Below are 115,343 nucleotides of genomic sequence, written 5' to 3'. Positions count from 1 at the left end.
CCTATGTGAAAGAAGTATGTCGCGCCAGAACCTTTGGCTTTCTGTCCGATTACGAGAAGCTGCGTGAACGTGACCTGGCCAAAGGGGGCAGTCTTGATAATACCATTGTGGTCGATGACTATCGCGTTCTCAATGAAGACGGTTTGCGCTTTGATGGAGAGTTTGTGGCTCACAAGGTGCTGGATGCTGTTGGCGACCTTTATCTTCTGGGTTCAAGCTTAATAGGTGCTTTTGAAGGTTATAAATCCGGGCATGCTCTTAATAATAAATTGTTAAGAACCTTAATGGCCAGAGAGGATGCTTGGGAATACACCTATTTTGATGCTGAAAATTATATACCAGAGCTGCAATCGTCCCTGCAGCCGGTTGAAGCATAGGCATTGGTTGAACTTTTTTAATTAAAGATTCAGCTCCCTGAGTTACAGAATCAGGGTATTTTTCAGTATGCAAGCTCTATAAGATGTAAGAGAACAAGCTTCTGCCTTGAACGACCCTATTTGCTCCATCTTAAACGAAAATAAGCCTTCAAAATGTTCACATGACTATCTCTGGACTTTGGCCATTTTTCCTGTTTATCCACGCCCCAGCTTTTTTAATGCCTCTTTAAGCGGCTGGTAAGTCATTTGCTCACATGCGTTGAGGATATTTTTACGTGCATTTTCTGATATAGGATTTAAAGAGGGCTTTTTTTTCGGCCGTTCTCTTTCTCCTTGCTCAGTGATCGCAATGTCTATAGAGGAAAGTTGATAAAGGCCTTGTTTTCGCAAATTATCGCGTAATTCTGGAAGAATAAAACGAAGCTGGGAGGCCCAGGCTGCATCAGATGTGATAATTACTAAACAGCCTTTATTGAAACTGCCGACTTGGCAGAAGGGTTGCAGGTTTTCAGGCAGCAAAGGAATGAGTTTATTTTGCAATCCCTCCAATTGGAAAGCCTTTTGACAAATACGGACAAGCTGTGAATTCAGACATTGATTAATCGGCCTCATAATGCTTTCGTGCTCCTATCAGAAACGTCCGTACTTAACTTCGTTCATAATGACGGCAATTTGGTCTTTTTTGGACGAAGTATGATTTTATCCTGTATTTCAGTATGTAAAATGCAAATTATAAAATTTTTTTGATACAGTATACGACTATCCTTGCTAATTGAGAACCGGACGTGATTCCCATTGATCCAAAAAATGAAACGAAGGCTTCTCTCCCCTATACTGCACATAGGAGAGGAGGAACTTTAGTCATTTGCATATATCAGAGTCGCCCTTTGAGAACTTTTATCTTTGAATTTAGGAAGGCGTATTCACCTGCCTGGCTATAAATGCGGCTAATTAGCTAATTATATCGCTAAAAATGGCTTTGATTTCGTAAGCAGGACGCGCTATTCGCCTCATTCAAAATCATTTTGATACTTAATTATTCATCTTGCTTCAATGAATGAAAATGAGAATGGTCCTGGGCTCTTTGCACTTGTCTTTTACCGGCTCTAACTCAGGTAAGTATTTCTTTGATGATCCATATCCTTTGTACCTTAGAGTCCTTTTTAGCTGATTGTATCCATAGCAACATTGGTTTTCCAGGAGTTAATGCAGGTAAATCACTTGATTTTAAAGCTACAGTAAATGGATATTTCTTCCGTAAACGCTGTAAAACCGTCCAGACTTTACTGGCATTTTTTTGATAGTCTTCAAGTACTAATTCCTTATTTCTAAAGCGTATGGCGACAACTTCCCCTTTTAAAGCTTTTTTAACCATCGTTTCAAGTCTTCGCCATTGGGCCTGTTTTTTTCTCGACAATGCCGCTTGTGTTGTATTGTTTTGAAAACGCATTCTTCCATGCGGTAAAACGACTTTGGCCCAGCGATGTGTAGCTGGCTTTTGCTGTAACAGGTAATTGCATAAGGCATCGACCAAATAACGATAGCGTCCGGATATGGAAAGACTGGTGCCAGGAAGGTTATTAATGTAAATAGCAAAGGCAAGTGTATGACCGTTGGCTGTGTACAGATAGCCTGACAGGCTGATGACACCTCTCATGGTTCCAGTTTTTGCTCTCAGTAAATCCTGTTGTGAAGACTTATTAAATCGGCGTTGGAGCGTTCCATCTCGACCTGAAACCGGTAAGGCGGCGATAAACTCATAAGAAAAATGAAATCGCTCATGTAAAAATCGTAATAGTCTCACGGTTTGACGAGGTGTTAACAAATCGTAACGCGATAAACCCGAACCATCCGTTAATACGGCTGTTTTTAAATCGATACCTGTTTGTTTCTGTAGAAATTCTTTGATGAGTAATTTAGCTTCTCCCCAATTGGCTACAGAGCCTTTCAGTTTGAATGCTGTGTGGAGAAAAAGACTTTCGGCATACAGGTTATCAGAAGGCTTAAGCGTATCGTTCAAAAGTTGAGACAGGGATGATGAAGAACTGCTGGCCAGTAACAGGGTGTCTTTAGGGGCTTTACCCATTAGGATTTTGCCTTTTAAATGAATACGCTGGTCAGCCAGTTCTTTTTGAATAAAACCCTGCATATAGCTAAGGGGGTTGCGGATGGCCATTCGTTGTTGAATGGCCCACTGTCCAACTCCAATACAACCTCGAACGCTGAGATGGTTGTTTTTGTCCGTGGAAAAATCTACACCACAACCTTTCAGATTGGCTTTAGTACGAACTTTGTTTTCGATGATGATGGTCCCGCTGGGATCGGTGACTTCAATAAGTGCAGGTTTCCCAGCTTTTTCAGCTGGATTTACGGTCACGGTCAGACGATTGTTGTTCATTATGACAGGCGACAGCGGAGCTCCGTAACTGTATACCAAATCCTCAATCATCCATCCTGGAGCATAAGGATTAACGTGATTGTAGGCACTGTCGATAACAAAATCACCTTGAATGCTTTTGATGTTCCATTTTTTTAAGCTACTTAATAATGATTTCAGATGTTCATGAGTAAAGGAAGGATCGCCTGGCAAATACAAATAAACATTACCTTTCAGTGTGCCGTTTCGCAGACCGGTTCCATTGGTACTTAATTGATTATTAAAACGATAGTCAGGTCCTAAAAGCATTAATGCTGCGGCATCGGAAAATATTTTCATGTTGCTGGCTGGCGTAAATGCACGATCCGGATTACGAGCGTACAAGGATTCGCCAGTGGTTAAATCAATGACCTCGATACCTATATTAATGCCCGGATCCACTTCATTGATTAATTTATCCATGCCCGTTTGAATGTTGGCTACAGACACAGTTGACCACAGAAAACATGCAATAACCGATAAGCTCCTTTTCATCGATCGGGTTCCTTTATAGAGTGGAGTGGATAATGGAGTTAATGATCACTCATGAGTGATGATTAATCATAGCTTAAGCCAAATCGATCCAAAAGTCCTGCAAGCGTATCATTATCAAAAAATTTTACCTTCAACCATCCGCCCTTCTCACCATCCTCCGCTATTTGTACGGGTGTGCCAAGCTGTTCGGATAGTATGGATTGCAAACGCTCAACATCACGGTCATTTTTTGGATTTTTCACAGAAGTGGATAAATCCGTTTTACAGGACTTGACTTTTTGCTCCAGATAACGGACGGACCACTCTTCACGAATGGTCTGTTCTGCCAGCGTTTTCTGAAGTGGTTCAGGTAAACCCACCAAGGCTCTTGCATGACCGAGTGTCAAATTTCCTTCCGACAACCATTTTTTTACCAAAGTGCTCAAACTTAACAGACGAAGAATGTTAGCGATATGACTTCGTGATTTACCTACCCATAGGGCAATTTCATTTTGATGAAAATGAAATTCAGTGATTAAGCGTTGATAACCTTGAGCTTCTTCAATCAGGTTTAAATCCTGTCGTTGTATATTTTCAATTAAGGTGACCGCGCAGGCTTGTTGATCTGTATATTCGCCAACCAGGCAAGGAATCAGCTTAAGCCCTGCTTTTTGAGCAGCACGCCAACGCCTTTCACCAGCAATGATTTCATAACATCCAAGAGCGATTTCTCTGACAATTAAAGGCTCAATAAGCCCCTGGCTGATAATGGATTCAGCCAGTTCCTGCAAGCTGAGCTCATTAAAATCCTGTCGAGGTTGATATTGTCCCGGTTGCAGGGATTCAATCGGCAGATGTTTCAGTTCTCTAGGCATAAGACGGTAATAAAAAGTCTTGAGTGACATGGCTTCGCCGGTTTTAGCAGAATGCCGACCGATTCTATTTTTTCATAAGAGGGAAAAAAAGCAATAGGCTGGAGAAATTTTTTCCCCACATGAATTTTATTCATTTTGCAGTCTAAGCGTTCTCATCTGTTTTTAACTTGTTACGCAGTGTCGTTTTTTGCATTTTCTCAGTGATATTTGCTGTTCAAATGCTCATTTATGCCAGTAGCTTCGAATATCAAAACTTTCACCAAAATCAGCTAAAAAATACTGTGTAACATGAGTTTTAATAACGGTAAATTGCAGCTGCTCCGCTGTCGGTTGGCATTTTATCTCCTGGTACGACAATCACTTCTCCTTTATGCTTCAATACCTGTTGTCCCAAATCATCTAATACATCATCGATCTCAGGATTAAGTAATTCATCTTTTTCCACCCTACCTGTTTTCTCATCGATTTTTCCTGGAATTTGTTGATCGGCATCGATCAATAAAGTAACTACTTTTCCGGCTATGGCGGCTTTGCCAATATCAGCCAATTGGTCAGAACCCAGTTTTTTTGATTGTGCTTCGGAAAATTCTTCAATCAGCTTTTTCAGCCGTTTAAGATAATGAGGTTCCACAAGTTTCCATGTTTCTAATCTGAGTTCTTCCAGAGACAGGCTTGAAGGGTCAATTTTCAATCCTTCACTCATTAAATAGGGATTATGACTGACCTGGTGAAAAAGATGATGATGCTCAGGAAGAGCGGCAAGAATCAAGGGTAATTTTGTCTGTTGGGAGTGATGTTTGAAAATGGCCTGATCTACTATTCTGAAAAAACGTTCAGCATCCAAATCCACTTCATCTTTTCTGCCACCATGACCATGATGCATGGCTGGTCCTTTTGTGCCCATGCCATAAGTAGCCACCGTCAAGCGTGGCGAAGTCACTTCGTTGCCTAAGGCTTTGGCTAAGGTATTGGGCACCTCGCTGGATAATTCAACTTCATGCAGGTTGTCACGATTGCCTTCAAAGAGCTTCACCTCATCCCGATTTATGGCGAGCACTTGATAGCGGTCAGCTGATTGCATGATTCGTATCAGCGGTTTGACATGAAAACTATCAGCTACTATGGCCAATTCCGGCACAGATCGCGGCAGTTTATATATTTTAAAAAAGTCTGAATTGGCCATAATCGCCAAGCCATCGTGGTTGTGACTCCAGAAGTGATAATCCTCGAAAAGATCATGGAATTTATCAAGAAGTGATTGCATTTTTCTTTCAGGATATTTTTCTTGCAGGGATTTTTCTATGTTTTTCGTCAGGTTTTTAAAGCGGATAGCATCTTGTTCATTATCCGGGTGCGAGCGATGTGTCGGCTGATAAAGTGAGATGCATGGGCTTCCCTGAATTTGTATCAATTTTTGGTAATCGCTAACGAATGAATCCATTATCAACTCCTTTTAAAATGAAAATACGCTTTTATTGTTATTAGTATAGAACAGTTGCCCATTTTTAATGGGCAGAATATCCTTAAGCGTCCAAGCCGCGCTTTTTTAATAATCACGCTCCATTTAAACGTGAAATGTTCTCAAGGTAGCCAGCTCTTAACCAACGTGGTGGTTTTAAGAAATGATCTCTCCACCGTTGGGATGGAAAATTTGTCCTGTTATAAAATGACTGTCTTTGCTTGCCAGAAAAATATAAGTTGGCGCAATATCTGCCGGTTGTGCTGGTCGTTTCATCGGAGAATTTGAGCCAAATTCCGCTACTTCTTCTGCTGTAAAACTGGCAGGTATCAATGGTGTCCATACCGGACCTGGGGCAACTCCATTGACGCGAATTTCTCGTTCAATGAGTAACTTTGCCAGTGAGCGTGTTAATGACACCACAGCCCCCTTGGTAGCTGAATAATCTACCAGATGTGGGCTACCGCGAAAGGCGGTAATTGAGGTGGTGTTAATAATACTATCCCCGATATTCAGATGTGGCAGAATCTCCTGAATCATATAAAAATAAGAAAAAACATTGGTAGAAAAAACTTTATTCAGCGTTTCCTGAGAGATATCTTCTATCTTTTGAGTTGGAAATTGCACAGCAATATTATTGATTAAAACGTTTACCCTACCGAATTTTTCCAGACATTGGTTGATGGTTTTTGTACATTGTTTACGTTCGGACAGATCGGATTGAATGGCAATGGCTTTCCCTTTCATTTCCTTAATTTCATGAAGCGTTGTTTCTGCGTCTTCCGTTTCATTTAAGTAGGTAAAGGCAACTTTGGCACCTTCGGCTATGCAGTGATAGGCTATTGCTCTTCCGATACCACTGTCTCCACCGGTAATAACAACTACTTTATTTTTTAATTTATTAGCAGCTCGATAATCCTCATGCATGGAAATCGGCTTTGGCTGCATTTCCTTTTGTAAACCAGGCTGTTGTTTTTGTGTTTGTTCTGGAAGAATATTATTTTTATTTTCTTCTACAACATCACAGATGTTTTTGATGTCTTTGCTTTCGGGATGTTCTCTCGGTTTTTGGGTTTTAGACATGATTAACTCCATTTAATTCCTGTGTTTAAGGTATAGCAAATGTTATTTGTTTCTGCCTTCTTTTGAAAAAAGAAACTCGTTACAGTCTCGACTTTGTGAATTTTTTTCGCTTACAAATCACCGCGATGTTATATTTATCAAAATCCAGTATTTTCCAAGATTTAATATAAAGGATTGGCCTTTCTGTCTATGGTCCCGTGGTCAAACCACGGGGATTCGTAAATTTTTCACAAAGTCGGGTACAAGGTGATATCAATAAAATTGAGCCATAATAGGGCTTGCTATGTACCTTATTCAAAACCATTTTGCCATTCATTTTTTCGCTTTAATAAATGAAGTGGGGAGAAGCCCTGGTTTGTTATATACTTTTGAATGACTGTGATAACAATAGAATGGATTGTTTTTTCAGGAAAGAATCTTCGCTTGAGAATTTTCAGTTTTTAAAACTCCGAACTGGTTTTATAAATATCCAGATAAAAAGGTTTCCAGGTCATAAGGATGATTCAACTAAAATGCATATGAACATAAAAGATGTGTCGCAAAAAGAACTAAATCAGCTGATTTCAGAAGCTAAAATACCTACCATTGTCAGTGCCCTGGATCATGCCTCGGCAGAGCATCAATGTAAAATATTTAATTTATTGTCTGCGAGCAAAGCAGAAAAAGTATTCATTTATCTTGAACCCGTTAGCCAGGCACATATTATTCAGAAACTTGAGAAGCGAAAGGCTCTCGCCATCCTGGAAAAAATGGAGCCCGATGACAGGGCACGGCTTTTTAAGGAATTGCCTGATAAAATCGCAGATCGTTTTCTCAAGCGTTTAAGTTTTAAAGAACGTCATGCCACGGCATTGTTGCTTGAATACCCGGAAGAGACAGCCGGGCGCATTATGAGTCCTTTTTTTATTTCTTTACGCTCATCAATGTCCGTTGAACAGGCATTGGAAAAAATTCGCCAGGAGGGCGAAGATGCTGAGACCATTTATGTGCTGCCGGTGGTGGATGACAATAGTTTGTTAAAAGGCATTGTAGAGCTTGACAGGCTGGTGATGTCAAATCCCGATGAGCATATTGCGGATCTTATGTCTAAGGAGGTAAAAAGTTTTTCGGCCTATGAAGATCAGGAGAAGGTGGCTCGTTTTATTCAGTCTACAGACAAGCTCGCCGTTCCAATTGTTGATGAAGAAATGCATTTGATGGGCATTGTTACCATCGATGATGCCATGGATATCATGCAACAGGAAGAAACAGAAGACATTATTCTTGGTGGTGCTTCGGAACCTTTGCGTAAACCCTATCTTTCAGTGTCTATTTTTCGCTTAATGCGGGTAAGAGTGATTTGGCTTTTATTTTTGGCATTGGCGGGTACCTTAACCGTTAATGTTTTAAATGCTTTTGAGGCCACTTTAAATGAGGGGATTGTGCTTGCCTTATTTATTCCGCTTTTAATAGGTATTGGCGGTAATACCGGCTCTCAGTCTGCCACCATTATTGTACGCGCTCTGGCTATGGATCACGTGCGTATTGGTGATTTTATAAAAGTTGTTGCACGAGAAACGGCGGTTGGTATTTTATTAGGTATGATTCTCGGTGCGGTGGGGTATGTTTTTATTTGGGCTGTTTTTCAACAAAATATTGCCTTAGTGGTTTCCTTGAGTGTGATCGCCATATGTACGGTTGCGGCACTGACGGGCTCTATCATGCCGATATTGGCGCGTATTATGCACCTTGATCCGGCTGTGGTCAGTACGCCTTTTGTCTCCACAGTGATAGATGCAACTGGCTTGCTCATTTATTTCATGATAGCCAGAATGATTTTGCATCTTTAAAGGCACTAGACAATGATTTTCTCCCAGGAACCATAGGAAGAAACAATTTTTCCGCGAGGAAGGGTTAACAGGAACAAAAGTACACCGCAAATAAGGCTGGCGATGGTAGCCAGAGCATCGGCTCCATAAGCAAAGGGCGTAATTAAAAGAGCTATGGCAAAAATTAAATTGATAAAGCGCACTATCCTTACTGACTCGGCAAGCGCTGTGACCGTCACCGTGATGATTAATGAGCCTATTAGATGATCAGCATTAGCCATACTGCCTGTAGCATCAAGCGTTATTCGGGTGAACATTAACCAAACGCCAATCAGCAGGCATAACATAAGGTTCCAGGGAAAGGTGACACCTCCACTTAACATATCTTTAATGATAGCACCTGCAGAACGTTCGAGATCATGGGCATGAGGCTCTTCTTTTTGCGGTTTTTCTTCATCACTGTCACCAACGAAGAATATTTTCCAGAACGGTCGGCCTGCTTTCCATCGTCTCCAAAGGAAAATGCTTGTGGCAATGATTTCATCGAATGAATAAGGAATCTGTAAGACCATGGCAACGGCTCCAATTAGGCAAAGTGTACACCAGGTGTTTAGTAAAATGGGTTGAATAATGATAAAAGTGATAGAGACTGCTCCTAAAGGAACAATCATGAACCCAAAGAGCAAAACGAGCCAAGGCATGGTTCGCCAACGATTGCTTCCTCCAATGATGCCCGTTAAGATTTCCAGTAAATAAACGACAGCTCCCAATCCGGCATCGGGTACTGGCCAGGCTTCAGATACATAAGAGGTGATGATTTCTTCTGTTCCATTTTTAGGGTCAGTTGTGCTGCCTTGAAAGAAAGGATCCCAGGCATTGTCAATATGCCCTAATTGATAGGCAGCTAAATATCGGGAAATAAACAGCCCAATAAATGCAAGAATAATGATGGGCAGACGTTGTGGCCAGGTGGATGGTGAAAAATCCCAACCGGGTGGAATGACAGGACCAGTCATTGCTGCATTGGGAGCAACGCCAATATCAGGACGGACTAATATTGAAAAACCAATGATCATTGAACCGACCAGGGTATCATTAAGATAGGCTGCGGCAGTTGGAACCCAGAATACCAGTGGGGCAAAAATAACCCATAAACCAATGGTAGTGCATACCAATCTGGCTATTGCCATACGCCATGACAGGCACAGAAAAGAAAAAATGACTAAAAGACATCCACTGACAATGTCACTGATACTGTTGTAATAAGATTCATACCCTAAAGTCATGGGTGAGGTAATAAGCCAGAAGCCAAGTGAGAGATTTAGAAAATGCGCCCAAAGGTTTTGTTGATGTTGCTTTTTCAGTTGTTTTTCATAACTTGCGCGTATTTTTTCAGCGTTTTTGTCTTTTATTCCCTGCATCCAGTGTGGCAGGGTCAAACCGTTTTTTTCATACCATTGCTCTGGATCCTTTTTCAAGAATTGAATTATTTTAGACAAGGTATCCTCGATACGGTTTTTCGGTTCCCAATCAAGCTGTTTTTTAGCTTTACTGATATCCAGTGAGTAGTGGTCCGAAGCCATGTCAATCATAAAGGGTCGGATAAAAGGTTTTTCTCCCTGGTCAAAATCATCAGGAACAATCGGTTCTGATTTTTCTTCAATCCAGGCACCTGCTTTGGCGATGGAGGACGGAACAGTTATGATTTCTGCTTTTTCCTGATGAATGAGTTGAGTGATTTGTTCCTGAAGATTCTGATAGCTTACCGCTTGACTTTCACCGGCAAGAATGATGTCTTCTTCAGGCAGTTCCTGGCGTTTATCTACAGCTTTTTTAAATAAGTCAACCAGGTCGTCCTGATGAATGAAAGATTGTCCGGCTCTGAGATCGCCTGCGTATAAATGACTTTTTACACGACGCTCATAAATTCGGGCGATTTGATGAGAAAGTGTAGGGACACAGCTGGATTCATCGTAAAGGCCGGCAAGCCTTAAAATAAGATAAGGGATGTCTCCATGATGTTTTTTGATGATCTTTTCTGTTTTTAATTTGGATTGCGGATAAATCCATTTTGGATTTAAAGACGAGTCTTCATTGATCATCTCGCCTGGTTGACAGGGTTGATGAACCAGCATTGTACTGGTATAAATAAATTGCTCTACTTCAAAATTCTGTAGTTTCTGTAAAAGATTTTTCGTGCCTTCAACGTTGACGGCTTCATAAAGAGGAGATTCCTCACCGCTAAAATCAAAATAAGCAGCAAGGTGAATCACGGTGGCAATTTTATTGCCGTATCTTTCTTTAAATCGCTTTAATGCCAATTCGATAGAGGCGGTAGAGGTGATATCAAAGGTAAAATCACATTTAGTACCTTCCATATCAAATCCAACAACATCATAATCGTTTTTTAATGCTTGAGTGATTGCCGAGCCGATATTTCCTGAGCTACCGGTAATAAGGACTACAGGTTTTTTCACATTAGACATGTTAATAAATCCTTTTATATGATTCGATTTAAGCCTGGGCACGTAAGAAAATGATCATTAACTTGTGAGTCACCAGGTCGTGTCCTCATACAGCAGTATATCCTCTCATCAATAGATTAAATCATTTTATTAAATATTTCGAAAGTTGATTTATTTAATTCATGATCCTGTATGACGTCTAGAGCACCGAATGTAAATATTAACTCCATCTCTACGTTCTGCGGCTTGGCCGCAGAGTCCGGTGAGGCTAACAGATTTCTGGAGCCTAAAGACGAGCCGATGGACGTAGGAATTGTATATAAATCAATATAATTACTCTATTATAGGTCAAATATTGGCTGTACAGTTATTGTTGATGTAATTTAAAAAAATCAATGGTAGATTGATTATAGTTGTCCGAATAGATAGATGCCTTTTGGTTTTTTGCATTACAAATATAAATAATATTGGCCACCTTGCTGCCCCAGTTTAAGGGGATAATACTGCAGTAAGGAAATACGCTGGTTAGTGTCTGATGCAAACGCTGGGAATAATCATCTTTAAAAAATGGATTGGCAATGATATTGGCAATAAATAGCCCGGAAGGTGTTAAGTGCTCAGCTATTTTTTGAAAATATTCAATGGTCAAAAGGCTCGGTGGGATACTGATTTGATGACTATAGACATCGGAAATGATGAGGTCATAACGCTGATGACTTTGTTGCAGAAACTGTCTGGCATCCTGGCCGATAAACTTCCCCTTTATCGGTTTTTCCAGAAAATGTTCTTCCGCCAATTTTTTCAATGCTGGATCAATGTCCACATAAGTAATGTCATTCTGATGTGTCCCTGCGGCAGAGAAAGTAAATCCTCCAGCACCTATGACTAAGATTTTTTTATTTTTAAGATCCATGTGTTTAAAAAGGATATTCCGTAAAAACTCAATGTAGGATAAGGCTTTATTGTTCGGTGTTATTTTTGAGCTTAAGGAATTGTTGATCTGTAAAGTTTTACTGAAGTCAGAATGGGTTTCAATTTTATAATTGGCATAATTATTGGTAAGTTTAAAAAAAACTTTTTCCACATTAACGTTAAGTTGAAAAATCAGGATCAGTGCAAAACTCAGCCCAAGCACGGTAAAAATGGAGAACCGGCTGTATGGCATCAGATAAAGAACAAGGAGAAAAAGGAGTAGACAGTTGATAAACACTGTCCAGGCAACGCCGAGGTAATGAAAAAGAATTAAAGAAGTCAGGATGGCCCCTAAAAATGAGCCTATCGTACTTACAAACAAGGCTCTGCCACTGATATGACTGACACGCAACTCTTCACTGAACAAGTTCGTTGTTAGGGGGATGGTTTGTCCCAGCCAGTATACTGTTGGTGCTATGATAATAAGCAAATAAAGGGTCAGATTGATTAAGTAAGGAGTAGAAAATTTGACATTGGCAAGCAGATAGTACCAGGCTACGAAACTGTAGCTGAGCCCAAATCCCACCCATACAAGGCTGAAGCTGAAATTGCGGCTGATTTTTTTGAAAAAATGATCATGATGGGTTCCTCCTCTCCAATAACCTATAGCCAGAAATAACAGAAAAATACCAATGACCATACTGGTGATAATGATATTGCTGCCATAGAAAGGCATCAGTTGCCGGATGGCAAGAATCTCAACAGAAATGGTTACAAAACCTTCAATAAGTAAAATAAAAAAAAGAGCTCTTAGCATAATTTAATTCAGCCTAATTCTTGCAACCAGCATTATTTTTTTGCTGCTTTCCAGGGGGGCTCCTGCTTGTCAAATTTAACATGTACATCCCGTTGAGGAAAGGCAATAGTGATGTTATGTTCTCTGAAGGCTTTTTCTATCGCGAAATGCAAATCACTGGCTACAATATATTTCTGATTAACATCCTTGATTAAGCACCAGGCTTCAAATATTAGGGCACTTTCACCAAAGGAGCAAAACAATACCATGGGTTTCTTACCCGGGCTTTTTATGACATCAGGGTGTGCTAAGGCCGCACTCATCATCAAATCCCGCACTTGCTCTGTATCACTGCCATAGGCAACACCTACGCTGACCTTAACTCTCCAGGAGGTATCGCTGAACATGTAATTGGTGACTTGATGGGTGATGAGGTCAGAATTGGGGATAATAATGTCCTCCTGAGTAGGAGTGAGAATTTGTGTTGATCTTACCCGTACTTTTTTAACGAATCCTTCGACGTTATCAATGCGGATACGATCACCAGCCTTAATGGGTTTTTCAATGAGCAAGATTAATCCCGAAAAGAAATTGTTGACGATCGATTGCAGACCAAGCCCGATTCCCACTGAAAGCGCACCGGCAATGATGGCTAAATTAGTGAAACTGAAACCGGCAACTAATAAAGCGATAATGAGTGAAATAATGAACCCGGCATATAACATAATCGATGCCAATGCAACCTGGGTTTCTTCTTCATGGTCAAACTGCCGACTCCGGCTGATTTTCGTGGCTATGTGCCGTGAGAACAAAATGAACAGACAAAAAATAAACAGACCTGTTGCCCATTGCAGGGGAAGCACGATAAAACCTGCAATGTGAAAGCCATTGATCAAATAATTAAGGAAATAATCGATATAATAACGAACTTCGTCAATCATGCGAGCAAATAAATACAACAGGCCAATAATGACAATCGCCTGTCCTAGTATTTTTAATATCAGTAATTCAAAAAAAGGCAATTCGCTGGCATAGCCAAAGTTCTTTTTCAACTTCCAGCGAAAAGAAGGGTTATAATTGATCATTCTGTAAAATTTATTAATGCCAAGAAAGAAAAGTCCCGCAAGAGCTGCTGTCATGAGTAAGACAAAAATAAAATGAGCTGCGTTAATGGCCAGGATAGAATAACCGACAAAGGCCAACATCAAGAGTGCAAAAGCAATGAAAATGATCAGCTGATATACCAGATTTTGATGTTTTAAACGGGTAAACAATGGGGCATGAGTCCGGTAGAAGCTGAAAGTGAAATACAACATGGCAGATAAAGATATCACCAGCATTAAGTTTTCATATAACTGCAAAATATTATTGGTAGCCTGATAAAGCTGGAGCAGATTGAGTCCGATTTTGCGAAAAAAATAAAGACTGAGAATGGTATTTCCAATTCGTCTCAGAAAGCGCAAATCTACGCCATACCATTGCAGCAAAGCCGGTATACGGCGTAATAAAAACAAAAAATTGAAAAAAGACAAGGCAAGAATGTAGAGGGTAAACTCTAAAACAATGGATTGGAACAGAGCATTATCCGTAGAATCGATAAATGGATTTGGAAGCAACAAAAAAATTAATAGAAAGAGCAGCGTTGTAAAAATGAATACAGTGTACCAAGCCAGAATAGACTTTTTTTTCCGCCATTTTTTATGCATGAGCCGCCGTATACGCCAACTGATGATTCCAGCAAGCAGCAATAAGGGTAAAAAATAAATGATTAATTTTCCCGCGTCTTGAATATTATTTTTTTCCAGCTCCGGAAGCGTCACTGTCTGCCAGTCGGAAGAAAATTGCTGCAGACGCTGTATAATATTTTTACCTCGGGTAAAAGTGATTTCTTGTTTTAAAGACAGTCTTTTTTTATGATAATCTTCCAAAACTTCTTCGGCACGGATTTTAAATAACCGGCATTCAGCTAATTGTTTTGTCAGGTCTTTTTTCTGGTTTTCGAGGTAGTTTGCATCCACACTCTTGGATGCTTTTTCCTGCTCGCCAAAATACTGTTTAATTTGTGAGTCGATATCGTTAATTTTGTGATGAGCGTTTTGGATACATTGATCAGCCTCGCTAATGAGGGCATCAAGTTGAGAAATGGATTTGTTCAATATTTTCAGGTTTATATCATTTGAGGCCAATTTAAATTCGATCTGATGAAATTGCCGGTTGGCTTTTTGGATATCAAAAGTCACTGCACCGGCCGTTTTTTCAGGAACTGCCGAGCTGTAGCAAGGGTATAAAAAACAAAAGCATAAAATCAGCAATAACAGATACCGTTGTCTCATCATGAAACAAAGTCCTTTTTTGTTTTTAAGACACTATAACAGGTTAATAACTACCTTGTGAAACAAGAATTCTGACAGGTTATTTTAAAACTGCTAAATTAGAGCTAAACTTGGGAGAGGCAGGATTGAGAAATCGTGCTGACTTGGTTTAAGATTCGAAACTTATCAGCAAACTTGTTGAACGTATGAAGGAGCGATCATGAGACGAGCACTGCAAATGGCAATACTGGCAACAGGTATTGTATGTTCATCTGCCGTTATTGCCCAAGATGCCATGGAAAAAAACTTTGAACAATTGCAAAGTCAGATACAGCAGGTAAAAAAAGATACACAAACTCAGCTTGACCAGCTTAAAAGCTCACTTGAAGGTCAGATACAACAGCTTGAAAAGCAATTGGAACAATTTGGCACGGTCAATAAACAACTAATAGAAACATTGAAAACTGATCTGGAAACGCAAATCAAGCAGGTTCAACAGGCCAGTGAAAAAGAAATTTCTGAATTAAAGGCACAGTTTGATAAGGCTATGTCACAGAAAAAGACAGCGAACTAAGGGCAGTTGGTTTTTATACCATTTTGGCCGGATCCATCCGTATTCAGTGTATTCACTGTATGCCATGCTGTGCTCAAAAATCAAAAGACTTCGACGTAAGCCAGAAATACTAACAGAGCTTTGTGTTTAGTTCGCATGCTCTCACAAATTATTGTTCAAAATAAAGCCAAGAAAGTTTCCTCGCATTTAAGTTTTTCTTAAGTTTTTTTGTATAAAATTAGCCTGATATTTTAATAAAGAAAACAGAATGTTAAAAAAACCGCTTGTCTGCATCTGTTATTTTCTTATGAGGTTCAGTTTAAAATCAGAAAGAATATGCCGATTGACCAACCTCGAAAACCGTATTTATGGATAGCCAGTCTCTATTTTTTTCAATCCATGCCTTTTGTGGTGGTGACCCTCATCGCTGCCTTGATGTATCAGCAGTATGGGATGGATAACGCGCATTCTGTTCTTTTAATCAGTTTACTGGCTTTGCCCTGGACCATTAAACCCCTTGTTGCTCCTTTTCTGGAGACAATATTCACCAAAAAAAAATTAACGGTATTAGCCCAGGTTTTGCTTTCCTTCTTATTCCTTATGCTTGCTTTAACAGTGCAGCATCGTTATTTTTTAAGCTTGAGTATCATTGGATTGGCCTGTATGGCCCTGGTTTCATCCATGCATGATATTGTTTCTGATGGCGTTTATTTACTCAATTTGGATGAGCAACATCAAAAGCGCTATGTGCCGTTGCGCACAGTATTTTATCAAGCTGGTCGCCTGGCATTAAAAGGGGGAGTACTTGTATTGGTAGGGCGCCTGGCTTTTTCTTATGCTCTAAACCCCTGGCAGTTGTTCTTTTTTATTTTATTTTTAATGAGCGCGTTTTTGACATGTTATCATCTGGCGATGATTCCAGAGCGGGAAAATAGCCGCCTTTTTCGAGAAAACCGTTATTTTTCCATTATCAATACCCTCATATCTAATCGTAAACTCTATCCTGCTTTGCTTTTTATTTTTTTGTTCAACGCCTCCGAAGCTCAAATGCAGAAAATGGTTCCGTTGTTTTTGCTTGATAAAAGCGGTCTTAATCTGGGGTTGGTGGGAGTAGGAAGTATTTACGGATTGGCTGGAAATTTTTCCTTGCTGGTTGGTATTTATATTTCCGGTTTTTTAATGAGGTATTTTTCCATTGCACGCTGTTTGAAAATATTGGTGGTAGTGTTGTTGCTGGGTCATGCCTTGTTTTTTATATTAGCAACGGCCAGAGCCGATTTAACTCTCATCATTTTGAGTGTCGTTATAAGCCAGCTGGCGGCGGGTCTTGCCAATGGCGCTTTTATGGGGTATCTACTGTCTGTTGCTAATAAAAGCAATTATCCTATGTCGGCTTATACGCTCTGTACGGCCATTATGGCCCTAGGATATGTGGTTTTTGGTGCCTTGAGCGGTTTTGTACAGGAGTGTTTAGGCTATAAGCATTTCTTTTTCTATATCTTTATGGTCAATTTCTTTCTCGTGGCTTTAACTTTTCGTGTAGTGAGAAAACATGTTTGATTTATTGGAACAGTTTGAGCATCAGTTAGCCTGCGCCAAAAGTACAAAAGATTGTGACGAGGCATTAAGCCATTATCTAGAACTAAAAGGCGTCAAAACCTTTTCCTTTACTTATTATGCTTATCACCCCAACTCTGCCAATCGATTGAAATATGATATGTGTTCTGGCAATTTCAAGATTTGGCATCAGCATTATTTGGAAGAACAATACCATAACATTGATAGTACGTTGACCTTTGTTTATGATAATCATTTGCCGATATATTGGAATTTAAGGCAGCAACTTGCACAGGCAAGCAATGCAGCGGAACGTCAGATGCGGGAAGATTCAATTGCCTTTGGCGCCGATTCCGGTCTCTCCATCCCCATTCATGGACCTCATAATAATTTCGCTATTCTCTTACTGGTGCAAATGAAAAACGAACAGTGTCATTTTCAGTTGCCCTCTGTCCAGTATGAATTTTTTGTCGCGGCACACCATTACTATCACTACCTGCAATCTCATCTTCTTGAGGAGACAGAATCGCAAAAATTCTTTAATTTAACACAGAGAGAAATTCAGTGCCTGACTTTGATTGCTCGCGATTATTCTGTAAAGCAGATGGCACAACATCTGGAATTAAGTGAAAGAACCGTTAATTTCCATATTCAGAAATTGAATAGAAAACTGGGTACAAAGAACAAGTATCAATCTCTCGCCAAAGCCATTGAGCTTCAATTACTGACGCTCTGACCCCTGTCAAAAACAACAGTGGCTGATGCATTTCCACTAAACATAAAATGACGTTTTTTCTATGTTTAGTGAGGAAAAGAGTATGATGAAGCCACTGAAAAAAATCGGTCTGGCAGCAATGGCGTCGCTGTTACCCTTAAGCGCAACTCAGGCAGCTTTGACACTTTATACCACAAGCTGGTCCATGTATGGCAAACATCCTTATGAATATGATGGTGCTTATAAAAATGGCCGGCCATACGGTCAGTTAAAATACGTCAATAACCCGGACATGGTTGCTCAATTCAACCAGGCTGATGTTGTTGCCTGGAGTTTCCTGCAAGTCTGGAACAGCAAAGATCCAAGTCAGGCTGAGTATCAAATTCCTTCCTCCTGGGATGGCTTGATGCACTTTGATGATCTATGGGGAGAACTTCCTCTTGAAGGTTCCTGGATATCTCCGTTACCGCCGGAAACGAAGGATTTCTTAACCTTTTGCGGAGCAAATGAAGGGGCCTGTAGTTCCATCCAGATAAACGGTAATACAGGGGTAAAAGAATTATTCCATTATACGGATCAAAAAGGAGTGGGACAATTAAACAGTTTTGGTGCATTTATTCATTCTAATAAATATAAAGCCAAACGTATCATTGCTGTAGGGGGGGCCAATACGGTTGAAAATAAAGGCATCAGCACATCAACTTTTGATGCTATTTTTGCTAATCAGGATAAATTTTTGAATCAGTTTAAGCAGTGGATGAATCATTTTAAAAACCTGAAAGGCATTGATTATGATTTCGAGCCGCCCATTGATTTACAGACCGGTGGACAATTGCCGCCTGATGAAAGAACCGTCAGCGATTACAGGCATTTGTATGCGTTGGTAAAGGCCAGCCGCAACACCTTAGGGAAAGAGGCTTATATTTCAGTGACGATAACGGTTAATAAGGACTATCTGGAAAAAATCAATCAATCCGTTGAAGGGGGCTGGTTTAAGCAGATTGCTCCTTTCGTTGATAGTGTGAATTTAATGACTTATGATCTGCATGGACCATGGAGCAAAAGCAGTGATCCCTACACCTCAATTCACGCCTATTTGAAACAGCCTGAGTCCAGTCGCAAGGATGAATTTGCCATCAATTATGCCACTGACAGCATCACTGAGCAGGTGTTATCCTATGGTGTTCCTAAAGAAAAGCTTCAGGTTGGTATAGCTGCTTATGGTCGAGGTTATTCAGGGGTAGATGCTGGGAATGATGCTAATTATCCGGGTTTTGAGCAGCCCTGGGCTGGTCCCAGTCATTTTTCCGATGATTATTCAAATCAAAACGGCATGTTGCCTTATAAATCCGTCGACAGTCTTATTAACGCACTTCATTATAAAAGCTATTCAGTTACTGTTCCCGACGAGAGTGGATATTCCCTGATAAGCGGCGCTTATTTGTATCATCCCACAGAAAAGCAATTTATCGGCTATCAATCTCCTGAAGTAGTTAAAGCGGTCTGCGAATTCATCAAGCAGAAACAACTGAAGGGTGCTATTATGTGGAGTGCCGATACGGATTTACCGGTATCAAATCCCCACAGTTTAGTCGCAGCTTACCGAAGCGGGTGTCAATGAATTGCCGACGAAAGTCGGCCTTTTATATCTTAAAACTCATGTTACGCGGCACAGTATTTTTTAAAAGATTTGGACGCATTTTGGAATTTTAAAGCGCAGTTAAATAAGCATTTGAAATTCCAAAATGCGTCCAAAGAGGCAAAAAAACGAAGCTGCGTAACATGAGTTAAAAACTAAGTGAATAGCGCTTTTTTGCTAATTCAATGTTTATATTTACCGTTTATAGGTGATTCAATGAGTTTTAAAAATATCATTATAAGCAAATACATGGCGGGTTTTGCAATTTTTTGTCTATCAAACATTGGTTTGGCAGACCGACTGCCCTTTTGTTCTACTCATCAAATTCCACAGCAAAAAATCATTGCCTATTTGGGGGCGGATTCAACATGGTCTTTACAAGCAAGTGATCTTGGCAAGCTCTCTGAGCAACTAAGGCAAGTCACGCTGGTGAATTATTCTTTTGCTCCTTTGGTGAAGAAGAAAGGGGGAAATACGGTTTTAAGTCTCAGTGAACAAGATATTAAAAACATTGCGCTTTTACGTCAGATAAAACCGGATTTACCCATCATGCTTGCCGTTGGCGGTTGGGGAGAGCGGGAAGGTTTTCGTTTTTTTCTAACAGACAGCAGAAAAAGAGCGATTTTTATTCAATCGGTAAAGCAATTACTGCAACAATATCAATTGGATGGAATAGACATTGACTGGGAAAATGAGCTACTGGCAAGCAAGGATGAAATAGCGGCTGTGGCTACACTGTTGAACGAGCTGCACGAGCGTCTAGGAAAAGAAGGATATTGTGTGAGTAATGCTGTGCCCGCAACAAGTGCCTATTGGACAAATTATCCTGATGCAGTGCTTTGGCAGAAGGCCGTAAACTGGACCACGGTTATGGCTTATGACCATTATGGAACGTTTGGACCAAGAACGGAACTTGGTGCTTCCCTTTATGAGAAAGATGAGAAAAAAATCTCCGATTATCCTTATCCCAGCACCTCAGGTCATCAAGCCGTGAGCCATTACACTGAGCAAGGACTGCCGGCTGGGAAAGTCGTATTGGGTGTTCCGTTTTATTGTCACTCTTACTACATCAAGAACAACCGTATTGATCAAAACGCCGAAGCGCCTGGCCTCCACGTGAGAGTACTTGACCCTAATATCAGCAGTCAGGTCAGTTATGATAAAGCCTATCACCAATACGGTGAACAGTTGTTTGCTTATTCTTTTACTCCAAGAGAAGGTCATTTATCATCCTATGGCGTCATTCCTTTGGAAACAACAGATATTAGTCGCTTTATGAGTTGCGACAGTCCACTATCCCTTAGAGATAAGATTGAATATGTTAAAGGAGATAACCCTCTTTCTGGTGAAAAAGGAGTAAATATCCCATTAGGCGGAGTATCATTCTGGAGTCTGCAACAGGATCTGCCTCTGTCTCATTCCAGATCATTATTGCGTGCCATTGTGGAAGGTTTGAAACGATAGCAATGTATTTTGATGTCGGCTTGATATTCAAGCCGACTTTACCGGACTTATTTTGAATAAACTTCTCTCCACCAGTTGCTTTCTGTGTCGGCAACCCAGTCGGCTTGACGTAATTTGGCAACAAATTTTTCTGTTTGTTCAGGAGAAGAATGATCCTTATCCAGTTTGATGCACCAATCCCACTCACCGGAAGTAGACCAGATTTCCTTAACGCCAGGCCATTTGGATACGTTATCCGTATCTGTCCAGTCTTTTTGTGTTTTTAGAAAAATAACGCTGTTCCATGTAGCCATATCAGTATCTCCTTATTATTATAGATAATCGAGCCATTAATTTTCTGGCTGGATATTTAGCATAGAACATTAATGACCGTACCGCTATACATTAAAAAAATTTTTTGTATTCCTTCGTTCGCACCAAATAACCTTCTTTGAAGCGATAAGCGGTTAAAGTAAAACGGCTGTATTCTAATAAAAAGTCCAACCTAACGAGGCTGAGCCAATATAATTTATCCATATCATTACCCATAAGTATGTCCAAAAGCGCGTGTAAATACTTCACGCGCTTTAATATATTCATAAAGGGTTCGTAAACCTTTCCACATCACAATAGGACCGGGCTCACCGTCATGCTTTCGTCCGAGAAAACCTCCTAATTGGGCAATCATTCTCAGAGTATCTTTCAGGGTTGGGGGTTCATTTGGAGGGGGTTTTTCATAGATCATAACATAGGCGGTTTGCCATTCTATGGGCTCAAATAGACATTCACTGCTTAATGATGGGGAAGCACGACCAACCATGGTCATGAACAAAATACGCCAAGCAACAATAAGATACAGAGCGAGGCAAGGGTCAAATCGTTGCTTGTTGCTTAACTGCAATTTTTCAATAGCGCATCCGCTTTTCAATACCTTGAAAAAAATTTCGATCTGCCAGCGACATAAGTACCATTGAATTACTTGTAACGCTGCTTCCAAGTTGGATATAGGTACACTGGTTAAAAGTGTCCACTCGATTGCTTTCTCTCCAGGCGGTGGGTTTGTCTCTGTGGCAATGATTGTTGTTATTTTAACGGGGGTAAAACCTTCTTTTGCTTTATCCCGAGGAGGGAGCAAAGTCACTTCTTTTGCATAAATATCTTGTGCTACTTCTCGTTTTTTTCTATTTCCAAATGAGGACGTAGTAAATGTTATTTTTCCAATACTGGAAGAGGCTTTTACGCTTGTTTTTAATTTATTGCGTTTTTTAGGTTGATTCTCATCCAAAATAGAACGATCGAATGTTGCTCTAATCACCCAATCGGCAGTTCCTTTAGCGAAAGCTGTATTCGCTTCATGATAGATATCATAAATATCACCTTCTCTATCAGCAATATAAACAAATTGAGTATCGGGCATTGCCTTAGCAAGTTTTGTGGCTTTTTTATAACCTCTGACCCACCGGTAACTTTCCTTGTCTTTTATTGCTTTTGAATCACGTTCAGCTCTTCGTTCTTCTGAGCTTCGATGCGTAAATTTTTCCCGTGACCACTGTTCATAGTCAACTACTCCTAAACATTCGCGGTTGGGCGTTACCGCAAGAGTGGGATGAAGAAAAAGACCCCGCACGTTATCTTGTTGAATAGGGCCAATATCTTCACGTTCTTTTTGACCGCTATAGTTAAGCGTTGTTGTGTCTTGAAGCAATAAGATAATCGGATGTTCTTTAATTCGCTTAAGGGTGGCTATGCGATGAGGTTTTATAATTTTTTTTGCGGTAACCGTATTATTCTCAAAAAATCGATAGGCTGCTTTGGTTTCCGACCAACCTTTACAACTTTCAGGTATACTTGATGTTGGTTTATCACTAAACCTTTTTAATAACTCTTTTGCTCGTTTATTTAAACGTTGATCGCCGATATTCACGGAACCATACTCATGGTCGATCCAATCCATGGATAATACTGCCTTTAAAAAGGCAGCATTATCTCAAAAGTAAGGAAAAATTAATATAGCATTACTTATGGGTAACGATATGAATTTATCCTGTTCTGTTCACCGTTTAAACGCTGAAACAAGGGTAAGGAAATACCGGTCTGAAACATTAATCTTTCTGTTGAAAACATCAATGAAGGAGTGATAAAAATGATATTTCCTCCGGAATCTGGATCATAGCTTCCGGCAATCTTATCTTTACCGACATATTCTCCATTTACTTCCAGTAACCCAAACAGGATATACTCCTTTGTTTTGCTCTTGATGTTTCGACCTATACCAAATTGATAATAATACCTTGAACCCAGGTGTCTGTTCTGTTTAGGGGCTATCCATGTCATGCCAGGAGATGCGAACGAATACCAGTTAATATCGGTGCGACTATAAGTGGCACCTATAAAATAGCTGGATGAACCATAACCTGTCTCAGGATTCTTATCATAAGAGCCTGTAGGCAGATTTACTCCCCCCACAACAGTGGCTTCTTCCATATATTTTGATGTTGAATGATTATAAAAAGCATATTCAGCCTGAAAATTTATATCAGAGAGACCTGAAGAATGTGCTGAGCCACTTCTGTAGTTCACCGCCACTGGAAGCGTCAATACAGTCACCAATGAATCATTAAGGGGGTAGAGAAAAATCAGATCAGTTTTAAAAAAATGCTCATTAACCGCTTTTTGATAATCTGGCTCAAAAAAAAATTGCCTTTGATTTTTATCAATATTGTTTTGGCCAAAGGAAACAAATGGGCCGGGTTGCTGAGACACTGGTAATGCAAAATTGCCTATGGGGGGAGGTTCTGATGGGGTTGTTTGAGAACTGGAGGTTTTTCCTGAGATTGACTTTGCCATCAATAAAAAGAAAAATAAACCCAGTGCTAAATACCGCATCAAAAAAGATCTCATGTAGTTATTAACCAATCTTATCATAATAGATGATAGATAATAGATATTTTCAAGTATGTATACGCAAATCTCTGTCAGCATCCTATAAACAAGGGAATAAAAAATTTGCCATAACCTTCAAGCAAAGACTATAGTTATTATCAGGACTTTCGAAAGAGACCAAGGCCGTTGAGGTTGGGGTTTTTTCGTAAGTGTGAACCATAAAAAATACTGTTTACCAGCCAGGGATAAAGGCCATGAATACTCCTGAAAAAAATTTTCTTAAGGCAAGAATGCCGAAAAGAGAGATTTCCCCCTCTGAGGAGTGCGAAGAGTGCATACCTTTGGTGGACATAGAGAAAATACAGAATTTTTTCGACTTCACGGATAAATTTTTTCAGGCCAATCTGGCTAAATTAACGGCTGGAATCAGTCCTGCGGCAGTTCAAATGGATTTTTTTTCCTGGCTTGCTCAGTTAGCTCAATCACCAGGCCATTTATTGGAGCTTGCCAGCTTTCCTGTCATACATTTCAGTGATTGTGTAAATAAACTTGTATGTGAGGAGGAGCTTGGAGAAATCAAGGATGATGTCCGCTTCCATTCCGAGAGCTGGCAATACATGCCCTGGCGCCTGTGGGCAGAAGGATTTTTGCAGGTTGAAAATTGGTGGCATCTTGCCACGACGCATGTTCAGGGAGTGCCAAGTCATGCTGAGCGCAGCGTTTCCTTTTTTGCCCGTCAATTTCTTGATGCTTTATCCCCTTCTAATTTTGTATTGACCAATCCGGATTTGTTTTATGAAACACTTCGCTCTGGGGGCTATAATCTTGTTCGAGGTACGGAGCTTGCCATCGAACATACGCTCAGACGTTTTACGGGCGCACCTCCTCCAGGCGCAGACAAGTTCATTCCCGGCAAACATGTAGCCATTACTCCAGGACGGATTGTATTTAAAAATCATCTTATTGAACTTATTCAATATGAGCCACAGACTAAAACCGTTTATAAGGAGCCGATACTGATTATTCCTGCCTGGATTATGAAATATTATATTCTTGACTTGTCACCGGACAATTCTTTAGTGAAGTGGCTGGTCAAAAAAGGACATACAGTATTTATGATTTCCTGGCGCAATCCCACCAGCGAGGATCGTGATATGGGAATGGACGAATATTATCGTCTAGGAGCGATGGCTGCGATAGACAAGATATCAGAGATTTTCCCTAAAGAAAAAATAAATTTAATGGGATATTGTCTTGGGGGTACCCTGGCCATGATAACAGCGTCTGCCATGGCAAGTAATAATGACGATCGCCTGAACTCACTGACTCTTTTGGCTGCTCAAGCGGATTTCACCGAAGCCGGGGAATTGATGATATTTATCAGTGAAAGTGAAGTTTCATTTCTTAAAAACATGATGTGGGCTCAAGGTTATCTGGACACTAAACAAATGGCCGGTGCTTTCCAGGTTCTTCGTCCCTATGATCTCATATGGTCTAAAATGGTTCAGGATTACATGCATGGCAGACGTCGTGGTATGATTGATTTATTGGCCTGGAACGCTGATACGACGCGCATGCCTTATAAAATGCATAGCGAATATCTGGAAAAACTTTTTCTCAATAATGATTTTGCTAAAGGACGATTTACCATCGAAGACCAGCATGTGGTTGCTGAAAACATTCAAATGCCGACTTTTGCCGTCAGTACGGAGAAAGACCACGTGGCGCCCTGGCAGTCCGTTTACAAAATACATCTAATGATTAATGGCGATATCACTTTTTTATTAACCAACGGCGGCCATAATGCCGGTATTGTCAGTGAGCCTGGCCATAAAGGCAGATATTACCGTATTTATGAGCGTAAAAAAGGTCAAAGCTACATCAATCCACAGATGTGGCTGGATGTGGCCGAAAAACATGATGGCTCCTGGTGGTATAGCTTACACAACTGGTTGGTCGACCATTCACCTTCCAAACGAGTGTCGGCCCCCTCGCTTGACTCATCTCTGCCTGCTGCTCCAGGTGAGTATGTTATGCAGAAGTAAGTTCAACTTTTTACTGAAAATTGAGTAAATTTGAGCTGTAAACGCCGCATTTACTCATGTGTAAACTTGTCGGTTGAAAGATGTTTTAAAAACCATTCTCTGGCTAATCTCGCTACTTCATCCAAGGTTCCAGGTTCTTCAAAAAGATGCGTGGCGCCAGGAACAATTTCCAGAGAAACAGGACACGTCATTTCAGACTTAGCCGCTTTATTCATTTCAATGACTGTCTCATCCTGGCCACCTACAATCAATAATGTCGGTGCTTTTACTTTTGGCAAAGATTCTCCTGCCAAATCAGGGCGTCCACCACGAGAAACCACTGCTTTTATGGTATCTGTTTCTTTTGCTGCAGCTACCAAGGCTGCGCCGCCACCGGTGCTTGAGCCAAAATATCCTATGCTTAAAGGCTGCTGTGAAAATTCCTTAAGGCACCATTGTGTCGTATCCACTAAACGAGAAGCAAGGAAAGGAATATCAAAACGAAATTCACGGGTATAGATGTCAATGTCTTCTTCCTGTGGTGTTAATAAATCAAATAACAAGGTTGCCAGATTACCCTCATTCAGCACCTTCGCTACGTGTTGATTTCGTTTACTGAGTCGACTACTGCCACTGCCGTGAACAAAAAGAACCATGCCTTTGGCCTCTTTAGGTATATATAAACTTCCCGCCAATTCAGCATCGCCAGTTGGAATATGAATGGAATGTCCCGTATCAGGTTTATAGTTTGGCATAGTGCATCCTTATTGTAGGTTGATTTCCATAATTTGCCGATAACTCATGAGTTGATAAGCTCAATCCTATGAAAAATTTTATACTGTCTTCAATTTTAGTCTATTTATTCACTCATGCTGCCAGGCTTCATTTTTTTGTATCTTATTTCAATTTCAAGTGCTTGAGAGAGCCAATAAAAAAAGGATTTATATTTTATTTACTTGCTAACTGAAATAATGGCATCCATAATTTTCTATGGATGAAGTTTCAGTGGTTATTGTCTTTTCTGATATTAAGGATAAGGAGAAGAAAAATGGGTAGTTTGATAAAATCCGGACGTTCAACCTCTGGCATAATGAATCCTTTTGCCACCTTACAACATGAAATGAATAAAGTTATGGATGATTTTTATGATTTGTTTGAAACCGGTAAGCCTAAACTGGAATCTTTTGATAATCTCAGACTTTCACCTCCTGTTGACGTGGTGGAAGATGACAAGAGCTATAAGCTTGAAGTCGAAATGCCTGGTATGGGCGAAGAAGATATCCAGGTTTCCGTTGACGGTCATGTTCTGACCATCGAGGGTGAGAAATCAACATCGAAAAAAGACGAAAAGAAAAATTATATCAGCCGTGAAATCAGTTATGGTCGATATGTCCGCAGTATAACTTTACCGGAATCTGCTGACTTGGATAAGGCTTCAGCCTCATTTAAAAAAGGCATGTTATGGGTTGAAATTCCCAAGAAAGCAGGCAGTCAAAGCAAAAAACGAAAAATTGATATTAAAAAGGCCAAATAAAACTTGTTACTTTTGGCTCGACTTTGAAAAATACGAATCCCCGTGGCTTGACCACGGGTCCATAAAAAGGCCAATCCTGTTACAGCCAGCAAAAAATGGGTGCACGGAACTTGAATATCCAATGATAATTTCAAATAAATAATTTAACCGAACCAGGAACATATCCCTGATAAGATTTGTTTTTTTGGCTTGGCTTAAATCAAGGATGATTGGAATGAAGCGCAAAAAAAATATTTTTGTTATGGGGCTTGATGACTTCAATCTGAAGTTGATGAAGGATGTTTCTCGAGAAGAAAAATATGAATTTCACGGGCTGCTTGATATAAAGGAAATTTTAGACGGTCCTTATTTTGATGTGCCGGCGCTGTTACATAAAGCAAAAGCGCAATTACAGCATTTTTCCGGCTCCATTGATGCAATTGTAGGGTACTGGGACTTCCCGGCGATTTTACTCATGCCTATTTTAAGGCGTGAATTTGCTTTAAAAGGCCCCACCTTGGAGTCGGTATTAAAATGTGAGCATAAATACTGGAGTCGACTGGAACAGCAAAAAGTCGTGCCACAATGTATTCCTCAATTTATTCTGGCGGATCCTAACGATGAAAACGCCATGTCTCGATTTGATTTTCCTCTGCCTTTCTGGATTAAACCTGTAAAAGCACATTCTTCGATGTTTGGGTTTCGTGTGAACAGTGAAGATGAATTTTATTACAGTCGAAAACAAATCTGCGCAGGAATCGGGCAATTTTCTGACCCCCTTAATACCATCATGAATTATGCTTGTCTGCCGGAATATATTAAGGGTGTTCATGGCAGACATTGTCTTGTAGAAGAAATTATTTCAGCAAAACATCAATGTACTCTGGAGGGTTACGTTTTTGACCGTCAAGTGGAAATCTATGGTGTGGTGGATTCTATACGCGGTGAAAATCAGTCGAGCTTTGAACGTTATGAATACCCATCCCGGCTTCCGAAGACAATCCAGGAACGAATGAAAAGAATTGCACGTTTAGCCATCATACAAACTGGCCTGCAATATTCGCCATTTAATATCGAGTTTTTCTATGACCCAGACAGCGGACGTATTTCGCTTTTGGAAATTAATGCCAGAATTTCCAAGTCCCACAGCCCTCTCTTTCAAAAAGTAGATGGAGTAGCGCACAATGAAATTATGATTGACGTTGCACTGGGAAAACACCCTTCTTTTCCCTTCAGGCAGGGGCGATTTAAATTTGCTGCAAAATTTATGCCGCGACTTTATGGAAATGTTGGTGATACCAACATCGTAAAAGTTCCTGATGCACAGAAAATACGTGAGATCGAACGCCACTATCCTGGTACGGAAATTCATGTACATGTAAAAGAAGGCATGAGGCTTTCAGAGTTATATCAACAAGACAGTTACAGTTATCAGCTGGCGACCATTTTTATGGGAGCAGACGATCATAATACACTCTTGCAGCAATATCAGGAATGCTTACAGGCTCTTGATATTCAATGGAGAAGCCCTTATGAAACATCATCTTAAAACGGTAAGGACATTTCCTCATGAGGTCAAATGTATTGAAAACATCTGGATTCCTCTGCGTGACGGAGCGCGTCTTGCTGCGCGCTTATGGATACCGGAAAATGTCGAAAAGAAACCGGTCCCTGCCATTGTAGAATATATACCTTATCGCAAACGTGATTTCACCCGATTTCGAGATACCTTAATGCATCCTTATTTTGCCGGACATGGTTATGCCTGTCTTCGTGTTGATTTGCGTGGTGCGGGTGATTCCGAAGGTGTTCTTAAGGATGAGTATCTTGAGCAGGAACTTACCGATGGCCTTGATATCCTGGATTGGCTTGGCAGACAGAATTGGTGTACCGGTGAAGCAGGTATTATCGGGATTTCCTGGGGTGGATTTAATGGCCTGCAGATTGCTGCTTTAAAGCCGCCACAATTAAAGGCCATTATCAGCCTATGTTCCACGGATGATCGTTATGCTGATGATATTCACCATATGGGTGGTTGTTTACTGGGAGACAACTTGTCCTGGGCATCCGTAATGTTTTCCTATAACTCCTTACCTCCGGACCCGAAGATCGTTGGAGACCGCTGGCGAGATATGTGGCTTCGTCGACTTAATCATAATCATCCATGGATAGAGCAGTGGTTACGTCACCAGCGAAGAGATGACTATTGGAAGCATGGCTCTGTATGCGAAAATTATTCGGCTATCAAAATACCCGTGTATGCCATCAGTGGCTGGGCTGACGGTTATTCCAATGCGGTTTTTCGTATGCTTGAGCATCTTGATGTTCCGCGTAAAGGGTTGATAGGGCCATGGAGCCATAAATATCCTCATCTGGGTGTGCCCGGACCTGCTATTGGTTTTTTGCAAGAAGCTCTGCGCTGGTGGGATAAATGGCTTAAAGGCATTGAGACAGGCATCATGAATGAGCCGATGTTGCGGGTATGGATGCAAAGCAGTGTACATCCCATGCCTCACTACGAGCGGCGTCCTGGCCGTTGGGTTGCTGAACCTTCCTGGCCATCGCCTAATATAAAGCGACTTCGACTGCCTTTAGGCGCACGGAGAATTGCCAAAGAAGGAGAGACGGTTGAGGAAAAAAAATACTTTATTCAATCCCCTCTGACCTTAGGATTATTCGCCGGTAAATGGTGTTCTTATGCCGCTGGCCCGGATATGGCTTATGATCAGAGAGAAGAGGATGGCGGCGCTATGGTTTTTGACAGTGATCCGCTGGATGAATCGCTAGAAATTTTAGGTGCTCCTAGGGCAATTCTTGAGTTATCTTCAGATAAACCCATTGCAATGATAGCTGTGAGAATTTCGGATATATCCCTGGACAGCAAAGCGACACGGGTAACCTATGGACTCTTAAATTTAACTCATCGAGACAGCAGTGAGCGACCCGAGCCATTGGAGCCAGGTCGTCGATATCTTGTGGAAATTAAATTAAATAATATTGCCCAGGTGTTTCCTGAAAAACACCGCATTCGAATAGCCATTTCCTCTTCATACTGGCCACTGGCCTGGCCACCACCGGAATCAGCACGATTAACCTTATATACAGGAAAAAGTGCGCTTATTTTACCTGTTCGTCCCAGACGATATGAAGATAAGGAATTAGCTTTATTTGGTAGCCCCGAAGCAGCACCGGCTACTCCACACGAAATGATTGAGCCAGGGAACCATAACTGGCTTGTGCATCGAGATTTGGCCTGCGATAAATCCATACTTGAGGTGATCAATGACAATGGCTTAATTTATATTAAAGATATCGATCTGAAAATCAGTAATAAAGCTCTGGAATGGTATACTTCACAGGCCGATGATTTTTCTTCCATTCGCGGTGAGACGCAATTGACACGCAGTTTAAGTCGTGGGGACTGGCAAGTAAAAACCGTAACTCATACCGTACTTACTTCCAACGCCACTGATTTTTGTATTACAGCCGATCTGGATGCTTACGAAAATGAAAAAAGAATATACTGCAAAAGCTGGCATAAGAAAATTAAACGTGATTTTGTATGATCCGAGATTTCACCGCGCAGCATGAGTTAAATATAAGTTTCTGTTCCAACAAGGCCGTTTTTTAAATTTGCTGGAAGGGCCACGTGAATACGCTTAGGAGGCGCAAGATTTAGGTTTTCCATCATATGGATATATTCTTCTTTACATTTAACCTGAAGTCTTGGGTTTGTTTTGAGTTCTTTTCCAATGGTACTGACTTTATTTCCTTTATAATCATGGCCAGGGTACACCAGCGTATGTTCTGGCAGTTTCAATATACCATTGAACAGGCTGTCATATTGCTGGCTGGCAGAGCCGTTTTGAAAGTCGGTTCGCCCTGTGCCGCCTATAAACAAGGTGTCGCCGGTAAATAAGACTTTATTCATTAGAAAACAATAGGAATCATCGGTGTGGCCTGGAGTGTATATGGCTTTTAGCTTAAGATCACCAAATTTCAATTCATCCTGATCCTTGAATTTCATCCTGATGTGTTCCGCTTTGGTTTCTCTTCCCATCATGGAGATGCAGCGAGTGGTTTCAGTTAAAGAACCACTGGCGGTAATATGATCGGCATGTAGATGAGAATCTATAGATGCTACAAGATGAAGTTGATATTTATTTATCAACGCAATGTAGCGTTCAACATGATTTAAAACCGGATCAATAAGAACAGCGTGTTTGCTATATTCAGAACCTATTAAATAGGTATAGGTGCATGACTCCTCATCAAAAAGTTGCTTGAATATCATTAAAAAAATCCTGTTTTTGATCCGACAATATGTCAGGTTGATATCAAAAAATAAGATTTTAATGAAAATTGTTTATTTTTAACAGTATTTTGATGCCATTTTTATTGCTAACGATACAGTCCTATTAATTCTGTTTTTACAAGAATGTGGTTTTCCATAGCGTTCAGCAGATCTTCTTTTCTGGCATTTTCATCTAACTTTAATACGGTATCCAAGGCGTACAGCTTAAAAAAATAGCGATGTCTGCCTGATGGGGGGCAAGGGCCGCCGTATTCAGAGTTACCCCAACTGTTTTTGCCCGTAATTGCTCCATTCGGTATCTGAGTTTTTTCTGTCAATTGATGGGTATTTGCAGGAATATTGAACAATAGCCAATGTACCCAGGTACCGTTGGGTGCATCAGGATCATCGACAATTAAAGCATACGATTTTGTTTCCGCTGGGGCTCCTTTCCAGGTTAATGGCGGTGAATCATTCGCACCGTCGCAAGTATACTGTTGAGGAATGGTAGTGTTCGGGTTAAAAGCAGAACTTTCAATTGTTAAATTCATGGCAAAGCTCCTTATGCTCATTGTCCAGATCAAAAAAATGAAGATGAATTTGTTCCTCATTAAAACTCCTTTTTTAGAGTTTATATTCCATTTTTCTCTATTTTCTCTATAGGCAGGGAAGTGATCCTATTGATGAATTTAAAATATAGCATACTGAGGATGATTTACTGTGCGATAAAATTCTGTCTTATTGCAGCAATAGGCTGAGCTATAGCTAAAAATCAGGTTCATTTGGCCAGGATTGCAGAAAAGCCTGGAGAACCAATGCATGATTGTGCTCAGGATCTTTAGCCGCATACAGCAGGGTAATTTTTGATTTTTCTGCTTTTTCCAAAATATCTTTTATTAATTCTTTTTTATCCTTTAACTCCTGTATGTAGCGCTGCCTGAATTCCGTCCATTTATCGGGATCATGATTAAACCATTTTCTAAGCGATGAACTGGGGGCTATGTCTTTCATCCATTCGTCGATATCAAGTTCCTCTTTCTTGATTCCTCGAGGCCAAAGCCTATCGATAAGTATCCATTTGCCTTTTTTATGCTCTGGAAGTTCATACACTCTTCGGATGGATACGTCAGGATGGTGCATGAGTAAACTCCTTTTGTTTTTTTATATTAACTAATTCACAGGTTAGGCGAGAAGAAAATCAAGAAACCATCGTTTTTTTCTTCCACAAATAAAATATAGCAGGAATCACAAACAGGGTAAGAAAGGTTGCACTTATCATACCGCCTATCATGGGTGCGGCGATTCTGCGCATGATTTCTGAGCCAGTTCCACTGCCTATCATGATGGGAATGAGACCAATGACGGTAGAGCACACTGTCATGATGATGGGTCTCACGCGCATAAGTGCTCCATTGATGACAGCTTTGCGGATATCTTCTTTTTTTAACTTTTTTTGTTGCTGTTGAATGTCTTTTAAGGCATGATTGAGATAAACCAGCATGACTACGCCTATCTCTACGGCAATACCAGCCAGCCCGATCATACCTACAGCAACAGCAATGGATAAGTGATAGCCGAGAAGATAAAGAAACCAGATGCTGCCAATCAAGGCTAAAGGAAGTGTTCCTATCACCAGAAGCACCTCTGATAACCGGCGAAAATGAATGTAGAGCAACAGCAGAATGATAAACAGCGTTAATGGCGCGACGTATATCAGTCTTTCCTTGGCACGTTCCATGTATTCAAATTGTCCTGACCAATTCAGGCTGTAACCAGTGGGAAGTTTTAATGTTTGATCGATGATTTTTTGTGCCTTCAAAACGTAATCACCAATATCACTTGTGTTTAAATCCACCAGAACCCAGCCCGTTAAACGGGCATTTTCACTCTTAATGACCGGTGGTCCATCAAGCACTGAAATTTCAGCGACATCACCTAAGGTGATTTGAGGTCCCTCTAAAGTGGTAATGGGCAATGTTCTTAGTTTGTTTACTGAATTACGCCATATTTGCGGGTAGCGCAAGTTAATGGGATAGCGTTCACGTCCTTCAATCGATTCGGAAATGTTCATTCCGCCAATGGCGCTGCTTACCATTTGTTGAATATCCATAATATTCAGTCCATAGCGGGCAGCCGCGCTTCGGTTGATATCTATATTGATGTATCGACCACCTACGACACGATCAGCATATACCGAGGCTGTGCCTGGAATATTTTTCAGAATATCTTCAAGTTGTTTTCCCAGACGTTGAATGGTGCTTAAATCTGCACCAGAAATTTTAATACCTACAGGTGTTTTAATGCCCGTGGCCAGCATATCAATACGGCCTTTAATAGGCATGACCCAGGCATTGGTCAGACCAGGTAAATGGACGATTTCATTCATTTCCCGTTTCAATTTTTCCGATGTCATGCCTTGGCGCCATTGATTTTTGGGTTTGAATTGAATAATGGTTTCTATCATGTTTAAAGGAGCGGGATCAGTTGCCGTCTGTGCTCGACCGAGTTTGCCAAAAACGGTCTCAACCTCAGGTATTTTTTTGATAAGTTTATCGGTTTGTTGCAGAACCTGCCTTCCATTGCCTATGGATATTCCGGGTAGACTCGAAGGCATGTACATCCAGTCACCTTCATCGAGCTCAGGCATAAATTCAGAGCCTAGGTGTTGCCATGGATACAAGGTGAAAAGAAATAGCAACAGCAAAATGAGCAATACAGTTCTGGGAAAACGAAGGGTAAAAAAAAGCAAGGGACGATAAAGAGCAATCAAGAGACGATTTAGCGGATTTTTTTGTTCGGGGGTGAGCTTACCGCGGATTAAATACCCCATCAGAACAGGCACCAAAGTAATTGATACAATGGAAGCAGCTGCCATGGCATAGGTTTTGGTAAAAGCAAGCGGAGCGAACATTCGTCCTTCCTGAGCCTGTAAGCTGAATACAGGTATAAAGCTTAAGGTAATGATGAGCAGAGAAAAGAACAATGCTGGCCCCACTTCCAAAGAAGATGTTTTAATGATTGTCCAGCGATTTTCTTCAGTAACGTTGTTCTTTTCCAGATGTTTATGCGTGTTTTCAATCATAACAATAGCTGCATCAACCATAACGCCAATCGCAATGGCAATACCGCCAAGTGACATGATGTTGGCATTTATCCCTTGCAATCGCATAATGATAAAAGCCAAAAGAATACTAAATGGCAGGGTCAGAACAATAATGAGAGAGGAACGAAAATGGTAAAGAAACAGGAAGCATATCACAATGACTGCAATGGTTTCCTCAATGAGCTTTGATTTTAAAGTGTTCACGGCTCGGGTGATTAACGATGAGCGATCATAAGTGGTAACAATGTTTACGCCTTTAGGCAGGCTTTTAGCCAGTTGATTTAATTTTTCCTGAACCGCATCAATCACTTCACGAGCATTCTCTCCCGTGCGCATGACTACAATGCCACCTACCACTTCGCCTTGGCCGTTTAATTCCGCCACTCCTCTTCGAAGTTGCGGACCAAGACGAATATCGGCCACATTATTTAACACGATAGGAATACCTTTTTGATTAACGCCCAGTGGAATATGTTTGAAGTCGGAAAGAGAATCCAGGTAACCTTTGGCTCGGACCATGTATTCTGCCTCGCTCATTTCAATCACTGAGCCGCCCACTTCCTGATTGGCGTTTTGAATGGCTTGTCTGACTTGATTTAAGGTCAGGTTATAAGAACGTAACTTATCAGGGTCAATAATAACCTGATACTGTTTGACCATTCCACCAACCGTAGCTACTTCAGAAACACCCGGGACGGTTTGTAATTCATATTTTAAAAACCAGTTTTGCAAACTGGTCAATTCACTTAAATTATGATGTCCAGTTTTATCAATCAGGGCATACTCGAAAACCCAGCCGACACCGGTTGCATCCGGACCCAATTGCGGTTTTGCCTGAGGAGGGAGTTGGCCTGCGACCTGATTTAAGTATTCCAGAACACGCGAGCGGGCCCAGTATAAATCGGTACCGTCTTTAAAAAGAACATAAATGTAGGAATCACCAAAAAAGGAATAGCCTCGTACTGTTGTTGCTCCGGGAACGGCGAGCATGGCGGTTGCCAGAGGATAAGTGACCTGCTGCTCTACCACTTGTGGAGCTTGGCCAGGATAGGAGGTTTTAATGATCACCTGAACATCAGATAAATCAGGTATGGCATCGACGGGGGTCTGAATGACAGCAAATACGCCCACAATAAATAATAAAAGGCTTAAAAGAATCACCAAAAAACGGTTTGCAATAGACCATTGAATCAGTCCTTTAATCATGTAGGCTCCGGTCATTCTTATTTTTAACAGGCCTTATTTTGGTCAAGGTGTAATGATAAGGCTTGTCTTCAGATAATTGAAAATCAATCTCCTGACCTACATGATAAGCTGACAGGTCTATGGTCTTGGCAACCGGTAATTCCATGACCATTTCAGGCATTCCCAGTGCTTTTATAGGCGAATGCTGCAAAATGATCCTGTTTTTTTGTGGAACAATGGCTAAAATCTTTCCTCGATTGTATGTTGTTGGTATTTTATTTCTGTCAGGTGTTAATTCTTTTTTAGCTGGGTCCAACCGCCTGAACGCAGCTTTTAAACTGGACTCGGAGTCAATAAGAAACTGGCCTGAAACGACGACTTTATCCCCTTCTGACAAGCCACTTAAGATTGCCAGTTTTCCATTGGACTCAATACCTGTTGTAACTACTTGAGGTTTGAAACGTCCTTCACCAAGGGCGATGATCACGTGTGAGCCTTCTTCCGTTCGGATGACGGCTGATGTCGGTACGGTCAAGGTCTTTTTTTTCTCAGGGACAAAAATCCTGACGGTCGCATACATATTGGGTTTCAGGGTCAAGTCAGGATTTGGAAACTGCAGCCTGACCCCCAGAGTGTGGGTCATTTTATCCAGTTTAGGATAAATATAAATGACTTCACCTTGCCACTCTTTGCCTGGTAACCCAGGAAAAGAAGCAATGGCTGTTTGATGCAGTTTCACCCAGTCTGATTGCTTTTCATAAACTTCCACTCTTACCCATATACTGGACAGATCCTCGATAACCATGAGCTCCTTATCGGGTGTAATATACATTCCATCACGTATGTTCAGTTTTGATAAAATGCCGCCTGTTTTGTCAAAAACAGCGACTTGTTGTTTTATTTTTCGCGTCTTCTTAAGCTCGTCAATTTGTTGATCATTTAAACCAAGGGTCAATAGTTTTTTTTGACTGGCCTCAATCAATGCCTTATTTTTACTGTCTAAAGCCAGGATAAATTCCTGTTGGGCATTGATAAGTTTGGGGGAGTATATTTCAAAGAGCTTTTGATCTTTTTTTACCGGGTCACCGGCTGCTGTAACCTGTAGATTGCGAATCCAGCCATCAATATAGGAATGTACATTTTCGATATTATCTTCATTAACAACCACATAACCTACGGTATTGATGCTTTGTGATAAGCTTTGCTTTCTCACTTTAGCAGTCACTACGCCAAGATTATCGACGACTCGTGGAGAAATTTTTATCGACTGTTGATCCGTAGTGGGTTTTTCATCCTCATAAACAGGAATCAAATCCATACCCATGGGCGATTTCCCAGGCTTATCCCGGCGATAAGAGGGATCCATCGGCGCTACCCAGTATTTGATTTTTCTTTCTTTTTTGGACTCTATTGGCACGCTTTTCAGATAATGGCCTGGGATAAAATAACCGAGCGCAATACCGAAAATAAAAACGACAATAATTGTAATAAGTCCTTTATGTTTCATGCTCTACTGACCCTGTAGGTATAAAAGATTAATCTGTGCCTGGCTTTGATTTATCTCTTCTTTTAATGCGCTTAATTGCAGATTCAACAAATAAATATGACTTTGGGCCACATTGATATAATCCGATTGATTGTTTTGATAAGCAATCAGTGTGGAGCTGGCATATTGTTTTGCTTCAGGTAATAATTTGTTTTTATAGAGCATAAGTTTTTTTTCTGATTTTTGATAGTCAATCCAGTTTTTTGTCAGCTGCTTGTAGAGCTCCTTATAACTTGCATGATGTTTTTCTATCAGCGCACAAAGCTCTTTATGAGTTGCGAGAAGTTTCTTATCTTGTCGGCTTTCAGGAAAGAGAGGCACCGAGAGAGTCAGGACACCTGTTAAAAAATCAGGCCTTTTTCTGCCCGTTATGTTTTCTCTTCCCTGACGGAAACCATAAGCCAGACCGGCGTTGAATCCAGGAAGATAATCCTGCCGACTGAGCTGGATTTTATCTCTAGCCGCTGCAATGTCTGCGCGTTCCGCCTTAAGAATGGGGTGGCAGGCTAATTTTTCCTGCAGGCGGTCTTTGCTTTCAGGTTGTCCCTTTGTAGCCAGAGATGCAGCATTTAAGCGTCGTGTTGCTTCTTTTCCTATCCATCGTGCAAGCTCTGCCTGAGTAGTTTCGATAGATTGCTGTGCATCGATCAGACGTTCATCGACCTGGCTGAGTTGCAGTTGGGCATTTAACACATCTTTTTGCGGTACTTTATTATTGGCAAACAGTGAACGAGTCACTTTTTCAAGCTGTTTAAAAGTTCTTCGTTGTTTTTGCAAAATTTGCAGGCTTTTTTGCCAGAAATATAAAAGATTCCATTGTTCTCTTAAGGTTTTTAAGATCATGGTTTTTTGCAGTTCCTGTTGAAATTTCGCTGCCAGGGACTGATTGTGCAAATTGAGATATTGATATTTTAAGCTATGGCCTTTAGGGAAAGCCTGCTGAATGCCCAGTTGAATTTGAGTCATGGCTTCCTGTGAGAGACTAAAGCTATTGACAGGCAGGTTAAGGGCCGCAATATTTAAGGAAGGGTCTGGAAGTTGGCCTGCAGCAATGGCCTGGGCTTCGAGGGCTTGATGCTTGTTTTCATATTGCCGCAACTCATCAGCCCGCTGCAAAGCCAATTGCTCAGCTTCATGTAATCCTAAAGCAGAGGAGGTTAGGGAAAAGATTATAAGCAGGCTTGCCAGCAGGATTTTGCTCATCATGAGACCGACTAAAGTTAAAAGTCATATTTTATAGTTTCAACTCGTCGAGTTGAGGTTATTTATAATAACAGAAGAAGACATAAAAGGTAATTCAGAGGATAGAGCAGGGGTAGCAGTTCGGCTCTTGAGTACACTATACACAAAACATGAAATTTAAGTAAATGCTATCAATAGGCTAGCGCTTGTTGACGATTTGCTCAAATGCCTACGTACCGTGGCCATATCATTACCCATAAGTATGTCCAAAAGCGCGTGTAAATACTTCACGCGCTTTAATATATTCATAAAGGGTTCGTAAACCTTTCCACATCACAATAGGACCGGGCTCACCGTCATGCTTTCGTCCGAGAAAACCTCCTAATTGGGCAATCATTCTCAGAGTATCTTTCAGGGTTGGGGGTTCATTTGGAGGGGGTTTTTCATAGATCATAACATAGGCGGTTTGCCATTCTATGGGCTCAAATAGACATTCACTGCTTAATGATGGGGAAGCACGACCAACCATGGTCATGAACAAAATACGCCAAGCAACAATAAGATACAGAGCGAGGCAAGGGTCAAATCGTTGCTTGTTGCTTAACTGCAATTTTTCAATAGCGCATCCGCTTTTCAATACCTTGAAAAAAATTTCGATCTGCCAGCGACATAAGTACCATTGAATTACTTGTAACGCTGCTTCCAAGTTGGATATAGGTACACTGGTTAAAAGTGTCCACTCGATTGCTTTCTCTCCAGGCGGTGGGTTTGTCTCTGTGGCAATGATTGTTGTTATTTTAACGGGGGTAAAACCTTCTTTTGCTTTATCCCGAGGAGGGAGCAAAGTCACTTCTTTTGCATAAATATCTTGTGCTACTTCTCGTTTTTTTCTATTTCCAAATGAGGACGTAGTAAATGTTATTTTTCCAATACTGGAAGAGGCTTTTACGCTTGTTTTTAATTTATTGCGTTTTTTAGGTTGATTCTCATCCAAAATAGAACGATCGAATGTTGCTCTAATCACCCAATCGGCAGTTCCTTTAGCGAAAGCTGTATTCGCTTCATGATAGATATCATAAATATCACCTTCTCTATCAGCAATATAAACAAATTGAGTATCGGGCATTGCCTTAGCAAGTTTTGTGGCTTTTTTATAACCTCTGACCCACCGGTAACTTTCCTTGTCTTTTATTGCTTTTGAATCACGTTCAGCTCTTCGTTCTTCTGAGCTTCGATGCGTAAATTTTTCCCGTGACCACTGTTCATAGTCAACTACTCCTAAACATTCGCGGTTGGGCGTTACCGCAAGAGTGGGATGAAGAAAAAGACCCCGCACGTTATCTTGTTGAATAGGGCCAATATCTTCACGTTCTTTTTGACCGCTATAGTTAAGCGTTGTTGTGTCTTGAAGCAATAAGATAATCGGATGTTCTTTAATTCGCTTAAGGGTGGCTATGCGATGAGGTTTTATAATTTTTTTTGCGGTAACCGTATTATTCTCAAAAAATCGATAGGCTGCTTTGGTTTCCGACCAACCTTTACAACTTTCAGGTATACTTGATGTTGGTTTATCACTAAACCTTTTTAATAACTCTTTTGCTCGTTTATTTAAACGTTGATCGCCGATATTCACGGAACCATACTCATGGTCGATCCAATCCATGGATAATACTGCCTTTAAAAAGGCAGCATTATCTCAAAAGTAAGGAAAAATTAATATAGCATTACTTATGGGTAACGATATGACCGTGGCACGTAGGCATTTGAGCGAGATCCGGAAAACAAAATGTTAACAGTTCCTAACTTTTAAGTCCGACTTTTCTGAATTCGGCTTCCTGTAATCGTTTGGCGAAATCCTCATCGGTTTCATCTTTATCTGCTACAGCAGAATCGAGCGTTTCTATAGCCAGTTTATTCTTAATGTCAGCAAACAGCCCTTCTTTTACCACAGCATTGACAAGTTCAGAGACATTCTCCCTGTATTTTTGCCTCTTTTCCTCACAAGCCTGAGCAGAAACGGTCGTTTCTATAACCTGTTTTGCTTTTTTCTCTACGGGTACTTTTGAAATGAATTCTTTCTTCACAAAGACCGTTTCAATATCTTCGGGCTGCTCTTCTACTGGAAGCTGCGTTTGAAGCAATTCAACAAGGATTTCTTTATGGCTTTTAACCTGATATTCTTCATCGACCATGCTGCGATAAGCATTCACCACCCGCGAACCACAATCATAAGGATTTAATTGCTCGCCCGTGGTTTCAAAAACCAGGTTTTCACCACACTCACCGATATATTCTTCTTCACCTACAGTTTCCAAGAAATCAATGCTTGCCTCTAGCATGGACTCTTGTCTGGGTGTCAATTCATGTTCATCGAGAGGTTTAGAATCCTGCACTGACCAGACTCTTTCTTCATCTATTTTTTCATTCTTTAGATAAAACCAATGCCCATCATGAGTAACGGGTAAAAATACCGTTTTTTCTTCTTGCATCCCTTTTTCAATTAATCGTTGCACAACTTCTCTTTGTTCAACAGAAGCTTCGGTGAGAGAAAATGGCTCAGATACCAGAATTTCTTCACAAGAATCGGAATTGCGGAACAAGTCTTTCATATCTTGAACCGTTAACAAGGTATTGTTTGAGACTGCCTCAGTTTTTTGATATTGATCGGCCACGCTTAAATAAGCGCTATGGTGCATTTCTCGAAGCTGTGTGTCGGATTCAAGCAATTTAGATTCAAATTCGTTCTTCCATGCCAGCATTTTTTCCGGCTCAGTGGAAAAAACAACTTGTAATTCGCTCATTAACCGGCGCGCTTCACTTATTTTCAGTGCAGTCAAATTGTATAGACGAAGGTCATTGTCAATGCACCATTGAATAATTGCCTTTTTATTTTCTTCATCGCGCCAGAATACCTGTAGCTCGGGAGCGACAAAATTTTCTACAAGAGGCATATATTCATTAGCCAGTCTTGTTTGCTCTTCTCTTGATAAGGCCATCTTTTTTACCTCGATGAAGTCATGTTTTTGTCGACAGACAAAATAATGAATTTATTTGATAATTAATATAATACCTCTTTTAGATTAAGAAAAAATTAACAATTACAATCAAGTGAAAATAAAAAATTTGTGCCACACAAAAAAAGGAATATAGACAAGATGGTTTGGAAATAACCCACTAATTTAAAATGAATTTTATGATCATATTCGACAAAACGGAGCATTCTTATGCTTTTTATGCCCTCAAGTGAGGATAAGCCTGGCATCTGCTATCTTAAATATATAATGGATGTTTTTGTGTTTTGAAATTTAAGGAAATAAAAATGGGAACAAAAATTGAATTTGAGAGCCAGGGAAATAAACTCTGTGGAACATTAGAAACCCCTGAATCTGGTGGTTACGCTTATGCTTTGTTTGCGCATTGCTTTACCTGTGGCAAGGATATTGCCGCAGCAAGTCGAATTTCACGAGCCTTGACCCAAGGAGGAATTGCTGTTTTGCGCTTTGATTTTACTGGTTTAGGTAACAGTGATGGTGATTTTGCCAATGCTAACTTTTCTTCAAATGTTCAGGATTTGGTTGCTGCAGCAGATTTTCTTCGTAATACCTATCAGGCCCCCCAACTTCTTATCGGCCATAGCCTGGGGGGCGCTGCGGTTTTGCTGGCCGCTCAATATATCGATGAAGTCAAAGCAGTCGTGACCCTTGGGGCGCCATCGAACGCAGAACATGTCAAACATCATTTTCATTTATCTTTGGATAAAATTGAACATGAGGGTGAAGCTTTGGTGAAACTGGGTGCCAGGGAATTTAAAATTAAAAAGCAGTTTTTGGAAGATATCAAACAATATAAAGATACCATTGAGGATAAAAGTCATAAAGCATTGCTCATCATGCACTCACCTATGGATGCTGTAGTCCCTATTCATGAGGCTGAGAAAATATATCGCGCGGCAAAGCATCCCAAAAGTTTCATCAGTTTGGATAAGGCAGATCATCTTTTAACGAAAAAGGAGGATTCAGAATATGCAGCGAAGGTCCTGGCGGCCTGGTCCTGGCATTATGTTGGAAAAAATGAAAAATAAGGAGCAATGCAATGGAAAAACCGAAGCCTGTAGGGATTAATCATGTGGCTCTTGAAGTAGGAGATGTGAAAAAAGCTCTGGACTTCTATGCACAAATTTTTGATTTTTCATTACGGGGTCAAAGTGAAAAGCATGCTTTTATTGAGTTGGGCGATCAATTTCTGGCTCTTATGAAAAGCAGCGAGGAGAGAAAAGATAATTTGCGTCATTTTGGTTTAGTGGTGGATTGTCGAAAAAAAGTGAAAGAGCTGGCTGAAAAAGCCGGGGCAAGGATACTGGAAGGAGCCTTTCTGGACTTTCTCGATCCATGGGGTAACCGCGTACAGGTGGTGGAGTATGCCGATGTTCAATTCAGCAAGACTCCCGAAGTATTAGCGGGGATGGGGCTTGATCTAAAAAAGAACCCAGACACGCTCAAGGCGCTTGAGGAGAAAGGAATGGCGCCTTAAATTATTTGTGTTACAAATTATTGCCTGTGAATAGCTTTTTTGACTCATGGGAATTACAAAGTATTGCCAGATTGCTTCTCATCTTTTTCCTCTAAATCAGAAGAAGGACTAGGCTCAGGAGTGCTTTTCATTTCTCGCAGATCTCGCAGAGAGGCGCGCATATCTTTAGCCGGATTTTCCTGAGACTTTTTCCACTGATAATCCGGTTTCATCATTTCCATCAACTGAGATTTTAATTCTTCCTTTTCTTCACCCTTAGCTTTATTCCACTCATTATATGTTGTGAGAAAGTCACTCACGTGTTCTGGATTAATCTTGGGCTCATAGAATTCTCCCTTGCCAAAGGACACTTTCATATTGCCTGTTGGCTTGCCATCAGGAGTAATTTCAATGGCTGCAAATTTACAATTTTGATCAGACATCTTTTTAAAAAATTGACTGGCTTCCTCGGGACTGTTAAATCGAAGAACAGGGCGTCCTTCTTTATCATTTTCGAGCTGCCTGTCAGGAAATTGCTCTTGATAAGCATTAATGATCTGTTGATAATCGTCATCGAGCGCTTTTTCCTCTTTTTCTTCTATGGCGGGCTTAGGGCTGCCAACTTGCAAGGCATAAAGTCTTCTTGCCTCTTCTTCCTTGGCGGCCTTAATTCTTGCATTTTCAAATTCTTCATTTTCACGTTGTTTTGCGTTTTCTATTTTTTCCTCTGACATTTTTCTCTCACGTTGTTAGATAATGACCCATTCTAATCTTAAATTATAGACTTTAAAGCCTGCAGTTGAAAATTTTTCATAATTTTTACAATATTCACACGATTCGCAAAAATTTTTTATTGCACAAGATGAACCTAGGTTTTTTGCACCATTCTCGAATAATCAATGATGATACGGAATAGATTTTTTATAAAACTTTGCGGCAGATGGTATTTTTCACACCATTGTCCATAAAGCCTGAACAGTTTTTTTTCTTGTGCAGGATCAATAATGGCCTTGCCTTCTTTTGATTTTAAAAGGCCAATTTGTCGTGATAGCTCCTGACGTTGAGCAAGATGCTTAATGATATCGTGGTCGATATTTTCAATTTTTTGTCTTAATTGTTCAATGCTGCTCATGATTGATCCTTATTTAACTTTCTTTACCGTTATACTTTTTAACTATAATAAATGCCGTTAAATTGGGGCTGTGATCCTGGATGTTTTTGGCCATGACCTTCAGGCCATATATTTCAGACGCGCGTTCAGGGGCTATTACGGCCGCCGTTGGAGGAAGAATGTCTTTTGCCAGATCATGTGCTGCTCTTGCTGTATCGATCCATTCCTTCCATTCGATGTGATGGAATCTTTCTTTCAAATAGTGCCGGCATTGGGCAATCCCTTGTGAATGAGAGACGATATTATCAATTTGATGAATCGCTGTGCCTGGAAGTGTTAACAGGCATTGTTTAACATCAAGCCAGTATTCATCGATGGGGAGAAAAAGATGTCGTCCCATGGCTTTAAACGCGGGGTTAACCAATCCTCCATGAAGATTAACGACGGGAAAAATTCCCATATCAACCGTTTCTTTTTCTACGGCGGAAAGAACCGATTCCATATCGGTCAGGTGAATCAGTGAAGGTTCAATTCCGGCACGTTCAGCGTAATTTAAACCCGCCTCTTCCGAGAAGGAACCAGGGTCGCCAGAAACTCCGAGTTTTATTTTCATCATGATATCCTGATGTTAATTATGCGAATTGAAGAAGGAGTTCTTCCGTTTTTTGCCATCCAAGACAGGGATCGGTTATAGACAATCCGGATAGATCCACCGTCTTTGGCTGCTTTATATTCACCGTTTGCTTGCCTTCTTGCAAAAAGCTCTCCACCATAAATCCTTTCACCAGTTTTCTTAAATCCGGTCTCGATTTTAAATCTTTTAAAAGATTTAAAATAATGGAGGGTTGTAGACGGTAATCTTTTTTACCATCGACAAGGCAATTATCATGACTGGCATCAATGATCAGAGACGGATGGTGAATATGATGCTTATCCATTTGGCGTTTGGCTTCTTCAAGATGCTGTATGGAGTAGTTGGGAGCATGATTTGCTCCCCGCAGCACTAAATGAGCATATTGATTACCATGGGTTTGAACTTCATCTCTGTCAAAAACCGCAACATGAGGATGTTGTGCGGCAATGATGCTATTTACAGCAATCGCTAAAGAGCCATGGGTCGGATTTTTCAAACCTACAGGACAATCCAGCGCGGAAGCAAAAATGCGATGTTCTTGATCTTCCGAACTGCGAGCACCGATGGCGACCCATGAGAGCAATTCCAGAAAGCCTTTGGCGTTATGGGTAAATAAAGCCTCATCGGCAATGGGTAAGCCCATTTCAATAACTTTAATCATCATGTCACGGGTATATTTGATACCGGCCTCGATGTCGGGAGGGGAAAAAATATCGGGTTGATTCACAGGACCTGTCCAACCTTTAGTGGTTCGTGGTTTTTGAATGTAGACACGCATGATCAATTTCAACTTGTCTTTCACCAGCTCATTCAATTTTAAAAGTTTTTGTGCATATTTCAGTACGGCTTCTTTTGGCCAGGCAGAACACGGACCAATGATCATAAGAAGCCTGTCATCTTTTCCTTCTAAAATATTTTTTACTTCCCGGCGATCCTGTTGAATTTTTGCTTGAGCAGAGGGGGATAAAGGAAAGGCTTGAATAATATCTTCAACGGGGGGTAATGTTTTGATAACGGTATAGTTCATGGACACACTCCTTCTTTTTGGTTCCGACCTCCTTACATTTATCGGGGATTTCAGGATACCAAAAAACCCCCAACTTGCTGGGGGTCAGAGCGTTAAACGACTTATCTGCCGCCCAGCAAGTGGCTAAAAAAGCTAAAATAAAAAAACTGAGCACAGGAAAGGGCAAAGCTTTGAACATTTAACTTTGATGGGCAGCTAATAAGGTTCATTAAAAAATTGTATAAAAATTGACTAATTATTAAAAAATATCACAATATTTATTATTTGTAAATGCATTTTCTAAATGGAATCTTTATACTGAATGAGGCTTAGTAATATTTTTAGCTTTGGGCCTTGCAACGTTTTCTGTATTTAATGAGTTATAATATATGAAACAAATCTAACGAACCGAGCCTAAATCTCTATCTTCTTCTTTTGCTTCAGTAAAAAAGGTTAACTCTTCACAGGATATGATTTTATCGTTCTCGAACGTGAAATGAGCAATCACTTTACCTTTAACCAGATTTCCTTTTTGGGTGATGGCCTCTACTTGGTGAATGGTGGCTACTTTGTTTTTTTCAGCCACCACGGATTTAAATTCAATCGATATGGTTGCTATTTTTTGCCTTTGAGCCTTGAGATGTTGCAGAAAACCCTGATAATCCAGTTGGTGGCCATCCACCCATTGCTGATAATCCTTGCTGAAGAATTCAGCAACGGTTAGGTCGTCAATCTGATTTTCTTCAAAAATAGTTTTAAAAGCCTGCTTTAAAATGGATTTATTTCTTTCAGTCATGTTTTGCTTCATTGTTTTCATTATGCTTATTCAAGCATGCTCTCATGGGGGGTGTTTCATAGCCCATGTCCTTGCTCAATAAATTCATAAATTTAAGGTTATCATCCGCTTTGGCGCCCGACCACATTGATTTGTCACAGGCATTTATATCACACATACCGGCAAAAGTAACGTAAGCGGTTCCTTCTTCAATTTTACAGTTACAGTGAGCGCTGCGTGGATCATTTTTGTCAATGAAACACTCCTGATCCAGACAATTGGTCCATGGCGTGCCTGCTTTGCAATGAATGTATTTATAATGCATCCCTCCAAAGGAAAAAGTGGATAAAAGCTTTGTCTGTTGATAAGGGGCAGTTTGTGGATTTCGTTGCTCACAAGCAGAGTAGCCAATGTTTTTCCCCTCCCAAATGCTACACGTACACAAAGCTCGGTCTTTCATGCCAGGAATGGCTTGGCAGGGCGCAGCATTGCAGAGGACGTATTTACTATCACAAACAACAGGTTCTTTACTATGAGCGATTGTGATGAAAAAAACAGATAAGAGGATAAAAAGAAAGCGGCCTTGGTTTTTCACGGCATGTTCCTTATGCTGATATCATTAGATGGAATTACTACTAAAATTAATAGACGAAGAAAATAAGCCCGTCAAAGAGTAAAACATGAATGCGATTATTACCAATGCACTCACCAATGCCCTGCATGCCCTGTTTCTTTTAAGCTACTTTTTACTTGCTTTCTGGCAGTGGCAAAAAGGAAACAAGCGGTTTACGGGATGTATTGTTTCCTTCTTTTTTGTGGTGTTTCTTCTGAAAGTTCTTGGTGTTCTCGTCCATTATTTAAGTGGAAATGAATATGTGAGTAACTTATGGCTAGCTATCGCAATGGGCGTCATATTGCATAATTATTTGCTTATCCATGCCATGCGTATGCCTGAAATATTAAGAGCCATGACCATGATTTTTTCTTTGCTGCTCATAGGCTGTTTTATTATTGATGATCATTTTATTTATATCGCCATATTATTAATTACAGTGTATCTGCTTGCCGCTTTGTATTCAGAAAAATGGACACGTTTTGGTTTTATCGCTGTGATCGTTGCCAACATTATCTGGATAGTCCTGCGTGAGAGCAGTCAACTTTTTTTCGGGCGTGAAATACCCGTTGAATGGCGATTTGATAATGATGTGTATCACTTGCTATTGATTATTGCTACGTTCATCATTTATCTTTCCATAAAAAGAGGGGATTGGAGTTATCCAAAAACTTAGACTGTACCATGAGATCTGATATTTTGTTTGTTATTTTTCACCTCTGATAAAATAAATGGAAAAGGCAAATTGATATTCGCCCGCATATTTTCTTTGACATTCTTTTTCAAAAACGTTGACCATCGCCTCATTGATCAGCGGAATTCGCTCAGCCGGGATCTGTCCTTGATAAAAACCAATGCCGTTTACAAATTTACGAAAGACATCCAAAGAGGGGAGAAGAATGCTTTCCTGGTGGCGTTCAACGGTTAATGATGTAAAAGGGATATCTTTTATTTGATTTCCAAGATTCTTAAGTTTGCTGTAGTCCACAGGTGGGTGGAAATGTTTAAGCTCAGGAAACTGACCGGACGCTTTTACCTCCTGATAAGTCGTCATAAAAGGGTCATCTCCCGTGGGAAACAAAGTGAGTAATTTTCCTTCGGGTTTTAAAGCCAGAAAAATGTTTTCAAAAGCCTGGTGAATATCAGACGTCCATTGGAGGCACCAGAAAGAAACGACATAATCAAATGTTTCCTTAAAATCCATGGAATTTACATCATCTTTTTGCAGGTTAAAATTAGAGTAACGCTCGGCAACGTTTTCAGCCAGTTTTAACATGTTTTCTGAGGAGTCAATTCCTAATAATGTTCCCTGAGGTATTTTTTGCAGAATTTTTTGGCTGTATTTACCGTTGCCACAACCGATATCCAAAACATTATCCGTAGGTTTCAAATCCAGATAAGATAAATACTGATCAGCCACAGTGGACTGAATATAAGAACCGATAGCATAGTTATCGGCCGGCCATTCCTTGTGATTTGACATTTCATCTCCTTATCGTCATTCACCATAACTAGGTCTGTCGAAAATCTAATTGTCGACAGACCTTAAGCATTTGCAACTTCATGTGAAATAAGGATAGGATAACTTTTATTTTTGCCAAAGAATACGATTTAATCGATAAAACAGGACATGCATGGGTTAGAGCGTTCTTTAAATGGAGATTGAAGAAAAAATGACTTACCAGCCAGGGGTGATTCGTCAACACGCTTATCGATATATCTTTACTGTAGTGCTTGTCGGTTTTGTCAGCTGTCATTCTTTTGTCTTTGCTCAAAAAAATACGGTAAATAAAGAGCAAAATGCGGTGGAAAAGCAGATCTCCAATGTTCCGGAAAAGGTGGAAATTATCCCTTCAGCTCGTGATGAGGAAATTCGTCAACGACTTGAGAACATCATGAATGCCACCCAGTGGTATGGGAAGTTGGATATCCGCGTCGATGATGGGGTTGTTTTTTTACAGGGAGAAACAAAGAAAGAAGAATATAAAGAATGGGCTGAGGCTCTTTCAAGAAAAACTCAGGATGTGGTGGCTGTTGTTAATAAAATTCAAATCAAAGGCGCTTCTGCCTGGGACATTCGACAGCAGGTGACTACTGTGCTCAGAGAGCAGTGGCAAGGGTTAGTCAGAGCCTTGCCCTTCCTCGCTCTTTCTCTGTTAGTGCTTATCATCACCTGGCTGGTTGCAAAGCTTGTTTCTGCTTCCACACGAAAATCCTTGCATTATCGTAAACTACATCCGCTTTTAACGGATGTTATTGCTCGAGGTGTAGCTTTATTTTGTTTTCTCATAGGTTTTTATATTGTTTTACAGACTATGGGATGGACAACCATTGCTCTGACTTTACTTGGAGGCACAGGTGTATTAGGTATTATTCTCGGTATAGCTTTTCGTGATATAACCGAAAATCTTCTGGCCAGTGTATTGCTCAGCATTCAAAGTCCTTTTGATAACGGCGATCTCGTTGAAATTGCAGATGTGACTGGATATGTTGAAAAATTAACGATACGTGTCACGATTTTGATCACTCTGACAGGCCAGGTGGTTCAGATTCCAAACGCCACGGTTTACAAATCAAACATTTTCAATTATACGAGCAGTCCGAATCGGCGGGAGGAATTTATTATCGGTATTGGTTATGATGAGTCTGTTTCTTTTGCACAGGAAATTGCTTTAAAGGTGTTAATTGAACATCCTGCCATTTTAAGCAAACCGGAGCCTTTAATTCTTGTATCGGAGTTGACACCTGAAACGGTAAATTTACGCATTTTATTCTGGTTCAATGGTAATGAATACAATTGGCAGAAGGTTAAATCATCAGCCATACGTCTGGTGAAACGTGCTTTCCAGGAGAATGATATTTTCATGCCAGGAAGGGAAATGGTTTTAAGTTTTGAGGATAAACTCCCGGTTCAACTGCTTCGGGAAAAAGATAAAGCCCCTGCAAAAAGAAAAGTTAAAGAAGAAAAGGAATCAGACAGTGTTTCAACCCATGCTGAGGGTGAATTGCGCAATGAAGCGTCTGATATTCAGCAACAGGCACGTCACAGCGATGCCGTAGAAAAAGAAGCTGATCTTTTACAATCTTCCAGGGACTCAGGTTAACTGTCCTTTTTATGTATAATCTACTCTTTTTATGATGCTGCATGAACTGTCTGCCTCTGAAAAAACTCTACAGATACTTGTTTCGTGATGATTGTTTGGGAGATGTATGACTAAGAAAAAAGAACTGTTATATAGCTATGTAACAATTTCCTCAGACGCTTTGCGTATAAATAGAAATGCCAAATGTTATTACGAAACAGCATTAAAGTTTTTTTTGCCTGTTGAAGTGATTCCTGAGATAGACGGTTTCAGATTGAACCTGGGCAAACAACATTATTATTTTAGTGGCGTTGGTGCTCCGTTTAATAACAGCGGCAGCATAGCCGCCTCAAGAAATAAATACAGCATGAATCGTATTCTGGACAGAGCAGGGTTTCCGGTCCCAAAAGCCACATCCTTACATATTAGCGAATATCAGCAAGGAATGCTGGAAGAAAAAATATCGAAATTGTCTTTTCCGCTTGTGGCTAAACCTTTACTAGGGAAGCTGGGTCGGGATGTGCTGTGTAATATACAAACCTTAGAGCAGTTAAAGAAATATTTAGATGAAAACTTGCCTTATTATGAATTTGTGACCATTGAAGAGTTCCACGGAAATCTGAATTCCTACCGAGTTCTTATTTTCAATAAACGGGTTATAGGTGTTGTGCAACGTTATCCGGCCGAGGTGTGTGGAGATGGTATACACACGCTTAGAGAACTTATCGATATCACGAACGATAAACGCCTTACCATCAGTGATACGCTAAGTCCTATCACAGTGGATGAGGAATGTGAGATCAGGCTTAATGAATTGGGTTTAGATTTAAGTTATGTGCCGAAAAAAGATGAGTCGGTTATATTAGGGTACACCAGCAATGCATCTCGAGGTGGAACTTATTGTTCTTTGGGGAATAAAATTTGTAAAGAGAATCGTCGATTATTAATTCGGGCGGCAAATGAGCTCAATATAACGCTTGTAGGGTTTGATGTTCAATGCACTGACATTAATATACCCATTGAAACTTCGCAAGGTATTATTATAGAAGCGAATGATGGACCCAGTGTCAGAATTCATGAGTATCCGATGGCGGGATATCCTGTTAAAGTAACCCGTAAAATCATACGTAGCTATATTTATCGTCATCCTCTTTTATATCTTAAAGTTTTATATGAAAATCGTCATACGGCTTTATATTTCAGAGTGAGTCTTTTAGTGGTTTTTTTGCTGGCCCTTACAGTTATCCTGCTTTGATAAATAACTCATGTGACGCAGCTTCGTCTTTTTTGCATCTTTGGGCGCATTTTGGAATTTTAAATGCTCATTTACTCCATGTAAACTGCGCTTTAAAATTCCAAAATGCGCCCAAATTTTCTAAAAAATACTGTGCTGCGTAACATGAGTAAATAAGGCCAATTTGAGACAGGAAAAACGCTTTTCGAACTGCGCATTAATAACATAAGTCAATAAATGCAGGATTATTCTTCAAGTTTTTGGGTATTTAATTCCATTCCATCGTAACCGACATGAATATGTATATTGAATGCCTTGCTGTATTCTTTTAGTTTTTTTCTCGATTTTTCAATATCCTTATAAAACCAACTACCAAAATGGACCAGACAAATATGTTTTGTAAAAGGATTAAAAAATTTTAGTAGATTCGGTATGCCGGTATGACCATATAGTTTTTCGGATTCTTTATGTTTTGAAATCCGGCCGCCTTTGCGAATGAAGCTGGCTTCAGTGATGACTAAATCGAGATCAGTCAGAAGCTGATGATGCTCCCTATTAATCCAAATCATGTCGCCTGTGTATAAAATCTTTTCTTTATTTTTTTTAATCAAGTAGGCTTGTGACTTTACTTTATGGCTATGATGGGTTGGAATGGGAATGATTTCAAATGAATCGATTTCTTTTTTACAGTCAAGTACCTGGACATTGACCTTACCTTTGAATGTTTCTGGAGCATACAGAGGAATTTTAATGTCCGCTTCTTTTCCAGGTTCACGAACGAAATAGGCATGATCAGGATGAAGATGGGTAATAAAAATAACATCCGGATGATACTGTAAAAATTCAGACTCCCCACAGTCAAATAATAATTTATTCTCAACCAATACTCCTGATTGATGAGAATGATAGGGGGCGGATGGTTCAATTTCACCTCTGGTACCAAGAATTTTTATTTTCATAGGATTGTGAATTTGATACTGTTTTTTATAAGACGGGCGAAATACCGCTATACCCTGCCATAGGCATCACCGGCTTCCCGTTCACAAACTAAAACTCGCGAATTTTCAAGTGCAGCTAAACGATGAAAGGTAATGGACTGATAGTCTTCGCTTGTTAATAATTCTTTAAATCGACTCACTGTTGGCCACTCGACGATACTGAAATCGTCCCATCTTTCCTCTTTGGGTGCGATTAAATGGTGTAAAACTGGAGCCCTGAACACAACTTTTGCATTTAATTTGACAGCCATAGGGTAGACAAGTTGAATAAAACGTCCATAAGCCTCGCGTCCGGAACAGGGTGATTGTTCTGGATGTTCACTATAATCAGCTTCTACTCGATATTGTAATAACGTAAGGACTATAATAGGTCCCGTATTAAGGCCCAATTTATCCAGGTCGTCAAGCTGTTCCTGGGTATGTTTAAGTGTAGACATCTTCTGCACTCCGTTGTGGAAAAAATCCGTAGTTTGAAAATCCTAAGCCCATTTTAAATCTAGCAACCCGCTGGTATAGTGTCAATGAAATACTCCTGAAGGGAAAATTCTGCGGTAACTGCGGCTAATTGGTGGCAAAATGGCTTTGATTCCTTGAATAGGACTTGCTGTTTAGTAGATGGTATAGAGGAATATCAGTGGATAAAAATACCGAATATTATTATAAAAGTGCACAGCATTATTTCCTGCCTGTTGAACAGATTAACGGGGTAGAAGGGTTTCGGTTGAAATTGGGTAAAAGAAATTTTTATTTTTATTTTCGTGATATCTGCTTTAACAATTTAAGCAGCGCAAGAATGGCAGAAAATAAATATTTTACCAATAAAATATTGGAAAAAGCGGCTATACCTGTGCCTAAGGCCGCAATGATGTACATTGCCGAGTACAAATATGGTGTATGGGAAGAAAAAATATCCAGCATGCAATTTCCTATAGTCGTTAAGCCTACCCTGGATGGATTAGGACGAGGAGTTTTGTGTAATGTACAAAACATTGAGCAGTTAAAAGCGTATCTGGATACACTTTTTAAATCGTATGATTTTGTATCCATTGAGGAGTTTCATGGCCAGTTAAAATCGTACCGTATTCTGGTTTTTGATAAACGTGTCATTGGTGTTATTTTTCGTGAGCCCGCTCATGTTATCGGGGATGGACAACATAACATTCAAGAGTTGATAGAATTGACTAATCAAAAACGCAGTAAAAATGAGATCTTAGCTCCTATTCGCATAGACGAAGAATGTCATTTCCGCCTGGCGGAACAGGGAGTTAAACTGGATTATATTCCGAAGGAAAAAGAGAAAATCAAGCTGGGCTATACAAGCAATGCCAGTAGAGGTGGTTCATTTACAGCATTAAAAACCAGGAGTATCTGTAGGAAAAACAGACAGTTAATGGCTCGTATTGCCGAGCTGTTAAATCTGGGGCTGGTGGGAGTCGATATAGAATGTGAAGACATCGGCATTCCTCTGGAATCATCGAGAGGAGTAATTCTGGAGGTTAATCATAGCCCGAGCATCAGGATTCATGAAGATCCACTTGTTGGTGATCCCAATCCGGTTAGCCGGAAAATCATACGCAAACTTATTTTTCGTCATCCTTTTTCCTATCTATCTGTTCTTTATCATCATCGACAAACCCATGTCTATGTAAGAAGCTTTATTTTACTGTCTTTTTTGGTCATACTGTATAATATAGTATCAAGACTAATATAAGTTTAAGTTGACTGAAAGGGCAATGGATTCAGTTATGATAAATACAATACAAATTTTGGATGTTTCCCTGCGCGATGGTGGGCATCGAAACAATTTTGATTTTGATAAGGAATCATTGCAGATTATTTTAACGTCTTTGGATAAGTCTGGTATTGAGTATATTGAGGTAGGCTATCGAAATGGCTATGTTCCTCCTGTTGAATGTCTTGGTGTAGCTGGAATCTGTGCGAGAGACTATCTTCTTTTTTGTCGTTCACTCATCAAAAACAGCTCAATCGCTATCATGGTTCATCCCCAGAATGTCACTAGGCGCGATCTTCGGGAACTGAAAGAATGTGGAGTGGATCTGCTGAGAATCTGTGTGGCTAAAGGACAGCATGCAGAGGCTTGTCCGCTCATTGATATGGCCAAAGAAATGGATTTAAAAGTCTCTGTCAATTTAATTCATATTTCCCATTACCAGCCAGAGGAGTTGGAAGCTGTCCTTGAACTCATTCATCAACATCAACCGGATATGACTTATTTTGCCGATTCCAACGGCAGTTTGTTTCCGCATCACATTGACTCTATTTACAGAACGTATACCGCACGATACCCTATGCCTTTTGGCTTTCATGCCCATGATAATCTGGGTTTGGCGCAAGCTAATGCGCTGGCGGCAATTGAGGCTGGCGTAAAATACATCGATGTTTCCCTTTCAGGCATGGGTAAGGGGACAGGAAACTTGAAAACGGAATTTTTCACAGCCTATATGCACGCTATGAAAAATAGAAAATACAAATTGCAACCTATTCTCGTTGCTGCCAATTATGTGCGCGAGCATCTTAACATTGGTCATGAACCGGTTGAGATGGATGAGTTTATTCGGGGTATTTCTGATCTTTCGACAACAAGACTCAAGCAACTGAAAGAAGGCGGGCAATATTCAAATATACTTCCGGACTAAAAAGAGTAACATACCAATGAAAAAAAGGACAATACTGGTGATAGGCCCTGTTTCACCGCAAGCATCGGATATGGCCATCGCAAAAAACCTGATGTTTCTGGAAGATCATTATCAGCTGGATTATCTGGATTCGCTTGTGATTATGAATGATGAGTCCAAGGAAGCTTACTATGAATGGTGGAAAAGTTATCTTGAAGATCGCTTGCACTGCTATGATGCATTTATGGGTTTTTCTTTTGGCGGTGTCATTTTGCAGCAAAGTTTTGCTCTGTTTGAATCGGTAAAAAAATCCATTATTCTGTTCTCAACTCCGAGTTTTGCTGATGTCTCTTTACATGCGAAGTTAGGTAAGGTTGTTTCCCTTTGTGAAAAAAATCAGTTAGATGAGGCCTTAAAGGTACTGTACCAGGACGTGTTTTTATCCACTGATCATCCTTCATTTGATTTTACGGATCTGGACAGGGATGTAGCGGCTGAACGTTTGATTTTCGGTTTAAATCGTGTCCTTGAAACAGATTCTCGACCGATCTTGAAGAAAAATCCTGTTGAGCACTTGCATCTGATAGGGGAATGTTCTCAATTGGTCAATGAGAAAAACGTGATGACTCCAAAAACAGGATGTTTGATGGGTGTTCCCATGGCTGGCATGCGAGTACTGCAAGATAATCCTGTCTTTTGTCAAAGGGTCATTCTGGAGAGATTAAGTCGTGACCTCGGATAAGCTAGATATCGTTGTTTTACCCGGTGATGGTATTGGAATGGAGGTCACGAAAGCCGCTCTTCCTGTTTTTGAGGTTCTTAAAATACCGGTAAAGCTGCATTTTGCAGACATAGGCTGGTCATTTTGGCAGGAGGAAGGCACAGCGCTTCCAGAGAGAACCTGGCAGCTAATCCAAAAGGCAGATGCAGTTTTACTGGGTGCTGTTACCAGTAAGCCACAGCGTGAAGCTCAACAGGAATTAGCGAAACAGTTGCAAAAAAAGAACCTGCAGTATGTCTCTCCTATCCTTCAGCTAAGACAGAAACTGGATTTGTATGCTAACCTAAGGCCTTGTTTCAGTTTGCAAGAGGATAAATCCTTTCATTTTTGCATTGTTCGGGAGAACACAGAAGGTTTGTATGCAGGTCTTGATTATTATCCTTTACCGGAGGAATTACACCGTTTTATCTTAAAAGAGAAGGCATGGAAAGACATTGCAAAAAATGAACTAAGCTGTTCACTCCGCCTGCAGACATATGAAGGTTTATCGCGTATCTTTCAGTTTGCTTTCCGCTATGCCGATAAACATCATATGCCACGCGTCACCTTGGCTGATAAGCCGAATGTTCTTCGATACAGCAGCGTTTTTGCCAGGGAGTTGTTTGAGACGGAAGCTCATCAGTACCCACATATTAAAGCGGATATTCTGAACGTGGATGCGGTAGCCTTGTGGTTGGTGCGTCGCCCTGAGGAATTTGGTGTCATCGTGGCGGAAAACATGTTTGCCGACATTTTATCGGACGTAGGCGCTGCTGTGATGGGCGGGCTTGGCTTTGCACCGAGCGCAAATCTTGGAGAAAAGTACTGTTATTTTGAACCTGTTCACGGCAGTGCACCACGACTTAAAACTAATCAGGCCAATCCAGCAGCGATGTTTTTAACCATCGGCCTGATGCTTGAGCATCTGGGTTTTAGTGAAGAAGCTGAACGCATAAAAACATCCGTTAAAATGGTCGTCAAAGAAAGGCGTTTTCTCACTTATGATCAGGGCGGGCATGCCAGCACACAGGATATGGCGGAGGCTATTATGGATAAATGTCGGTACAGCCACCAAGGGAATCAGGAAATGGGGCAATGCGAAAAATGGCGACAATTATTGGCTTTCAGTTCTACAGAGATTTCAGATGCACTGGACTCATGTGGGGTAGAAGGTGCCTTATCGGGTATTAAACCATTGACAGGCAACACAAAACTTGTGGGACCTGCTTATACCATAAAATATGCTCCCTATAAAAAAAATACCCAAACTTTTAAAGGAGCTGCCAACTATATTGACGAAGTTCCTGCTCATTCGGTGATTGTCATTGATAATGAGGGGCGTGAAGATTGTACAGTTTGGGGTGATATTTTGACTCAGACTGCATTGCAGAGGGGGATTTCTGGTACGGTGGTTCATGGTGCTATCAGGGATGTAGAATTGATTCGCCAATACCGTTATCCTGTGTATTGTAAAAATTACACCATGCGCTCAGGAAAAAATCGAGTCCATAAATCGGCTGCGCAAGTACCGGTGGTGATTAACAATGTGAAGATTCATCCTGGTGATATTATTTTTGCTGATGATAACGGTGTGCTTGTTATTCCTGTGCAGCTAATTGATGAAATTATCGACAAAGCGAAGAACATTCAGCAGACCGAGCAGAAAATTGTTGAGGCGGTTAAAGCTGGATCCAGTTTAAAACAAGCCAGGAAAGAGTATGGTTACGATAAACCCTGGTTGTCGCAGGGGAAGAAAGAATAATTGAAAGCTTTAAATGAGTATAGTCTTATTGATATTCATTATCACGCTGAACCTGATTTGTATCTTCGGCGCTTGAATGCCATTGAGGCAGGAAAACACTACCAGGCACAGGACGCTGCCGTTGTGTTAAAAAGTCATTTATGCAGCACCAGTGTCCAGGCCAGCCTCTGTCAAAGCCAGGGTTTGCCGGTTTTGCCCTCTTTGGTCTTGAATCCTGTAGCCGGAGGAATTGAACCCAGCGTTATTATCCAGGCTTTGGCCGCTTACAAGCCTTTGATAAAAGCTCATATGATTGTGCACTTTCCCACCATAACCGGCCGTCAATTTCAGTCACGTCTGCAAAGACAACTCGTCTATCCTTCTTTAAGGAGTGAGTTATTGCAGGCAGAAACTTTATTTAATGAAGATTCGCAATTAAAAAAGAAAGCTGTTGATGTTCTGAAAATGGCTAATGATTACCCCATTGTATTGTCAACAGGACATGCTTCACGTGAGGAGACTTATCAACTCATTGATGCTTGCATCAAATACAATGTGCGAGCTTTATTATTAAATCAGCCGGCTCATCCTTTAATGGGTTTGAAAGCTCAAGAATTAAAGGAAATAGCCAGACATGATTTCGTCTGGATAGAGCAAACCTTGCTGACATATCTTTTAGGGCATCAGAGCAAGGAGGATTTAACTGAGGTTTTATGTGATGTGCCCAAAGTAATGTACAGTTCAGATTTAGGCCAGACAAATCAAATGAATGTGAAAGCCTGGTTTGATTTTACTGAAAAACTCTTTACCGAATTGAAACTTTCTGAAAAAAGGAAAGATGAAATCTGTCGAGAAAATGCATTGGCAATGCTGACAAACCATTAATCTGGCTTCTCACCATTAGTGCTCAGCTCTTCCCGGGAAAGGCCTATTTGGTCCATCCTGCAAGAAAATTTCACTCTAATTTGGAATATGGCTTGAGCTGGATTCTAGTTCCAGACTGGCATGGTGCTGCATATCCGTCATCAATGAGACTTGTAATTTCTCAATCGAATCTTCACTATTGATATCGTCTAGTGCATTTACCAATACAGGTCGGCCTTCAAGTACCAGCTTAGAACAATAAAGCTTTGCTTTATTACGAACTTCCTGATTTGGATCGTTTAACAATGTGGTTACCAATGTTTTTAAGTACGAGTGCTCAGTTTTACCTAAACGACCATCCAATGCCTCTATTGTTTTTATGGCTGCAAGACGAGTCGAGTAATGTAGTTTGTCATTAATAATACCATCGATAATAGTCATAATTTGAGCAATAGTTTCAGGTTCAATACTATCACGATCAGGCAATAGTTTTGTCAGAGCTAAAAGTCCTTGTTTGGCAATGGCGTCATTTTCTGATGAAATACTCTTTAACACGGGATTAATAAACTCAGCTTTCAGTTTTGCAGGTAATGATGGAGCAATAAATTTTATAATCTCTAATATCTTACTGTGGTCTGTTTTTTTATCACTTAAAGCGTGAACATATTTTTTCATTATCTCCAGCACCCGATCTTCATCCTGACAAGTCAAGACATAATTTAAAACTTTTCCTGCGGCATTCCGAATACTTTGCTTTTCTTCTCTTTCAATAATAAACAGGATATCCTCAATGCTAATCTTTTTAAGAAGTCTGGGATTATTTTGAAATTGAGATAAGCCATTGAGCGCTTTTTCACGGGCGTCTAAGTTTAAACTGTCAAAATTTACGAGCATAAATTGTGCGATTGTATCCTGTAAATCCATTTCGGAAAATGACAAAATAAGGACAAGTAAGTCAACGTCGACCGGGGATAAGGTTTCTTTTGCAGATAAGATATTATAAAGAGCGTATGCGAAGGAATTTTTTTCTTCTTTTGTCGTATGATTCATAACATACGTCAATCCTGATATTAAAGATTTCTTGAGTTTTTCATTACCGGGAGACTGAAGTATATATTCAATATTTATCAAGACCTCCTGGGGGAAAGAGAAATGGGGTTCAGTCTTAGCTATCTCTATGAGAACATTCAGTGCCGCACAGGCTTGTGCTAGATTCGATCTCTCTACTTGTTTTAACGTATTCAGAGAGTTAGTTAATATACTCTTTTTATCTGACTCCTCCATTTTTGTCAAAAGTAGACCAAACATTTGCAGATGGTTGGTATAAAATTGTAAATTGGGATCCTGAAGTTCGGCAAGAATATCCTTGCTAATGCCATTCTTTTCCGTTTTTTCACAATCTGGATACAATTCTATTAATAACTCCATTGCCGTTTTTTTATTGGAGGAAGGGCGGCTCTTTAGGCGTTCGCTCAATAATGCCAGCATATCCTCCCTGAGTTCAGAGGAAGTATCCATGTTTTTTATTAAGGGCGCTAGTTGACGCAAAGCCTCATTAGCTGCAGAACTACGAATCTTTGGAATAGCTTCCGTTAATAACAGTTGGATCAAAGAATACTTCTCATCGTCTTTCATAAAAGGAGCCAGACAATGAACAAGATAACTTAGCTTAAGAATTTTTTTACCATCCCGCGGGTCCAGATTATCAGGTATCATTGCAAGCAAACGTTTTTTTGTATCTTCGGAGAGTTTGTGCACAATACTTTCATTTGTAAGCAAACTTTTAAGCAATCCTTTTGCTTTTTGTCGCACAAGTGAATCATCATGCACCAATAAATTGCTGACTTCCACAGCAATGGAATCCAGGCTTTTGGCATTGATGGTTTCAAGCAGGCAAACAGCTAGCTCCAAGCTATCGATAAGACTGTGAGGATCTTCTTTGGTTTTAAGGTTTTCGATGATTAACTTGATAATGGACGCAGAGTTTATGTCTTCATACCCGTTTAATTTCATCAGGACCATCAATCCATTGATCATAAAATGGATATCATTAATATTCGCGCTGCTTCTAAGCTTGCTACGCAAAGTTGTTATCTCGAAAGGGACGCTGCTTTGAACGTCTATAGCTGGCATTCTTGCCCAATGTTCTAGAAGTTGGCGCTGAAAATGTTGGGCTTGCAAATCGTTTTTATTGAATAATGTTTCGATCACGGAAGGATAATTTCTCTCATTATCATCCAACAGTCGCCTTAAATCTGGGAGAAAGTCAGTCGGGGAGTGTGTAAAAAAATGAAATTTTTGTGCTGATTTTATCGTTTGCTTTCTATGCCCTTCAGATTTTCCCATATCTTATAACATCCTATAGATCAAAGCTGCCTTGACTATTATTAATTCAAATATACCATAATTTAAATTTTATGCAAAAAAAGGTATATGATAGTTCAGGACAAAATCATACCAATTAAAACACAAACAATAAGATGTCTTTATTTCACTTCGTTCGAAATGACGGCAATTTGGTTTTATTTGGATGATATGATTTTGCCCGTACGAAGTGTATTTAATTACCTGTAAGACATGTCATCGCATATTTTTCTTTGATTGAAGCGCAATCGGCGTGGGGCACAATTGTCAACACACTCTACATTTTCGCTACGTAAAATCAAAGATCAAGCCTAAATATCAGTTAATATTTTCTTAATAAACACATAATGTTTGCATAATAATCAATAAGTATACTTATTAATATGTCCATTTAAATAAAATACGATTATGAGCACTAAAGAAAGCGAAGTAAGAGAGCACCTTGAGGAATCAAGAGATAAATTAAGAAAATCCCAAAAATTCGAATTTTTTGGTGTAGATGACAGTATGGTACATCAAACGGAAGATTCTATAAAATTGTATGAAAAAACAGGAATATTAAAGGGTTTAGATATTAAGGACCCTCATATTTACAGCAACCATTTAGCCAGGAAACATAGAAAAGATCATAAGATCATTGACCCTTTTTTTGCTCTTAAAATGCAATATTTCAGTGATGCTATGAAGATAAGACACCAAAAAGAAAAATTAATTGCCCAAGAATTGCAAAAAGAACTTCGCCCGAATCGGTCAAGCTATGAGAAGGATAGCGACTTACATATCCAACTCAGAAATAAAACTTTTAACTTCTGGAAGTTAATTTATGCCTTTGCGAAAGAGCAAGGCATTGAGAATATTCCGGGTAGAGATGTCAAAATATCCAGCGATTTTGAACAATTTATCACAGACGTTTATAGCGATGAAGTGGTATTCAATCCCAAATATCAGGGGGCCATTCTTGCAGCTGATGTGTATAGTGCCTTTCAGGACTGCGATAATGAGCGCGTGATTCAGTTTTTGGCCAATGATACGGAACATTATTTTGATTTGTTTCTCTTTGGGCATGAAGACAAAGAGGGCTATGATAACTTTAAACGTGCCAAAGCCTTTGTTGAATATGTCAAAGAACATGATCCCAACGGGGAAACTATCAACGCGGAAAAACTAGAAGCCTTGGTTGAATTTGCCGAAGCAGAGCATATCCGAACACGAGAATTTGGCAAGAAAAAACTTCCTGGTATTTCCGTGGGCTATAAAAAGTATGAATCGCATGGACTGTTTTGTACGGTGCCACCGGCCAATATTTTGAAGAAAACCCTCGAAGGCAAACTCAATTTAGACGCTACGATTAAACGCCTTGAGGATTTGGAAACACGTTTAAAAGACATCATGGAGGAAGTGAAACATAAAAGCCCTCTGGACTGTAAAATCTCAGAAAATCCGAAATACGCCAAACTCATAGAAGATATTGAGTTTATGTTTAAGGATAGTAGAAATATCCGCAATCTGAGTCCTATGCATGATAGTCTTTCTTCAAGACAATGCGCCGAATATTTAGGAGCTATTCGTCCTTATTTGGATATCATTATAAAAATTAAGGAAAAAGCACATGATGAAGCCGAGTCCAGTACCTATTATACGGAGGTTGTACCCATTGATGATTATGAACAACGTTTATTTGACGAAAAATTTGATGGCGACCGAACCTGGATAAGTGGAAAAACTGCTTGGGTACTGAATTCAATGTACGGGGGAGCATTAAGCAAACAAGCGATGATTACGGTGCCGATGGTTTCAGGAATGTCAGGGCACGTTGATGTATCATTGATATACGGAGAGCTGTTCGATTTGAATAAAAAAGACATATTCAAAGCGATGGTAGCCAATTTAATCCTATGCGACGGCCACTCACTGACAGAAGTTGTTTTTGGTTCCATGTCGTATAGTAATGTTTTCCCAGAAGAAATGAAAGATATTCGAAAAATCGATGAGGATTTCGTAGACACTATGGGTGAAATATTTTTTGGTAAGGAAAAATGGCAAGAGTTGTTAAAAAGAGCTGACTTGCCTTACGGTAACCCAGTGGAAGATACAACGGAATTCTATACACTGGTGGATGAGGCACGGCAAATAATATTTGACCATGCCTCGGAGAGAATTAAAGAATGGAAAAAGGAATTTATCATTAACCCCGAGCGCTTTAATATAAGCACTACGCATCTGGAAAAACTTAGAGAAGAACGAAAACGAGAAGTATCAGAGCTTGAAGATGGTACATATACGGAAAAAAAGGAAAAATTTAAATCACCACGCACTGAAACGAAAAAATCAAAAAACGATGAAGTGATTCAACGCGAACTACAAGAAATCAGCAAAAGCGCTGGGGTATTAAGCAAAGTAGGTATGTTTGAAAACCTCACTAAAAAAGAAAAAGAGGAAGAGAAGCTTCCCTCAACCAAACTACATAAATAGTGGGAATTTTAACACTTAAAGCGGGGATTGTTTGAGCAGCAATCTCCGATTTAATTTACGTCATCCTAGTTCTGTGAACCAAATTTTTCGCGAAGCAAAAATATAGATAGTTGAGTGCCCTTGTGTCTTTGAATGAGGCGAATAGCTGGCTCTATTTAACGAATTCAAAGACTCAATGGTACCAATTAGCCGCATTTGCAGCTATGAAAATTTTTGTTCACGGAACCTAGGTTCTGTCGACATTTATTTTAACCAAAGAGCGGTGGCAGCGATGTATACGAACGATAAAAAAGATTAAGCAAGTTTGTCATATCGTGTTGCCACTGAAGTCTGTCCCGGAGTAAGAATGAATTTAAGTGGGTTACCAAGTGCATCACACAATGCGTGTATTTTGGTAGAAAAACCATCTCTGGAGCGGCCTAACGCCTGTTTTTCTTGCCCCCTTTTGCTCCGGCAGCATGTTGATGGGCACAAATGATCGTTGAGTCTATCATCAGCCACTCCGTATCAGCGTCGACCGCCAATGTATTAAATATCATTTGCCAGATTCCTTTCTTGGACCAACGCATAAATCGTTTATGGACTGTAGACCACTTACCATACTCTTTGGGCAATGACCTCCATTTGGCACCATTCCGAGCCATCCACATTATGCCTTCTATAAAAAGCCGATTATCTGTTCCTCTCCGACCAGGATCCCCTGATTTCCCTGGTAAGCAATCTTTAATCTTGTTCCATTCATCATCTGTAAGCATAAAAAATCCACTCAAAAACAACCATGTCATTTCAATAGCAGATTATACGCAATTATGAATGTCGACAGAACCTAAGACCCTGTAATTTTAAAAACTAAAATTCCGGAAAAAGTTATAAACATTCAATTTTACACCCATGTCTTAAATATATATAATATGCACAAATTATATATATTTCATAAATGTTATGAGAGGATATGCAAAAAAATTTCTCGGCGTAGATAAAGTCACGTCTATGACTCAAAACTCAAAAGATTTGTTTAATAAAACTGGGATATTAAAAGGATTAAATGTCGTCAACCCTTTTGTTTTCAGTAGTCGTTTGGCGCAGCAACATGGACTTCAAAATCATGGCTTAACGCCACTGGAAGCCTTGAAAATCCAATACGAAAGTGCGTTTATGCAAAGAATGCACAAAAAAGAGAAATTAATCGCACAAAACCTTCAAAAAGAATTGAAATCCTCAAGCATCCACCTTGAGCTTAGAGATAAAATATTAGGTTTCTGGAAATTAATTCATCAATTTTCATTGGAATATGGACTGAAAACCATTCCAGGAAAAGACAGCAAAATTTCAGAAGATTTTAAAACTTTTATTCAGGAAATTTACAGTGACACCTCTTTAATACACATGTTTAACCCCCATTTCCAAGGTGCAATTTTAGGAGAAGACGCCTATCAGGCTTTGCATGATTGCACCAATGAAAGGGTTATTTTATATTTGGCTAGTGATGCAAATTATTATTTTGACAAATTTATTTTTAGTGAAAATTATAATGATTTTAAACGTTCGAAAGCCTTCTGTGAGTTTATAAAGCACAAGGACCCGGAAGGTGAAATTGTCGACCTATCAAAGCTCGCGCCATTGATTGAATTTGCCAAGTGCGAATATTACCGGACCCGAAGTGATAGACGCAAAGTTCCTGGGTTTTCGTATGGCAATAGTAAATTTGAAACCCATGGTCTGTTTTTAACTGTACCACCAGCCAATGTTCTGAAGTGGTCTTTAGAAGATAAGCTCTTAATCAAGCCAACCATTAGAAAACTTCAAAATATTGTTAATGGATTGGAAGACTTAAGGAAAGAGGTAATAGAAAGTAATCATTTAACGTGTAAAATTGCAGATAATCCTTCCTATCAACAACTGCTGCAACAAATCCGAAAAATGTTTGCCAATGATAAAAACATTCTCCGAGCACTACCCACTAATCAGGATTATTTATCCTCGAGAAAATGTGAGGAATTGCTGGCTTTAATTGTCCCCTATCTCAAGCTTATTCAAAAAGTAAAATATGATGCAGACGAAGAAGCAAGAGAAACTGAAGAATATACGGAAGTCGTTGGCATTGATCCTTATGAACAAAGGTTATTTGATAAGGTATTTGATGGGAAAAGAAAGTGGATTAGTGGTAAAACCGAATGGATATTAAATCCCATGTATGGTGGTGATTTGACCCGATCGTTAATGAGTACCGTGCCAATGGTTGCCGGCGTTTCCGGCCATACGGATGTGGTATTAACTTATGCAGAAATATTTGATTTAAACAAGGAGGAAATGTTTAAAGCAATGGTGGCCAATCTGGTTCTATGTAGCGGCCATTCCTTGACAGAAGTAATTTTTGCAGCCATGGCTTATGCAAAGGTGTTCTCTAAAGAAACCAGACCGATTCAAATCATTGATAATACTTTTGTCGATAAAATGGGCAGAAAATTGTTGGGGGAGAAAAAATGGGAAAATCTATTAATTTCTGCAGATTTTGTCAGCGAGGAAGCTTTGAAAGAAGAAGATACAAGTTCTGATACACCGATCTTTACAAAAGATAGAGAAGATCAAAGCCCATTACCTATCGAGGATAAAATATTGTTTTTCCAGAAATGCATTGATTCCAGTAAGATCAAGACAACCACAACGTCATTGCAGCACTCCTAAATGCGAAGGCCTCCTTCCGCGGAGCTTTGATGGCTTTTTCCTTTGTATTTTTCGACAAGAGCTATAAATTCGCTTAGATACTTGCTCTTTACATTGCTATTAAGTGTTTTCAAGGCATCTATTAAAGAAGTATATTCCTGCATATTTTCTTTAATCAGTTTTTTCTCTTCAGGCTTAAAGCTACAGTCTGAAACAATCTCACTATTATGATACAGGCAAAATTTAGAGTAAAAGGGAGCATTGGCATCAACAAATTTTAAGACAGTACTCTTATTAACCGGAGTAATAAGCTCAAATGGCTCAAACACGATTCGTTCCTTATAAATGAGGCATTATCACTATTATAGTAAGTATATGGGACTCCTTCAATAAGAATGAAAAATGATCATATTTTGCATTTATATATCTAAATATATATAATTTAAATAATTTGACTAAAAAATAAATTGTATGCCGATTGTTATTGTTGGTGCAGGTCCTGTTGGTTTATACACGGCTATTTGTTTAGCTGAAAGAGGGCTACCTGTACAGATAGTTGATAAGTATGCAAATAATTTTTCTCGACCTGGTGTTGTTGCAATCGGGGCGGGAGAAATAATTGCCAGGCAACTTAAACGCATTGGTATTGACGTGGATATTCCACTTGCCGGTTCATACCCTGAGACCTATTACATCAGTGATATTCAGAAAATTTTGTATAAAAAAGCAAAAGAATTAGGCGTAAAATTTACTTTCTCACATTTTAAGGGGATTGAAGGAAATTTCATTGAAGTAGAAGAGGATATTGAACCTATACAATGTGAGCTACTCATTGATTGCTCGGGAGAAAGCCGACAAGTCGTTAAGTATGTAAACGAAGAACATGAAAATATTTTTACTGTTTCTCAAATTGCTGATAATCCGGTAAAGACTAATTTTATTGCTTTCATTACCATGAGCCCTGAAGATGCTGAATTACTTAGCACGTCCAGTAGCTCCAGAGTCAACGAAGTCCAGCAGTTTGAGAAATTACGTGCTCAAGGCTGGACTCAGAATGATATGCCTCACTGGGATATGAGACGCTGGGATTTCATTGGAAAAAAAACTCGTTTTAGCTGTTATTTTGAAATGCCTGATGAGTTAGCTCGGGCACCTGAGTCAATACAAAAAGAATGGTTATCTACCATGCTTGAATTAAAAACAGGAAAGAAAATTGATTTTGAAATAGAGTCAGACTCCCCTTTGAAGTTTCGCCCCTTCAGTGTGGATCCACATTGGGTGGAAAATCCTCTTTGTGTATCAAGTCCTTATCCTTTCCCCATTGCGGTTTGTGGTGATGCAATGATGAGTGCAGAATATCGTAAAGGAACCGGTATATCCAACGGTATAATTTGTGCTAATGGGCTGGTCAAGGCGATTAGTTATACTCATGATAAATACCACATTCAATCAGATATTTTTTATTTTACTGTAACCGAATTCCGTCCTACAGGACAATGTATCGATGATCATATAAAAGAGGTGAAGGATTATTATCAAGCTCGAAAGAACAGGTTATCCAATATAAAAATCCAAAAAGATAAATTGGAAAAATACCTGGAAGCTCATGCAGAATTACCAGAAGATGAAGCTATAAAAAAAGGATTATTACTTCAAATCAGTGTATTAAAAGAATTAGCTGACAGCATTTTTCTGGCAAAAAATTATGAAAAAGCCCGTCATATATATAAGGAGGCTCTTAGTGCCTGTAAGGTTCTGGAGGAAAATCCCGGCAGTGGGCCAGAAGAAATAGCTAAACTTTATAATTTAGAGAGCAGAATTTGCTCGAATCTTGCCAGAATATATTGGAATCAGAAAGAATACCTGGAATCTGAAAATTATTTAAACGAAAGTATGGTGCTTTGTAATAAAGCGTTAGATTTTTTAGAAAACCCGGAAAATGAAACGATGCAACCCTTAAAGGATGGACTTAATGCATTGAAACAAGGCCTGGAAAAAAGAAAAGAACAATATACTCCAGAAAAGACTTCTCTCTCTAAGAAGAATGTACTCTGAGGAAGCGTTCGGAAAATCGCCAACAATATTCTTATGTATTTGTTTTTATAGATCTCTTAAACTCGACTTTAGCCATTTTTTTAGGGATCGAATCCCCGCTACCTGATAGCGGGGTCCATACGGTAATTCGTGCCATTCTATTTTCTCAAGTCATCGATTTAAAGCGACTTTGATAAATCAAATGGTACGCTTCTATGCTCTACTCTATTGCTTTCCTTTACTTGAAAATGGCTAAAGTCCAGTTAAACTATCTCATTTTTATAGTAGCGAATGGCTCAGGTCAATATTTCCTGTAAAAATAACATCATGCTCGCCCAAGAGCGTTCATCGGCCGTTTTATTATAGTGCAAGCCCAGTTCATCGTCATTGGCTAAAGGGTTAGTAAAGGAATGAGCCGTAAGACCATACATGTGAATTTGCCAGTCGGCTTTTTTTTGCGTCATTTCTTCTGCAAATTGATGAACTTCTTCCGGAGGAACCAAAGGATCATCATAACCATGGAGGACTAAAATTTTGGCTTTTACAGTTTGATGCTGATTGAATATGGGAGATGAGGATAGCACACCGTGAAAACTCACGACACCTTTAACATCGGCGCCACTGCGTGCAAGATCAAGAACACATAAACCACCAAAACAATATCCTATAGCCGCCATCTTTTCATTATCCACGGGCGATAATTGACAGGCAGCATTGAAAGCGGCCTGAATGCGTTCAACCAGTTTTTGCCGGTTCTCGCGAAAAGGAGTCATTAAGGCACGGTTTTCAATCTTATCTTTACCAAGTTTGGCATTACCATACATGTCAACGGCAAAACCGACATAACCCATTTCAGCCAATTGAATCGCTTTATTACAAACCGCTTTATCTCGACCACCCCAGTCATGAGCTATCAATAGGCAGGGCATGGGTTTCGTATATTCTTCAGGATAAGCCGCAAAACCTTCGCAGCGGACCTCACCGTCCATGTACACGACTTCCTGCGTTTTTATTGTTTTTTTCACCGTATTCCCCGGTTATTTACACACTGTTTTTTAATAAATATGTTGATTTTATGGTGATTTCATCGACATAAGCATTGGCGTTTAAATGAAGAAGATAATCTATGCTATGGATGATATCCTCACATAAAATCTTTTCCTTATCGGGAAAATCAGGGATATGTCGAGTCATGTCCGTATTCACCACACTGGGACAAAGGGCTGTAACTTTTATATTAAATTCCAGTAATTCCAGGCTCAGAGACTGACTATACCCTAATACACCGTATTTGGTCATACAATAGGCTCCGGAGCGAGCCAAGGGTCTTTTCCCTGCATAAGAGGCCAGATTAAAGATATACCCTGAGCGCTGTTTTTTCATGTATGGAACGACGGCATGGATGAAATGATAGACACCACGTAAATTGACATCCAGCATACGGTTAAAATCTTCTGTTTCAATCGTGCTTGTGCCGTGAAGCAACATCCCGGCACTGTTAAATAAAACGTCGATATTGGAATAATGCTGGGCAATGTTTTTGACAGCTTCATTGACTCGTTGCCCATCACTGACATCGAGAGGATAAGCACTGGCCTTTACCCCATGTTTTTGCATTAAATCCTTGCTTAAGGCATCCAATTGTTTCTCATCTCTGGCGATTAAAGCGAGATCATATCCCTGACTGGCAAAATAACAGCCGGCTTCTTTGCCTATGCCCCGGCTGGCTCCGGTGACAATTGCTAGCTTATTCATCATTACCTCAGATAAAAAAACATAAATTAGCATGGCAAAAAATTTTATCCAACTTTTTGCAAAGAAAAAGAATATAAGGTTAGGTCTATTTTTTGAGCGAGAGAATATTAATTGCGCATATAGAATTTATATAGATCTTTATAGATATTAAATATACAATATAGGTAGAAATTAATACATAAGGGGACTAAGATGGCTGGCGATTATGAAAAGTACAAAGGTACTAAGTGGTTAAAATTTGAAGGTAAAGAAACTCCTGACGAACATTTACAAAGACTTATCAATCAAGGCCCAGAAAGAGTGAGGCAAAATATTATTGCTTTGTTTGCCTCTTATGATAAACCATCCGCCAAATTTTGGAATCCTTTGCATGGTAAAGGGCGTAAATGGCAGGCAGAAGCTAACGCCCTTGTTACATTTTGTCAAAATTTTGAACCTTCAGGTGATAAGGCAAGCGATGTAGCAAGTTTATTGACTCATGTTACGCACTAAACCTTGCTGCTCCCTGAAATTTAATTAAAATTTCATCCCTGATTTTTAGGGAGGAAGATTTAATGGATATGCTTGATATTTATAGTGACTATTTGATTTGCCAGAATAAATATGCAACAGCTACAGGTTTATCGGAGATGTTGGATGGTGAATTTGCTCACGACAAGGTGACACGATTTTTACGACTACAAGATTTTGGTTCCAAAGCGCTCTGGAATTATGTCAAGAAGTCAGTCAGGGAGAGTGAAGCATCAGACGGTGTTCTTTTATTGGATGACTCGATTGAGGAGAAGCCTTACACGGATGAGAATGAAATTAATTGTTGGCATTATTCCCATGCTAAAGGTGATGTGGTCAAAGGGATTAATATCCTGACCTGCATGGTTCGGTATGGTGACTTCAGTGTTCCTGTTGGTTATGAAGTTATCAAAAAAGACGTTGCTTTTTGTGACATTGAAACAAGGCAAGCTCGCAGAAAGTCATCCACGACTAAAAATGAACTTTTTCGCAAGCTTATCGCACAAGCGGTTAGTAATCATGTGTTGTTTGACTTTGTACTTGCGGACAATTGGTTTGGCTCGAAGGCCAATATGGCTTACATCCATAATGACCTTCAAAAATCGTTTATTATTGGGATTAAATCTAATCGAACCTTAGCTTTATCCAAAAACGACGCCAACAACGGACGGTACACAAAAGTCAGAGAATTAGAGCTTGAAGAGGACATAGCCCACACAGTCTATCTCAAGGGATTAGACTTCCCAGTGAGGCTTTTGAAGAAAATTTTCAAAAACGAAAATGGTTCTACAGGGGTTCTCTATCTCGTTTCTAATGACATGACCAGCAGTGCCGAACGTCTTTATGAAGTGTACCAGAAACGGTGGCGGATTGAAGAGTATCACAAGTCAATTAAACAAAATGCAAGCCTGAACAAGTCTCCAACCCGTACGGTTAAAACACAATCCAACCATATCTTTGCCGCAATCATTGCATACTGCAAACTGGAAATGATGAAAATAAAGACAAAATTGAATCACTTTGCCATCAAGTACAAATTAATACTCAGGGCTAACCAAATTGCTATGCAGGAGTTAAAAAATATGGCTCGTTAAAGTCGATTGTGCGTAACATGAGTTATTGAATAAAGTAAATGAGGTTAAAGAGGATTTGTTAGGGCGCGATGCGAATCCGAATGGTACTATGGTTAAGAGATTGGACTGGATTTTGAAAAGGGAGTTACTCTCTTATGGCCAGGCTCTTGGAGCACAATTTGATGGCTCTATGAAACAACAAGTTAGTAGCCAATTAGAAAACCTAAACCAATTGGCTCCTGAAAGTTTTGAATTAAAACCAAATTAAATCATCTACAAGGATTAAGAAGAAAATTGCTTCAAAATGGCGTGATATTTATTGTTCACACCCCATTTTTTGTTGGCATTTTGCAGATGAAAGTTGACCGTGCGCGGCGTAATGTTTAATAACTGAGCAATGGCTTCAAGGCGCAGGCCTTCTTTGGTTAAACGAAGACACTCATATTCTCTTTTGGTCAGTTGAATGTCTGACGACATTCTATCCTGGTTAAGAAAACGATGTAGCTGACAACAGTAACAATGCATTACACCAAGCCATTCCAGCTTTTTTTGCTGATGCTGTTGCAATCCGGATTCTCCTTGTCTTTGATGAAGTACAAGAACTGCCAGTCCGCTATCCGGGGTATGCAGAGTTAAATTCAAGCCTTTATCAATCCCGTAGTCAATGGATTCTTGACGCATCCGTTTTTCCCGGGCATTTTTAGCCACTTTCAGTTGTTGCTGTACATCCCAGAAAAAAGGCAGAGCTCTCTGAGTAGCATATTCCAAGCTTCTATCCACATCGGCATAACCCTGTTCAAGATAATATTGATGCCAAGACTTTAAAGGTTCTGTGACCCAGTTGTATTTTAATTTCATTCCTGTTTTAACATGCCGGACATAATAGGTGAAGGCAAAGCTATGGATATTAAAGGTTGCGAAATAGTCTTTTAAAACATGATTTAAGCGAGTTAATGAATGGGTTTCATTCAGCAGTTTTTCAACCATCATATCCTATCACTGGCAAAAAACCTGTCACAAAAAACAGGTTTTTAATGTGCTATTTGTTAGGATATTATACACTATAAAAATTATTTAGTCTAAAAGGAGAATTTTAATGTTGATAAAGAATGCCTTGTTGGTCTGTCTAAAAGACAGATGGAAAATATGGCAAAACTCAATTTCCATTGTTTTTATCGTTTTCTTACTGCCGCAATGGAGTCTGGCGGCTAATCTTACAAATCATATTAGCGGTGTTGGGCCAGAGAACAAGATTAAACCTTATATCTGCATTCAAGATGGCTCAGGCAAAATCACCTATGCTTTGGCGCCCGGACAGTCGGTGGACGGTAATAAAATGTCAGGCAATAAATATTACGTCGGCGCTACGCTACGCTTTGACGGTTGCTCAATGAGCAATGCTTACCTTGGATACATTGGTTTTAATTTAAATTCTAACGGCAATAATGACATTGATACCTATTCTCCTCCAGACGGTATACACGTGGCTTATGAAAAGGGCGCCATTGACAGCAAAGGAGTGGTCACAGGGAAAATTAATTACACTCAGATTAAGGCTAATTCAAACATCCATCACGCTAAGGCAGGGAAATACTGGGAATTTACCGGCTTTAATTTATCCGGTTTGGAATTCAGCAAAAGCATTGATCCTTTTGTAATACCCAACTTGTCAGAGCAAGATGCAGAAACAGCCAGCAGTGATCTGAATGAGGTCAATGCGTTTATCCAAAAAGGGGCTAATACGATAAGAGTGCCGGTCAGATGGGGGTATTTGCAACTGGAGGGGCCTGGAAAAGGGCCTATATACAAGGACTATTATGAACACTATGTACGCCCATTACTGCAATCTTTAACTCAGGCCAAAGTCCATACCATTGTCGATTTGCACGCTTATATGCGTTATTCTCAATTCGGCAGTCAATATGCTGGTTGCGGCATGGACGGGCCTTGTCCAGACGGTATGTTAATTACCGATTCAAAAGCTTATCAGGACATATGGTCAAAATTATATGAATTGATACAAAATGACCCGGCCATTGATAAGAATTACATTCTGCTGGATTTGGTTAATGAGCCTGTAGAAGTACCCGATGACAAAGTTTTCACCATTCAGGTCGATGTGGTTAAGATGCTGAGAAAAAAGGGATTTAAGGGGTATATTCTGGTGGAAGGTAACTCCTGGAGCGGTTTGCATTCCTGGACAACGTATGAATGGCAGGGTGGTGATGGACAGAGTTTTACCAATGCAACATTATTTACCCGGGAAAACTTTAATAAGGCAGGTATCAATGATTTGTCTAAAATTTTGATAAATGTCCATCAATATCTGGATAGCGATTTCAGTGGTACGAAAAACGAGTGCCAGCAGGATATGACCACTACAGGACCTGAGGGTTTTAACTTGCTGGCTTTTACGGATTATTTAGAGCAAAATCAACTGAAAGCCATTGTGACTGAATTTGGCGCTGGTACGCACGCTGAGAGTTGTACACCTGCTTTAGCCTTCTTTATGGATTATTTAAAGGATCATTCTGCGCAAGGTAAAAATACAGGTTTTATGGGCTGGACCATTTGGTCTGTCGGACATGGATGGGGTGGTTATAACCTAAGGGTTACTGCTGATTCTTATCAGGAAAAGATATTGGAACAATATTCATAACTTTTTTCTGAGTACCTCCTACATTCCATACTTGTACATATGGACACATTTGCGCCTTAAAAAATACTCTGGATTGTTTATGGCGTCTTCGTGTCCTTATTTATCTTCAGCCAAATAAACGGCGGTAGGTGAAAAACTCTGTTTATCAAATAAAAATCACCTTGTATTTTTAAGAAAATTAAAATCGGTTTATGAATCTCTTTGCCTTCACACAGAGATTCATTCTTTAAAATGGTTGTTCTTGAGTAATTCATTGATTTCATCGGAATTAGTAGGTCGTCCGTAAAGAAAACCTTGCATTTCATCACAGTGACTTTCTTGAAGTAATCTCAATTGGCTTTCTGTTTCAACCCCTTCTGCCAAAACAGAAAGATTCATATGATGTCCCATGGTGATAATTGCATTAATGATTGAGCGATCATTAGGATTAATTGTACAATCTTGCACAAAGGATTTATCAATCTTTAATTTATTAGCGGGAAAATCTTTTAAGTAACTAAAACTCGAATATCCTGTACCAAAATCATCGATAGCAATTTGTACACCAAGGTTTTTTAAGTCAGCGAGCCTTTTAATAATTTCTTTTGTATTGGACATAATTGCGCTTTCAGTCAGTTCAAGTTCCAAGTATTGGGGATCAAGCTGACTGTCAGATAGAATATTTCTCACAGTTTCTACAAAATTAGGTCGATTTAATTGAACCCCTGAAACATTGACTGCCACCACAATAGGACGTAACCCTTGATTCTGCCACATTTTATTTTGCAAACAAGCTTGTCGCATAACCCATTCACCCAGTTGAATAATGAAGCCCGTTTCTTCAGCAATCGGTATAATCTCATTAGGGAAAATAAGGCCTATCTCAGGATGTTGCCATCGTAGAAGCGCTTCAACCGATATTACTTTACTCGTTTTCAAATCAAATATAGGCTGATAGAATAAAAAGAATTCATTTTTTTCGATAGCGCCTCGTAATTGATTCTGAATGATCATGCGCTTTTTCGAATGAATATTCATAGATTTATCATAAAGCTGATAATAGTTTCGTCCCTTTTTTTTGGCCTTGTACATTGCAACATCTGCGTTTTTGAGAAGTGTGGATGGGTCTTGTCCGTCTCTAGGATAGATACTAATTCCCATACTAACGGTAACAACCACTTCATGACCGCCAATTTGAATTGGCGTCTTGAGACTATCGTGAATTTTATTAACAATGGTTTTGATTTCTTCTTTACCATTTTTAAATAAAAACAAAAGAACAAATTCATCACCGCCAAATCGAGCGACCGTATCGCTCTCTCGAATACATTCTTCCAGACGAAGTGCCGTTTCCTGTAGCAAAATATCCCCAGCACCGTGGCCAAGATTATCGTTGATGTCTTTAAAATTATCGAGATCAATAAACATTACAATGAGATTGGAGTGAAACCGCTTGGCGTAAGTGATCCCTTGATGAATACGATCATTTAACAAAGTTCGATTAGGTAAGCCCGTCAATGCATCATGATTTGCCTGATAGGCGATTTTTTTCTCCATTTTTCTACGCTCGGTAATGTCACGAAAAGTCCATACTCGTCCAATAATCTTGTGATCCAACTTATGCGGTTTTGAGTAGCGCTCAAATATTCGACCATCTTTAAAATGCAATTCGTCAAAGCTATCTTGGTTAGGGTTAAGATAGAGATCATTTATTCTGCTTACAAATTCATCTGGATTGATAAGTTGGTTCATGACATGCTGGATGGCTTTCTCGTCATCTGTCGTCTTTATAAATTCAGAAGTAAACCCCCACATATCTAAAAATTTTTTATTATAAAATTTAATCTTATTATCCAAGGTTACCATCAAAATTCCATCGGCTGTTGATTCAAAGGCCGACTTGGTAATTGCCAATGATTCTTTCAGCTCATTTGTGCGCTCAGCAACTTTTTTCTCCAATAATTTTTTAATCGAACCCAGATTGATATTTTTAAACCGTAGAACCAATGAGGAAAGAATGAGTTTATTGGTGTAGTAAGCAGTACTTAACAAAACAGCAAAATAAATAAAACTTAAAAAACCTAATAATACATAAAGACCGCCGTGAGTGAGCAACCAGATTGAAAGAGGGGCTAGCGCAATAATCAAGAAAAAAGTATATACCGATAAAATGGGTGAATAGAGCGTATTCGCCGCTGCAGTGACCCCAAATATCATCAACATAACAAAGGTTTGCTGTACGAAGCCTTCTGGCGGCATAAGGCCCCCTCCAGCAATCCCCCATCCAGCGCCTGTAAAAAAAACACCCACCACATAAAATTTTAACCAGTTATCATGGGATAAAAGCGAATGTTTAGTCTTGAAAAGATAGACTAAAATACTTCTCCAAAATGCTGAACCAAAATAAATGAATAACAGCCATCCAATTAATAAATAACTCATGTTACGCACAATCGACTTTAACGAGCCATATTTTTTAACTCCTGCATAGCAATTTGGTTAGCCCTGAGTATTAATTTGTACTTGATGGCAAAGTGATTCAATTTTGTCTTTATTTTCATCATTTCCAGTTTGCAGTATGCAATGATTGCGGCAAAGATATGGTTGGATTGTGTTTTAACCGTACGGGTTGGAGACTTGTTCAGGCTTGCATTTTGTTTAATTGACTTGTGATACTCTTCAATCCGCCACCGTTTCTGGTACACTTCATAAAGACGTTCGGCACTGCTGGTCATGTCATTAGAAACGAGATAGAGAACCCCTGTAGAACCATTTTCGTTTTTGAAAATTTTCTTCAAAAGCCTCACTGGGAAGTCTAATCCCTTGAGATAGACTGTGTGGGCTATGTCCTCTTCAAGCTCTAATTCTCTGACTTTTGTGTACCGTCCGTTGTTGGCGTCGTTTTTGGATAAAGCTAAGGTTCGATTAGATTTAATCCCAATAATAAACGATTTTTGAAGGTCATTATGGATGTAAGCCATATTGGCCTTCGAGCCAAACCAATTGTCCGCAAGTACAAAGTCAAACAACACATGATTACTAACCGCTTGTGCGATAAGCTTGCGAAAAAGTTCATTTTTAGTCGTGGATGACTTTCTGCGAGCTTGCCTTGTTTCAATGTCACAAAAAGCAACGTCTTTTTTGATAACTTCATAACCAACAGGAACACTGAAGTCACCATACCGAACCATGCAGGTCAGGATATTAATCCCTTTGACCACATCACCTTTAGCATGGGAATAATGCCAACAATTAATTTCATTCTCATCCGTGTAAGGCTTCTCCTCAATCGAGTCATCCAATAAAAGAACACCGTCTGATGCTTCACTCTCCCTGACTGACTTCTTGACATAATTCCAGAGCGCTTTGGAACCAAAATCTTGTAGTCGTAAAAATCGTGTCACCTTGTCGTGAGCAAATTCACCATCCAACATCTCCGATAAACCTGTAGCTGTTGCATATTTATTCTGGCAAATCAAATAGTCACTATAAATATCAAGCATATCCATTAAATCTTCCTCCCTAAAAATCAGGGATGAAATTTTAATTAAATTTCAGGGAGCAGCAAGGTTTAGTGCGTAACATGAGTAAATAATGATTGGTTTTATTCCACAATGCGATGCATAAAACAGTGGCTGCAACACTTTCACCAAACAAGGCAGGAGGCAATTGCTCATAGAGCAATTTAATTTGTTGTGCTTTTATTTTTTTAGATAAAACAGGATCTTGATCGATATCCTCATTCATTAATATTTGCTTTATTTCATGCATATTGATTCCATGGTTAAAATCAAAGCTATATCCTACATGAATAGAGATTTTACCTTTGCATTAATTTTTATAAGTGTAGGACATATTATTCACTCATGTTATGCAGCACAGTATTTTTTAGAAGACTTGGAGGCATTTTGGAATTTTAAAGCGCAGTTTACACATAGTAAATGAGCATTTAAAATTCCAAAATGCTTCCAAAGATGCAAAAAAGACGAAGCTGTATAACATGGGTTATTCAATTTTGCGTGAGAGGTTTGAAAAGAGCACCAGTGCAACTTACACGAATTAAAATGTTTCCGTTAGTGTTTTATCGTCGATTGGCTTCAGAGGAGTTTGTCTTTTAAATTGCTTTTCATAAAAAGCTGAATTTCCCAATTCAATGCCTCTATTATCTTTTATAAGATGGTGGAGGTAATCGTTTTCAGGATCGATACGTTGAATGGTTAAAAGCAAAATTCTTTCGTAGTGAAGCGCATCTGAATTTTTATTCAGATAATCAATAAAATTTGTTTTATCGTTTTTAAAAAAGCTGTTTTTAGAAAAACTTTGTATTCTTCCTTTCAACATTTCAACCAGATAGTTAACAAGTCCGGTTTTATCTTCAAACATTTCAATTTTTTTTAAGATTTCATTTACAGGAGCTTGGGCTGAATGTTCAGGCAGGTTGGAGGTGATTTTCCTATAGACATCCAGGCAATCGATAGTGATTTTTTTGAGCTTCTCCAATTCCATTTCCTCTTGATACTCTTGATAAAAGCTCGTTTCTTTCAGAAGTTGGTTTAAATTAAGATTATCTTTTTCTTCTAAAATATCGAAAAAGATCGCCTCGTCTGATTCAATGATCTGCTCAGCTACTTTTATAACTTTCTTTTTTAATGGCTCATTGTTTTCATGATTTGCTATTATCAGCAGTGAACTCAAAAAATCCATCTTGAGATATGAAGTATGAAGGCCAATGCTTTGTGAATGAATGAGCTCGTCAAAATCAATACATTCTAATCCTGCTAATCCTGATTCTGGGAGCAATGATAATGTACCATCATGCAGTTTTTCATAGATTTCATATAAAATTTTTAAGAAATGCAACTTTTCCCATTGCAAAAGTTGTTCTTTTAGTATGGGAGCTTTTTTTAAGTAGTCATTATCGAAATGGCTTTTGAACATAATAAGCGAGTAATGATCCTGAGAAAATATCTTGTTCATATTAATTAAATAGTAGTTTTTTATAATATAGGATATGAGTTTAATTGAATCATAACTTTTATCATGAGAGATAAAATAATCATCATGATATTTTTTTAGGCATTCAGACAAGTAGTCATCTTGATCTTCAACATTAATGTCCTCCAAGTTTTCTTTCAATGCCCCAATTGTTTTTGGAACAACAAATTTTTCCTGTGATTCTGTTTTAGGTGTAGGCGGTATAGGCCTGACCTCTATTTTATCCTGGTAGCCCAGAGCAAACAGTTTCTTTTTAAGCTCACTCTCTCTTGTTTCTTCTACAAAGATTAATTTAATGCTATCGAGTCCAATCTCTCCTGTATATTTTAGTTCTCCAGGAAGAGAACCAAATTTATCCGCTTTTACTGAACAGCAGTAAATAACAGGATATTGGTTTTTAATGGAGTCAATCAGTTGCTCATCGGATTCTATAGGAAGGGTTTGCTTTTTTAATTTTTTTAAAATGCTATCTGAATATTTATTAAAATGTTTTTTTATGTTTTCTTTTTTGGATTCAGATTGCTCCTTTAATAAAAGATTTACTTTTTCATTTTCTAAGTACGATAAAAAATTTGAGATGTCTGCTTGAGTGGGCTTGCCTCCCATTAGAATAAAATTTTGTGCAAGCATTTCAATTTTTTTAAGATGGGTTAGGTAATTGTTTTCATTGATGGTTAATACGGTTTTCTGCATTGCGAGATAAAGCGAGTCTGAAGATATGCTCTGATAGCCTAAGGTCGAATAGTCAACTGCAGTTTTTAAGGCCTCTTTATTACTGGGATCTGCTCCGGAAAGTGCCTGGTAGTTGATTCCTTCCTTTCTTCTTCCTCTAAGCCCAAAAGTTCCTGTGCCTAACTCTCCCACAACAGGATACAAGCTATAGCTTTTCCTCAAAATACCTGTGGGTATTAAAGCATAAGGAATGGTTTTACTGATCGACTGCCCATATTTGTCTGTGAAAATTAAGGCTTTACCCATAAAGCTGAAAGGAATCGATGAGCCTCCATGAATAAATGTTATTTTATCCTCATGTCTAAGATTATATTCATCAATTTGCTGTTTTATAAGATGGTGAGGTTCATCATTAGGCATCTTAGCCTCACAAAGCGAGAACTTCTATATTTTAGTATAGAAGTAAAATTGCACAGAAAAAACATAATTTATTCATTTTATCTTGTGTACTTACTGCTTTTTAAGAAAAACCCCAAACCGGGGTTGCTGAATTTCCCCTGCGAGCCATACATCCTGATTGAACATAGTGTCGGTTAACCGACATGCTCATAAACTTTTATTAATATATAAATTATACAATTAGGGAAATGTTTAATGCCAAAATAAATATCAGTGTTACCGAACTCTGGCCATTTTTGTAAAAATGGTCAATAATCTGTCATTGCGAGCGTTAGCGAAGACAACAATTTTTAGCGTGTTTTTAAAAAAGGGTCAAAGTCCAGCTTAAGTCCATCATTAATCATCGGGTTTATATCATTCAGAGAGTTGAGTTATGCAATTATTTATCAAAACATTAACTGGAAAAACAATTACATTAGAAGTTGATCCTAATTCAACTGTTTTAGACATGAAAAAACAGATAGCTGATAAAGAAAGCATACCTGTTGAAATGCAAAGACTCATTTTAGCAGGCAGACAGTGTGAAGATCAGAGGACAGTCAGAGAATATGAATTCCAAAAATATGAAGCAATACACCTTGTGGTAAGGAATTATCGACCCGATATTGATTTTACTACCCATAATTTTTATGTGGCCGTACATAATTTTTATTCAGAACCTGGTTCTGCTGACAATATTTATAGATTAGAAGGCGAAACAGGACAATTTCAATATGTCTTTGATATCGAAACAATGTATAGAAAAGGATTTACCATTGAAGAAATTTTCCAACAGGCGATTGAGGTCAGAAATCTTAGAGCTAAAAAGAATGCAAGTCACGAGACTTATCAAATCAATGATTATTCCGTGCATGGAAATGCTCAATGTTCATTATCCATTGTTGCTATTCCTAAAGGTATGCAAATAATTTCAGGCCAATCTTCATCGATTTTAGGCACTGAGTTTGCGCATTCAGAATCCCTGATGAGATTAGATGATGATTATAACCTTGTTAATATTCCATATAAGTTAATTGCATCTGTACAATCTGATGGCACTGTTTATTTACCTCGAGCCTTAGATCAAAGAGTTGAAACAGAAATTTGCAGACCATTTCGCCAACAAGTTCATCAGTATGTTCAAGCAGGCAATTTTGTTAATCAAGAACTGCTAAAAGCTGAATTCCAGCAAGCATTAAATTCAGTAGAAAATTCTGATGATTCCATTCGGCACTTAAATCGCATAGCTATATATATGAGTCATTTTACTTATCAGCTTATATCTACTTTAGATTTTCTTGAGTACGATGAAAACGAAATTGCAGAAATGGAGAATACCGGGGTTCTTGAAGCGCTTTATAGTCATCAGGAAATTGCTAACGACTTAGCTGTTGAGCACGGTATAGACGAAACAACTTTGTATGCTCCGAGAGCCATTAGAAACGATTCTCGAGCATGGGCGATGGTAATGAATAATATTAGAAATGCCATCAATGTAGATGAAATTTCTGATGAAGCGCTGAAAGAGGAAGTCGCACAGTTTGCAGAAGAAATTATTCAGTTGATAATCAAGTGTTACAGAGAGGGAATGTATGAACTTACATTTGAATCTTTAAAAGAACGTTACTTGAGCAAAGTCTCACAAGAACCTGTAGTCAATGATATTCCAGAAGAAAATGATAGTAAAATAATAGAGTTACAAACATATGATTGGGAAATCCTGGATGATAACCAAAAAGCTGAAATCTTTGCAATTACAGAAGAGCTTCGCCAAAATTTTGGAGGAATATCTATACAAGAATATTGGGCGAATATTGATGATGTTATGCGGATAGAATGGATGGAACAAACCCATTCTGAGAATAACAAAGATATCGCTGTAGATAGTTCGGAGCTAAATAATTTGCCGCCTGAAGAACCCATCAAAGCATTAGTATTGGATTTTCAGGGCACTTTATCTGGGTATGAATATGACTTGCATGGCCAGTGGTATTCACAACATGATATTTTAACGAATAATATGGTAGAAGAGCTATATAATAATGACATGCTTTCGCGTGCGCGTTTAAATGGTATAAATATTGAAGATTCTATTGAGAAATTGCGTGCTCTGGCTGATGCCGGCGTTACCATTTATATAGCGACTGGCGATGGTGGCAGTTACGAACAAGGTATGCTGAGTCCGAAAGAAATGATAGAGATGTATGGCCTACCTATTGACCAGCACAATATCATTAGCTGGGAACATTTAAATAGCCATGGTATTGAAATTAATCACGAAAGAGACTTGGGTAAAAACCAACAATTGCAATATATTATGGAGCGCGATGGACTCGCACCTAATCAAGTCATGTTTATGGATGATGGCCCAGGGAATATAGCACCGGCCCGAAGACTCGGAATTACAGCAAAACAAATTAACATTCCAGGTGATTTTACTGAGGGTTTGGACATGGCATTATCAAAATGCTTAAACCAACATATGGGCTATATACTCGATGAGAGTTCTGAATCCATTAATCCATATGAGCAAAACGAGGATTCAGTCAGTATAAATGAACAGAAAATCTTATGGGATAATCTGAAGCCGGAACAAAAACAGTTAATTTCAAGCAAAACGCAAGAGCGTAGACATCAATTAGGTCATATTTCAACAGAGGAGTATTGGAGCGGATTAACAATACCTGAACAGGAAAGCTTATTAAATCCAAAATCAGAGCAACTCATTACTGATTTTAGCTCTGGTGGTTACATCATTGAGCTTAAGGCGAATTTAAATCACTATTTGGCTGATTTGTGTAAATATAATGATATCACTGATAATAGCAGTCGATTATGGGGAAGTTCTCCGGCCAAAAAGAAAATGGCAGTTGACATGCTTCTATGCGCCTTAGATGGCGAAAATGTTAATATAAGCCAGTATGAAAAAGTATATAGAGAAGGCACTCTAGGCGACACAATTAGAAATTTTGTAAAGAGTGGCTATGCAAGACCAATATTAGGTGATGGCATTAATAGTGTTCGAGATTTCATTCGTGCCTTAGAGCAAAGAAACCAGGAAATCAATTACAAGAATACCAGTGTTTACAGTTAATAAGTAGGGCCTGTCGAAAATCTAATTGTAGACAGGCCCTAATGAATTTTCTTACATTAAAATAATTTTATTTTATGCTTTTTTCTCTGGGACAACAGAATGGTATGCTATACTAGTTGTGCAAATTAAAAGCAAGGAGGTGTTGTCATGAACAGATTTTTATCTGTGTTGATTACTGCAGGAGCTCTAGGCTTTGCTCCCATAGGTTTTGCGCATACCAATAATAATCAAGATAACCAGGACAAAGGCTCATTAAGTCAAAAATTGGATGATTTAGCCAATAAACACACCGATGTAAATTTGAAAACTGAAAATGGTAAACAACTTACTGCCACCATTCCGCATGAACATGCATCTGATTTGAAAAAAGGCGATAAGCTGGAGGTCACAGAAGAGCCGCAACAAAAATCAGATGAAGATCAAAAAGATAAAGGTTGGTTCTAAGGTAGGTTAATGCCCTAATTCTGTTATCCTGGCGAGAAATGCTTTCCCGCCAGGAAAGTGCAGCTTATAAGAGTGTGTGATTTTAGCTCTCGCTGCAACTGCTGAGTAAAGTAAAGGCAGCCAGAATAAAGATACTTTTATTAAGGAAACGAGAGCAGCTATTCTGATTCATGATTTGTATATTTATGATTTATGCAAAGCGCATGTCACTGGAACAGCAGTGAATGAGGATGCTACACTCAGAAAGATATATTTTTTAATGTTCATATCCTTTGACCTATTGAGTTTCCCGACAGAAGAAAGATTAGCTTCATTGTATGAAGTCAAACATCATACCAAATCAAAATTCCCCTTCCTAAAGTTTTATTGCTTAGTTGTGTCCAGACATTATAAACGATTTTATGAGATTCATAATAGATTTTTAGTAAGATCGCTCTTAACCGGCCCTTTTTGAATTTATATATAACATTGTGTTAAATTTATGTTATATTAGTTAATATGAATATCACATTGTAAGCTTATAATATGGCTGAAAGTAAATTAGAAGCAGTGCCAGTACCAGAAAAAAAAGACGTTAAAGGCGAAATAGAAAATACTCGCCACAATTTAACGGTTAACCCCCGCTTGGGTGGTGGCATAAGGGGGGATGAGATTTGGTCAGAGAATGTGATGAAAGTGGTTTTGGCTCGTAAAGAAGCCCGCCGAAAGGAAAAAGCCATAGAATCAGAAGAAATACCTCTTCCTCTTAATTATATGGTCTGCAAATTTAAACTACCAGAAAATGTCAGAAATTATTCATTGGAAGGACACCAGGAATTAGCTGAATTTATTGATTTTTTAAAAAATAATATACAAAAGCTGCCTGTGGGTTTGCGCTTTCAAATGGCAGTTCTTGTTGGTGGGCATTGGACAGTTGTTGATAATATGGTGACAACAAAAGGCATTTCGTCTTTCAATTTAGACTCCGTTATGGATTCAAAAGCTTACCAGTTTTTTATGATTTATTTGACCAATTTGCAAGAAGCTCATTTATTGAATGCTTCCTATGCTTATCGTGTCTCTGTACCACAAGGGCCATTCGAAAAAACACCTAAAGAAAAGCTGGCAAATATGATTCAAAGTGATTGGGTCAGTTGTGGTATTTTCATGGTGGATCATCTTTCGTTTCTTTCTCGTACAGATGTTTTTCATCATTTAAAATCCAGTATGGGAGAATCTCAATATCAAGCCTTTGGACGTGCTGATGTTCCTCCTTCTTTAGCCGGTATCTTTCGGTTAGCTCAGATGGAAGAATTAATTTCCAAAATTTCGAAAAAACAAAGTATTCCTGCTGTGACTCGCAAAGGGAAAACATTGGCGGACGTTAAAAAACAGATTAATCCAGAGGAAAATACTGAATATATAACTGCGAATGCTCGAAATAAAGGAGCGAAGATTTTAGATGAAGCGGAAAAATATGTTGATAGTTGTGAAGAAGAAATCTTTACAGCCATTTTTTCTCGCAGTTTAAAAGATAAACTATCTGTTTACGTAGAGCATTACTCGCAAGCGGTGAATGATTTAGTTGCCTTTATTTATGACCGGTTACCCGAATGTAAAGATCTGCCGGATGAGGACAAGATAAAATTAATGGAAGCATTGCATCAAATCATCCTTACTGAAGACTCAGATCAGGATAAAATCATATCGATCAATGATCAATTGATGTCTGTAATGCAACATTCAAACGAGGCGGCTTCTTATCGCTTAGTGGCGGCTGTTATCTCTTATACAGCACTACATATCAAAGATAACCAGGAGTTATGGCAATTTTATCAGAAGATAGCGACACATCCCCTTAGCGAGCTATTACAAAGCCATAACAATTGGTTTTTTAAGATGCCGAGCAAACTTACTCCAGCTTTATTTTCCTATATTGAAAAGGTAGTTAAGACCCAGATGCTTTTGAATGGGCTGGAAGGATTAAAAGAAGACCATACTGAACAATTAGATTTTTTAGAAGATGGAGTTATTCAATCTTTTTTAAAAAAACCTCGTGTTTTTGAGGCATCAGAAACAAAAAGCATACAATTGCTTAATCAATTGAAAGAAATGGGAAATGAAAAATCCGAGCTTAAAAGCATTGAGCTGCAAAAAATTGAAAAGGATTTAGAAAAAAGAAGAGAAGACGTATTGAAAGAATTTCATATGGAGACTCTGGAGATAGTCCCTGAAGATACGCCTTCCTTAAAATGAGTATTCGTACGGCCTAATAGATTTTTACCTCTATTTTTCCTCTCTTATCCACCGAGGCCCGTTTCATGATTTCCGTATTAAATGCCATGCTTACCTCGCCTTTTGCATTTAAGGCGATAACTCCGATTTCTTTTTGCGCTTTGTTTCGTTCATGAATGACATATTCACAGGCTTTCTGTAGTGGCCATTGTTTAAGCTCCACCAGCATGGCAATGCTATGAGCTACCACACCGGTGATTAAAGCTTCACCTTCACCGGTTCCTGAAATGGCACATGTGTTGTTGTCGGCATAACAACCTGCCCCGATGATGCAGCTGTCTCCCACGCGTCCAGGCAGGCAGTTGCTGGTGCCGCCGGTGGAAGTGGCTGCGGCAAGATTGCCCTCTTTATCAAGAGCCACAGCGCCTACCGTGCCCCGGATTGTTTTAGCCAGAATATCTTTCATCGATTCTTCTCGATGCGCCTTTAAATACGTTTCATACTGATACTCAGTAATGAAATAAGATTCTGGTTGAAGTTCCAAATCATAGTATTTGGCAAGTTCAAGCGCTCCATAACCTGACAGCAGCACGTGCTGTGTTTCACTCATGATTTTGCGTGCAAGGCTTACTGGGTTTTTTACTTCTTTCAGCATGGATACGGCACCTGCTTTATGTGATTGACCATCCATGATGGAGGCGTCCATTTCCACTTCACCTTTTTGATTAAGTACAGAACCTCGTCCTGCATTAAATAAGGGGTCATCTTCCAGGTATCGTACGGATGCTTCGACAGCATTAAGAGCGGACTCACCTTTTTTCAATGCCTCATAACCGGCTTCAAGAGCAATTTTAAGGCTTTTTTCGTATTCGGGGAGGTGACTTTTTAGCAAGGAAGTGGCTTCACTTGCTCCACCATGAATGGCAATAGCGATATTGTTCATTGTCTGTGCTCTTCTTCGTAAGGATTACTTTTAGGGTTGAGAGTTGGATTGTATAATTTGCGGGTTTTGATGGAAAACCGACAACCTTTCACCAATAAATGCACTTTCAAATTTTCCACATAAACCGGTTCCGTTTCTGAAACGCTCATGATGTTGGTCTGGCGTATGTGTTTGCCATCGATAATGACCACCATACCGGAGCCACGGCATTCAGCTTCTGAGCCGCCTTCAATGATAAGAGCTGTATCTTCTCCAAGCCCCACACCTAATTGATCGGGGTTAATGATGACGGCATGGGCAAGACGGGTAAAACGGCCGCGAATAATGAAATGGGTATCAATGATGCAATTTTGTAGAAAACCTAATCCGGAGGATGTTTTTAAATCCTCTTCAATTAAGGCTTGTTCTTTCCCGCCTGCGGTGATCATAATGGAGGATAAAACCATGGCTCCTGCACTGGTGCCGGCAACCACAAAATCTTCATCCTCGATATAGCGTTGACGAATACGATCAATTAAGCTCGTAGCTCCAAGAATGGTAGCCAGACGAAATTGATCGCCGCCGGTAAAAAAAACAGCATCTGCTTTTTCCACCCGTTCCATGTATTGTTTTTCTCGTGCCTCCATTCGGTCTTCAATCTGCATGAAACCGGCAGCGGGATAACCAATGTCGCAAAAGGCTTTATGATACCTTTCTTTTACTTCTTCCTGAAAAAGGGAGCCTGAGGTAATGACCTCTATTCTCTTATTTTTAGCCGCATGAAATAACTCACGGAGAATTTCATAACGTTGTAATTCTCCGTTTTCATAGAGGTGCGGTTCTTTATCGCCTATATCTTCCGCGCCACCTATAATGAGTAATTTTCCTTTTGCATACATGCATCACCTTCTTAGATAACTGAAGCTCTGGCCTCGGTCTGTTCCTTGTGAATTTTTTTAAGGTAGCTCGTTGCTTCCAGAACATCCTCCGGAAAATAGAGGATAAAGGTACCCGGTGTCGCATTGTTCATGGCGTGATGAAGTGCTTCTTTCTCGTTGGAAATGATTTTAACGTTATGCGCTGTTATTTCCCTGATTTCACGAATTCCTTCGAGAATTAAGCTGGTGAGTTCTTCATTGGTTCGTCCCCTGCTATCTTCGTCATGACGGATGATAATTTCATCGAACATCTGGGCGGCATAATAGCCTACTTTTCGTATATCAGAAGGTCTTCGATTGCCTGTGGCAGCAATGATGCCCACTTTCCGTTTGTAATGGTTTTGATGAAGGTAGGTTTTAAATTGAATAAAAGCGGCTTCGTTATGTCCATAATCAATCATGATTTTAAAGTTGCTGAAGGCGTACAGATTCATGCGGCCTGGAAGATTTTCCGCCGTGGGATGAAAGTTTTGCAGCCATTTTGCCATGTCCTCTATTTTAAAATGAGATATCACCCCTGCTAAGACAGCAGGCAGAATGTTCTGTATCATAAACGTCGCTTTGCCCTGGAAACTGCATGGCAGGGCATGGACGTTTGCCAGTAACCTGCGGTGAGCTCCTTTTTGGATAACGATATTATCGTTTTCGAGGTAAGCCACTAATCCTTCCTGCTGGAAGTGCTGATGAATGCGTTCGTTATGAGCATGCAGGCTGAACAGAGCAATATGGCAATCTATCACGTCTTTTATTTGATAGACCAGATCATCATCGGCGTTAAGAATGGCATACCCATCTTTCATGGTACTGCGAGGTACGACTTCCTTAACGCGTGCAAGGTCATTTAAGCTATGAATATCATCAAATCCCAAATGATCTTCGCTGATGTTGGTGACAATACTGATGTTACATTTGTCAAAACCTAATCCTGAACGAAGAATTCCGCCTCGTGCACATTCGAAAACAGCAAAATTAACCAAGGGATCCCGCAGGACTGTTCTGGCGCTGTGAGGTCCGCTGCAATCACCCTGGGAAACTTCATGATGATTAATATAAATACCTTCCGTAGAAGTGAAACCTACGCAGAAACCGGCTTCTTTAGCAAGATGAGCAACTAATCGCACGGTGGTGGTTTTTCCATTGGTGCCAGTCACAGCCACGATGGGAATCCGTGAAGGTTGATTTTGCGGAAAAAGCATGTCAAGAATCGGTTTGGCTACGTTACGAGCCATACCCTGTTCAGGTGCGAGGTGCATGCGAAACCCTGGACATGAATTGACTTCAATGACCGCGCCATTGTTATCTTTAAGCGGTAAACTGATGTTTTTAGCCAAAATATCAATACCACAAATATCAAGGTTCATCAGCCTGGCAATTCGCTCGGCCAGAAAAACGGTGTGCGGATGAACATAAGGCGTCACATCTACTGCTGTACCTCCTGTGCTGAGGTTTGCGGCATGCTTTAAATAGAGTGATTGCCCCAAGGGTAGTATGGATTCTAAGGTGAATCCTTGTTCTGACAGAATGGACAGGGTGATTTCATCGATCTTTATTTTTGTCAGAAATTTCTCGTGATGCTCACCACGGTTTGGATCGAGATTCACCGCATCGATAAGCTGTTGAATTGTATTTGTTCCCGTTCCCGTTATCATGGGTGGACTACGTCTGGCCACGGCAACGACCTTATAATTAATGACCAGAAAACGATAATCAAACCCCCTGATGAATTTCTCTACAATGATTTTCTCAGAAGATTGTTTAGCTAATTTGAAAGCAGAATGGGCTTTTTCAGATGTATTGATATTGGTGGTAATTCCGCGTCCATGATTGCCGTCTACCGGCTTTATAACGGCAGGAAAGCCTATCTTTTCGATGGCATGTGCGAGCTCATTCTCGGTTTGAACAATCAATCCCTGAGGGACTGGAATAAAGGCTGAGAGCAACAGTTGTTTTGTTTTTTCTTTATCGGCTGCATTTTCCACTCCAAGAATGCTGGTTTGACTTGAAATAGTAGCGCACATCAGTTTTTGGTAGTGGCCTTGTCCCAGCAGGATGGATGAATCATTATCCAGGCGAGTGCAGGGGATACCTCGTTTCTTCGCTTCCTGGACAATGGATTGAGTGCTTGGACCCAGAGCTTCATTCATCTTTATTTGTTTTAATTGTTCAAGATCATGTGAAAGCAAGGTATAGGGTGTATGTTGGGCTAGCGTTTTAACCAGATTGACTGCTGCATAGGCAGCATATTTTCCAGCGTTTTCTATTTCATAAGAAAACACCACATGATAGACACCTTTCTCGTTGGTCGAGCGGGTTCTGCCGTAGCCGCATCTCATTCCTGCTAACCATTGAAGTTCAAGAGCGACGTGTTCGATCACATGCCCAAGCCAGGTTCCTTCTTCAAGACGTCGAAAAAATCCACCTGCTGTGTTTTCAGAGCAATAATGATTATATAAAGAAGGTAAAAGTTGCTTTAAATGTTCTGGAAACTTTTCAATAAGATTTGTAGGCTTGGTTTCGTATTCATGTAAGTGGAGTTTGAGTTCAATGAGCTTGGTTCTTGAGTTTGACCAATAATTGGGGCCATTCAAGACTTTGATATCCAAAATTTCCATTTTTAAGTATATCTCCAAAAAGATTGAGAAAGAGTCAATACCCGTCCAGAGTCAGGCGCTTTCGTGTAAATTTTAATCTTTCATGGCACAATAACAAGATAAGATTAAAGAGATACTTAAAAAAGTTTAGACGATAAATAAAAATTCGTTGTAAAAAACCCCTGTTCGGAGTTTTAATACTTCATAAACCGCGTCAAATCAATGATTACTTCGTTAAAATCAAACAAAAATGCTCGCATTAGCGCTGCTAGTACTGTGCTTTTTGTTTGATTTTGCCTCGTACTCCTCGATTTTACTCGTTTATAAAGCATTAAAACTCCGAACAGAGGTTTATAAAAAAGGTTTGCAATAAAAAAATATTTATTTAATTGCTTATAAACCGCGCTTTCCGTGCCAAATTCACTCTATTTTTATCTGAAGAAGGCCAGGTAAGAAATGTCATTTTAAAAGTCTATACGCTTAAATTATAAATTATTTGTTTAAATTTAGGCTATATTAAAAAAAGAGAAAAGGATTTTTAAATTCATTGGTCAAGGGATCGGTTATGATCTTGAAACTGCTATTGATACTGGCAATTCTATCCATCCGTCCATATCCGACTGCCTCTGCGTTTTTGTCGGGGGAAAATATAAAGAATGATAATAAGGGCTCATTCATTATTTCTCTTGCAAGTCAGGATTATCCTATTGCCTCCCACCTTTCCCAATATACTATCAGACAAATGTTACATAAAGAGGGGCTTTCTACTCCAGCCGTGAATAAAGTATTAACTACCTTAAAGTGCGCAAAGGAATACAACGTAGACCATAACAACATATTAACCGTTATCGACTATTCCCTTCCTTCCAATGAAAAAAGACTATGGGTGTTTGATTTAATAGAAAAAAAACCCTTATTTCATACCTATGTTTCTCATGGCATCAAATCAGGACAACGGCTGTCACATTATTTTTCCAATAGACATAACAGTAAAGCTTCAAGTATAGGCGTATATCATACCGAGAATGCTTATTATGGTCGTCATGGTTTGTCTTTAAAGTTGGATGGGCTGGAGAAAGATTTCAATGATCATGCATTCAATCGATTTATCGTCATGCATGGCGGCTGGTATGTCAGGGAAGATTTTATAAAAAAATACGGAAGACCTGGACGTAGTTGGGGCTGTCCTGTTGTACCTAAAGATCTAACCCGACCCATTATCGACACGATAAAAGATAAATCGCTCTTTGTGGCCTATTATCCCAGTCAAGAATGGTTTTTTAAATCCAGATTTTTAAATTGTGATGATTTTTCTCCAAGAGAAAATGCCAATGCACGAACGATTCAGACAACAGCGCCTGATGATGAGCGCAAAGACATTCTTTTTGTCGATACGAATAAAAATAATATACGCGAAGAAAATGAGCCTATTGTTGTTATGCGGGCAGATAATTATAGACGTATTTTCCATGCCACGCCCCCGCTGACACGTATGCTTCGCCGTCAAATCAATCATACTGAATATATTGCCTTAAGTGGGGCTGAATTTAAAAGTATGGATATGAACATGGATCTTGTTTTTAATCATGAGGATAAGGAAGGAGTGGAGGTGATTGATTTTGTGATTCCTGAAGTAAAATTACTGAGGGGTTATTATGCCACTGAAATGAAAAAGGTTGATCTCGGAAAGGTCAAGGAGATTCGTTTCGATGCATTGGAAGCTCCCAGCATACACCTGGACAGCGGTTCTCAGGTCAATCTTAAATCATCGAAACGATTTATCCGTTGGCTTGGATTATAACTCTCACTCCACAGGAGGTTTTTTAAGGGCTGTCATCTTTCTTGGAGTATAGCGCTATGGCGTTTCCTTCTGTATCAAGGATAACAGCCCTGTATCCATAGGGTCCAATTTGCTCTTTTCTTTTCAGTAGTTTGCCGCCATTATTTTTTACAGCCGCAATGGCTTTATCCATCCGACCTTCCACATTAAGATAAACCAGCGGCCCGTTTTGAGAAGGATTTCTGTCGTCCATAACCACTAAACAGCCAGATACATTATCTTCCGTATGCGGCAGAAGTCCAAATTCAAATCCATGTTCGGTGATTTTCTCTACTTTTTCACCCAACATAACTTCATAAAAGGAAATGGCTCTGTCCAAATCAATCACCGGAATATCGATCCAGCAGAAGGTGTTTCTTTGACTCATAAGTTAGCCTGAGAAAATTTAGATGTACATATCCTAGCATAATTCAAAATTTATGCCTCTTTAAGAAGCGAAAAAAATCGAAAGCATCTACAATTAGTTAAAACGAGGACCCATAGCGCGAGGGAACAGCATTATGAATACACAGAAAGAGCAAACCGTTGCTGAATTAATGGTGAAATGTCTTGAATCAGAAGGGGTGGAGTATATATTCGGCTTGCCCGGAGAGGAAAATACCGATTTAATTGAGGCATTGTCCAATTCCAAAAAAATTCGTTTTATTTTAACCCGTCATGAACAAGCGGCTTCCTTCATGGCCGATATCTATGGCAGACTAACCGGTAAGGCGGGAGTTTGTTTAGCCACCTTAGGTCCCGGGGCAATTAATCTTCTGTTAGGTACGGCAGATGCTAATCTGGACAGTTCCCCGCTGGTGGCTATTGTAGCCCAGGCCTCTTTAGATCGTTTAAATAAAGAGTCTCATCAAATCATTGATTTATCAAAACTGTTTTCACCCTTGACCAAATGGAACGCGCTGATCGCACTTCCTTCTGTCGCGCATGAGTTAATCCGCAAGGGGTTTAAATTGGCGCAAGTAGAAAGAAGTGGGGCTGTGGCCTTAATCCTTCCTGAAGATGTAGCAAAGCAAAAAACTTCATCTCAACCCTTAAAGCCGCAGCAGCCTAAATTAACCATGCCGAATCCAGAACAAATTAAGAAAGCCGCTGAGCTTATTAATCAGGCAAAAAGCGTTATCATCCTTGCCGGCGCCGGTATATACCGCCATCATGCTGAAAAAGCGCTTACTCATTTTATAAATCACAGCAAAATTCCCATTGCCACCACTTTTATGGCAAAAGGTGTTGTTCCCTCTGACAATCCAATGGTGATAGGAACCATCGGATTTATGCGTCACGATTATACCAATTTTGGTTTTGACAAGGCAGAAGTAGTGATTGCCGTAGGTTATGATTTGGTGGAATATTCACCTAAATCATGGAATCCCAAGGGCGATAAAAAAATCATTCATATTCACGGTATAGCGGCAGAAGTGGATGCTGATTATGTATTGTCCGTTGGCATTGAAGGAAGCATTGGAGCATCGCTTGATGCTTTGGCAAAAGAAATCAAACCTCATGAGCATTTATCAGAGGAGATGGATGAACTCCGATCGATGTTATTACAGGAAGTCAAAGATCATGAGGAAGATGACGCTTTTCCTTTAAAACCGCAGCGGATCATTGCCGATTTGAGAAAAGCCATGGACCCCTCCGATATTGTGCTTTGTGATACCGGAGCACTGAAAATGTGGATGGCTCGTTTATATCCTTGTTATGAATCCAACACCTGTATTATATCCAACAGCCTTGCCACCATGGGGTTTTCATTACCCGGAGCTATGGCGGCAAAACTGGTTCACCCTGATAAAAAGGTGGTCGCTGTAATGGGTGATGGTTCCTTTCTTATGAATTCACAGGAAATTGAAACGGCAAAAAGAGAAAATATTCCCTTTGTGATGTTAATCTGGCGAGATGAAGCCTATGGCTTAATCCAATGGAAGCAGGAATTGGAATTTGGTCATTCAAGCTATGTTCAATTTTCCAATCCTGATTTTGTAAAATATGCGAACAGTTTCGGTATTAAGGCTCATAGCATTCGCTCCGCGGATGAACTGCTGCCTGCTTTGAAATCTGCCTTATCGAGCAATGAAATTGTTTTGATCGATTGCCCTGTGGATTACTCTGAAAACGTCAAATTAACCGATAAGCTCGGACGATTGACTGAATCCATATAAATGCGATTTCACAAAAGAAGCCTGTTCATGAGTGTATTGAATTTAAAGCTTGGCTCCTTCCTATTTATACGGATACACTTCTTCCAGTGAGACAGAGATTCCATGCGCAGAACAATGGGTACATGATGACATCTTAATTTTCAGGGATTTTCTCCATGCGTGCAATTCTTAAGACTTACAATTGCAAAGGACTTACGAAACCGCTTCCAATATGGCTGCAACCCCCATTCCACCAGCGGTACAAATTGAAATAAGACCACGGTCGGATTTATTTTCATGCAGTATTTTTGCCATGGTACCCAGGATTCTTGCCCCGGTTGCTGCGTACGGATGACCCAGAGCAACGCTTCCGCCTTTTATATTTATTTTGGCTGAATCAATAGAACCTAAAGGAGACTCACGCTTCAGCACTTTTTTACAGTAATCGTCTGATTCCCAGGCTTTTAAAGTGCAAAGAACCTGACCTGCAAATGCTTCATGTATTTCATAAAAATCAAAATCCTGAAGTGATAAATGATTTCTTTTAAGAAGATTGCTCACAGCAATGGTTGGGGCCATAAGAAGGCCTTCTCCATGTACAAAATCAACAGCAGCTACTTCGGCATCAACAAACCTGGCGAGCAAAGGACAATGATGACGATGAGCATACTCTTCACTGGTAAGAAAGACAGCAGCAGCGCCATCGGTCAGCGGGCTGCTGTTGCCTGCTGTCAGCGTACCTCTATCAGTGATATCAAACGCCGGTTTTAATCGGGATAATTTTTCCAGAGAGGTATTTTTGCGAAGAGTGCCATCACGTTTCACACCTTTAAATTCAAGTACTAGTTCATCATAAAATCCTTCGTCATAGGCCGCGACACCGTATTCATGACTTTTGAGGGCGAGTTTATCCTGTGCTTCTCTGCTAATCTCCCATTCCTGAACCATTTTTTCACAATGCTGTCCCATGGATAAGCCCGTACGTGGTTCAACAACATCCGGATAAATCAGTTTGAAATCAGACGGTCTTAAGGAGGCTAAGATTTTCAGTTTTGAGAAAAAGCTTTTTTCCTTGCGTAAATCCAAAAGCTTATTGGTCAGGGAAGGGCTGATCATGATTGGTAAGTCACTGTTGCTGTCGCAACCTCCGGCGATGCCATTTTCGATTTGATAATTAGCAATTTTCAGTGCAATTTGCCATGCTGTTTCAAGGCTTGTCCCGCAAGCACGCTGAACATTATAAGCTGGGGTATGTGGATCAAGCGTGGTGTCAAGAACACATTCTCTTGCTAAATTCCAGTTGCTGGAACGATTGATGATTGCACCTAACGCCACATCACCAAGAATCTGTCCATCCAGATGCATGTTATCCACCAGTCCTTGAAGAGCGGCAGTCATCAGTTTTTGAAGGGAAATATCGATATAGCTGGTTCTTGATTTAACAAAAGGAATCCTCGCACTTCCTGCGATATAAGCCTGTCTGGTTTTCATAGATAAAATCCTTTTTATTTACTCATGAGTTATTTAGATTTGAACATCAGATTCAGTATGAATTTTCTGTTTCCTTATTTTCACAGTTTGTTAAAATCAGGACTTACGAATAAAAGGCTTTCAATTCAATCAACTTCTCATTGAAACATGACTTGACCTCGGCATTTTCGTAAGTCCTGAAGATATCGTCAGATCCTCAGTTAGCTTCATGAACATTAAAACTATAGTATAAATTTATTATGAATTTGAAAATTTTTACCTGGAGCAGTCAGGTCCGTGCTTATGAAGTGGATGCTCAGGGCATTGTTAATAATGCCCAGTATCTATCGTATTTTGATAATGCCCGAACTTTACAATTGATGGCATGTGGTATTAATTGGGTTGAATTAAGTCATAAAGGGTTTAATTTGATTTTAGCACGGGCTGAAATTCAGTTCATAAAACCATTAAAAGCCTTTCAATCTTTCCATATCGTTTCTGAGGTCGAGCAGCGAGGTAAATTAAGATTAATTTTTCATCAGACTCTTTTTGTGGATAATGATACGCCTGCATGCAAAGGAATAAATACAGTGGTTTGCGTGGACAATCAACGCAATAAACCGGTCGCTATCGATACCATCTTTTCTGTGGCGAGTCAGTGATGTTCTTTAATCGATTAAAAAATCGTTCTTCCTAACCATTACCCATTCGATGACAAGCTGTTTCACTTTTTTCAATCACGGACTGGTAGTCTTTGGATTGAATTCGTTCTTTAAATTGATGAAAACGATCAGTGCCCGTTATATTTTTGAGTGAATCTATGACCTTCGACTCATTACGCATATGTACCTGTAGTAAAGACCATACGGCAACTTTCAGATCGATAAGGGGGACATAGAACAAAACTTTATCGACATCTTCTGGTTTGACAACTTCTGATTCAAAATACAGTTGCAAAAACTCTTCTATTTCGGCTCGTGATACATAACCGTTTTCGCTTGCAATATAAGCCAAATCAATCATTCTATCATTCATACCGGAATACTCCCAGTCCAGAATTTTGATCTCTTCTGCGCTTTCTGTTGTGTTTTTTACCACGATAAAATTAAAAGGGGAGATGTCGTTATGACAAGGCACTTTTTCTACTTCGGGAAAAAGTTGAGTAGCTGTTTCTTCCAGGTCTTTGACATGTTCTATAATCGCGCTTAGAGAAACCGTTTCCCTACGTCTATTGTAGGGCAGATAATTGACGCCATTTGCTATCAGTGTTTCGCACATTAAAATGATTCGTTCAAAAAGGCTGTATTCGGTTAAAAAAATTTGCTTACAATCGTGAATTTTTTTTAATGCAGCAAGGGCGGGTTTAGTGTACTTGCGAAAGGTTTCAACATTTAAAGATTGTCCATTGATAAAATCCTCGACCTTAAAACCATGTAATGCTCCGGACTCATAAGACTCTAAAGTATGGGCACAAAGACCAAGACTGGCGACAATCGCGGAATTATATTTTTCTGCTTTTCTATCCACGATTAACTCCGATTGTGAACCAGGAAGTCTTATCACCACTGGCTTTTCTGTCTTTCTGTGTGCAAGTAGAGCATGATTGGTGCATCCGCCAAGATAATCTAATGAAGAAAAAGTGGAATGTTTAAAAATACTCAGTTGGCTTAATTTCGCTGTTTTTTCTTCTATCTTTGCTTTGCTGGCTTTTTCAGGGATTTTATCTACGGTAAACATGAAATTCTGGTCTTCTTGTTATTCAATGAACGTTTGATCTGGGTATTTAGCTGTTTAATAATTTATCACTTTAATTAATAAAAAGCAATTAAACACTATAAAAAGAGCCATTTTTATTGCATTTTTTGTAATTAATGTTTCCATTAAATTCAAATAAAAAACAAATTGTTCGTTAATAATCTTTTCTTAAGGTTTATCGAGTAAAATATGGCCATTTATTTGCAGAGAGAAGAGTGATGGAAGAAAAAATTGAATTAACCGAGAATAAAAGACCAAAACGAAAACGTACTTTACCTCCTGCTTATGACGATTTTATTGTCAATACTAAACTTAGTAAAACCAATAATTCCAGCCACTTTTTTACGCCATCGTCCAAATTAGTCAACCGTTCATCATCTTCTAAACCTAGTGAGACTAAAAAGAAAAAACAATCTCATCAAAAGCTTATAAAAAAATTAAGGATAGATAATATGCGTTCGCATGACTACATTCCTTCTGAATTAGATAAGCCTGATTTGATTTCTGTGCGAGTTATCAACTTACTTAAATCGTTCAATGGCAGAGGATTGATTGCTGATAAAGATATCCCAGAGGGCACTTGTATTGGTGAATACACGGGTGTGCAATTTGACTCAAAAAAAGAGTTTGAGGATTTTTTACAAAAGCATGCAACAGCCGATAATAGTTATGCAATGAACTTAGGTAAAAAAATTATTGATGCTCAATCTCAAGGTAATTTTACCCGGTACATTAATTTTTCTGACAGCCAGGCCAATATGATGTTTGTGAATGGACGACTCCATAACAAACCCGTGGTAAAGGTAGTGGCAAGTAAAGATATTCAAGCCGGAGAGCAACTGCTGGTCGATTACAATGTTTATGATGAGAGGGCTTCAAAGGATTTTGTATTTTTAAATCCGGAAGATACTCATCTGAGCGCGAAAGAATTTGTAGGGCAGTATACGGCGATCTATAAGCTCGGGACATTAAGGATGGATCTTTCACCTATAGGATTACCTGTTGAAACCATGTTGCTTGAAAGCGGAATAATAACAACCATTTTAAATCACCAACTGTTATCTGAACATGAGAACGAATTCAGTCCTCCAGAAGTGAATCTGCCTGCCTTTATGATAGACTCAAAAGGGCACCCCTTAGAATTTTCAGATAGCGACACTTTTACTCCTCTTATGTTAGCTGCCTACTTAGGACAGGTCGATAACGTAAACTGGCTTATGGATAAAGGCGCTCGCATAGACAGGCAGCAAAATCATAGCGGACATTGTGCCTTGTTCTTCGCATTGCAAGGATATCAAATGGCATCGTCAATAAAATACCGAAATGATTATGTCGCCATTATGAAAAATCTTATTGCCAGACATGCCGATTGCAGTGTTCATGATCGTGAAGACAATACCTTTTTACATAAAGCTATTGCTGTACTGAGAAAAGAAGATTTCAAAAAGGTGATAGATCAATTAAAGGTCTCACAACCTGAGAATTTTAGGAATTTGTTTTCCTATATTAATTCTTTTGAGCAGGATGTGGTGGTCACTTGTATCAGTGAAAAAAAATTTTCACACTTAGATATTTTAATGCAAGCTTATCCTGATTATTTTAAAGATAGTTTTAAACGAACGAATCCTGAACGCACTTTTAATAAAACTGTTTTTTTTGGCGCTTTTGAAACCTTAGAGAACCAGAAGGACAGGGAAAAATTACAGACTGTGCTGCCTGAAGGAGCTGAAAAATTCATCTCGATTAAATAACTCATGTTACGCTGCTTCGTCTTTTTGCGTCCAAATTTTCTAAAAAATACTGTGCTGCCTAACATGAGTTATATAATAAGAAAATTAGACTCGTATCACTGGTCAGTTGCGATGATATTTTTAAAATGAAACTCACTTATCCTAAAGGGATCTCATTGCTTGATTTGGACCGTTGATAGATTTCTGACATTTCATCATAGATTTTTTGCAGTTTATCCACTTGTTGTTGGAAATGATCTCTTAGGGGCTTAGCACATTTATTGATTAAATCTCTTAAACTGTGACTTTGCCAATAATAATTGTCATGCGAATAATCGCCGTTATTGCACTTAAATACTTCTTTCAGAATATTTAAATCATGTGGAATATTGAAGGCATCCCGGGATTCAACATAGCTGAATAAATAGTAAAAATTATCATAACCTCCCCAAGTGATCGCTGATAAACAAAGTGGACAAGGCTCATGGGTGGCAAAAAAAAGACAATCCTTCGGCGCAGGACGTTTGCTAGCAGGCATTTCATATAATTTTTTAATGGTATGTACTTCCCCATGCCATAGAGGATTTTCCATTTCATTGTTCGTGCCGGCAATAACTAAGGATAAATCCTCTTTTTTAAGAATGGCCGCACCAAATAACTTGTTTCCCTGTCTTACTCCTGCTTGGGTTAAAGGAACGATGTTTTCGCGGGTAACTTCCAGTAATCGTTCAATAATGGTTTCTGGCTGATGATTCATTTAAATCTCCTGATGTTTATCCTTTAACCATAAACTGCCAAACCACCCTATCAGCAACACGATAAAAAGAGGCGTCAGTGCTAATTGATAATCATTAATACTATGCACCGTTTTTGTAATCTGGGTATGGCTTAAAATAGCGCCTACACCATATTGTAATAAGGCGCTCATTATATAGGCCATCATGGCCATTAAACCAAACGCCATTCCTTTTAAGTGCTTGGAAATGTATTGACTTACAATAGGAAAAGCCAATACAGCTCCACCAAACAGAAAGCCTAACAGGAATAAAAGAAAGAAAGCAACGCAAGTTGAAAAATCAGGTCCGTAGAGCAAAATAGCCAGTACCAGAACCATGCCGCTGATGAAACTTTTGGCTACTTTGACAGGCTTTTTTATCCTGTTAGCCACCCAGCCTGAAATCAGTGCGCCTATTCCTCCTCCCAGAGGAAACATAGCGTTCATAACAGCAGAAGTTTCCAGGCTATGTCGATAGGTGATTTGAGTGGGGATATTCCATAGATCGGCCAGTGACAATAAAACACCAAAGCTTGTACTGAAATACAGGATTCCTAAACAATATTGTTTGATTTTGAACAGTTTACTCATATTAAACAAAAAACTGTCTCTTTCAGAAGGTGTGCCACCAGCATAAACCTGAGGATTGTGCACAAAGATAAATATAAGCAAGGCATTGGCAAATATAATGAAAGCAAGATAGATCATCATTGGCCGAAAACTCATAAACACTCCACTCAATGCCATAATTACCACCAGTAGTGCGGTTAATAAGTTTGAAGACATTTGAGTAATCCCTGACATTAAAGAAAACCGATGAGAGGGAAACCAGTTGTCAGCCAGATAAAGTGCTCCCACATAAGAAGTGGATAAACCTATGCCAATAATGATTTTAGCCATTAGGGCTATGGCAAAGTTGTAGCTATTACTCATCAATAATAAACCCATGCCGGCAATAAGAGCTGAACATCCCAAGGTCATTTTTGCGCCGAACACATCAAAAAAATGTCCGGTAAACAATTGCGCTATGCCATAACAAAGAAAAAATGCCGTACCCAATAATCCAAGTTGAGTATTGTTAAGCTTAAGTTGCTGTTGAATATCAGGTGAAAGAATGGCAAATAAAACGGATATCATAACTGCCAGAATGAAATAGATATCAGCAATTCCCCATACCAATAAGGAATGCTTCAGATTAAAGGTTATTTTTTCTTTTTCCATGGAATTAACCTGTTGATTCTGTCAAATAGGCGATGCAAAAGAATCTTTTATGGTTTGGTAAAATACCGCTGCAACACCTGCTTTACCTGACTATTAGAAGCATCATAAAGCTCGGCAATCTCAGTGAGGGTGCTGATGAGGGAGGGCATAATAAATTCCTTTTTATAATGGTAATTTTTTACAATTTAGAATTATACAGTTAAAAAAGCAATTCCTATATTTGCGATGAACAGTTTAAACATTCAGGATCAAGCGATCGCTCTTTTTCCCATCAAGGAGTCTCTGTTCACGTTGACGATCAGCTTTTTGATTAAAAAAAGTACCCAATCGATAGACGCTGAGCGTAAGAGGAGCTAACCCTGCTATCTCCAACGGGCTTGAATGTTCTTCATTGGATTTAAAGCTTAATTCTGCGCCGTATTTAACATTGACGAGAGCATCAACTTTGACGTTGGTTTTTACTTCAACTGGCATTGGTAATCCAGGGAAGTTGACGGTTTCTTTATCTTCAAAGGTTTTTGACAGCGGATATTGTTTACTTTCAAGGGGACCATCATAAGTTGAGTTTTGTCCGGAATGCTCACCTTCAGAGGGATAGGTAATGCAGTGATTGGGATTAAGAGCTCCTGAATAAACGATGATGCTGCCAACAAGACTGCCGAGAGAAGTTTGAAACATGGAATCAAAAAAAGAGCCAATCATTAAGTTTTTATATTCTTCCTTGGATGGTCCATCGATTTTTATTCCTTCATGTTCTTTATAATATTTGATGTCTTCTCGGCTCAGTTGATATCTTTTAAGAACAGCACCTCCTAATCTCATAAAGGTGCCGCCGGTAATACATACCAGGCTGATAATTCTGAGTAATCCCGGATCAACATAGTCCTGCAGGTTATAAGAGCTACCGCCTGCCGTTTGACCGTAATGATAAATAGGGATGCTATGATTATAACCGAGGTTAAATTGCTCAACATCCATCTTCATTTCAACGTAACCCAGAGTTTCTTCCATGCCAAAATAAGCAATTGAGGCTTTTTCATCAAGTTCCCAAGAAACTCTCAGACCAAGACCTCCTAGAAAACAGGCAGTGTCACTTGTATATTTTAAGGCATCGGCTGTGGTTTCTATGGCTGAATTTAATAATTTATAGCAAATATCCTGAAATCTCATGCACTCATCCGTCTTTGTTTTGGCCATGTGAAGAATAACATAATTTACTCATCTTACGCAGCACCTATGACAGGAGCAAGGGATAAATGCATACGTCAAGTTGAGGTTATTTAGCTAGGGTGGTTGAATGCTTCCTGTTTATCATCCTCGTTTTGCACGGTATTTTCGGCATTTTGGTTTTTATGGTTAATGGCCTTTTGAAAGCGGTTTTTGTATTGAGAAGTATTTTCCAGTTTGGAGACTTTGTTAAGAAAATCAGCTTCCACATCTTTAGCGATATAAACGGTATTGCCTTCCTGATATAATTTGGTTTTATTGCGATATCCCATTGCATCGCTGAATGCACGTGCCTCCTCTTTGGAATTAAAGGTTAATTGCATGGAATAATCGATTACCCCCCGTGTATCCTGACTGATCAAATTTTGCGCATATAATATGGACGGAGGGTTATCGATGTTTTTGCCGTTGTTCTGAACAATATCCTTGCACTTTTTCTCCACTCCAGTTAATGCTGTACCTTTAAGTTGTTCTAGTGGCGGCAGCTCATAATGTGGATGGATATTTTTTTTCAATAGGCCGCTCACCGTTTCTTGAGAAAGATAGATTTTATTTTCAATTTGTAATAATTTTTTTCGATCATTCAGGGCGACCAGGTGGTTATGTCCGTAAACTGCTGTAAATTCAGGTTGACTTTTTAGGAGTGGAGTCATCGCTAAAATTCGGTACTATTGAGTTGTGAAAAACAATAACTATCGAAGGAGATTAGCGATGACGGATTACAATATTACAGTTGGAAAGGAATTGCTTCCAGAACTTTTATCAAGCCAGGATGGGCTCGCAAAGCTTGTTGAAGGTGTATTGAATCAGGTATTGGAGGCACAGGTGTCAGAAAGTCTGGGAGCAGACAAGCATGAACGTTCAGGTGAACGTATAGGCTATCGTAACGGTTACCGTCCAAGACAACTATACACTCGTGTGGGACCAGTCACTCTTCAAGTGCCGCAGACACGTGATGGCTCTTTTTCTACCGATATTTTTAAGCGCTATCAACGCAGTGAGCAGGCTTTTGTATTGGCTCTGATGGAAATGGTTGTTAATGGCGTATCAACCAGAAAAGTTAATAACATTACTGAAGAACTTTGCGGTGCTAGTTTTTCAAAGTCAACCGTCAGTCAACTGTGTTCTGGTCTTGATGCAAGAGTCAGAGCCTTCAACGAGCGTCGGTTTGATGGTGACAACTACCCATTTATCATGGTTGATGCGATGTTTATCAAGTGTCGTGATGGTGACAGAGTCGTGTCTCGAGCAGCCTTGACCATCTCGGGTATCAGAAGTGATGGCTACCGTGAAATACTGGGCCTTCGCATTGGTGACACTGAGAGCTATGCTACATGGGATGAAGCGTTTAAATGGCTAAAATCTCGTGGGCTAAAAGGCGTGATGTATGTTGTGTCAGACCAGCATGCAGGGCTTGTGGAAGCGGCTAGAAAGCACTTTCAAGGTGCAACCTGGCAACGATGCCAAGTTCACTTGATGCGCAACATCCTCGGGCACTGCTCTGTCAGACACCGCAAAGATGTTGCTGAAAAGGCAAAGCTTGTTTTTCAGGCACCTGATATGGAAGAAGCCAGGCGTAGACGCGATGATTTTATTGATGCCTTTGAGAAAAAAGCACCAAAATCAGTTACCTGCCTTGAGGAGGCTTTTGACGATGCCATGGTAGTTATGGCGTTGCCGGAGAAATACAGGAAGCGACTTCGCACCACCAACATGCAAGAGCGAATTAACGAGGAAATCAGGCGCCGAGAACGAGTGATAAGGATATTTCCTAATGATGATTCTGCATGGCGGCTGATTGGCGCTTTATTAGCTGAACAAAACGAGCAGTGGCAATCAAGGCGTTATCTTAATATGGACGAATTTAATGACTGGCTGGCTGAGAATGAAGCCGGAAAGTCTAATGTTGTAGGGATGAATGCTTTGACTAAATAACGTACTAACTTGATAGGCTGAATTAATGGGAATTTACAGCACTTTTTGGACTTGACCGACCAGGTTATTGAACTGTAAGGCTTGTTTTGCATCTTGAAAGGTTAATTCAACAGGATAGTTTTGCTGGGTTTTATCTTTATTGTTATCCCATTGATAATGCCCTTTTTGCAGGTGCACGTTTTTAAAGGCTGAACTGGATGATAATTTTTGTTGCAGTTCATCTTCGGGCGTTTTTTTAACCACTTCCCTCGCTTTTTTCTCTTTCTCAAATTGAGAGATAAACTTTTGATCACATCGATTCATTTCCGCTAAGGTTTGCAGCTTTGTGCTTTTATCAGAAGAGATGATCGCATCTACAGCAATACCCGTGCCGTCGTGTTTGAAAGCAGAATGATCTGCGCTGTGTTGGTAATTTAAATTGGCATGACTAGGAGCACCACCTAATTCTTGTGGCAAAGCCACTTTGCCAGCGTTCATATCGCCGCCAATAACAATGTCGATGTTGTGTTGGGCTTTTATCTGATTAGCATCGCGTATGAGTTCCTGCAAGTTAAGACGATTTTGCTTTGATAGAGCACTTTCAGCATGAACATTAACCATAAGCCGCTTGTTACCATGAGCATCTTCAACCAGGCTAATGAGCGCTTGTCCCGTGGAAGGCGGTTTGTTTTCGTATTTTTCCTGCAGTTTTTTGACTTCCTCTTTTAATGCTTTATCCTCTGGACTTTTAGCTTGGGCTGAGGGATTTTTCAGAGAAAAGGTTAAATTACCAAACTTGTGAGTCCCGTTTTGATGATATCTCATTTCGAGAGTTTGTTTGGGGTCAAGATATTTTTCTATGGCAGCAACGAATTTTTTTTGTTGCCCATCCGGTAACTCCTGAAGCATCCCACTATCAATGACACCTTCATTTATTTTTCTGGCAATGGCATAGGCTTCCATTTCTAATCCCTTCGAAAGATTTTTTTGGGATGGATCAGCATTGTCTTTATCGAGATTCCATATCAATGTCTTACCAAATAAATGTGGATGATGATCAGAATGGACGGGTGAACTTGGATTGTTCTTAAAGTTTTTGGTCATTTTGGTAATTTTTTAGAATAATATTATTAATTATACTAAATGAATTACAATCTGCTTGTTTTCTGTTGTTTTTTTCTTCTTTTTAACAATTCAAAACAATAATAAATACTTTGTCAAAGGGGTGAGGAGTTTCCTTCATTAACGATATGGATAAAACCAGTTCGTTATTTTTTCAGGTACAGTCCTTATGCTTTGAATGGCATCTTTCGCTACATTGAAAGAAGTGTTCATTGCACTACTACCAAAAAAGCGTATTCGCGAAGCATAAGAATCTGCATCGTGCCCTGTTCCGGTAGAGGGTATATGTGAAGATGCTGTAGGACTTCCATCAGGTGTATGACGGCTTGGGAATATATAGCTGTGTATCTTACTGATGAGGGAGCTGACCTTCCTTGCCGCTTGAGCTCCCAGCGATTCGCTGAACATCCTGCTCAATAAACTCATGCTTAAAAAAGCGAGCAGGTAGACTGATTTCTCATACATACTATCGGATTCATGTAAATCCAGAAGTGACATCATTATGCCAAGCGTATTGACCATGATTCGTACGATTTGAAAATAATGACGAAGATTTTGATTAAAGATATTTGTTGATAGCTCGGAGCTTACCAATAACAGGCAAAGGGCTGGATGTATTTTTTCACATGTGAGGAGAAGTGTGGATATTGAAGTGGTTGAAATGAAACGAGCTAACTCATTGCTCATCATGTTTTGCTCGTTGAGCTTAATTTCAGAAAGAAATGTAGTCATAAAGCGTTCAGCCATCCCATTGACAGCCCCCCACAAAAGTGCTTCATAGTATAAAGCGCCGGGGCTGTCCACCCGAGTGGATAACGAAGGGTCATAAAGTCGGGTACAGATTTCTGTATCCAAAGGACCTGGCAAAACAGCAAAATTTCCTGCATCACAGATCTCTTGAGTGGTACAGAGATTGCTTGTGGTTTGTATCAACGAGATATAGGGCATGACGGAACAGCCAAGTCCTTGCGGAGTCATTTTTAACCGCTCTGTAATAGAAGAAATATCATGAAGATGAGCAAGACCAATGGCATGACCAAATTCGTGAGAAACAGTATGAACGTCATAGACAGTCGTAATATTGGACGGAAGACAAACCACCGCCTTATGAAACGTGATTCCATTAAATAAAGAATAAATATATTCAGGAATCATAACTCCATGGGCAGTGGCCAGATTATCGCAAGCGGAAACCACGATCCCAGGCTCGTCGAGGTTAATGTTTTCTACCCCTTTGAACTGAATATGATTCCCACAGGCTGTCTGCCATTTCTCAAGAATGAGTTCTACTATGTTGCGAGAGTTGCTGCTTAAATGACTGATAGTTACATTAGCACCAAAATGGGAATAAATAGAGGTTTTAATGTGATCAGGGATGCTGGCAAGATTAAAGGTATAGTTAACGACCGTGTAGGTGGATGTGCTTGCCCAGCGAGCCAATAACGATTTGCGAAATTCGTTATTTGATAATTGACCGCAGTGTTCGACAATGTTTTTGCCCATGGATATACCTTTTTAATAGGTTTTTTTACTGTGAAATTGGAAATAAATCATACCATATTTATGTTAATTATTTAAGCAATTGAGTTATTTTGATTTCATAAAGAGTTAAATTTTTTCTTGTATTTCAAATTAAAGTCAATATAGAATGGCCGCAACGATTTATTGCCTTCAGCGACTGTTTTTTATATTATGAATATTCAGCATTTTTTTCAGGACGAATCATGAAGGGAATAAAATATGTTTTTGTTATCTTACTTACGGTTTTGCTGAGTAACGTTCATGCTGCAGAAAACAGTGCCCCTTTATTGAAAATCAGCAAGGTAACCACTGCGGCCCAACAAAGTCAGCTCACTCCCAAGCAAGCATTGGAACGACTGAAGCAAGGGAATCAACGTTTTTTAAAAAATCAGATGAAGCAGCGTGATTATCTTGCTCAAGCCAAACAGTCAGCTTATGGACAATATCCCTGGGCAGTTGTATTAAATTGCATGGATTCCCGCAGTGTGCCAGAGTTTTTCTTTGATCAGGGGCTTGCGGATTTATTTACACTCCGTGTCGCTGGCAACGTACTCAATGAAGATATATTAGGCAGTCTTGAATTTGCTAGCAAGGCAGCGGGAGCAAGATTGATTGTCGTTTTAGCCCATACTTCCTGTGGAGCGGTGGCCGGAGCCTGTGAGGGTGTAAAACTGGGGCATCTTGACCATGTGCTGGATAAAATAAAACCGGTAATAGCTTCAGCAAAGAAAGAAAGCGGTTTAAACAATTGCGATGATCCTAAATTAATTAACCAAATTGCTCGCAAAAATGCGCTGGCTGTTGCCAATGAAATAGAAAAAAAGAGCCCCATCATCCGTCAATTAATGAAAGAAAAGAAGATTGGGATTGTGGTAGGTATTCACAATATTCAAACAGGTGAAGTTGTTTTTTATGAGGATAATCGTTATTTGCCTGAATAGGATTAAATGAGCTTATAGTTTCAGTTGGAGGTAAAGCTTTAGATCTTGTTAACCATACTGTGAACTCGACCCATGAGAATAACCAAGATCTTTATCTTTACCTTTACGGTCATTTTTTTCTATTCTAGGAAATATGGAAACTTTACTCACCTCATTCTTTTCGACATGAATCTGTGAGGAGAGATTGGGTATTAATTCATAGATCAAATCAGCTTCTATTTTCACTTCATAATCTTCTGATTCCAGTTGGTTTTTAGCTGTCTCAATCAAGTTCATAGCATCAGATTCATCGCGTAAAGGATAACAATGGTTTTTACTGAAAGAGTACAGATCCATAAAGGCCTTTTTCAAATAGTCGGCTTCATTCTGATGTTCTTCATGCTGTACCACCTTATCGAGTTCCAACATGATTCTTAACATCGTTTGGTACACCTGTTTTGAAAGTGAAAATTTATAACATTTTAAAATTCCGCTTGAAAGAAGAGGAACATGGTTTTGATAGAGACTCATAAATCCTTTGGTGTTTTCAATGTATTTTTGGACGGTATTTAAGTAATATTCACTGCCCTGAGGGTTTAAGTCCGTTTCTGCCTTTTTATAAGCAAAAACCCCCTTCTCTTTTCCTTTTAAATAGCCTTGAATATAAAAATCAAGGATATTTCTTGGCTTAACGTGTACCGTATTATAAGCGGCATCCAGATGGAGCATCTGGGTAACATTATCTAAATGAGTGCAGTATATTTTTTTTCCTTTATGATAATAAAAAAGGGCATTTTCATCGGGTTCTTCAAGCATTAAGAGCTGATTATTCATTTCTTCAAAAAAAAGCTCAGGCTCAATATGAAAACGTTCTTTCACAAAGGCTTTAATTTTATATTGAACATTGCTTGTGACCTGATGATTGGTTTTATCACAGAGTTTAGCTAACTGGGCTAACAATACCATTCGGTAAAAAACAAATTCAGAAGAAAGACCGGCATGCTGTTCTAAAGGATCAATTCCTTTGGAGCTCGGTTTAATTCTAGGGTTTAAAGAATAGAGGATTTCATAAGAATTATTTAAATATTCATCGATATTATCGCTCGTTAAGTCTAATCCCTCATTTTCACTCGGAATACCTAGCATGTTTAGAAGCCTTGCATCGCCTCTAAACCATTTCTCTATTTTAGAAAAGGGAGCATTGCTATAAATTTCTTGAGCGGCGTCACATAATTCAGCATAGGGATTTTCATGACTTTCCTGTTTTTGATGATCAACTTTTGGAGTAAGTTTTTGCACCATGCCAAGATCAGCCTCAAATCCGCCTAATCCCCCTTCGTTTATGGGTAATTTATAAAATGCTAACAATTCTGCTGGAGTAACTTCTACAGAGGCCGCTATTAAAATTACTTGTTCCTTGATTTTTTCAATGAGGCCGAAGGCCTGAATGGTGTCTTGATGTTCCTCAGCCAGTAAATATTCTTGTGTATCTTTAATAAATTTTTTTAAGCTTTCGACATTTCCTTCCCTAATCTCGGAAATCAATTGCTCTGTTTGTGTATCACTTTCAGTCACCAGCTTTTTGAAGGTATCACCTAAATCGATCTCAATGGCTTTGCTGTGGCGATAGCGAGCCGCATATTCCCTCAGCCAGCTATCTGAGGCGCCTTTGGCTATCATTTTTTCTCCAAAGCCAAGAAAACCCTCATCTATTTTTTCAAAATCTTTGCTTTGTTTAATATCTGACTCCGAAGTTTCCTTACGTTCTACAATTTCTTCTTGTAGACGCAGGAATTCATCGTCAATTTTATCAACGGCTTCCTGGATGGCCTCACGATTGGACTTACTGCGCTTGTAATGAATTTTATCTACCTTGGTCACCAGTAAATAAGTGGCAACCGCTGCCACGGCAAAGCTGACCAAAGCGATTGCCGCAATACCCCAGGTGATAGGACCTCCCAGAGCCAGTGCCAGGGTACCTAAAACCAAGGCTCCGACTAAAACTCCACCCATAGTCGCTGTTACTTTGGGATATTTTGTAAAGAAACGAGGTTCATTCATTTCCTGAATAAGATATTCACGACAAAGTGACATGAACTCCAATTGGATTTTTTGAGAATAATTTTGTCGGACTTTAGGGGAGTCAAAAAACTGATGAAACCATTTTTTAAAGAAGGAGGCCTCCTCCTCTTCGATGTCTTTTGTATGGACATCATACAAGTCTTTAAAACTTTGATTAAAAAGCCTGCTTAATTCCCGCAGGAAATAAGCCTCGATAGCTGCATCGATGGCTTTTTTATTTTCTTTTTCAAGATTTGCTCTTCTTATAAATTCTGCTCTAGCATCGCCTTCAAGAGGATTGTCGGTGATTTTGCCCAACAGAAGCATTTCGCGAAAATGAAAGAGTTTAATGACTTCTTTGGAGAGCTCTAAGGATTTGTTTTTGATTTGCTTTGATAAATCCTCTTCCTTTTCAATTTGCTCCTTAAATTCTTCAAACGTCTTTCCTTTATCGCCTTTCTCTGAATCTTCGAAGGCTTTATAAAGAACATAGGTGGTCAGTCCGGCCAAGGCTACGGAAAAAGAGCCAATGACCGTTTCTTTAGCGATTGAAGCAGGATCTCCACTGCCGAAATCAAGCATGTTTTTGATAGAACCTGTAATCCCGCTACTGGCAAGGTTTGAGCCTAAAAAAAAGAAAGAACCCAGTCCGCCTCCAGCAAGTGCTGCCAAAGCGCCATCACCGACTTTCTGACTCAAATCAGGTAAATCGGTAATATGACTTAAATATTCATTTTGCAGTTTCCTGACTTCACCGATTTCATTCATCCAGGCTGAAATTTTTTCGGGCTCTATATCGTTATGATCCAGATTGGCTACCATTCTGGTTTCAAGCAGGCGTTTATGGTTTTGTTTAATCGCTTCGATAATTCGCTTTTGTCGGGGAGTTAATATCGGCATAATTATTCACTGGCAATTAATTTTCACATTATCTATATATTACACGCTAATTATTATGTAAACATTATGTTCAAAAATTTCAATCATCATGTAATTAATGTAATTCCATAGGGTTGTACATATCTGGTGCAATGGACGGTTTGAGTGATGGCTTTTCAGCAAAGAAGCCTTTGCTCACTAATCCTGAAACATCTTGCCGTTCAGTAGAGATAAATACGGTCTGAACAGCAGGAGCGGTGGCTGCCTTACGCATTTCATCTACCGGTGTTGAGGCGCCTTGACGAAGCCTTTCCGCCATTTTTTCATAACACTCACTGACGGCATACGTTCCAGAAGAAATACTGTGCTGGTTGTTTCGAATGAAACCGTCTCCTCGGGCCAATATTTCATTGGCGATGACATCGGCTGGACTCCTTAATCCAACTCTCACCAAAGTTCTTGAAAACATGGTGGTTAATCTGCCAAGGCCATGGGGGATTCGTGTGACATCCTTAGCCAGCTTATCTCTTAAATCCCGCCAGGGCTGTAAGGATGCGCTTACTGGAGACAGCAGGCAACGGACGAGCAAAGGGATGTAATTTGTGATGATGGTAATGGTTCGACTGAAAATGGATTTTTCTGATTGCGGATAGAAAGCGTCCTTCAAACCTTTTAAAAAGGCTTCCTTATTTTCCATACCCTCAAACAAGTGACGTGCCAATAACAATAAATCGCGTTTATTTTTATTCTCCAGTTCTGGTAGCAAGTCCTGATGTTCAGTCAGCATGTGCATAAATTGCAATCGCTTCACTTCCATAGAAGGAACTTGGCTTAATTGTTGTTCGGCTTTTTCTTTCTGCTGTCGCAAATTCAGCTCAATGGATTTATCATGAAGTAATTTCTTTTTATAGGTTTCTATGGTTTCGGGCGCTGCCTGGGGAAATTGCTCTTTAAGCATCATGTCCAGAGAAGAGGTTAAATTGTCCACATCGGCTTTGGACTCTCTTGCTTCAAATAAATCCACCAGAAGAAGTGCAATTTTGCCGCCGGCAAATGCCCAGCCCACGTAAGGGGCAGTTCCTACATCGTCTTTAATGTATTCACTGAGAAAAGGAACATCCAGTACATTGGCCAGGGTGTAACCTAATCCTACGGCTAAAGCACCATAGACAAGTGTGTTTGCCGGATTTTTTTCAAATTGTTTTGCACCTGTAGCAAGCCAGCTGTCACCACCATGAAGAGCGGCCTCAAAGGTGGCGGAGAATAATTTGGCTTGAGTGAATCCTGAGGCAATGGCGGATGACATGTTCCCTTTGGCCATCATGTTTCCTAGAGCTTGGGAAAAAGCAATGTATGAATGGGGTAAGAATGAAACCAGGCCAGGTGCCAACACGGCGAGTCCACCTGCGGCATAACTGGCTGTGAAAATCAAACCGGTAAAAGGGTGCTTGGCATGGATATGATGGACAAAGGTATCGTTAACGGCTTTAATGCCTGAGCAACTGGCATTGAAAATATCCTGCCATTCCCCTGAGCCTAGATGATAGGGAACATCAGCCAGAACCCGACTTGACTGAGTTATCATCGAGGCCTCATTTATTGGCTTTTCAGTAATTACTTCCTGCTCTTTTTTATGAATTGTATGTAAGGTGGTTTCCCTGATTTCTCTTAGCCTGACAAATTCCTTTTTTGCCTGAGATATAATGTCTTCAGATTTTTTGCTGTGATCGCCGCCCCAGAAACCAGTCTGAAAATCTGTTACGAATTCATCAAGACCCTTCCATTTCAAGTTTTGAACAGACATTCGTAAGCCGGTAAACATATCAAAAAACGTATTACCGATAAAAGCACCTATTTTTTGCCCCAATATAGTGCCTGCGGAATATTGTGTGAAAGACCAGTGTTGATAAAGATCTTTGATTTTCTCATTTTCAGGCGCTCCTGTGTCGACTTTAATGGTTAATTGAGAAGCGAGAGAAGGAAGCTTGTATTTTCCGAGTGTGAGCAAACTGACCAAAAAGCCTAAAGGAAGATCAACGGCCAACCCAAAAACAGTACCGGTGATAAGATTGGTGATACCTGCAGCCATTCTTTTAATGGTAAATCCGGCAGAGCCATTCGTTTGCCATTTGGTAAAGCGGGTTTGACGGAGCCTTTGGTCATAGCTCGTAAAATCGAGTTTTATACCTGTGCGATCTATGGCAAGAATAGCTTGAAGAGTGCTTTTGATTTTTTTTTCATCATGACCTAAATGACCGAAGTCAACGGCAATGGTATCGCCATTATCAGGATATAAACCTTGATGCTCAGGTAGAATGAAGTTATGGGGATCGGCCTCATAATCCCTCAGCTCCTTTAATGCATCTTCACAGGCATTGTTCAGATCACCCCGTAGTAAAGATTTAGCACTACGACTATAAGTGATGTTTTGATTTAACTCTTGCATTTTGAGTATAGTGGCCATACTCATTGTTTTAACAAGAGTCATGATGGAAGAGGAACCCGTAGGTTTGAGTAGCTCTTTCAGTTTTTCTGGCTTTTTGATCTTCTCGACTTCTTCTTGTAATGCTTGAAGAATATTAATTTTTTCTTCATAAAATCGGCTGATTTTTTTGCTCGCCTCTTTGTCATATTTAGTTAAATAAATTCTATCTGAGATGCTGTTTTTTTGTTGTTGAAGTTCTTTAATGGATTTTTCAATACTGGCTTTAATGCGTATTTTTTCATTTTCAATACCGGCAGAAGGATTAAAGGTATTGACCAGTCTTTCTAGATTTAAAAGGGCTTCCATGCTGTTTTGAGCAAAGTTAACCAATTCCTCTTTTTCTTTGTACTTATTGGAAACAATGCCTCTGCCGTATGCCCGGTTTAACACGCGCTGTCGGTATTGTCCTAGGGCGGCAATGGCTTTGGCCGTAGGTGACTCTACAGGAAGCAAGCCGTAACGGGTAGCTTCCTTTAAGGCATGAGGTGTGGCATGCCAGACAAAACTTTCTGTTTTACCGTTTTTTTTAATGAAGTGTATTGCGCCTGCCCGATCTAATTTTTCTTCTTTTTTTGTGTAATACACAGTTTTTCTGGAAAACAGGATACCAGGAAGACTGGATATAGTTGCCATTTCCAAATGACTCTCAGTGCTTTTTTTAAAAGCAGCAAGTCTTGCTTCCTGTTGTTGTTGCGCAAGTTCTTTTTTGTTGGGCATGGTCTTTCATAAAAATACTTACATTGTGTTGAAAATTTTAACACTATAATCTTAAGAACACATTAACTCGACTTTAGCCATTTTTTAGGGATCGAATCCCCGCTACTTGGATCCATACGGAGCATCGCATGGACACCTGCGGTCGATGCCGCGGTAATTCGTGCCATTCTATTTTCTCAAGTCATCGATTTACAGCGACTTTGATAAATATAACGATGCGCTTCTATGCTCTTTAATCTATTGCTTTCCTTTACTTGAAAAATGACTAAAGTCAAGCAAATTAAGTTTTTCATTTTTTCTGGTTAAAAATTTAACTTTAAGTCAAACTATCTTTTACCCTCTTATTCACTGTTATGTAACCGCGCTTTCTACCTAAATGAAATTCTTTTTTATCTAAAAAAAGATGTAGCTGAGCAATGTCAGAGATAGGGATAGATTAAGCTAAAAAAAACGTTGCTCCAATCATCACGGGGAAGGATATAATGGCTCCGGAATTACTAACGCTTGCCTTTTGAATCGGTCGAATGGGTACGGTTTTATCAAATAAATTATGGCCTAATAAACCGTCACTGGCCATGATGCCTACTTTTATAAAGGCGGCAAATTTATCTTCGATTGGCATCATTAAACCGGTATATAAGCCGCCAGACAAACTTGAACTGCTTTTATAGAAAATGACGCTGGATTTGCCATTAAAAGTCACTAAAACACCATTGAGAAAGTCATTTGAAACAATAACTTCAGGACGATAACTGATACCCAGTTTCGCACCTAAAAAAGGATGAATGAATCGTTTAAATAAGAAAAAATAGCCGTCAAAATAATAAGTGCTTGTTAAATAAGCAGAATAAGACTCATACTTATCATAAGTCTGATCAAAAAAGCCAATGCGGGTCTGGCGCCGGTATCGTTGACTGTCGGCATAAGTTCCTTCAAATTCAAGACCCCATTCAAGGTTATTGGTATAAGCGAAATTAAGTCCAAGACCATAGAAATAATGAGTGCCAAACAATTTATCAAAATAATAATCGTTACCAGCGCCTAATACTCCGGAGGGATTGAAACCGCCGTGGATATTGGTTCCGGAAAAACGCAATACGGTCGAGGATTGAGTAAATCGCGTATCACTGGCTCCTCCATTGATGGACAGATTCCATTGTCCTTGTTTTAAT

At 39.5% G+C, this 115,343-nt stretch carries 91 protein-coding genes (2 of these 91 running past the window's edge); 37 read left to right on the top strand and 54 right to left on the bottom strand.

Translation table 11 applies throughout. From position 1 onward, the window contains the following. On the top strand, positions 1 to 377 hold the 3' end of the coding sequence (gene lpxC, locus E4T55_RS04790; RefSeq protein WP_058500480.1) for a UDP-3-O-acyl-N-acetylglucosamine deacetylase. The gene continues 538 nt to the left of window position 1, outside the view; the window shows 377 of its 915 coding nt (coding positions 539-915); its start codon lies off the left edge, out of view; its stop codon occupies positions 375 to 377. A 195-nt stretch (positions 378 to 572) separates the two neighbouring features. Here the strand turns inward: lpxC and E4T55_RS04785 are convergent, their stop codons facing one another. From E4T55_RS04785 to E4T55_RS04765, 5 genes are all read right to left on the bottom strand, one after another. Next, entirely contained in the window at positions 573 to 989 is a 417-nt protein-coding gene (locus E4T55_RS04785) for a DUF721 domain-containing protein (protein ID WP_058500481.1), read from the bottom strand. Positions 990 to 1,488: 499 nt separating this feature from the next. Next, the gene (gene dacB, locus E4T55_RS04780) at positions 1,489 to 3,288 is read right to left on the bottom strand and encodes a D-alanyl-D-alanine carboxypeptidase/D-alanyl-D-alanine endopeptidase (RefSeq protein WP_058500482.1); all 1,800 of its coding nucleotides are present in this window, start codon (positions 3,286 to 3,288) and stop codon (positions 1,489 to 1,491) included. 62 nt (positions 3,289 to 3,350) lie between these two features. Further along, positions 3,351 to 4,142, bottom strand: coding sequence for a ParB/RepB/Spo0J family partition protein (locus tag E4T55_RS04775; protein WP_058500531.1), 792 nt, complete (start codon positions 4,140 to 4,142; stop codon positions 3,351 to 3,353). 295 nt (positions 4,143 to 4,437) lie between these two features. Beyond that, positions 4,438 to 5,583: a baeRF3 domain-containing protein gene (locus tag E4T55_RS04770; protein WP_058500483.1), complete on the bottom strand. Its 1,146-nt coding sequence runs from the start codon at positions 5,581 to 5,583 to the stop codon at positions 4,438 to 4,440. 174 nt (positions 5,584 to 5,757) lie between these two features. Continuing rightward, positions 5,758 to 6,684: an SDR family oxidoreductase gene (locus E4T55_RS04765; protein ID WP_082636453.1), complete on the bottom strand. Its 927-nt coding sequence runs from the start codon at positions 6,682 to 6,684 to the stop codon at positions 5,758 to 5,760. A gap of 512 nt (positions 6,685 to 7,196) precedes the next feature. Here E4T55_RS04765 and mgtE point away from each other — a divergent pair. Then, positions 7,197 to 8,513, top strand: coding sequence for a magnesium transporter (gene mgtE / locus E4T55_RS04760; protein ID WP_065235960.1), 1,317 nt, complete (start codon positions 7,197 to 7,199; stop codon positions 8,511 to 8,513). Between the two features lie 5 nt (positions 8,514 to 8,518). Here the strand turns inward: mgtE and E4T55_RS04755 are convergent, their stop codons facing one another. The 3 genes from E4T55_RS04755 to E4T55_RS04745 form a co-directional block, all read right to left on the bottom strand. Continuing rightward, positions 8,519 to 10,978, bottom strand: coding sequence for a vitamin K epoxide reductase family protein (locus E4T55_RS04755; protein ID WP_058500485.1), 2,460 nt, complete (start codon positions 10,976 to 10,978; stop codon positions 8,519 to 8,521). A 346-nt stretch (positions 10,979 to 11,324) separates the two neighbouring features. Beyond that, on the bottom strand, positions 11,325 to 12,686 hold the full coding sequence (locus tag E4T55_RS04750; RefSeq protein ID WP_058500486.1) for a fused MFS/spermidine synthase: 1,362 nt from the start codon (positions 12,684 to 12,686) through the stop codon (positions 11,325 to 11,327). Positions 12,687 to 12,718: 32 nt separating this feature from the next. Beyond that, entirely contained in the window at positions 12,719 to 15,001 is a 2,283-nt protein-coding gene (locus E4T55_RS04745; RefSeq protein ID WP_058500487.1) for a mechanosensitive ion channel family protein, read from the bottom strand. Between the two features lie 196 nt (positions 15,002 to 15,197). Between E4T55_RS04745 and E4T55_RS04740 the strand changes: the two genes are divergently transcribed. From E4T55_RS04740 to E4T55_RS04720, 5 genes are all read left to right on the top strand, one after another. Continuing rightward, complete coding sequence (locus E4T55_RS04740) at positions 15,198 to 15,551, top strand: hypothetical protein (RefSeq protein ID WP_058500488.1); 354 nt, start codon at positions 15,198 to 15,200, stop codon at positions 15,549 to 15,551. Positions 15,552 to 15,866: 315 nt separating this feature from the next. Continuing rightward, positions 15,867 to 17,090: an MFS transporter gene (locus E4T55_RS04735; protein WP_058500489.1), complete on the top strand. Its 1,224-nt coding sequence runs from the start codon at positions 15,867 to 15,869 to the stop codon at positions 17,088 to 17,090. Beyond that, entirely contained in the window at positions 17,083 to 17,823 is a 741-nt protein-coding gene (locus E4T55_RS04730; RefSeq protein WP_058500490.1) for a helix-turn-helix transcriptional regulator, read from the top strand. The genes E4T55_RS04735 and E4T55_RS04730 overlap by 8 nt, the downstream gene beginning before the upstream one ends. 82 nt (positions 17,824 to 17,905) lie before the next feature. Continuing rightward, positions 17,906 to 19,423, top strand: a complete 1,518-nt coding sequence (locus E4T55_RS04725) for a glycosyl hydrolase family 18 protein (RefSeq protein ID WP_223168266.1) — start codon at positions 17,906 to 17,908, stop codon at positions 19,421 to 19,423. 234 nt (positions 19,424 to 19,657) lie between these two features. Next, positions 19,658 to 20,905: a glycoside hydrolase family 18 protein gene (locus E4T55_RS04720; protein ID WP_058500491.1), complete on the top strand. Its 1,248-nt coding sequence runs from the start codon at positions 19,658 to 19,660 to the stop codon at positions 20,903 to 20,905. Positions 20,906 to 20,952: 47 nt separating this feature from the next. Here E4T55_RS04720 and E4T55_RS04715 read toward each other — a convergent pair whose 3' ends face one another. The 3 genes from E4T55_RS04715 to E4T55_RS04705 all read right to left on the bottom strand — a co-directional run bounded on the left by E4T55_RS04715 (position 20,953) and on the right by E4T55_RS04705 (position 23,770). After that, positions 20,953 to 21,198: a hypothetical protein gene (locus E4T55_RS04715; RefSeq protein ID WP_058500492.1), complete on the bottom strand. Its 246-nt coding sequence runs from the start codon at positions 21,196 to 21,198 to the stop codon at positions 20,953 to 20,955. Positions 21,199 to 21,425: 227 nt separating this feature from the next. Then, the gene (locus E4T55_RS04710; protein ID WP_058500493.1) at positions 21,426 to 22,838 is read right to left on the bottom strand and encodes an IS4 family transposase; all 1,413 of its coding nucleotides are present in this window, start codon (positions 22,836 to 22,838) and stop codon (positions 21,426 to 21,428) included. Between the two features lie 65 nt (positions 22,839 to 22,903). Next, a complete protein-coding gene (locus E4T55_RS04705) occupies positions 22,904 to 23,770 on the bottom strand; it encodes a transporter (protein WP_223168327.1) in 867 nt (288 codons plus the stop codon). Between the two features lie 251 nt (positions 23,771 to 24,021). On the opposite strand from E4T55_RS04705, the gene E4T55_RS04700 reads away from it, so the two are divergent. Beyond that, positions 24,022 to 25,812: a PHA/PHB synthase family protein gene (locus E4T55_RS04700; RefSeq protein ID WP_058501015.1), complete on the top strand. Its 1,791-nt coding sequence runs from the start codon at positions 24,022 to 24,024 to the stop codon at positions 25,810 to 25,812. Between the two features lie 50 nt (positions 25,813 to 25,862). Here E4T55_RS04700 and E4T55_RS04695 read toward each other — a convergent pair whose 3' ends face one another. Next, complete coding sequence (locus E4T55_RS04695) at positions 25,863 to 26,546, bottom strand: dienelactone hydrolase family protein (RefSeq protein ID WP_058501014.1); 684 nt, start codon at positions 26,544 to 26,546, stop codon at positions 25,863 to 25,865. 293 nt (positions 26,547 to 26,839) lie between these two features. Here E4T55_RS04695 and E4T55_RS04690 point away from each other — a divergent pair, with 293 nt between their 5' ends. The 3 genes from E4T55_RS04690 to E4T55_RS04680 all read left to right on the top strand — a co-directional run bounded on the left by E4T55_RS04690 (position 26,840) and on the right by E4T55_RS04680 (position 30,870). Continuing rightward, positions 26,840 to 27,325, top strand: coding sequence for an Hsp20/alpha crystallin family protein (locus E4T55_RS04690; RefSeq protein ID WP_058501013.1), 486 nt, complete (start codon positions 26,840 to 26,842; stop codon positions 27,323 to 27,325). Positions 27,326 to 27,539: 214 nt separating this feature from the next. After that, positions 27,540 to 28,853 carry an ATP-grasp domain-containing protein gene (locus tag E4T55_RS04685; RefSeq protein WP_058501012.1) on the top strand — a complete coding sequence of 438 codons (1,314 nt, stop codon included), beginning with the start codon at positions 27,540 to 27,542 and terminating at the stop codon, positions 28,851 to 28,853. After that, positions 28,837 to 30,870 (top strand): CocE/NonD family hydrolase, encoded by a 2,034-nt coding sequence (locus E4T55_RS04680; RefSeq protein WP_058501011.1) that lies wholly within the window; start codon positions 28,837 to 28,839, stop codon positions 30,868 to 30,870. Before E4T55_RS04685 ends, E4T55_RS04680 begins: the two co-directional genes overlap by 17 nt. 26 nt (positions 30,871 to 30,896) lie before the next feature. Here the strand turns inward: E4T55_RS04680 and E4T55_RS04675 are convergent, their stop codons facing one another. The 8 genes from E4T55_RS04675 to E4T55_RS04640 all read right to left on the bottom strand — a co-directional run bounded on the left by E4T55_RS04675 (position 30,897) and on the right by E4T55_RS04640 (position 41,610). After that, on the bottom strand, positions 30,897 to 31,598 hold the full coding sequence (locus E4T55_RS04675) for an MBL fold metallo-hydrolase (protein ID WP_058501010.1): 702 nt from the start codon (positions 31,596 to 31,598) through the stop codon (positions 30,897 to 30,899). Positions 31,599 to 31,705: 107 nt separating this feature from the next. After that, complete coding sequence (locus E4T55_RS04670; protein WP_058501009.1) at positions 31,706 to 32,149, bottom strand: YbhB/YbcL family Raf kinase inhibitor-like protein; 444 nt, start codon at positions 32,147 to 32,149, stop codon at positions 31,706 to 31,708. A 214-nt stretch (positions 32,150 to 32,363) separates the two neighbouring features. Next, positions 32,364 to 32,738: a DUF488 domain-containing protein gene (locus E4T55_RS04665; protein ID WP_058501008.1), complete on the bottom strand. Its 375-nt coding sequence runs from the start codon at positions 32,736 to 32,738 to the stop codon at positions 32,364 to 32,366. A gap of 58 nt (positions 32,739 to 32,796) precedes the next feature. Beyond that, positions 32,797 to 35,907 carry an efflux RND transporter permease subunit gene (locus E4T55_RS04660; protein WP_058501007.1) on the bottom strand — a complete coding sequence of 1,037 codons (3,111 nt, stop codon included), beginning with the start codon at positions 35,905 to 35,907 and terminating at the stop codon, positions 32,797 to 32,799. After that, positions 35,900 to 37,393: an efflux RND transporter periplasmic adaptor subunit gene (locus tag E4T55_RS04655; protein ID WP_058501006.1), complete on the bottom strand. Its 1,494-nt coding sequence runs from the start codon at positions 37,391 to 37,393 to the stop codon at positions 35,900 to 35,902. The genes E4T55_RS04660 and E4T55_RS04655 overlap by 8 nt, the downstream gene beginning before the upstream one ends. A 3-nt stretch (positions 37,394 to 37,396) precedes the next feature. Continuing rightward, positions 37,397 to 38,638 (bottom strand): TolC family protein, encoded by a 1,242-nt coding sequence (locus tag E4T55_RS04650; protein WP_082636476.1) that lies wholly within the window; start codon positions 38,636 to 38,638, stop codon positions 37,397 to 37,399. Positions 38,639 to 38,864: 226 nt separating this feature from the next. Beyond that, entirely contained in the window at positions 38,865 to 40,277 is a 1,413-nt protein-coding gene (locus E4T55_RS04645) for an IS4 family transposase (RefSeq protein ID WP_058500493.1), read from the bottom strand. Positions 40,278 to 40,413: 136 nt separating this feature from the next. Continuing rightward, entirely contained in the window at positions 40,414 to 41,610 is a 1,197-nt protein-coding gene (locus E4T55_RS04640) for a hypothetical protein (protein ID WP_058502539.1), read from the bottom strand. A 323-nt stretch (positions 41,611 to 41,933) separates the two neighbouring features. On the opposite strand from E4T55_RS04640, the gene E4T55_RS04635 reads away from it, so the two are divergent. Both E4T55_RS04635 and E4T55_RS04630 read left to right on the top strand, forming a co-directional pair. Next, positions 41,934 to 42,695 carry an alpha/beta hydrolase family protein gene (locus E4T55_RS04635; RefSeq protein ID WP_058502540.1) on the top strand — a complete coding sequence of 254 codons (762 nt, stop codon included), beginning with the start codon at positions 41,934 to 41,936 and terminating at the stop codon, positions 42,693 to 42,695. A gap of 11 nt (positions 42,696 to 42,706) precedes the next feature. Further along, a complete protein-coding gene (locus E4T55_RS04630) occupies positions 42,707 to 43,144 on the top strand; it encodes a VOC family protein (protein WP_058502541.1) in 438 nt (145 codons plus the stop codon). A 53-nt stretch (positions 43,145 to 43,197) separates the two neighbouring features. Here E4T55_RS04630 and E4T55_RS04625 read toward each other — a convergent pair whose 3' ends face one another. From E4T55_RS04625 to E4T55_RS04600, 6 genes are all read right to left on the bottom strand, one after another. After that, a complete protein-coding gene (locus E4T55_RS04625; protein WP_058502542.1) occupies positions 43,198 to 43,857 on the bottom strand; it encodes a hypothetical protein in 660 nt (219 codons plus the stop codon). A 134-nt stretch (positions 43,858 to 43,991) separates the two neighbouring features. Continuing rightward, positions 43,992 to 44,255 carry a chorismate mutase gene (locus E4T55_RS04620; protein WP_058502543.1) on the bottom strand — a complete coding sequence of 88 codons (264 nt, stop codon included), beginning with the start codon at positions 44,253 to 44,255 and terminating at the stop codon, positions 43,992 to 43,994. 13 nt (positions 44,256 to 44,268) lie between these two features. Continuing rightward, the gene (locus tag E4T55_RS04615) at positions 44,269 to 44,850 is read right to left on the bottom strand and encodes a prephenate dehydratase domain-containing protein (protein WP_223168299.1); all 582 of its coding nucleotides are present in this window, start codon (positions 44,848 to 44,850) and stop codon (positions 44,269 to 44,271) included. Positions 44,851 to 44,866: 16 nt separating this feature from the next. After that, on the bottom strand, positions 44,867 to 45,895 hold the full coding sequence (locus E4T55_RS04610) for a 3-deoxy-7-phosphoheptulonate synthase (RefSeq protein WP_058502545.1): 1,029 nt from the start codon (positions 45,893 to 45,895) through the stop codon (positions 44,867 to 44,869). A gap of 379 nt (positions 45,896 to 46,274) precedes the next feature. Then, complete coding sequence (locus E4T55_RS04605) at positions 46,275 to 46,670, bottom strand: nuclear transport factor 2 family protein (protein ID WP_058502546.1); 396 nt, start codon at positions 46,668 to 46,670, stop codon at positions 46,275 to 46,277. Next, positions 46,663 to 47,244, bottom strand: coding sequence for a hypothetical protein (locus tag E4T55_RS04600; RefSeq protein WP_058502547.1), 582 nt, complete (start codon positions 47,242 to 47,244; stop codon positions 46,663 to 46,665). The genes E4T55_RS04605 and E4T55_RS04600 overlap by 8 nt, the downstream gene beginning before the upstream one ends. 85 nt (positions 47,245 to 47,329) lie before the next feature. Between E4T55_RS04600 and E4T55_RS04595 the strand changes: the two genes are divergently transcribed. Beyond that, positions 47,330 to 47,938, top strand: coding sequence for a DUF6962 family protein (locus E4T55_RS04595; RefSeq protein WP_058502548.1), 609 nt, complete (start codon positions 47,330 to 47,332; stop codon positions 47,936 to 47,938). 30 nt (positions 47,939 to 47,968) lie between these two features. On the opposite strand, the gene E4T55_RS04590 is transcribed toward E4T55_RS04595, so the two are convergent. Then, a complete protein-coding gene (locus tag E4T55_RS04590; protein WP_058502549.1) occupies positions 47,969 to 48,745 on the bottom strand; it encodes a class I SAM-dependent methyltransferase in 777 nt (258 codons plus the stop codon). A 172-nt stretch (positions 48,746 to 48,917) separates the two neighbouring features. On the opposite strand from E4T55_RS04590, the gene E4T55_RS04585 reads away from it, so the two are divergent. Both E4T55_RS04585 and E4T55_RS04580 read left to right on the top strand, forming a co-directional pair. Further along, entirely contained in the window at positions 48,918 to 50,366 is a 1,449-nt protein-coding gene (locus tag E4T55_RS04585) for a mechanosensitive ion channel domain-containing protein (protein ID WP_058502550.1), read from the top strand. A gap of 106 nt (positions 50,367 to 50,472) precedes the next feature. Further along, positions 50,473 to 51,600: a UDP-N-acetylmuramyl peptide synthase gene (locus tag E4T55_RS04580; protein ID WP_223168298.1), complete on the top strand. Its 1,128-nt coding sequence runs from the start codon at positions 50,473 to 50,475 to the stop codon at positions 51,598 to 51,600. 224 nt (positions 51,601 to 51,824) lie between these two features. On the opposite strand, the gene E4T55_RS04575 is transcribed toward E4T55_RS04580, so the two are convergent. After that, the gene (locus tag E4T55_RS04575; protein ID WP_058502551.1) at positions 51,825 to 52,538 is read right to left on the bottom strand and encodes an MBL fold metallo-hydrolase; all 714 of its coding nucleotides are present in this window, start codon (positions 52,536 to 52,538) and stop codon (positions 51,825 to 51,827) included. Between the two features lie 47 nt (positions 52,539 to 52,585). Then, on the bottom strand, positions 52,586 to 53,014 hold the full coding sequence (locus E4T55_RS04570) for a DUF1330 domain-containing protein (protein WP_058502552.1): 429 nt from the start codon (positions 53,012 to 53,014) through the stop codon (positions 52,586 to 52,588). Between the two features lie 197 nt (positions 53,015 to 53,211). Here E4T55_RS04570 and E4T55_RS04565 point away from each other — a divergent pair, with 197 nt between their 5' ends. Genes E4T55_RS04565 through E4T55_RS04545 form a run of 5 tightly spaced genes read left to right on the top strand, consistent with a single transcriptional unit; the run spans position 53,212 to position 58,599 of the window. Further along, positions 53,212 to 54,288 carry a UDP-N-acetylmuramyl peptide synthase gene (locus E4T55_RS04565; RefSeq protein WP_223168297.1) on the top strand — a complete coding sequence of 359 codons (1,077 nt, stop codon included), beginning with the start codon at positions 53,212 to 53,214 and terminating at the stop codon, positions 54,286 to 54,288. Positions 54,289 to 54,325: 37 nt separating this feature from the next. After that, a complete protein-coding gene (locus tag E4T55_RS04560; protein ID WP_065236018.1) occupies positions 54,326 to 55,234 on the top strand; it encodes a beta/alpha barrel domain-containing protein in 909 nt (302 codons plus the stop codon). Between the two features lie 16 nt (positions 55,235 to 55,250). Beyond that, positions 55,251 to 55,955 (top strand): hypothetical protein, encoded by a 705-nt coding sequence (locus E4T55_RS04555; protein WP_058502554.1) that lies wholly within the window; start codon positions 55,251 to 55,253, stop codon positions 55,953 to 55,955. Between the two features lie 37 nt (positions 55,956 to 55,992). Continuing rightward, entirely contained in the window at positions 55,993 to 57,735 is a 1,743-nt protein-coding gene (locus tag E4T55_RS04550; protein WP_058502572.1) for an isocitrate/isopropylmalate family dehydrogenase, read from the top strand. Then, positions 57,736 to 58,599 carry a DUF6282 family protein gene (locus E4T55_RS04545; RefSeq protein ID WP_058502555.1) on the top strand — a complete coding sequence of 288 codons (864 nt, stop codon included), beginning with the start codon at positions 57,736 to 57,738 and terminating at the stop codon, positions 58,597 to 58,599. It begins immediately after the preceding gene. A 75-nt stretch (positions 58,600 to 58,674) separates the two neighbouring features. On the opposite strand, the gene E4T55_RS04540 is transcribed toward E4T55_RS04545, so the two are convergent. Further along, complete coding sequence (locus tag E4T55_RS04540; RefSeq protein ID WP_115325282.1) at positions 58,675 to 60,924, bottom strand: hypothetical protein; 2,250 nt, start codon at positions 60,922 to 60,924, stop codon at positions 58,675 to 58,677. Between the two features lie 426 nt (positions 60,925 to 61,350). Between E4T55_RS04540 and E4T55_RS04535 the strand changes: the two genes are divergently transcribed. Beyond that, positions 61,351 to 63,414 (top strand): hypothetical protein, encoded by a 2,064-nt coding sequence (locus E4T55_RS04535; RefSeq protein ID WP_115325281.1) that lies wholly within the window; start codon positions 61,351 to 61,353, stop codon positions 63,412 to 63,414. Between the two features lie 419 nt (positions 63,415 to 63,833). Here the strand turns inward: E4T55_RS04535 and E4T55_RS04530 are convergent, their stop codons facing one another. Further along, a complete protein-coding gene (locus E4T55_RS04530; protein WP_058502131.1) occupies positions 63,834 to 64,169 on the bottom strand; it encodes an IS5 family transposase in 336 nt (111 codons plus the stop codon). A 235-nt stretch (positions 64,170 to 64,404) separates the two neighbouring features. On the opposite strand from E4T55_RS04530, the gene E4T55_RS04525 reads away from it, so the two are divergent. Next, the gene (locus tag E4T55_RS04525) at positions 64,405 to 66,099 is read left to right on the top strand and encodes a hypothetical protein (protein WP_115325280.1); all 1,695 of its coding nucleotides are present in this window, start codon (positions 64,405 to 64,407) and stop codon (positions 66,097 to 66,099) included. Here E4T55_RS04525 and E4T55_RS04520 read toward each other — a convergent pair. Further along, positions 66,096 to 66,407, bottom strand: coding sequence for a hypothetical protein (locus E4T55_RS04520; protein ID WP_058502129.1), 312 nt, complete (start codon positions 66,405 to 66,407; stop codon positions 66,096 to 66,098). The two genes, E4T55_RS04525 and E4T55_RS04520, sit on opposite strands and share 4 nt — an antisense overlap. 142 nt (positions 66,408 to 66,549) lie before the next feature. On the opposite strand from E4T55_RS04520, the gene E4T55_RS04515 reads away from it, so the two are divergent. Continuing rightward, complete coding sequence (locus E4T55_RS04515; RefSeq protein ID WP_058502128.1) at positions 66,550 to 68,133, top strand: FAD-dependent monooxygenase; 1,584 nt, start codon at positions 66,550 to 66,552, stop codon at positions 68,131 to 68,133. Positions 68,134 to 68,408: 275 nt separating this feature from the next. Here the strand turns inward: E4T55_RS04515 and E4T55_RS04510 are convergent, their stop codons facing one another. Further along, positions 68,409 to 69,101, bottom strand: a complete 693-nt coding sequence (locus E4T55_RS04510) for a dienelactone hydrolase family protein (protein ID WP_058502127.1) — start codon at positions 69,099 to 69,101, stop codon at positions 68,409 to 68,411. Between the two features lie 52 nt (positions 69,102 to 69,153). Further along, positions 69,154 to 69,870, bottom strand: coding sequence for an SDR family oxidoreductase (locus E4T55_RS04505; RefSeq protein ID WP_167758042.1), 717 nt, complete (start codon positions 69,868 to 69,870; stop codon positions 69,154 to 69,156). Between the two features lie 189 nt (positions 69,871 to 70,059). Here E4T55_RS04505 and E4T55_RS04500 point away from each other — a divergent pair, with 189 nt between their 5' ends. From E4T55_RS04500 to E4T55_RS04490, 3 genes are all read left to right on the top strand, one after another. Further along, positions 70,060 to 70,359, top strand: a complete 300-nt coding sequence (locus E4T55_RS04500; RefSeq protein ID WP_058502125.1) for a hypothetical protein — start codon at positions 70,060 to 70,062, stop codon at positions 70,357 to 70,359. A gap of 62 nt (positions 70,360 to 70,421) precedes the next feature. Further along, positions 70,422 to 71,471, top strand: a complete 1,050-nt coding sequence (locus E4T55_RS04495; protein ID WP_115325247.1) for an IS701 family transposase — start codon at positions 70,422 to 70,424, stop codon at positions 71,469 to 71,471. A gap of 25 nt (positions 71,472 to 71,496) precedes the next feature. Next, positions 71,497 to 71,718, top strand: coding sequence for a hypothetical protein (locus E4T55_RS04490; RefSeq protein ID WP_058501088.1), 222 nt, complete (start codon positions 71,497 to 71,499; stop codon positions 71,716 to 71,718). Positions 71,719 to 71,732: 14 nt separating this feature from the next. Here the strand turns inward: E4T55_RS04490 and E4T55_RS04485 are convergent, their stop codons facing one another. Continuing rightward, a complete protein-coding gene (locus tag E4T55_RS04485; RefSeq protein WP_058501087.1) occupies positions 71,733 to 72,440 on the bottom strand; it encodes a helix-turn-helix transcriptional regulator in 708 nt (235 codons plus the stop codon). A gap of 106 nt (positions 72,441 to 72,546) precedes the next feature. Between E4T55_RS04485 and E4T55_RS04480 the strand changes: the two genes are divergently transcribed. Next, the gene (locus E4T55_RS04480; RefSeq protein WP_058501086.1) at positions 72,547 to 74,109 is read left to right on the top strand and encodes a glycoside hydrolase family 5 protein; all 1,563 of its coding nucleotides are present in this window, start codon (positions 72,547 to 72,549) and stop codon (positions 74,107 to 74,109) included. A gap of 219 nt (positions 74,110 to 74,328) precedes the next feature. On the opposite strand, the gene E4T55_RS04475 is transcribed toward E4T55_RS04480, so the two are convergent. From E4T55_RS04475 to E4T55_RS04460, 4 genes are all read right to left on the bottom strand, one after another. Continuing rightward, positions 74,329 to 76,530 (bottom strand): sensor domain-containing protein, encoded by a 2,202-nt coding sequence (locus E4T55_RS04475; RefSeq protein ID WP_223168347.1) that lies wholly within the window; start codon positions 76,528 to 76,530, stop codon positions 74,329 to 74,331. A gap of 17 nt (positions 76,531 to 76,547) precedes the next feature. After that, positions 76,548 to 77,597 carry an IS701 family transposase gene (locus E4T55_RS04470; RefSeq protein ID WP_115325247.1) on the bottom strand — a complete coding sequence of 350 codons (1,050 nt, stop codon included), beginning with the start codon at positions 77,595 to 77,597 and terminating at the stop codon, positions 76,548 to 76,550. Between the two features lie 34 nt (positions 77,598 to 77,631). Beyond that, on the bottom strand, positions 77,632 to 77,859 hold the full coding sequence (locus tag E4T55_RS04465; protein ID WP_058500758.1) for a hypothetical protein: 228 nt from the start codon (positions 77,857 to 77,859) through the stop codon (positions 77,632 to 77,634). Positions 77,860 to 78,147: 288 nt separating this feature from the next. After that, on the bottom strand, positions 78,148 to 80,175 hold the full coding sequence (locus E4T55_RS04460; protein WP_058500756.1) for a hypothetical protein: 2,028 nt from the start codon (positions 80,173 to 80,175) through the stop codon (positions 78,148 to 78,150). 412 nt (positions 80,176 to 80,587) lie between these two features. Here E4T55_RS04460 and E4T55_RS04455 point away from each other — a divergent pair, with 412 nt between their 5' ends. From E4T55_RS04455 to E4T55_RS04445, 3 genes are all read left to right on the top strand, one after another. After that, complete coding sequence (locus tag E4T55_RS04455; protein ID WP_058500755.1) at positions 80,588 to 83,287, top strand: ubiquitin-like protein; 2,700 nt, start codon at positions 80,588 to 80,590, stop codon at positions 83,285 to 83,287. A gap of 147 nt (positions 83,288 to 83,434) precedes the next feature. Further along, positions 83,435 to 83,731 (top strand): hypothetical protein, encoded by a 297-nt coding sequence (locus E4T55_RS04450; RefSeq protein WP_058500754.1) that lies wholly within the window; start codon positions 83,435 to 83,437, stop codon positions 83,729 to 83,731. Positions 83,732 to 84,256: 525 nt separating this feature from the next. Next, positions 84,257 to 85,966, top strand: coding sequence for a hypothetical protein (locus E4T55_RS04445; RefSeq protein WP_058500753.1), 1,710 nt, complete (start codon positions 84,257 to 84,259; stop codon positions 85,964 to 85,966). Between the two features lie 13 nt (positions 85,967 to 85,979). Here the strand turns inward: E4T55_RS04445 and E4T55_RS04440 are convergent, their stop codons facing one another. The 3 genes from E4T55_RS04440 to cphA are packed head-to-tail and all read right to left on the bottom strand — an operon-like array spanning position 85,980 to position 90,417. Beyond that, positions 85,980 to 86,888, bottom strand: a complete 909-nt coding sequence (locus E4T55_RS04440; RefSeq protein ID WP_058500752.1) for an isoaspartyl peptidase/L-asparaginase family protein — start codon at positions 86,886 to 86,888, stop codon at positions 85,980 to 85,982. Then, the gene (locus E4T55_RS04435) at positions 86,885 to 87,766 is read right to left on the bottom strand and encodes a cyanophycinase (protein ID WP_058500751.1); all 882 of its coding nucleotides are present in this window, start codon (positions 87,764 to 87,766) and stop codon (positions 86,885 to 86,887) included. Before E4T55_RS04435 ends, E4T55_RS04440 begins: the two co-directional genes overlap by 4 nt. A gap of 11 nt (positions 87,767 to 87,777) precedes the next feature. Then, positions 87,778 to 90,417 (bottom strand): cyanophycin synthetase, encoded by a 2,640-nt coding sequence (cphA, locus tag E4T55_RS04430; RefSeq protein ID WP_058500750.1) that lies wholly within the window; start codon positions 90,415 to 90,417, stop codon positions 87,778 to 87,780. Between the two features lie 544 nt (positions 90,418 to 90,961). Here cphA and E4T55_RS04425 point away from each other — a divergent pair. Continuing rightward, entirely contained in the window at positions 90,962 to 92,197 is a 1,236-nt protein-coding gene (locus tag E4T55_RS04425) for a murein L,D-transpeptidase catalytic domain family protein (protein WP_058500749.1), read from the top strand. A 22-nt stretch (positions 92,198 to 92,219) separates the two neighbouring features. Here the strand turns inward: E4T55_RS04425 and E4T55_RS04420 are convergent, their stop codons facing one another. Further along, positions 92,220 to 92,603, bottom strand: coding sequence for a VOC family protein (locus E4T55_RS04420; RefSeq protein ID WP_058500748.1), 384 nt, complete (start codon positions 92,601 to 92,603; stop codon positions 92,220 to 92,222). A gap of 133 nt (positions 92,604 to 92,736) precedes the next feature. Between E4T55_RS04420 and E4T55_RS04415 the strand changes: the two genes are divergently transcribed. Beyond that, positions 92,737 to 94,395: an acetolactate synthase large subunit gene (locus tag E4T55_RS04415; protein WP_058500747.1), complete on the top strand. Its 1,659-nt coding sequence runs from the start codon at positions 92,737 to 92,739 to the stop codon at positions 94,393 to 94,395. A gap of 192 nt (positions 94,396 to 94,587) precedes the next feature. On the opposite strand, the gene E4T55_RS04410 is transcribed toward E4T55_RS04415, so the two are convergent. Further along, positions 94,588 to 95,865 (bottom strand): acetyl-CoA C-acetyltransferase, encoded by a 1,278-nt coding sequence (locus E4T55_RS04410; protein ID WP_058500746.1) that lies wholly within the window; start codon positions 95,863 to 95,865, stop codon positions 94,588 to 94,590. A gap of 239 nt (positions 95,866 to 96,104) precedes the next feature. Here E4T55_RS04410 and E4T55_RS04405 point away from each other — a divergent pair, with 239 nt between their 5' ends. Next, positions 96,105 to 96,506: an acyl-CoA thioesterase gene (locus E4T55_RS04405; RefSeq protein ID WP_058500745.1), complete on the top strand. Its 402-nt coding sequence runs from the start codon at positions 96,105 to 96,107 to the stop codon at positions 96,504 to 96,506. Between the two features lie 31 nt (positions 96,507 to 96,537). Here the strand turns inward: E4T55_RS04405 and E4T55_RS04400 are convergent, their stop codons facing one another. Then, positions 96,538 to 97,581 (bottom strand): choline/ethanolamine kinase family protein, encoded by a 1,044-nt coding sequence (locus tag E4T55_RS04400; protein ID WP_058500744.1) that lies wholly within the window; start codon positions 97,579 to 97,581, stop codon positions 96,538 to 96,540. A 236-nt stretch (positions 97,582 to 97,817) separates the two neighbouring features. Between E4T55_RS04400 and E4T55_RS04395 the strand changes: the two genes are divergently transcribed. After that, positions 97,818 to 99,350, top strand: coding sequence for an SET domain-containing protein-lysine N-methyltransferase (locus tag E4T55_RS04395; RefSeq protein WP_058500743.1), 1,533 nt, complete (start codon positions 97,818 to 97,820; stop codon positions 99,348 to 99,350). 136 nt (positions 99,351 to 99,486) lie between these two features. On the opposite strand, the gene E4T55_RS04390 is transcribed toward E4T55_RS04395, so the two are convergent. The 4 genes from E4T55_RS04390 to E4T55_RS04375 form a co-directional block, all read right to left on the bottom strand. After that, positions 99,487 to 100,086, bottom strand: coding sequence for a nucleoside deaminase (locus E4T55_RS04390; RefSeq protein ID WP_058500742.1), 600 nt, complete (start codon positions 100,084 to 100,086; stop codon positions 99,487 to 99,489). Then, positions 100,087 to 101,325, bottom strand: coding sequence for an MFS transporter (locus tag E4T55_RS04385; protein ID WP_058500741.1), 1,239 nt, complete (start codon positions 101,323 to 101,325; stop codon positions 100,087 to 100,089). 234 nt (positions 101,326 to 101,559) lie between these two features. Beyond that, complete coding sequence (locus tag E4T55_RS04380) at positions 101,560 to 102,495, bottom strand: hypothetical protein (RefSeq protein WP_058500740.1); 936 nt, start codon at positions 102,493 to 102,495, stop codon at positions 101,560 to 101,562. Positions 102,496 to 102,605: 110 nt separating this feature from the next. Continuing rightward, positions 102,606 to 103,205, bottom strand: a complete 600-nt coding sequence (locus E4T55_RS04375) for a hypothetical protein (RefSeq protein ID WP_058500739.1) — start codon at positions 103,203 to 103,205, stop codon at positions 102,606 to 102,608. Positions 103,206 to 103,263: 58 nt separating this feature from the next. On the opposite strand from E4T55_RS04375, the gene E4T55_RS04370 reads away from it, so the two are divergent. Further along, the gene (locus tag E4T55_RS04370; RefSeq protein ID WP_115325208.1) at positions 103,264 to 104,487 is read left to right on the top strand and encodes an IS256 family transposase; all 1,224 of its coding nucleotides are present in this window, start codon (positions 103,264 to 103,266) and stop codon (positions 104,485 to 104,487) included. A 33-nt stretch (positions 104,488 to 104,520) separates the two neighbouring features. Here the strand turns inward: E4T55_RS04370 and E4T55_RS04365 are convergent, their stop codons facing one another. Both E4T55_RS04365 and E4T55_RS04360 read right to left on the bottom strand, forming a co-directional pair. Further along, positions 104,521 to 105,570, bottom strand: coding sequence for a hypothetical protein (locus tag E4T55_RS04365; RefSeq protein WP_131780746.1), 1,050 nt, complete (start codon positions 105,568 to 105,570; stop codon positions 104,521 to 104,523). A 138-nt stretch (positions 105,571 to 105,708) separates the two neighbouring features. After that, a complete protein-coding gene (locus tag E4T55_RS04360) occupies positions 105,709 to 107,091 on the bottom strand; it encodes a zinc metalloprotease (protein WP_058501112.1) in 1,383 nt (460 codons plus the stop codon). A gap of 221 nt (positions 107,092 to 107,312) precedes the next feature. Between E4T55_RS04360 and E4T55_RS04355 the strand changes: the two genes are divergently transcribed. Further along, a complete protein-coding gene (locus tag E4T55_RS04355) occupies positions 107,313 to 108,050 on the top strand; it encodes a carbonic anhydrase family protein (RefSeq protein WP_058501113.1) in 738 nt (245 codons plus the stop codon). Positions 108,051 to 108,098: 48 nt separating this feature from the next. Here the strand turns inward: E4T55_RS04355 and E4T55_RS04350 are convergent, their stop codons facing one another. From E4T55_RS04350 to E4T55_RS04340, 3 genes are all read right to left on the bottom strand, one after another. Continuing rightward, a complete protein-coding gene (locus E4T55_RS04350; RefSeq protein ID WP_058501114.1) occupies positions 108,099 to 110,990 on the bottom strand; it encodes a phage tail tape measure protein in 2,892 nt (963 codons plus the stop codon). A 94-nt stretch (positions 110,991 to 111,084) separates the two neighbouring features. Beyond that, positions 111,085 to 114,171, bottom strand: a complete 3,087-nt coding sequence (locus tag E4T55_RS04345) for a hypothetical protein (RefSeq protein WP_058501115.1) — start codon at positions 114,169 to 114,171, stop codon at positions 111,085 to 111,087. A gap of 436 nt (positions 114,172 to 114,607) precedes the next feature. Further along, a protein-coding gene (locus E4T55_RS04340; RefSeq protein ID WP_131780747.1) for a hypothetical protein crosses the window boundary here: on the bottom strand, positions 114,608 to 115,343 show its 3' portion. Its footprint extends 104 nt past the window's final position; only the last 736 of its 840 coding nucleotides appear in the window; the start codon falls outside the window, past its right edge — the gene reads right to left on this strand; it ends in the stop codon at positions 114,608 to 114,610.

Origin of the sequence: Legionella israelensis, from assembly GCF_004571175.1 — a bacterium.
Taxonomy (GTDB): domain Bacteria; phylum Pseudomonadota; class Gammaproteobacteria; order Legionellales; family Legionellaceae; genus Legionella_D; species Legionella_D israelensis.
The sequence above is the reverse complement of the archived record's forward strand: the minus strand, read 5'-3'. Positions and strand labels throughout refer to the sequence as shown.

Excerpts from the sequence above, each read along its gene's own strand:
- E4T55_RS04785 (WP_058500481.1), bottom strand. The coding sequence starts at position 989 with ATGAGGCCGATTAATCAATGTCTGAATTCACAGCTTGTCCGTATTTGT.
- dacB (WP_058500482.1), bottom strand. The coding sequence starts at position 3,288 with ATGAAAAGGAGCTTATCGGTTATTGCATGTTTTCTGTGGTCAACTGTG.
- E4T55_RS04775 (WP_058500531.1), bottom strand. The coding sequence starts at position 4,142 with ATGCCTAGAGAACTGAAACATCTGCCGATTGAATCCCTGCAACCGGGA.
- E4T55_RS04770 (WP_058500483.1), bottom strand. The coding sequence starts at position 5,583 with ATGGATTCATTCGTTAGCGATTACCAAAAATTGATACAAATTCAGGGA.
- E4T55_RS04765 (WP_082636453.1), bottom strand. The coding sequence starts at position 6,684 with ATGTCTAAAACCCAAAAACCGAGAGAACATCCCGAAAGCAAAGACATC.
- mgtE (WP_065235960.1), top strand. The coding sequence starts at position 7,197 with ATGCATATGAACATAAAAGATGTGTCGCAAAAAGAACTAAATCAGCTG.
- E4T55_RS04755 (WP_058500485.1), bottom strand. The coding sequence starts at position 10,978 with ATGTCTAATGTGAAAAAACCTGTAGTCCTTATTACCGGTAGCTCAGGA.
- E4T55_RS04750 (WP_058500486.1), bottom strand. The coding sequence starts at position 12,686 with ATGCTAAGAGCTCTTTTTTTTATTTTACTTATTGAAGGTTTTGTAACC.
- E4T55_RS04745 (WP_058500487.1), bottom strand. The coding sequence starts at position 15,001 with ATGATGAGACAACGGTATCTGTTATTGCTGATTTTATGCTTTTGTTTT.
- E4T55_RS04740 (WP_058500488.1), top strand. The coding sequence starts at position 15,198 with ATGAGACGAGCACTGCAAATGGCAATACTGGCAACAGGTATTGTATGT.
- E4T55_RS04735 (WP_058500489.1), top strand. The coding sequence starts at position 15,867 with ATGCCGATTGACCAACCTCGAAAACCGTATTTATGGATAGCCAGTCTC.
- E4T55_RS04730 (WP_058500490.1), top strand. The coding sequence starts at position 17,083 with ATGTTTGATTTATTGGAACAGTTTGAGCATCAGTTAGCCTGCGCCAAA.
- E4T55_RS04725 (WP_223168266.1), top strand. The coding sequence starts at position 17,906 with ATGATGAAGCCACTGAAAAAAATCGGTCTGGCAGCAATGGCGTCGCTG.
- E4T55_RS04720 (WP_058500491.1), top strand. The coding sequence starts at position 19,658 with ATGAGTTTTAAAAATATCATTATAAGCAAATACATGGCGGGTTTTGCA.
- E4T55_RS04715 (WP_058500492.1), bottom strand. The coding sequence starts at position 21,198 with ATGGCTACATGGAACAGCGTTATTTTTCTAAAAACACAAAAAGACTGG.
- E4T55_RS04710 (WP_058500493.1), bottom strand. The coding sequence starts at position 22,838 with ATGGATTGGATCGACCATGAGTATGGTTCCGTGAATATCGGCGATCAA.
- E4T55_RS04705 (WP_223168327.1), bottom strand. The coding sequence starts at position 23,770 with ATGCGGTATTTAGCACTGGGTTTATTTTTCTTTTTATTGATGGCAAAG.
- E4T55_RS04700 (WP_058501015.1), top strand. The coding sequence starts at position 24,022 with ATGAATACTCCTGAAAAAAATTTTCTTAAGGCAAGAATGCCGAAAAGA.
- E4T55_RS04695 (WP_058501014.1), bottom strand. The coding sequence starts at position 26,546 with ATGCCAAACTATAAACCTGATACGGGACATTCCATTCATATTCCAACT.
- E4T55_RS04690 (WP_058501013.1), top strand. The coding sequence starts at position 26,840 with ATGGGTAGTTTGATAAAATCCGGACGTTCAACCTCTGGCATAATGAAT.
- E4T55_RS04685 (WP_058501012.1), top strand. The coding sequence starts at position 27,540 with ATGAAGCGCAAAAAAAATATTTTTGTTATGGGGCTTGATGACTTCAAT.
- E4T55_RS04680 (WP_058501011.1), top strand. The coding sequence starts at position 28,837 with ATGAAACATCATCTTAAAACGGTAAGGACATTTCCTCATGAGGTCAAA.
- E4T55_RS04675 (WP_058501010.1), bottom strand. The coding sequence starts at position 31,598 with ATGATATTCAAGCAACTTTTTGATGAGGAGTCATGCACCTATACCTAT.
- E4T55_RS04670 (WP_058501009.1), bottom strand. The coding sequence starts at position 32,149 with ATGAATTTAACAATTGAAAGTTCTGCTTTTAACCCGAACACTACCATT.
- E4T55_RS04665 (WP_058501008.1), bottom strand. The coding sequence starts at position 32,738 with ATGCACCATCCTGACGTATCCATCCGAAGAGTGTATGAACTTCCAGAG.
- E4T55_RS04660 (WP_058501007.1), bottom strand. The coding sequence starts at position 35,907 with ATGATTAAAGGACTGATTCAATGGTCTATTGCAAACCGTTTTTTGGTG.
- E4T55_RS04655 (WP_058501006.1), bottom strand. The coding sequence starts at position 37,393 with ATGAAACATAAAGGACTTATTACAATTATTGTCGTTTTTATTTTCGGT.
- E4T55_RS04650 (WP_082636476.1), bottom strand. The coding sequence starts at position 38,638 with ATGATGAGCAAAATCCTGCTGGCAAGCCTGCTTATAATCTTTTCCCTA.
- E4T55_RS04645 (WP_058500493.1), bottom strand. The coding sequence starts at position 40,277 with ATGGATTGGATCGACCATGAGTATGGTTCCGTGAATATCGGCGATCAA.
- E4T55_RS04640 (WP_058502539.1), bottom strand. The coding sequence starts at position 41,610 with ATGGCCTTATCAAGAGAAGAGCAAACAAGACTGGCTAATGAATATATG.
- E4T55_RS04635 (WP_058502540.1), top strand. The coding sequence starts at position 41,934 with ATGGGAACAAAAATTGAATTTGAGAGCCAGGGAAATAAACTCTGTGGA.
- E4T55_RS04630 (WP_058502541.1), top strand. The coding sequence starts at position 42,707 with ATGGAAAAACCGAAGCCTGTAGGGATTAATCATGTGGCTCTTGAAGTA.
- E4T55_RS04625 (WP_058502542.1), bottom strand. The coding sequence starts at position 43,857 with ATGTCAGAGGAAAAAATAGAAAACGCAAAACAACGTGAAAATGAAGAA.
- E4T55_RS04620 (WP_058502543.1), bottom strand. The coding sequence starts at position 44,255 with ATGAGCAGCATTGAACAATTAAGACAAAAAATTGAAAATATCGACCAC.
- E4T55_RS04615 (WP_223168299.1), bottom strand. The coding sequence starts at position 44,850 with ATGATGAAAATAAAACTCGGAGTTTCTGGCGACCCTGGTTCCTTCTCG.
- E4T55_RS04610 (WP_058502545.1), bottom strand. The coding sequence starts at position 45,895 with ATGAACTATACCGTTATCAAAACATTACCCCCCGTTGAAGATATTATT.
- E4T55_RS04605 (WP_058502546.1), bottom strand. The coding sequence starts at position 46,670 with ATGACTGAAAGAAATAAATCCATTTTAAAGCAGGCTTTTAAAACTATT.
- E4T55_RS04595 (WP_058502548.1), top strand. The coding sequence starts at position 47,330 with ATGAATGCGATTATTACCAATGCACTCACCAATGCCCTGCATGCCCTG.
- E4T55_RS04590 (WP_058502549.1), bottom strand. The coding sequence starts at position 48,745 with ATGTCAAATCACAAGGAATGGCCGGCCGATAACTATGCTATCGGTTCT.
- E4T55_RS04585 (WP_058502550.1), top strand. The coding sequence starts at position 48,918 with ATGGAGATTGAAGAAAAAATGACTTACCAGCCAGGGGTGATTCGTCAA.
- E4T55_RS04580 (WP_223168298.1), top strand. The coding sequence starts at position 50,473 with ATGACTAAGAAAAAAGAACTGTTATATAGCTATGTAACAATTTCCTCA.
- E4T55_RS04575 (WP_058502551.1), bottom strand. The coding sequence starts at position 52,538 with ATGAAAATAAAAATTCTTGGTACCAGAGGTGAAATTGAACCATCCGCC.
- E4T55_RS04570 (WP_058502552.1), bottom strand. The coding sequence starts at position 53,014 with ATGTCTACACTTAAACATACCCAGGAACAGCTTGACGACCTGGATAAA.
- E4T55_RS04555 (WP_058502554.1), top strand. The coding sequence starts at position 55,251 with ATGAAAAAAAGGACAATACTGGTGATAGGCCCTGTTTCACCGCAAGCA.
- E4T55_RS04550 (WP_058502572.1), top strand. The coding sequence starts at position 55,993 with ATGGAGGTCACGAAAGCCGCTCTTCCTGTTTTTGAGGTTCTTAAAATA.
- E4T55_RS04540 (WP_115325282.1), bottom strand. The coding sequence starts at position 60,924 with ATGGGAAAATCTGAAGGGCATAGAAAGCAAACGATAAAATCAGCACAA.
- E4T55_RS04535 (WP_115325281.1), top strand. The coding sequence starts at position 61,351 with ATGAGCACTAAAGAAAGCGAAGTAAGAGAGCACCTTGAGGAATCAAGA.
- E4T55_RS04530 (WP_058502131.1), bottom strand. The coding sequence starts at position 64,169 with ATGCTTACAGATGATGAATGGAACAAGATTAAAGATTGCTTACCAGGG.
- E4T55_RS04525 (WP_115325280.1), top strand. The coding sequence starts at position 64,405 with ATGACTCAAAACTCAAAAGATTTGTTTAATAAAACTGGGATATTAAAA.
- E4T55_RS04515 (WP_058502128.1), top strand. The coding sequence starts at position 66,550 with ATGCCGATTGTTATTGTTGGTGCAGGTCCTGTTGGTTTATACACGGCT.
- E4T55_RS04510 (WP_058502127.1), bottom strand. The coding sequence starts at position 69,101 with ATGGACGGTGAGGTCCGCTGCGAAGGTTTTGCGGCTTATCCTGAAGAA.
- E4T55_RS04505 (WP_167758042.1), bottom strand. The coding sequence starts at position 69,870 with ATGATGAATAAGCTAGCAATTGTCACCGGAGCCAGCCGGGGCATAGGC.
- E4T55_RS04500 (WP_058502125.1), top strand. The coding sequence starts at position 70,060 with ATGGCTGGCGATTATGAAAAGTACAAAGGTACTAAGTGGTTAAAATTT.
- E4T55_RS04495 (WP_115325247.1), top strand. The coding sequence starts at position 70,422 with ATGGATATGCTTGATATTTATAGTGACTATTTGATTTGCCAGAATAAA.
- E4T55_RS04485 (WP_058501087.1), bottom strand. The coding sequence starts at position 72,440 with ATGATGGTTGAAAAACTGCTGAATGAAACCCATTCATTAACTCGCTTA.
- E4T55_RS04480 (WP_058501086.1), top strand. The coding sequence starts at position 72,547 with ATGTTGATAAAGAATGCCTTGTTGGTCTGTCTAAAAGACAGATGGAAA.
- E4T55_RS04475 (WP_223168347.1), bottom strand. The coding sequence starts at position 76,530 with ATGAGTTATTTATTAATTGGATGGCTGTTATTCATTTATTTTGGTTCA.
- E4T55_RS04470 (WP_115325247.1), bottom strand. The coding sequence starts at position 77,597 with ATGGATATGCTTGATATTTATAGTGACTATTTGATTTGCCAGAATAAA.
- E4T55_RS04465 (WP_058500758.1), bottom strand. The coding sequence starts at position 77,859 with ATGCATGAAATAAAGCAAATATTAATGAATGAGGATATCGATCAAGAT.
- E4T55_RS04460 (WP_058500756.1), bottom strand. The coding sequence starts at position 80,175 with ATGCCTAATGATGAACCTCACCATCTTATAAAACAGCAAATTGATGAA.
- E4T55_RS04455 (WP_058500755.1), top strand. The coding sequence starts at position 80,588 with ATGCAATTATTTATCAAAACATTAACTGGAAAAACAATTACATTAGAA.
- E4T55_RS04450 (WP_058500754.1), top strand. The coding sequence starts at position 83,435 with ATGAACAGATTTTTATCTGTGTTGATTACTGCAGGAGCTCTAGGCTTT.
- E4T55_RS04445 (WP_058500753.1), top strand. The coding sequence starts at position 84,257 with ATGGCTGAAAGTAAATTAGAAGCAGTGCCAGTACCAGAAAAAAAAGAC.
- E4T55_RS04440 (WP_058500752.1), bottom strand. The coding sequence starts at position 86,888 with ATGAACAATATCGCTATTGCCATTCATGGTGGAGCAAGTGAAGCCACT.
- E4T55_RS04435 (WP_058500751.1), bottom strand. The coding sequence starts at position 87,766 with ATGTATGCAAAAGGAAAATTACTCATTATAGGTGGCGCGGAAGATATA.
- cphA (WP_058500750.1), bottom strand. The coding sequence starts at position 90,417 with ATGGAAATTTTGGATATCAAAGTCTTGAATGGCCCCAATTATTGGTCA.
- E4T55_RS04425 (WP_058500749.1), top strand. The coding sequence starts at position 90,962 with ATGATCTTGAAACTGCTATTGATACTGGCAATTCTATCCATCCGTCCA.
- E4T55_RS04420 (WP_058500748.1), bottom strand. The coding sequence starts at position 92,603 with ATGAGTCAAAGAAACACCTTCTGCTGGATCGATATTCCGGTGATTGAT.
- E4T55_RS04415 (WP_058500747.1), top strand. The coding sequence starts at position 92,737 with ATGAATACACAGAAAGAGCAAACCGTTGCTGAATTAATGGTGAAATGT.
- E4T55_RS04410 (WP_058500746.1), bottom strand. The coding sequence starts at position 95,865 with ATGAAAACCAGACAGGCTTATATCGCAGGAAGTGCGAGGATTCCTTTT.
- E4T55_RS04405 (WP_058500745.1), top strand. The coding sequence starts at position 96,105 with ATGAATTTGAAAATTTTTACCTGGAGCAGTCAGGTCCGTGCTTATGAA.
- E4T55_RS04400 (WP_058500744.1), bottom strand. The coding sequence starts at position 97,581 with ATGTTTACCGTAGATAAAATCCCTGAAAAAGCCAGCAAAGCAAAGATA.
- E4T55_RS04395 (WP_058500743.1), top strand. The coding sequence starts at position 97,818 with ATGGAAGAAAAAATTGAATTAACCGAGAATAAAAGACCAAAACGAAAA.
- E4T55_RS04390 (WP_058500742.1), bottom strand. The coding sequence starts at position 100,086 with ATGAATCATCAGCCAGAAACCATTATTGAACGATTACTGGAAGTTACC.
- E4T55_RS04385 (WP_058500741.1), bottom strand. The coding sequence starts at position 101,325 with ATGGAAAAAGAAAAAATAACCTTTAATCTGAAGCATTCCTTATTGGTA.
- E4T55_RS04380 (WP_058500740.1), bottom strand. The coding sequence starts at position 102,495 with ATGAGATTTCAGGATATTTGCTATAAATTATTAAATTCAGCCATAGAA.
- E4T55_RS04375 (WP_058500739.1), bottom strand. The coding sequence starts at position 103,205 with ATGACTCCACTCCTAAAAAGTCAACCTGAATTTACAGCAGTTTACGGA.
- E4T55_RS04370 (WP_115325208.1), top strand. The coding sequence starts at position 103,264 with ATGACGGATTACAATATTACAGTTGGAAAGGAATTGCTTCCAGAACTT.
- E4T55_RS04365 (WP_131780746.1), bottom strand. The coding sequence starts at position 105,570 with ATGACCAAAAACTTTAAGAACAATCCAAGTTCACCCGTCCATTCTGAT.
- E4T55_RS04360 (WP_058501112.1), bottom strand. The coding sequence starts at position 107,091 with ATGGGCAAAAACATTGTCGAACACTGCGGTCAATTATCAAATAACGAA.
- E4T55_RS04355 (WP_058501113.1), top strand. The coding sequence starts at position 107,313 with ATGAAGGGAATAAAATATGTTTTTGTTATCTTACTTACGGTTTTGCTG.
- E4T55_RS04350 (WP_058501114.1), bottom strand. The coding sequence starts at position 110,990 with ATGCCGATATTAACTCCCCGACAAAAGCGAATTATCGAAGCGATTAAA.
- E4T55_RS04345 (WP_058501115.1), bottom strand. The coding sequence starts at position 114,171 with ATGCCCAACAAAAAAGAACTTGCGCAACAACAACAGGAAGCAAGACTT.